This window comes from Candidatus Kuenenia sp. (genome assembly GCF_027493735.1).
Taxonomy (GTDB): Bacteria; Planctomycetota; Brocadiia; order Brocadiales; family Brocadiaceae; genus Kuenenia; species Kuenenia stuttgartiensis_A.
On sequence record NZ_JAOSKF010000018.1, the window covers coordinates 115343 to 230685 of the forward strand.

The window sequence follows — 115343 nt, forward strand, 5'->3', positions numbered from 1 at the left end:
CACAGGCCGCTGCCATGCGCCATGAAATATCAGCTTTTCTGTATACGATAGCGGGTTTTTACGGAAGTATCTTTGTTAAAGGATTGCGATGTGAATAACAAAAAAATATATTGAATTTATACCACAAAACTGTCCATTATAATAAAAACAATGGCATTTATGCCATAGTGAATATCTGTTGCGGAAGCCTTTATAAAGGGAAGCGGTTGTGGTAGATGGATTTTTATTTGTTTATCAGCCTCAATGATACATTGTTATTATTGGGGAGGGAGATGATTCTCTTATTTATTCTTTGGCAAGTATAGAATTTAAGGACGATACCATGCGGTCGTCTTCAAATGGTTTTACCACAAAATCACATGCTCCGTTAAGAAGCGCCGCCTGTAATGCGTCCCGCTGGTCAATTGCCGAAATCATAACTACCTTTGCATTTTTATCATAAGCGAGTATGTCCTTCAGCCCCTGGATCCCATCTACTTCCGGCATTACGATATCCATGGTTACCGCATCAGGTTTTAATTCCTTATATTTTTCAAGGGCTTCCCTGCCGTTTTCCGCCTCTCCGACCACCAGAAAGTCGTTACGCGTCAATATTTGTTTGATAACCATTCTTACAACCTTCGCGTCATCCACAACAAGTATTCGTTTCATTTACGTTCTCCTATTGCATCTAATAGCTTTCCCAAAGATGCCAATTCAGGCAGGAGGAAAAGATAGCAAATAATTTCTGTTTTACAGATTTCAAAAATTGTTTCAACAAGTAGCAATTGATCGCTATAGATCCCTTGTTCCAACAAAAGACTTGAAAATATTATTCCCGCATAATCGTTATGCACTTGCGGCGGTTCCGGCAATAATGTAGCGTCGAAGTCTGAAACCAGCGTGTTGCTGATATGGCTTGCAAGAATATTCCCCAATTCCTGAGAGACGCTTTCGGTATCAGTGTTAAACTCTTTTGTTGTACCCACCGGTAGACGGAGATAATAGTCCGTCAGTATTGTAGAACCTTCAAGAGGCAGCATAAACAGCATTTTACAGCCGAAGTTGCCTTTAAAATTGACAATAATGCCGGTCATTTCCCTCGTGTCAGTATTCATTTTCTCAGTGGCTTCGTTAAAATCTGCCATGTAGATTTTAGAGAGAGTGATTTTTGCACCGGTCCTTAATGTCTTGGAAAGGGCCCTTGAAGCATTGTCGATAGAAAGCTTCATTATTACCTCCAACATCCGTAAGCGTTCCGGTGAAATAACCATTTTTTACCTTTGTTTTTGATAAATGCTATCTTTTCGCAAATAAAATAATAAAATTAATATACTTAATAAATACAGACAGCTTCTCCGAATATGCGGCATTCCACATTGCCGGTGGTTGTATCAAGCGCTATATTGTATCCCTTTGTTCCACCCGTTTTTGCCGCTACAATTTTGATACCTTCTTCTTTTAATATCCTGCGCACTTCATGTTCATTTTTTTCGCCAATATTAATGAGCTTCCCGGCGGTTTCGAACATCTTTGCGCCGCCAAATATTTTTGCAAGGAGGGTGTTTTTTGACGCTCCGCCGTTTTTGATGATTTGTCCGATAAAAAAAGGCAATCCCGGGTCAGCATATTTCGTTAATTTTTGATCATTCCCTATTTTTTTGGGCAGCATGATATGAAGGATGCCCCCTACTTTTACTATGGGGTCGTACAATGCTATTCCGATGCATGAACCGAGCAATGTCTTTAATTGGTTAGGAGCCCGTGCTATTTTTGCATCTCCAACGCCAACGGTGTAGATATTAGGGGCGTCGTTCATGTTATACGAAAATTTCCAACGGGTTTATATAACGTCTCTGCGCGAAGCATACAATAAAAAATTTTCCTTTCCGAAATATGAAGATTATATCCATTTTACTGCACAATCAGAAATCACTGAACTCACCATCCATAGGTATTATATCTTCAGGTTTTTTCCCTGATTCCCCCTCATCATTTTTGCGAACATGTTTGCGGCCTTTGCTCCCTCCAGCCTTGTAAGCCTCTAGGGCAGGTCTTCTGTGATAAGTGATTTCTTTTTTCAAGGATGTTTTTTTCTTAACCTCCGGTTCCATAGCCTCCTCCCGTATCCCGCCGACCTGTGCTGCGAGTTCGAGCACGACTTCTCTTAAATTCACCGACTGGGAAGATAGTTCTTCGCTGGCGGATGCCATTTGTTCTGCATTGGCTGCATTTTGTTGGGTAACGTTATCTATGGACGTCATAGCTTTTCCTATCTGGCCTACCCCTTCCGATTGTTCCCTTGAAGCCGCTGAGATCTCTCCCATCAAATCTGCAACCTTCTTCGTATCCGTTGCTATTTCCTTCAGCTTTTCTGCAAACACCTCGGTAATCTTTAAGGCGTTGTCATTGCTCTGTACACGCGCATTGATCAGGTCTGCCGTTTCTTTTGACGCCGTTGCGCACCTTTGGGCTAAATTGCGAACCTCGTCCGCAACCACGGCAAATCCCTTCCCGTGTTCACCGGCCCTTGCGGCCTCTACTGCGGCATTCAGCGCTAAAAGGTTTGTCTGGAACGCTATTTCGTCAATCGACTTGATAATTGCAAGAATTTGATTATTTCCTCCATGCAATTCACGCATAATTGTCTGCAATGATTTCATCGTCTCGTGGCCTTCCTCCGCCGAAGATTTTGCCTTGACCGTCAAATGGCTTGCCTCTTCTGCATTATCTGCATTCTTTGCCGTCATCGAAGACATTTCTTCTATTGAAGCGGAAGTCTCCTCCACGGAAGCTGCCTGCTGCGATGCCCCATCGGCAAGCGACTGGCTTGAAGAAGATATTTGCGATGACGCCGCAGCCACTTCTTCCGCTCCCGCATTCAGGTGATTAACCGTCCTTTTCAATAAAGATACAACCCCCTTGGTAACGAAGAATACCACACCACTAATAAGAAGGACAAAAATCCCGTTTCCCAGAATGCTGAAATTTCTGTTTGCCGCAATTGCCGCATTTATACTGTCCATAGGCGCCACCACGCTTATTCCGCCCCTGATTTCTCCAAGTTTGTACCCTTCCATTTGCCTTCCCGATATGTCTTTGCCATCTCCCGTAGGGCTTGTCTCCGGATATCCATGACATACAAGGCAGGCTTCTGTAATTTTTAGTGGTACCATAAGGCGGAATATTTGCGACGCCGCTCCCAGGTTCCAGTCTTCGATGGTTATTTCTGAAATCTCTTTTAAATCAGGATTTGCGGCAAAGCGTTCTAACTGTCTGGTTTCCCACGCATCGGGTTTATTCGATGGATTTCTGTATTGCAGGCTTGTTTGCTTCATTTTGTATATGGTAGTCTGGCTGAAGTGCTCTGCCACTTCACGACCAACCACTGCGGGGATTACCCCTTTGAATTCGAAGTTGCCTTTGGAATCATTGTTTATGGCCTGCTGTTTTGTCGCAATCACCTGCCGGACAGACATAAGCTGATTCGCCGCCATACGCGCCTCCTTTTTTACTTCCTCCAGCATTTGCGCCTTTTCCCTCTTCATGACAATCACCGATAAAATACCGGATCCTATCGCGATTGAGATAACTATTGTCACGATGAGCCTTGTCATTATCGTCATTTTGCCGAACATTATAATCCCTTTCTTTTGAAAAATTTTTATTATGTTTAACATATTTCTGTAAAATTGCTCGCCATGCAGACTTCTTCCTGGCGTAATATCTTGTCAATATCGAGTAGTATTTTGACCTTATTTTTTATCTGTGCAATGCCTAAAAAAACATCGGTATCTATGTCCTGCCCAAAGTGCGGAGAAGGTTCCATGTCTTCTGTGGCAATATCAATGACTTCCGATACTGTGTCTACAATGACGCCCGTAAGGGTATTGTTTACTTCCACCACAACAATGCAGGTTTCTTTCGTGTGTTCCTTTTCCGGAAACCCGAACTTTAACCTTAAATCAACTACGGGAATTACCTTTCCCCTTAAATTAATTACGCCCTTAATATAATTTGGCGATTGAGGCACAGGCGTTATTGCCATGACGCCAATGATTTCCCTTACTTTTAAAATCTCGATACCATATTCTTCATCGCCCAGAACAAAAGTTAAATATTTTCCTTCATGAGAAGCCAGACTGGAAATTTCGGCAGGTTTTTGCTGACTAAGAACACCTTCCATAATTCTCCTCCTATAAAAAGTAAAACGTTTGGTTTTTGTATATTAGTTAAGAGCAAGATTCATAATGCCGCCGACATCCAATATAAGCCCTACCCTTCCGTCCCCAAGTATGGCACTGCCGGAAACCCCTTTGACATTGCGGAATTGTTCTCCAAGGCGTTTGATGACAATTTGTTGTTGCCCTATTAAATCATCGACAAGAATCCCACATCGTTGCCCTTCACTTTCAACAATGAGAATAATGGCCTCCCATGGGGCGTATTTTTTAGGCTCTACATTATACCACTGGTGCAGCCGTACCATTGGCAAAATATTGCCCCGCACATTTATTACTTCACCGCGCTGTTGTATCGTTGAGATATCATCTTTTTTCGGGCGTATGGATTCTTCTATAGAAAGCATTGGAACGATATATTTCTGATTCCCTACCTGGACGATCATTCCGTCAATGATTGCCATTGTCAGGGGAAGTTTGATAGAGATTTTCGTGCCTTTGCCTTCTTCTGAAGAGATTTCGACCTTGCCGCGCAGGCGTTCAATATTTTTCTTAACCACATCCATCCCTACGCCGCGTCCTGATATATCGGTTATCTTCTCAGCAGTGGAAAATCCTGCGGCAAAAATCAAACCGAAGATTTGTTGTTCAGTAAGAGTGGCGTTTTCACTCATTATTCCTTTTTCAATGGCTTTTTTCAGTAATTTATCTTTTCGTAAACCCCTGCCGTCGTCTCTTATTTCAATAAAAATGTTCCCCCCTTTGTGAAAGGCATCAAGATACACATGTCCCAAGGCAGGCTTTCCCGCGGCAATCCGTTCTTCTTCCGGTTCGATTCCATGATCTACCGAATTTCTAAGAATATGTACCAGCGGGTCTCCAATTGATTCAATTACCGATTTGTCTAGTTCAGTCTCTTCTCCGGAAACTTCCAGCTTTACCTTTTTGCCGGCTTTTTTGGAAACATCACGGACGAGCCGCGACATTTTCTGGAAGGTTGATTTAATGGGAACCATTCGTATTGACATTACCTGATCTTGTATGTCTTTTACTATCTTTCCCAGGTGTGAAATATTTTTATTTGATGTGCTGTTCGTGTTTTCCAGAAGGTCTTTTATGAGGGCGTTGGCGATTACCAGTTCGCCCACAAGGTTTACAAGGCTGTCTATTTTTTGTATATCGACCTTGACCGTTTCTGAGACTGGCGCTGTTGCCGGCAAGGTTTTGAGGGCGCTGTCTATAGTTTCTTTTGTGACGATGCCCTTTTCAACAATGATTTCTCCTATTTTTTTTTGCTGTAGTTTTTCCTGTTCCTCTAATGCCTTGTCAAGGTCATCTTCGGTAATTTCCCCTTTTTCTACAAGTATTTCACCTAAGTGCTGCGGTTTTGAAGGTGCGCTTTCCGTTGCTTTCTGTCCTACGAGGGCATTTTTTATTTTTACAATAACCGGGGCGTAATCTACAATTTCGTCCGAAACGTCTATTTTCTCGACTTTCTTTGCAACAAGCCCCCTTAATCTTTTCAGTATGTCCACGCCTTCGTACAATATTTCTATGATTAACGGGGTTATTTTCAGATTGCCCTTTCTTGCTTCGTCAAGAAGTGTTTCTAGTTCATGGCTTACTGTACCCATATCCTTCAATCCTAAAAAGCCGGCGCTTCCTTTCGTGCTGTGAATAGGGCGGAATATTGTGTTGATAATATCCGTATTGTCCGGGTTTTCTTCTAATTGGAGGATTTGTGATTCTACCGATTCCAGATGATCCCCCGATTCTGTCAGGAATTCTTTGACAATTTCCGGGTCATCCATTAAAAAAGAGGTATCTTCCATATTCTTATCCTTAAAAAAACAACTATCGGTTTGCAGGGATTTTTAAGCTTTTATTAAGCATATGTTTGTTAATTTTTTCCATTAATTTTTGTCTCGTTACCGGTTTTACTATAAAATCAGCAGCGCCTGCCCTTACGGCGCGTATTACATTTTCCTGCGTAGGGTGGGCGGAGCAGATAATAATAGGCACATCTTCAACCATTGCATTTCTTTTAATTCTTTCGCAGAGGGTAATTCCGTCAACTCCTGGCATGTAAATGTCCATTAATACCAGATCGATATTGGTTTTCCCCAGAGTTGAGAGCGCATGGCCCGGATTGTCTGTCACCAATACTTTATAATCATTACCGAGTAATTTTCTGATGATTCGTAAATCGGTGTTTGAATCGTCCACTGCAAGTATTGTTCCCCGATATTCTTTGTTTTCTTCCTCAATGATTTCCCCGAAAAATTCTTCTCCGATCAATTTAGGGACACATATAATAAATTGATCATCGTCAAAACCCATTATTCTTAAAGAAGTAGAGAGGAAAAGGCATTCTTCGTTAAGGATGTCGTCTTTTAATACGGTGGTCATATTTTCTTTGTTTATTGGCTCTACCGATAATAATTTCAGGTGAATCGGTTTGGGTAATTTCAGGCGTAGGTCATTATCTAAAATACCGCATACCTGATTCGAAAACTCTTTGAAACCGTCCGCGCAATCAGCATCGAAATTTTCCTTATTAGCATTTTCCTTTATTGCTTCATCTTCGAGAAGCAGGAGAATGTTACCAATTGTTATCGCTAGTTTTAAAGATAAAAGTAAATATATTTCGCCCTCATAAAAATCCTCGACAATTATTTTTGATAACACAAACTTTGCATTGGCATTTTTAATAAAAGTTCCTATGGTGGTAATTTTTAAAACAGGGTTAATGAGAAAAAATTGCTTGTTTGTTAATTGGCTGCATCCTTCGCAAACGCGCGGAAATGTACTAACCCACGTTTTCTCAAACTGAGACGCGGGCGCCTTTTTCTCTGATTTATCGGCAGGTTTTTCCATAAGATAATAGGGAAAATAAATTATTATTTTGACTCTTTCAACAGCAAACCTACGCCAAATTTTTCTTTTTCTGCGCTAAAATACGTCATCAACCATGGGTCCTTGCTAAAGCATGACAAGGCGGTGTCTGATACGGTAGGCACGTTGCCGACCGCTGTAATGGAAAGGCCTTCACCCGCTATTACAATGGGGATAGAAAGGTGCATTTCGCCATATTTTTCTGACATTTTGGTCTTAATATTTCCGGCGATCATATTAGATACTTCTCCGACGGCATCTTTCACGTCGTTATTGAATTCCTCCAGTTCCATCATTAACATGCTGGAGGCTACTTTTAGCGCAAATTTTTTTGAACAAAATATACCGACTACCCCGTGATACTGGCCTGTAAAGCTTACCATGCCAATAACATCAGTTTTAATCTGTGTTTCGTCAATGAGCGAAGCATCTCCATAGTTTAAATCCAGCATAATCATTGTTTCAAATAATATTTTCGTTGTTTCCTTAATATCTAAAGTAATCCCATCCATGATCCCCTTAAGATCCATTGTGTAAGCTCCTTTTGATTTCTTTTTCGGTTTTTTTAAATTGCCCGGGCGCAAATAGCTATTAAGAAGGTACTTTTCTATTTAATTTGTAAAAAAGCACCTAATTTGGTTTTTAATTGGTCAGGGGTGAATGGTTTTGTGATATAGCCATTAGCACCACTGCCTGTAGCCTCTACTACTTTTGCGTCACTGCCTTCAGTAGTACACATTATAATAGGGGTCTGGTTTCCACTGCCCCTGAGTGCCTTCACAAATTCAATACCTGTCATATTGGGCATGTTCCAATCACAAAGAATCAGGTCAATGCTGCTATCTGCGGCAATTTTAGCCAGAGCTTCTTTTCCGTCTCCTGCTTCCACAAATGAATCAACCATCAAACCGGACTGTTGAATGTTTCTCTGGATCATTTTGCGCATTACGGAGGAATCATCAATTATTAATACTTTTGGCATAACACTCTTATCTCCTTCTGTTAAAGATTAAAATGAATATATTTCTTATAGTAGACAGTAAGTTACAGCAGTATATATTATCAATCTGTAAAAACCTCTTTTTTTGTAAGTTTTTGAGTACGTCCAATAAACGGAAAATATTCAAAAAGACAAAAACCAAATCTCAAATTAGTTGCGCTAAGAAGTTAAATTAAAGGCGGCATTATACAGAATTAAGGTAAAGATTTTAAATAAAATTTAGGAAATTCCAGAGCTTCTGAAAATCGTGATACTATTTTTGACATGCAGGAAATGACAGATAAAATTACCATCCCTTCGATTTAATGCACGACACGAAAAATCTGAGTGTTTCCAATCCGTTTCTTCAAAAGATACGGCAGTATTATAAATAATATTAACGGTTTATTTTTAATTTTCTTGAAAGGTTTATAGAAATTTGTTTTATTAACACTTATGGAAATAAATAAAAATACCGTAATTAAAGACCTTATAGAGGCGCATCCGGAAACACTTGCAGTATTCAAAAAGTATAACCTGGTCATTGCCGGCGGTGTGCGGGGACCTAATGAGCCAATAGCTTTTTTTGCAAAGGCACATGAGGTTGATTATGACACGTTGGTGAGAGAATTAAATGAAGCCATTGAAAAAGGCGGAGGGGAGTATGTTGAACTTCCTCTGTTAGAGGTAGATAAGGTATATGAAAAGTTCGCGAAAGCTGCGATTTTATTTACACTTACCGTAGGGGTAACATTTGGTGCCGTTATTCTTAGTTATATTGCGATTAAATTGAATTTCAACGCAACGCACTATGCCCACATCCAGGCGCATGGTTATGCCCAGTTAGTAGGATGGGTAGGACTTTTTATTATGGGGTTTGCTTTATACATCATACCGAGGGTAAAAAATACCGAACTGCGGCACAAAAATCTGGTAAATGTCTGCTTCGGATTCATCATTATCGGCATTGTTTTAAGGGCCGTCGTGCAGCCTGTTCCGTATAGTTCTGTAAGATTCCTGCTTCCTGCATCCGCGATGTTTGAGATTGGTGCAGTCCTGTTGTTTTCCTTCATTCTTTTTAGTACGATATCTTCCAGTCAGGAAAAGGTCGGCATATTCGACAAATTTTTCAAGGCAGGACTACTGTGGTTGTTGATTTCCTCATTGGTGAACTTGGGGATGGTTTTTTATTTATATAATAAATCGGTTCAGGAGATACCCAAATCAGTTTTTAGCCCCTACGTACATTTGTACCTCTTTGGTTTTGTTTTTATGTTTATTTTTGCTGTCAATATAAGGACAGTATATGCTTTTCTTGACATTAAGCCTGTCCGTGAAAAGGCGATTAACCTCAGTTTTTGGATGCTTAACGCATCCATACCAGTTTATTTTATTACATGCGTTTTTGCCGGCAAAAGTGTCATTGCACTGCGGTTTTCACAATTGGTGGTATTCTTCATTGCGTTCGCCGTTTTTTCATTCATTTACGGTTTGCGCGTCTTTGAGAGGTCTACAAAAGAACTTCATGGTGTTGTAATGGACAGGAGTTATACAAAAACGATACATGCTGCTTACATATGGCTTATCATCAGCATGCTAATACTCATTACCATGCCTTTTTTGCATAATAAAACAGAGATATTAAAGCAATTTCATGGTTCGTTTAATCATGCCGTCACCGTTGGTTTTATTACGATGATGATGATTGGTTATGCTTCAAAAATGGTTCCAACGTTTACCGGCATAAATATGCACAGTATTAAACTTTCACATATTACCTTCATACTTTTAAACACAGGATGTTTTATCCGGGTATTTTCCCAAATGTCCGTCGGGATAAGCGGAGGAAAACCTATTTTTTACGGTATTGTGGGAACATCGGGATGGTTTGAGCTGGCCGCGATAGGTTTTTTTGGATACAATTTGTGGAAGACTATGAACACGAAGGAACAACCTAAGCCTTCTGAAATTAAAAAAATAACGGTAGTCGACAAGGATACGAAGGTATTTGATATTGTGGACCAATATCCTGAAACATTGCAGATATTTCTTGATTATGGATTCAGCCAAATGGCGAATCCTGTTATTAGGAATACGATGGGAAGAGTAGCAACGATTGATATGGCTGCAAAAATGCATAATGTAGATAGAGAAAAATTTATCCAGTCCCTTAACGATAGAATCGCCGACAAAAAATAATCCCTTCCTGCCCCTTTTCAAACCATGGCAAAAGAATCACAAATATCCTTATTAGATTTAACTACGGGTTTATCAGAAACCGTTGATTTGGTTAATCCCGCATGGGTAAATCATCACATGCAAGTTGCTTATATCGCTTTTAGCCTCAGCGAAGAACTGGGGTTATCCATGGAAGAAAAAAGAGGTCTCGTGTTGGCAGGGGCTTTACATGATATTGGATGTTATTGCCGTGCAGAAAGGATGGACCTTCTTAAATTTGAAAGCGAATTTCCTCACGAACATGAAGAATTAGGATACCTCTTCCTTAACGAATTTAAACCATTTAGTTCCATCGCAAATCTTATACGATTTCATCACGTCCGCTGGGATAAAAAAAATAAAATACAGAAATCGGGAAAAAAGGTGCCATATGGCAGTTATATATTACATATTGCGGACAGGGTTTCTACTTTAATAAATAAACAGGAAGAAATACTCGGGCAGGTGGACAGTATTCGTGAAAAGATAAAGGCACAATCCGGAAAAATGTTCATGCCGGAACTGGTAGATGCCTTTCTGAAATTAGCAGAAAAGGAGTATTTCTGGCTTGAAGCCACTTCGTCACTGCTCTATGTAATTCTGTCCGGCAGGGTAAAAATGCCTTCTATTTCATTGGACATGGAGCACCTTGTTTCCTTTTCTAAGGTATTTTCAAGAATTGTAGATTTCAGAAGCGCTTTTTTTGCCACGCATTCTGCCGGCGTTGCGGCTACGGCTGAAAAATTGGCGCAATTTGTCGGTTTTTCAAAACAAGAATGCCAATGGATGAAAATTGCCGGTTATGTACACGATATCGGAATGCTTGTGGTGCCGATAGAGCTGTTGGAAAAAGAAGAACCGTTAACGGAAGAGGAGTTTGGCATTATTCGTAAGCATCCCTTCTATACGCATCTTATCCTTAAAAGCATCGCGGCTTTCAAGGATATTGTTTCGTGGGCGTCGTATCACCACGAAACGTTATCAGGGACAGGCTATCCTTTCCATGTCAAAGAGGATCTTCTCCCGTTGGGAGCGCGAATCCTGGCAGTTGCCAATGTATTTACCGCCCTCACAGAAATCAGACCATACCGGAATAAATTTTCCGGCGAAACAATACACGAAGAGCTTAAAAAATTGGGAGAAGAATCGAAACTCGATCCCAATATTGTTTCAGCACTACTCTTGCATTTTAATGAAATTAATTCTGCTCGTATTGCCGCACAGGATGAAGCAAGAGAAAAATACCTTAAAACAGAATGCATACTCCTGCACTTCGAATAATAAATATGTAACACTTTAGTTTTTTGAAAAAGGCCAATAATGGCCATGTTTGCCGCATAGTGTTAGGGGCGAAGCATTTGCAGCAAATGCTTCGCCCCTACTTTTTCAAAAAACTAAAGTGTTACATAAATAGTCGGCGGTTATAAGGTATTGGCTCATACCGCATGGACAGAGCGTATGAGAAAATATTTTTATTAAGAAACTATCACCACCGCGACATTTTTATTTCAGATGTTGGAAATGAAAGAAACAACCCTGTCATGGTTAATACTCTGCCGATTTTTGTGGAGGACGTAAGAATAAAATGTCGCTGTAGTACTATTTACTATCAATGGGTTGCAGTTTAATTCTTTTTTCCATGACATTTTTATCCCGCAAAACCTTTAATGTAACACTATCCCCCACTTTGTAGCGGGACAACTCCTTGATGAGATCCTCAGAATTATTCACCTTGTTTCCCTCTACCTCTATAATTACATCCCCCATGAGGAGGCTGCCCGTCCTGTTTCTTTTTGTTCCCTGTAAACCGGCCTTGTCTGCCGCCCCATTTGGAATGACTTCAAGAATACATGCCCCTTGTATTTCAAGCTGTTTTGTAATGTTATTTGGAACAAGGGTAATGCCCAAACCTGGACGTTCTACTTTCCCCCTTGCAATTAATTGAGATACATTACGGTTTATTGTATCAATGGGAACCGCAAATCCAATTCCTGTGCTCGCACCGCTTGGACTCATAATTGATGTGTTCATTCCGATAACTCTTCCAAAGGAATCCAGCAAGGGGCCTCCTGAATTTCCAGGATTAATAGCGGCATCTGTCTGAATAACGTCAAAAATGGTTCTTCCCGTCATCGCCTCAATCGTTCTTCCAAGCGCGCTGATAATCCCTGTTGTAAGGGTCAGATCCAGACCGAATGGATTGCCGAGCGCCAGTACTTTCTGGCCCACCTGCAGATCGGAAGAAGTACCTATGAGTACAGGTATCAGTTTTGTTTTTGGCGCATTGATCCTAAGCACCGCAATGTCATGGTCAGGGTCAACGCCCACGAGGCGGGCATCCCACACAGAACCATCGTTCAACGTCACATCTATTTCATTCGCATTGTAGATAACGTGAAAATTAGTTACGATATGACCGTTTTCATCCCAGATAAAACCGGAACCGGCACCCTGCGGAATCTTGAAGACATCCAGTGAGAACAAATCCCTTCGCACCTGTTTGTTTGTAATATATATCACAGAAGAAGAGGTCATCTTGAAAATGTCTATGGTAGCCTGCTCCTCGCTGCTAAATTCACCTGGAGATGGTGTTACAGGACGGAACACTACTTTATCGCGTGATAAACTTCCTGTCGCGTGGTAAAAAAATAATCCTGCTATAATTAAAAAAAAGTAGGGGAGAAATTTTGTGTATTTCTTGTTCATATCGTATCCTTTCAAGGTAGATGAAAATTCCTTTACGGTTTAATTATTTATAATTGTATGATGCTTTGTCAAGCATGGGTTTTGTAACAATTGCAAAGAAGCTGCATTTTTTTCTACTAAAAAAAACACCACTTCAGTGTACAATACAAAAAATGATCATATCTGAATAACAAATAAACTCCTATTTCCAAAGCTGGCATAACCAAAAACAAACAAGGTCAAATCACGAAATACAAAAGGGAAACCACAGATTATACAGATTAAGAAATTCATCACAAACTGACCAATGACCAATAACATGTTACGAATTTTACCATTAACCATACTCATTGTCCTGCCTTTTATTGCCTTCCTCAATTCTCTCAATAACGACTTTGTCTATGACGACGTATTTACGGTCACCGATAATTATTTTATCAGGGATTGGGGAAATTTCCGGGATTTATTTACGTCTGAATATTTTAAACTTTCAGGGGAAGCAACGTATCGTCCTCTTGTAACCATTTCATATTTCATCGATTATTCAATAGGGAAACTCAATCCCATTGGGTATCATCTGACAAATCTTCTATCCCATGCCGTTGCCGTCATACTTGTTTATTTTATAACGTCTGCCGTTATTCGGAAAAAAACTGTTTCATTTATGGCGGGAATGTTTTTCAGCATGCACCCAATCCTGACTGAAACAGTAAACGCAATCAGTTATAGGGAAGACCTCCTTACTACTGTATTTTTTCTTGGCGCTCTTTTATTATTCATTAATTCAACCAAAAATTTCCATAGATACCTCCTGCTGTATCCGGCATCGCTCTTTTTATACCTTTTCGCATTATGTTCGAAAGAAATGGCAATTACTTTGCCGTTGATGGTTTTCCTCTTCGATTGGATATTGGGGGATAGCGCACAAATAAAAAAGAATGCCGTTCGCTATTATATTGGTTTCCTGGCGGTAAGTATTTTTTATCTTCTTATAAGGTTTGTGCTGTTGCATAATCCTGCGGAGGGACAGTTGACCTATCCGGAAGATAGTTTTTTCGTTAATATGCTCACCATGCCAAAGGTGGTTGCCGCATACATAAAACTATTGTTCATCCCAGTACATTTCAACGCTGAATATATGATCGCCCATACAACAACTCCCCTTGCCCCCGCATTTCTTTGTAGTATGGTTTTTTTATGTGTTGCGGGAATCATTGCCTGCCGGTTTTATTTCTATTCGAAACCGTTCTTTTACTTTACGGTATGGTTTTTCGTCACCCTTACTCCGGCAATGAATATCCTTCCTATTGCCAATATAATGGCGGAACGTTATCTTTATCTTCCTTCTGTAGGCTTTTGCATAATTTTAGCATTAACAATACACAGCGCATGGGAAAAGGGCTGTGCATTACTATTTTTCAAAAAAAGTGATGCGGGTCGGAAAACAACAAAAGGGTATTCACTCCTTTCCGGAAGCAAAGAAGCCATGGTGAAACAAAAAAACCTTCCCCAAACCATTATGATTGTTTTATTGATAGCAATCCCGGTAATCCCCTATTCAGTAACAACTATGCATAGAAACAGGTGCTGGAGGGATCAGTTCATCTTTTGGTCAACTACCGTACAGGACTCCCCTTACAGTGCACGGGCGCATAATAATCTTGGAATGATCTATTTCGGGAAAGGAGATATTGATCCAGCACTCCATGAATTTCAAACATCGGTTTCGCTGGAAGCAGACCCTGAATATCGCCACAACCTGGGTATGGCGTATCAGCGAAAAGGCATGCAGCAAGAGGCGATGCAGGAATATTTACTTGTTCTCGGGGCAAATCCAGATTCCGCCCTCACGCACAATAATATGGGCAATATATTTATTAGTTTGGGGAATATCGACGAAGGAATAATGAAATTTAAAGAGGCAATCAGGCTAAAACCGCATTATTATGACGCCCATTTTAATTTAGGGCTTGCTTTATTCAAGAAAGGACTTTTGAATGACTCAATAGAGGAATTCAGGCTTGCTGTGAAGTACGAACCGGACCATCCCGAAGTGCATAGCTGCCTTGGAACGGCATACGCAAATGCCGGTATGATTGAGGAGTCTATCAGGGCATATAATGAAACCTTGCGTCTGCAGCCAAACTATATAACCGCATATAAAAACCTCGGCATGGTTTATCTCACTTATAAAAAAGATATACAAAGGTCGATAGCATATTTCCAGGAATTTCTGAAGCGGAATCCCGACGGTGATGAAGCAGCGGAAATACGGAGAACTATCGAAAAAATTCAAGCTGCGCAGAAAACGAATAAATAATGCGTTGGAGAGAAAAAGAAATTGCATGAAGAAAAGGCTCCGAAATAAATTAGAGGCTGCATATAAAGAGGCAGTTAATGAAGATTATGAATTATACAAGGAATGGGAAGACACTCTTGGTGATGGACTCGAAGGTGGAAAACGCCATAAAGATTCATCTTGCAATTGATTAGTGCCTTAGCAGTAATTTCTTTTTGTTGTATGTTTTGGATTTTATGCTTTGTTATTCGAATTTGTTTCGTATTTCGTACTTCGAATTTCGTATTTTTTATCTCGTGCTTGTTTAGTTCTGGCTATGCCAGTTTAGGATGTATTGATAAAATGAAAGACCGTATTTATTCGGCGTTACAAAAATATTTTGGCTATTCAAAGTTCTATCCGCTTCAGGAAGATATTATCCGGTGGGTGCTGGAGCAAAAAGACCTCTTTGTCCTCATGCCTACAGGGGGCGGCAAGTCTTTGTGTTATCAATTGCCCGCACTGCTTTTCGATGGAATAACGGTTGTTATATCTCCTTTAATTGCCTTGATGAAAGATCAGGTGGATGGATTAACGGAAAACGGCATTTCCGCAACATTCATTAACAGCTCCGTGCATGCCCGCGAGGTTGCGGCAAGAAAAAGGGACCTTTTGGAGGGTAAAATCAAGATTCTTTATATCGCCCCCGAAAGGCTTGCCATGCGTGAATTCCTTCAGTTCCTGCAGGAATTGAAAGTTTCCCTTTTCGCAATAGACGAATCGCATTGTATTTCTGAATGGGGACATGACTTCAGGCCGGAATACCGCCAATTAAAGATGTTGAGGGAGAAATTCCCAAAGACGCCGTTCATGGCATTGACGGCCACCGCCACGCCTTCCGTGCAGAAAGATATTGTAACGCAATTAAAATTGACCGACTACAAAGTCTTTAATGCCAGCTTCAACAGAAAAAACCTTTTTTATCAGATCATACCCAAAGACAATCCATACCACCAGATTCTTTGTGTTTTAAAAGAACGAAAGAAGGAGTCGGGCATCATCTATTGTCAGGGACGTAAAACAGTTGAAAGCCTGGCAGGGAGTTTACAGGGAGAAGGGTATCGCGCCCTTCCCTACCACGCCGGATTGTCCGCTGAAATGAGAACAGAAAATCAGGAGCGTTTTATTCGTGAAGACATAGAGATTATTGTAGCAACCATTGCGTTTGGCATGGGCATCGATAAACCGAATGTACGTTACGTGATTCACTATGATTTGCCGAAAAGCATTGAAGGATATTATCAGGAAACAGGACGCGCCGGCAGAGACGGGCTAAAAAGCGACTGCATCCTTCTCTTCAGTTATGCAGATAAGATTAAGATAGAATATTTTATACATCAAAAGGAGGATGAAAACGAAAAACAGGCGGCATATCAACAATTAAAGGCGCTCGTGTCATATTGCGAAGGCAACGTTTGCCGGAGAAAGATATTGCTCGATTATTTCGGAGAAAAATTTACTACGCACAATTGTGAAAATTGTGATACCTGTCTTAACCCAAAGGAACAATTTGACGGAACAGTTGCTGCGCAAAAACTGTTGTCGTGTGTCTATAGAGTGGGTGAATCTTTTGGCATGCATCACGTTATCGACGTCCTGCTAGGCTCGCAAAACCAGAAAATACTGCAAAATAGCCATACAGCTCTTACAACGTTTGGCATAGGAAAGGAATATTCAAAATCCCAATGGCTAACATTTTCCCGTGAATTGATCCAGTTGGGGTATCTGGCGCAGGAAGGCGACAGATACCCCGTCTTAAAACTGACCAGCCAGAGCCGTGAGGTATTGCAAGGCAAGAAGAAGGTTCTTTTGGTAAAACCAGAGGAAACCGCTTCGTTGGCCGTGTCCGGAGAAGATAAGAATTATGATCTGGCGTTGTTTGAACGTTTGAGGACGCTAAGAAAAACGCTTGCAGACCAGGAGTCTATGCCTCCTTATGTTATTTTCCATGACACAAGTTTAAAGGAAATGTCGATGCGGTATCCACAAACAGCTTCTGATTTAAAAAAAATCAGCGGTATGGGTGAACTGAAATTAAGAAAATACGGAGACCTTTTCTTAAAAGAAATATGCAATTATTGCAGACAACACCAGATAACGCCAAAAGAGGCGAACTCCAGACGGCAGGCAACCTTGAGGAAACAAATGAAATCTCCCACTGTTTACACAACGCTGGAACTCTATAAAAACAATCTTTCGCTTCGGGAAATAGCCGGGAAAAGAGGCCTTGCAACATCTACAATCGCCACTCATCTTGAAACGCTTATAATCGCGGGAGAAGATGTCTCCATAGATAAATTTGTTGCTCCGGCAAAACAGCAACGAATCCGCACGGTGCTGGGAGAACTGGGTATGGAGGCGTTAACCCCTGTTAAAGAAAAATTAGGAGAAGAGTATTCCTACGATGAAATAAAATTAGTCAGGGCAAAGATACGATATTCTATGGAAAAAGGGGATTGATAGTAACTTCTCAATAAGTTGGTAACACTTTAACCTTTCGAAACTGGAAATTGTCATTTGTAGTACGACGAAACTCGTCGCACTACATGAGAATTTAGTGGGCTGAGATATCAGGTAAGGAACAAGCAACGACCGTTTATAACAAATGCTTCGCCCCTACACTATTCAATACACTTACTGCCCGTGAATCAGTTGTAATAATTGTTCCGTAGTAATTTTGCCGCTCATATCGCTTCCTTCGAGAAGGCTGTCGGCCAATTCCCGTTTGTGCTGATGAAGGTTGACTATTTTTTCTTCTATAGTTCCCTTTGTTACCAGACGGTAAATCGTAACCGGGCGCTTTTGCCCTATCCGGTGCGCCCGGTCTGACGCCTGATCTTCCACTGCCGGGTTCCACCACGGATCCATATGAATCACATAATCAGCAGCCGTCAGATTCAGACCAAGCCCTCCGGCCTTTAGGCTAATCAGGAATAATTCTCCTTCTCCCGACTGAAACGCATCTACACTTCTTTTGCGTTCTTTCATCGGCGTGCTGCCGTCTAGGTATTGATAAGAAATATTAAGGCCTTCCACATATTCTCTGATAATCGCCAAATAATCAACAAACTGGCTGAATACCAACGCCTTGTGATTGTTTTCCATAAGTTCCTGTACAACCTCTCCAAACAATCTGATTTTTGAGCTTTCTAAAGAATGGCCGGGAACAACAAGCCTGGAATGGCAGCATGCGCGGCGAAGTTTCATGATTTCCGCCAATACCCGCAAATATCCTTCTCCTTTTCCGAAATCAAAAGATTCGATGTTGTCTATTGCTTTTTGCCGCAATGCTTCATAGAAGGCGGATTCTTCAGGCGTCATCTCCACCGAAAGGGTGATTTCCGTTTTAGGCGGAAGTTCTTCCAATACCTGTGCCTTTGTTCTCCTTAAAATGAACGGTTGGATAAGTTTCTTTAACCGCAGTCTTGCCTGGTGACTTTTGTCCCGTTCTATGGGAATTGCATATTTTTCGTTGAATCTTTTTATGCTTCCCAGCAGACCTGGATTAATAAATTGAAACAGATTCCACAGTTCTCCCAGATGGTTTTCAATTGGCGTACCGGTAGTAATAATTTTAAAATCCCCTTTCAGCGCCATCGCCGCCTTTGACCGCTTGGTATTGGAGTTCTTTATCGCCTGGGCTTCATCCAGTATGATAATCGTCCACTTTTTGTCGGCGAGTATTTTTTCTTCCTGTTGCAGCAAGCCATAGCTGCAAACAAGCAGGTCAAAAGGCCCCTGTTTTTTAATGGCCTCTTTTCTGTCTTTTTCTTCCCCGAAAATAGATACGTTAAGCGTAGGGGCAAACCGGCTGGCCTCAGATATCCAGTTCATACAAACGGAGGCCGGGGCAATAACCAGCGACGGACCTTCCTTTGCATGTTCAAGGATTACCGTTAAGGCTTGAATGGTTTTACCCAACCCCATATCATCTGAAAGGCATGCGCCTACCCGCCAGTCAGACAGGCGTGACAACCATTGAAATCCTTCCACCTGATAATTTCGTAAATCCGCCTGCAGGGTGGTAGGCACTGCAGGAATTCTCTCCCGTACTTTTTTTAAACGGGCAATGTTATCGTTCCACGCTTTATCAACCTTCAATTGTTTGATTTCTTCCAGTGTATCTTCCAGAGCCACTGTGGCTAAGGGGTGGAATCTTATTTCGTCTTTGCCTCTCTCTGCAAAAGCATTCATTTCTTCAAGGCGTTTGCGAAATTGTTCTGCAAGCGCCAGAAATTGGCCATCCTTCAATTGAATAAACCGGGTGGAGCCATTATCGAGCAAGTCCAGCAAATCACTCATTTTAATGATTAAATCGTCGTCAATTTTTAATTCTCCTGAAGCGGAAAACCAGTCATTTTCATGGCTGATATTCATACTAAACTGCGGAAATGAGGCGACAGCCAGTATTTTTAATTTTTCTCCTTCCGGCCACTCCACTGTAACCCTGTCTTTAACCTCATACAGTTCTGACAAAATCTGCAAACAATCTTCGTTGTTATTAAAAAGCCATGCCCATTGGGTATTGCCTGATTGCTGCAGCGACGGACACGCATTTATTATATTTTCCGCATTGACCTTCTCAAGTGAAAGATCACGGCTGCTTTGCACACGCTGTTGGTTGATTTCTGTAAAAACGTGTTTCCCCCCGGCACCCGGGTTAAAATAAGGTGGGGAGGTTACAAACGGCTTTACAAATATTTCAAGTTTAAAACCATGCCCCACCGGAAGTAAGTGGATATATGTATTTGCACTTGCCTCGATTGTTGGAATAGTTTCATCCGCACCTTCAATGAAAGAGTGAACGGTTATAAGGGAGGAAATTCCGCTCACTGCCTTTATCAAATCTTCTTTTGCCTTAGCGGGAATCGAAATTTGCCGCTTACCCATAAACTTTGCTATCCGTACATGTTCATCCTTTATCTCAACAATCTTATACCGTGTCGGCGATTCTTTAACGACTTCAATACCAGTGTCTTTAAATGTTTCCGAAAACTGCAGGCTGTATCCCCGCTTTGTCTGTCCCACAATAAGTTCCGGCTCTCCTTTTACCAAATCAACGGCAATATGCGGCGAATCCTCCAGAAATACCAATGGATGTCCGACAAGTGCAAGAAGGGCTTTCTCATGATTTTCACTGTAAAAATGGCCATAGTAGTCCATGTTTGATTTCGGCGTTTCAATAAAAACCTGCACTACTTTACGATCTTGCGAGGTCATATAATCCAGTCCTTCCAGGAGGTTTTTATGCGAGACTCTTTTGCCGGCGCTCCACTTGCCGTTTTTATTGAGCCTCTGCCCTTTAGGGGTTATCTGAATATATTTTTTGTCCAGGGAAACCATCCAGACCAGCCTGCATTCCCTGGAAGAAGCGTTGGTTTTCTCTTTTAAAGATAAATCGATTAACGCATTCAGCATTTTTTCCCAGTCTTCTTTTCGATGAATACTATCAGTAATATCCTGAATGCCTGTGGACTCCGCCAATTGGTCGCAGGTTCGTTGAATTAATGCGTTTTTCTTACTTTTTAAAAAAAGACGGCCATGAACAAGGGCGGGTAGAAAAAAGCCGTTCTTATTAGCGATCTCAAAACGGCTTTTGTTTGTTTTCGCGTGTAACTTCACCAAATCTTCGTCAATCCAGTATGCCGCCAATTCATAAAATAAAGCAAATACGCTGTTCTTGTGGAAGTGAGAAAAAATCCCGGAAAGTATTTCCTTTGCTTCGGGAATTAAATTATTTTGGGCAATAATTGCGGCGTAGATACATCGTTTGCACATATTTGTTAAATTTTCGGGTTCATTCCTTGTCCCCCACGCCAGTAATTCCTTTGCCAGGCGCAGGTCTTCCGGCTGCCCTGATTTCGCAAGCGCAAATAAATAAAATAATCCTAATATTTGTGTGAAAAACCCAATTTTCTTTATCATTTTTTTTTGGAAAGCTTTTAATGCCTGATCATATATTGCCAGAGATTTGCTGTTTTCCCCTTTTAAAAATGCCACACACCCCTGTGCAAGCATTAAATCCATATATCCAAAGTCTTTTTGAACAATATTCTCAGCCTCCGTCAGATTACCGCGGAATATGAGATACATCGCATAAATATTTCTTATGATTACATATTCACGTTCATCAACCGTACCATACTTTGCCAAAGATGCACATTGCTCTTCAGAAAGCGGGCGATAGCTCATGATGGCATGATCCACCATATTTTGAAAAACAATTTTTTTTATGGCCGGATGCAGCGAATCAAACATTTCTGCATGGAAAAGCGGGTTGGTACAGACGTCCACCACCACTTTTTTCGCATCAAATCTTTCTCCATAATAATTTGCACTACGATTCAGATTTTCCACGACAATATCAGCATTGCCTGTATATAGCCCAATGCGAATTTCACGGACAATAAGCTGGCTATCGATATAGACGTACGGCGGTACCGGCACGCAACACTGCACAGCGTCAACTAATTCTCTGAAATAATCGTTTTTCGAGATACGAGCCAAAATCTCATCAACCAAAACTGATTTGCATTGTACCACACCTGTTCCCACAGGCCCGATTAAGTCGAACTTTGCGAGCCTGTCTAAAGCATATTTAAAATCCCGCATATTAAAAAGGTCTTTATTAATAATTGGCAGCCCCTTTGTCCTCCTCGCGACTGAATAAAGATTCCCCTGTGTCATTGGTGCATAATTAATGGCTAGAATCTGTAACAAAGACTGCTCAATCGAATTAAGTTGTCCATAAATGTCAGAGAAATTCTGCGGTAACTTTTGACTCATAACTGCCTTTTGTCTTTTTAATTAATTGAAAAATATACACCAATTCAAACGCTAAAATGCAAGGTATAATTATACCGTTCAGGGTATAACGTTTCTACCGTTTTATCAATCCGCCAATATGATCCACACAATAATATTTGCCTTGACTTATATCGAACACATTTGGCATTCTTACTTAGTTTTATCGCATTAAAACATGGACAAAAACCAAACGAGCACGAAGTAAAAAATACGAAATTTCAAATGTTCAAAAATATAAGTATTATAAGCCCTATGTGACCCATATTTTGAAATTTCGTATTTTGTGTTTCGTATTTCATCATTATAATATTTTGCCAAAAAATGCAAAAGAAATTACTGCCAGGGTACTAAGAGAGGAGAACTATTTATATGCCGGTATTTGATAATAGTGAATATGATAATCATGAGCAAGTTTTATTTTGTCACGACAGAGAGTCTGGTCTGTTTGCTATTATTGCTATCCATGACACCACTTTAGGGCCTGCTGCCGGAGGATGCAGAATGTGGCCATATGCCTCTGTGGAAGAGGCATTATTGGATGCGCTTCGTCTTTCCCGTGCAATGACTTACAAGAACGCACTCGCCGATTTGCCCCTTGGCGGAGGAAAGGCAGTTATCATTGGCGACCCGTTCAAGGAGAAGAATGATAAACTCCTCGCGTCCTTTGCCGGATTTGTACAACGGTTAGGCGGACAGTACTACACGGCAGAAGACATCGGCATTGGCATAAAGGATGTTGAGCTGTTAGCCAGGGAGTGTGATTATGCCTTTGGTTTAGCAACAACAGGCGACCCTTCCCCCTTTACCTCCCTTGGTTGTTTTCATGGCATGAGGGCGGCGGTAAAACATAAACTTGGCCGTGACAGCCTTCATGGGCTTACCGTATCCGTGCAGGGAGTCGGCAATGTAGGCCGGCACCTTTGTAAAAATCTGCGCGAAGCCGGTGCGAAACTCATCATTACCGATGTGAATCCGGAAGCTGCGGCTCATGTATCCGAAAACGTTGGGGCAAAGGTAGTTGCTCCGGAAGAAATCTACTCACAGGATGTTGATATTTTTTCCCCGTGTGCCAGGGGAGGCATACTGAACGATGATACTATCCCACAACTAAAAGCAAGCATTGTAGCCGGCGCCGCCAACAATCAACTGGCAGAAGTGCGTCATGGTAAAATGCTCTGCGACAGAGGCATACTCTATGCACCAGACTATGTGATTAATGCGGGTGGTATGCTCAATGCCTCGGGCGATATTTTTGGTCAATATGATGCAAACCAGGTAATGAAGCGACTATCAGGATTGTACGATGCAACTTTACGGATTTTCGAAACAGCACAGCAAGAGGGGAGGCCTACCTCTGAAGTTGCCGATGACCTTGCCCGACAGATAATAGCTGCGAAAAGGGCGTCAAAGAAGAAGTAATATCTGTAGTGGCGAAGTATTTGCCATGACTGGCATACATGCATTCATGCCCAAACGGGCAAATGCTTCGCTCCTACATCGTGCGGCAAACAATGTTACTATTGGAATTTTTCAAAAAACTCAAGTGTTACATTTTTTGTAGTTCCTTTTTATTTTTTGAAAGTATTTTGACTCAATGCTTCTGCGTTAAATATGATGAAATACGATTTTGACCATTCTATATCGCGGAAGAATACTGATTGTGCGAAATGGGACGGGGCTTTGTCGCTTTTTGGCAGCCCGGAGGTTATTCCCATGTGGGTTGCGGATATGGATATCCCCATAGCAAAACCTATTACCGACGCCATAAAAAAAAGGGCTGACCACAAGATCTATGGATATTCACTTCCCCGTCCTGCATCAGTAGTGGATGCGGTTATCTACAGAATGCAAAAACGCTGCGGATGGAAGGTGAATCCGGAATGGATTGTTTTTACTCCGGGCATTGTGCCTGCATTATATGCTGCAGTAAAGGCATACACTCATCCTGGAGATGAAGTCATTCTCCAAGACCCCGTGTATCATCCTTTCTGGAATGTAATTAAGAACAATGGCTGCCATGTGGTAAATAACAAGCTTGTTTTACAGAACGGACGGTATGGAATGGATCTTGAAGGACTTGACGCCTGTTTTGCCATCAGGCACGGAAGGCCACCAATCCCGCATCGCATAAGATTGATGCTCCTGTGCAGTCCGCATAATCCTGTCGGAAGGGTATGGACTAAAGAGGAATTAATCAGAACGGGAGAAATAGTCATCCGGCATAACGCAATAATAGTTTCGGACGAAGTACACGGCGAGCTGCTTTTCCCCGATATTACCCATACGCCATTTGCTGCATTATCAGAAGAATTTGAACAAAATTCCATAACGTGTATCTCCCCCAGTAAGACGTTTAACCTTGCAGGGCTTGAAGCCTCCGTTGTCATCATTCCCAATGCCGGATTACGCAAACAATTTCAGGAGGCGAGAAAGGGAATTCTGCCGGGTGTTAATGTGTTCGGGTTTGTTGCCATGGAAGCAGCATACAGGTATGGCGATGAGTGGCTGGGGCAGTTTCTTGTATATTTACACAAAAATTATGAGTTCCTGTTTGATTACTTTGAGAAAAAGATACCAAAAATAAAGGTAATACAACCGGAAGGCACGTACCTGATCTGGCTTGATTGCAGGGAATTAGGGTTCGACCCGGTGTATCTCAGGGATTTCATGGCAAAAGAAGCGAAGGTAGGCCTTGATGAGGGATATCTGTTCGGGCAGGGCGGAGAGGGTTTTATGAGGATGAATATTGCATGTCCCCGTTTTGTTTTGTCCGAAGCGCTCCGAAGGATAGAAAACGCGGTGAAAAATTTATAGCACAAAACAGAAACAGGAATGAACAGGATAAATGCAAATATAAAAAAAAAGGGATTAGATTAATTTACATTTTTATCATTGCTTTTTGTAATTTGGCAAAACTTGACGCATTTTTTAATGTAGGGAGGAAAATGTTTGTATGAAATACCGTGTTGGCAATATAGGAAAAGTTGTTGTCGCCAAATTTGAGGACGGTGAAGATGTGTTGAAAAATGTGATTCACATAATAAAAAAGGAGAAAATCCTGGCAGCAGTCCTTTATTTAGTTGGTGGTATGCGTGAAGGTAAATTTGTCGTCGGTGCTGAAAGCGATACACTCCCGCCGGTGCCCATGTGGAGAGAACTTGGAGAAAGCCATGAAGTAGTGGGTTTTGGCACAGTATTTTATCAGGGAGAGGAACCAAAGGTTCATTTGCATGGCGCATTCGGAAAGGGTGATGCGGTAAAAGTTGGTTGTCTCAGGGAAAAAACTGAAACATTCCTTGTGCTTGAAGTTGTTATTTTAGAACTCTGTGGAATAGATGCAGTACGTGAATTTGACCCGGCGCTGGGAATGTCCCTGCTGAAGATTTGTTAACCTCCTTACTGCAGTATGCAAAATCAAAATACTTGCAGATAAAGGTTGATTTCGATTATCATAATTTTATAACACTTTAGTCTTTTGAAAAATTCTAATAATAGCGCTGTTTGCAGCATAGTGTGGGGGCGAAGCATTCGCTGTAAATTGTCATAAATGCGTTCATACCCAAACGGGCAAATACTTCGACCCTACTTTATTTTTATGGCTCGTCCGCAGAATCTGTGGGTAATAAGTAAGGATTAGTAAGAGAAAAGGTGCATTGCCATCCCAAAGGGAGTAAGATGTTTTTTATCAAGAAAGCATCTTAACCCAAAAGGAGAGGCAATGCAGATAAAGACATTATTAAATACGGTAGAGAATTTCAAGTCATTTGTTTACAAAGCAGTCAGTTTCGAGGTCATAAATGGTAGAAAGGCATTAGTAGCAGATATAAAGCCGAGGGTAAATGCCAAGCCTGAATGTTCAGTATGTGGGAAGAGAGCGTCTGGGTATGATACACAGCCGTCCCGGTTATACGAGTATCCGCCATTATGGGGGTTTCAAGTATTTTTCCGATATTCCCCGCGACGCGCCGCCTGTCCAGTGGACGGAATCCATGTAGAGCGAATTCCCTGGTCAGAAGGTAAGGAGCAGATGACCACCACATACAAGGTATTCCTGTCTCGATGGGCTAAACGCCTGAGTTGGAAAGAGACAGCCGAGATATTCAAGTCCAGTTGGGACAGTGTGTATAGGGCAGTGCAGTTTGTAGTTGCCTACGGCCTTGCCCACAGGGACTTGGAGAATATAACGGAAATAGGAATAGACGAGATACAAGTCTGGAGTGGCCACAAGTATTTAACCCTTGTATATCAGCTTGATTCGCATGCCAAAAGGCTTTTATGGAGTGGCCCTGAGCGGAAGGCAAAGACCCTGCTGAAGTTTTTCATGGAGTTAGGTAGAGAACGTTGTCTGAGAATCAAATTCGTTTGCAGCGATATGTGGTCGCCGTACCTGAAGGTGATAGCGAAGAAGGCTTCCCAGGCGCTTAATATTCTTGACCGTTTCCACATCATGAAGAAATTCAATGAAGCCATAGACCAGATACGGAGGGAAGAGGTCAAAAAGCTCAAGGATGAAGGCACAGACAATGTTTTGGAAAAGAGCCGTTGGTTACTGTTGAAAAGGCCTGAGAACTTGACAGAAAAGCAAACGGTACGGTTAAGCCAGATAGTTAAGATCAACCTGAGTTCAATAAAGGCATATTTAATGCGTGAAGATTTTCAGCGTTTTTGGGAGTATAAGTATCCGGCGTATGCAGACAGGTTTCTCGAGAACTGGATTACGAGAACCCTAAAAACCAACCTGGAACCTATGAAAAAAGTGGCAAAGATGTTGCGCAATCACAAGCAGCTCATTCTCAACTGGTTCAAGGCTGATGGCAGACTTTCTTCCGGTACGGTTGAGGGGTTTAACCTTAAGGCGAAACTGACTATGAGAAAGGCTTATGGTTATAAATCTCTGGAATGCCTGCAAACAGCCTTGTATCATACTCTTGGTAATTTGCCGGAACCAATACTTACCCACAGATTCTGCGGATGAGGCATTTTTATATTAAAAGATCACAATTAAGGGAGGCTTGCTGTTTGGAAGAGGTGAAACAATGGTATTCAACAACCGAAACTATAAAAGTAACGAAGAGTGCAGATATTTGTTTTGACACTACAAAAAGGGGGCAGCGAAAGCGCAAAAAATTCACTTCTCAAAAGCTGCGCTGGTCTGTTCAGATAGCATTTTTAATTTTAGTTATTGTCATTGGCTGGCAATTTTATACCTTTGTTGCATATTGTGAGGCGGGCGGGAAAGGATTTTATCTGCCAAGGCCGCCAGGAGTTGAATCATTCCTGCCGATAAGCGCTCTTATGGGGACAAAGTACTTTTTCGGAACAGGCAAAATTAATGACATCCACCCTGCAGGGTTTGTTATTTTTGGAACATTGTTGTTGATGGCCGTTTTTTTTAGAAGGGGTTTTTGCAGTTGGATGTGTCCCGTTGGCACTATTTCTGAATGGGAGTGGAAACTTGGCGATTTATTTTTGAACAAACTCCCCAGGCGGGTCAGTTCCTTAATACGTAATATCCCTACCCGTTTTACGGCAGGGCTGAGTCTGGTTTTTACCCCCATTATCATTTTAATGCTCCTGGAAGTCATCACTATGGAGTTTTTCAAATCCCCTTTCTTCAGGGAACTGATCCCTGCCTTTATTGTTGCAATGATCCTGCCTTTCGCCGTTCCGCGAAAATATTGGTCTGATAAAGTAAATGACTGCATTGCAAGGGCATGGAAATATTCAATCCTCGCCTTTTTCCTACAGATGGTTGTTATAAAAATACCTGTTGAGCAACTGGAAGTTTTATACGAACGTGCGCCTTTTATGCGGGTCGCCGATATAAAGATGTTAAAGTTTTTTGTTAATCTGTCAGGTATTGGCCTTGTTGTGGTGCTTGTTTTTTTGATGCTATCGGTAGTAAGCAAGAATTTTTGGTGCAGATTTTTTTGTCCGTATGGCGCCATTCTCGGCATCCTTGCATACATAAGCCCTTTTACAATAACCAGGGACAAAGAAAAATGTATTGATTGCGGAAAATGCACGAAGGCATGCCCGTCATATATTGTCGTTGAAAAGAAGGACCACGTTCTCACCCATGAATGTCTTGCATGTTACGATTGTGTCAATGTTTGCCCGGTAAACGGCGCATTGGATATGAAACTTGCAGGAAAAAGGAAAAAGATTAACTATTGGCTGTATGCAGCGATGTTGGTCGGTTTCTTTATTATCCTGACAAATACTGCAAGGGTAACCGGGCATTGGTACACTAAAATTTCAGACACCGAATTTATTCTCAGATCAGCAGAACTTGACAACCCGAAATACACCCATAAAGAAGGAAAATTTGAAACGGAATAATAGCCATTCCCTGCCCTATTTTTCAAGGCATGGAATCAAGTGGTGGTTATGACTTTACATAAGTGGCAATATTTTCCGAAAATTGTCGTACCCTATGCTGGCATAGCCTGAACCAAACAAACACGAGATAAAAAATACGAAGCGTGAAATACGAAACAAATTCCAAAATCCTCCCCGACCCCACTCCAAAGGGGGACAACCACCCCTTGCACCCCCGCAAGCGGGGAACATTCTCCCCTTGGAGGGGGATAAGGGGAAGATTTTGGAATTTGTTTCGGGTTTCGTATTTAGCATTTCGGATTTCACCATTAAATATTTTGCCAAATACTGTAAATAAATAACTTTTAAGGTACTATTGTTATCTCTGAATCTGTTTCTCTACCGATAATTTTTAAAGGGCCATAATATGTCTACGATTCTTGCCATTGGACCACATCCTGATGATGTGGAAATAGGTATGGGCGGAAGTATTCTTAAATTTGTTTCGCTTGGTTACGACGTTCACATTGTTGATCTGACAAACGGTGAGCCCACCCCATATGGTAGCATTGAAACACGGAAAGAAGAGTGGGAGCGTTCTTCAAATCTGCTGGGAATAAAGAGCAGAACGGTATTAAAATTCCCCAACCGTTATCTTATGGACGGCATAGAAGTTCGCAAAGAAGTCGCCGGGGTAATCCGTAAAATACGCCCGGAGATTGTATTTTTGCCTTACTGGGTTGACGCCCATCCTGACCACGTTCAAGCATCTAAAATCGGAGAGGCATCCCGTTTTTATGCAAAGCTCAGCAAGTCAGAAATTCCGGGAGAACCATTCTATCCATCACACATCTTTTATTATTTCTGCTATCACTTAAATGTAACTATCAATCCATCGTTTATTTTAGATATAAGCAATGAATTTGTACGAAAACTCGATAGTATGCGCGTGTATCAATCACAGTTTGTGTACGATGCTGCCAGGTGGAAATACATCAGCACGATGATTAAGGAAAGGAACGGTTATTATGGAGGCCTTATTCACGTTGACTACGGAGAACCATTTGCGAGCCACGAACCAATAGGCCTGAAGGATATACGCGATATCCTTTAAAAACTTGACAAATTACAAACTGTCTTAACCCTGTGATTTTATTCCCTATCTATCAGCAAACGGGCGAGAAACCGGAGTTTCTTGAACAAATGCATTCCCAAACTGGAGTTTGGGAACGAGCCGTGTATCGCTTACGCTGAATAGTTACACTGTGTGGTTTAATTCTAATTCTTACTAACCAACGAGTTTTGTTCAAAGATCGAGAATGCCTTATTTCATTGGTTTGATTAATATTAACGTTACCATTCACGCTTTTTATTTCTTTATACTTCCCGTGAATACATAGTCATTATCTGCAACGCCCACATGGCATTCTATACATAGCCCGACCCTTCCTTCCAATTTAACTTCCCCATCGTGGCCGTATTTTACCCAGTACCAATCATTTCCTTGCGGATTAAATCCCTTCTCTTTATACATCACGGTAAGCAAAGACAACTTATTTTCTTCTGTATAGATTTCTTTTATCAGGAGAGAGCCGTTGGGAAATATTCTCTTTTTGTTGACAACGGTATCCAGGGCAAGGTCGTTTATATACAGCCGCAGAATATCACCGGGAGGCATAGTGCTCTCATAAATGCCCTCTTTACCTGGCCATGCCGGATAGCATTTGTAGGGATTTTCTTTTGTCATATACTCCCATAATCTCTGCGCATTTATTTTTTCATTTATGCCGGGCATTTCAGCCGTTCCCCTTTTTTGCGATGTGAAACAAATAACCGCTATTATCACAATAAGAAACCAGATTGTTTTACTTTTGTTCATATTGATTTTGTCCTTCCGCTCTTTCTGAACCTGCCGTGGGTAATTTATGCAGGCTGTTGCAGGGTTTTATACAGATACATTTATTTTCAGATATGACATAATAAAATCCACAATCTTTCGAACATCCGCATCAATATGCAAATAAGGTACATTCATTATTGGGTCTTTATCACCTATTACAGCAATTAAATGTTCATCATCCCGGCACACCATCTGATCGCCGTTCTCTGTCCTAAAGACTTCTATTTTGGGAATGGGTTCTGTCTTATATCCTTCAAGTATTATTATATCGAAATCCCTGAGATAGGTTTCCACCATTTCCTTTAATAGAACCCTTTTTTGCGTCGTCCGAAAAAGACCCATCTTGTTTTCAGAGACAATGATGACGGCATCTGCTCCCGCCTGTGAATGTTTCCAGCTATCTTTGCCTTTCGTATCCATATCAACATTATGATGGGTATGTTTTATGGTAGCAACCCTAAGCCCCCTTAATTTTAATTCTTTAATGACCTTTACAATAAGCGTTGTTTTCCCGCTGTTCGATTTTCCTACAAAGGACACAATCGGTGTTTTTGCATACATAGCATTATCCCTGTTTCTATAATATACCTCATTCACGATTTAAATCTCAAATCGCACCTTATCAAACCATACTATTCATTATCCTTTTCTACAGCTTCATAGAGATTCGTATATATATCAGGAAGGCTATACGTAACCCTGTTCCATGAAGGAATAAGGGTTGCCTCTCTAGGCCCTCTGCTTTGCTCCCATGCCGTCCATAAAACGCCACGAAAATGTCGCACGGCAAGTTCCTCCTCATGACGATTTAAAATCAGATTGTTCATTTCTGCGTCATCGCTATAATACTTAATAAATTTCAGGGCATTATCGTAATAGGTATGAAGCATCATATCAACGAAGGCATCGTCCAGTGGCACTCCGTGAGAACGCATATAATGGAGAAAGAAGGTGGCAATATCCACTGCCATTCTGTGTAATCCCTTGCTTGAATCGTCAGCAGAAAGATCTTGATGTTTATGCTCATAGTTCTTGGAGAGATCCACCTGTGCGATTTTTCTGTTCATTGTATTGTGGTACACCTCGGATAGCGTAGCCACCTCAAGACCCCAATCATAAGCAATATTAATACCCCTTGCAAGTCGGGCGCTTAGGCTGAACTCTCCGGCCAGCGGATATTTGAATATACGATGATATCCGAAAAAACGCTCTAGTTCTTTATGTCCATGCGTATTCATAATTCTCATCATTGAATCGACAAAAGGAACTACAAACAGTCTTGTCACCCTGCCTTTGATTGATCTGTCCGTAAGTGAAACACGGGCATAATACCCTTTACAAAACTCATACTCGTTATTCGGATTTGCGGCAGGCTCAATAAGCCTCCCTAAAAATATGCGGTCATAGGTTACAATGTCGCAATCATGAAGTGCTATGACGTCCACATTGCCCCTTGAAAGTATATAACCAAGGGCAATCCACACTGATTGGCCTTTTCCCTGAATACCTGTCTGAATCTCACGTTCCCGGATGCGCTGAAATACATTCTGAATGCGTGGCCCTTCAACCCAAACAATTTTAACATCGCGTTTTGTTGTACGAAGCCTTCCAAAGTATTTTTTTGCATCCCGGAACTTCTCTTCATCCGGAGCGCCTCCCAGGGCAATAACAACATTACGCAAATAGCGGACTTTTTTAATTTCGCCAACAATACGTTCCATGACTTCCGTATTTTCAAGTTCACTGTAAAGGCAGGGCAGCAAAAGACAAATGCTTACCTGGCGTGCATAATCCTCAAGCTTTTCCTCCAAACTTTTTAAATACTCATTTGGATCAAAGACCCTGTATATATCATGTAACGTGGTAATCGTTCCTTCCTGATGAAAATCAGCCATAAAATACTCCTCTTTTTTGTTTAATAATATATTTACTGCCTTAAGATACGTAGAGGCGCTCACCGCCTTGACGGAAACTGCTATGGAAGAAGTTTAGGGCGAAAAATAAAATAGACTGCCCCGAATAAACATATGCCAGCCCATAAATAATCAAAATGTATCTTTTCTTTCATGTAAATTACGGAAAATGGCACAAACACCATAAGAGTGATTACCTCCTGAAGTATTTTCAGTTGCCCAAGACTCATCACCTGATGCCCAATACGGTTTGCGGGCACTTGAAGCAGATATTCAAACAAGGCAATGCCCCAGCTCACAAGGGCTGCAATAATCCACGTTTTATGAGACAAATTTTTAAGATGTCCATACCATGCAAATGTCATAAAAACATTACTGCAACAAAGCAACAGTATGGTAATGAGATAGTTTCGCATATTATTTTATCCGAAATAACTGATCAATATCATTTCCTGCAACAAACAGGTTGCTCCTACGGCGCTTATCGGTAATACCTTTTTCAAAAGATTAAAGTGTTACAATACATGCAACTTCCCGTATATCCAATACATTTTTGCTTTTTACGCCATTACATGCAAATGGATATTACTCATTTCCAGATTTAATTTTAATAGTCATTTGCCATTATAGGAACACGCTCTCTGTGTTTTCCTACGATTTTTTTAATCTGTGTAATCTGTGGTTTCCCTTTCGTATCTTGTCCAGCTTAGGGATGATGATGCGCATTAAAACCCCTCTGCAAACTTTTCACCTGTTAAATCAGCATTCCTGTTAATTCCATTAGTAATATCCGGATTTATCATGTAGTATATTATTTATTGCTGTTGCTCCGATAGAAGAGAAGAGATGTTTATTGCATACAATCTTAAAACAAGATATTAAATAAAAAAATACATAGTTACGTAAAACTATTTCCCTCCACTTTAAAAATGAGAATGATTTGATATGAAAAAAATAGTTGTATTCGTCCTTATCATAAATACGCTTTTTTTGTCCCACAAAATTGCTTCGGCAGATTCACCTATTACGTCCACTGAATTTTATGAAGCTTACATGGATGTGAAAATGGTTCAACGTGCACATTTACAAAGTGTGCTGGGGTTTGAAATAGCGGAATTTCTTTCCTCTCCAGAGAATCCCATAGACGAAAAAGCCGCCGTAATAAACGCCCTGTCATGGAAATTTGAAGGGAACAACAATGCTGAATTTTATATGTACTACCTGGCGTTGCGATACCATGTGCCATTTGTTCAATTGGATACAGACTTCCTAAATGCGGATGAAATATTCTGCCTTGGTTATCTCATGGCAATGGATAATTTTTCCCATCCGGAAGACGCCTTGCCAATACTGGAAGAAGCATATAAAACACTAAACAACAGCTTCACCGTTTCAATGATTTTTGCCCTTGTTAAATCGCAATTATTTCTCAGCATGGATTTGTGTGAAGTATGGAAGAGTGTAGAAAAGGTTTTAATGAATGAAGACTTAAAACAGGATTTACGCACAGAGGCAAAAAAGAAAGTCATTGACTATATGGCCGGATACAAAGAGTATTGTCAATAATCGCAGTAGCGTTACAAAAAATACAGACCATCACTCAATGTTTAAACCGTACAAAAAGCCTTCCAAAATTATCACGGTCTTTGTCAATTCGATGATACAATTTTTTTACTTCAGGACGGTTGAGGAATCTCAGGACGGCCTTCTTCAACTGCCCGCTTCCTTTTCCTGGAATAATTTCCACAAGCGCAATCCTTTTCTCAACCGCTTCATTTATTGCCCGGTTCAATTCTTTTTCAATCAAAGAACCATTTTTACAAATATCGTGTAAATCCAATTTTAATTTTGCCATACATTCACTAATGCCTCCCCAAAAAAACGGCTTCAGGGGAATTTACGATCTACGATTTACGATAATCTCCCTCCCACTGGGGGCAAGGGGGATGCGTCTTACGCATTACGATTTAAACCCCACCGGGCGGCACGTCATTTTCTTTTTTCTCTTTTTTCTTCTTTTCTTCCAAATAACGTTCGTAAATTTTCTCTTTTATCAGAAACTCCACCAGATTTTTGTCCAGCTCTTCATTTTTTGCCATAGACGCCAGTATTTCATATACCTTTTCCAGTGGCATGGCTTTTTTGTATGAACGGTCAGCTGCCGTAAGGGCTTCTGTAATATCTGCAACGGCAATAAGGCGGCCTTCAATCGGTATATTATCACCTTTCATCCCAAGTGGGTATCCTTTCCCATTAATATACTCATGGTGCGTCCCGGCAAAGCAGGGCACGTTCTTAAGTTTTTTTGTAAAAGGGATCTGCTTAAGCATCTTCAACGTCATAGCCGCGTGATTCTGCATAATTTTCCGTTCCTCTTCCGTTATACTTCCTTTACGGATGGAAAGGTTTTTCAATTCATCTTCACTCAAATAATTTTGCTCATGCCCGTTTGCGTCTATGTAGGTTAATTGGCTTATGTTTTTCAATCGTTCTGTTTTTTCATTTTCCAGAAACTCTCCCGGCCTGTTACATTGGAGCACAAATTCTTTCATTTCCTTCAATGTGCAGACCTCTTTGAGCATTTCTTCATCCAAATTCTCAATCTCATTTTTTTCAGCGTGCTTTTCCAGCAGCTCTGCCTTTTTCTGAAAATACACTTTTTCTGTCTGTTGGATTAAATAATCAAAACGCAATTCCACATAATGAATCCGGTCAAAAATCGCCTCAAGTTTGTTTCCTTTTTCAACGACATTTACCGGAGTAGTGACTTTTCCAATATCATGCATCCAGGCGGCAGTTCGCAATTCGCACATCTGATCTTCATTAAAATAAACATGCGCAAAAGGTCCTTCTTTTTGTGCGTTCATTGCTTTCGCCATCATCATGGTTAACTCAGCAACACGCTGGATATGTCCGCCGGTAACGGGTGATTTTTCGTCAATCGCAGTAGCCATTACTTTTACAAACGCGCTAAACAATTCTTCCATATCTTTAATCAACTTTGCATTCGTAAATGCAACTGCAGCCTGTGAGGCAAGCGAATGTACAAGATTTTCAAAATCAGCGGAAAAAGGAATCACTTCTCCCGTTCGCCTCTCCTGCGCGTTAATAAGCTGAAGAACGCCAATAACGTCATTCTCATGATTCTTCATGGGGACGACAAGCATGGATTTTGTCCGATACTTGGTAGTGGCGTCAAATTTTTTAGGCCCGGTAAAGTCAAATAATTCAGAGTCATAAACATCAGGAATATTAACACTAACATCTTTAATTGCTGCATAAGCTGAAACATTAGACTCCTTCAATTCAACCGGAGGAAATGTTATTTCTTTGCCTGAGCATCCCCCCATCCTGATATTCATAGAAACATTTTGCAGTATCTTAAATTTCAGATATTCACCTTCCTTAGTATAAAGAGTGCCTGCATCGGCATTCGTAAATCTGCAGGCTTCATCAACAATCATCTCAAGCAGTTTATCCAGATTCCTCTCTCCGGAGAGCGCCCGTCCAATGTCAACAAGTTTCATTATCTGTCTTTTGAGAACGCCAGCAGATAAATCATCGCTCCATTGAAATTTCATTTTTTCATCTTTTTTTCCACAGAGTGACGTCCTGTGTATCTTCAAGTGTTATTCCTATTTCCGTGAGTTTGTTTCTGATAAAATCTGACAATTGAAATAGTTTCTCCTTCCGGAGTTGGTTTCGGGTATCGATAAGAACTCCCATTACTTCTTTCAGTACGCTTTTATCGCCTTCACTGAAATCATCCTCAATATCAGCCTTCACTTCTTTGCGCACAGGAACAATGCCGAGTATGCCATCCCCAAGTTCCTGATAGAGTGAATTTATATCTTCCATGCATTTTTTACTCACTTCTTCGCCGGAATCCAGTAATGCATTCACCTCTTTAGACAAATCAAAAAGGGCTGCAATAGCGCCTGATGTATTAATATCCTCATCCATGGCGTTAAGAAAAGCCTTTTTATGCTCTTCCAGTTTTTCATAAACAAGAACAGTCGTTTCTCCATTCGCAGCTTCATCTATTTGCCGCCGCACCCTCTTTATCGTATTAAACAAACGTTTCAAACCTTTATCCGCAGCGTCCAGCGCCTCATTGCTAAAATCGAGCGGACTGCGGTAGTGGGTTGAGAGAATAAAGAATCGTATCGTTAACGGATGGTATTTTTTAAACGCATCCTTGAGGGTTACAAAATTTCCCAAGGATTTTCCCATTTTTTGCCCGTTTACGGTAACCATATTATTATGAATCCAATAACGAACAAAGGTCATATCGTTTGCCGCCTCGCTCTGCGCGATTTCGCATTCATGATGAGGGAACATATTCTCAATGCCTCCGCCATGAATGTCTAACGATTCGCCAAGATATTTCATTGACATTGCGGAACATTCAAGATGCCATCCTGGGAATCCTTCTCCCCACGGGCTTTTCCATCTCATAATATGCGCAGGCTCCGCCTTTTTCCAAAGCGCAAAATCATTGGGATTCCTTTTCTCCAGGTTAATTTCTATCCTTGCGCCCGCCTCCAGATCTTCCTGCTTTCGTCCCGAGAGTTTTCCGTATTCCCTGTATTTGCTTACTTCAAAATAAACGGAACCATTGGACACATACGCATACCCCTTACTGATCAACTTTTCTATAAGTTCTATTTGTTCGGGTATATGCGCTGTAGCCCTTGGAGAAATATCCGGCCTTAGATTGTTCAGCGCATCCATATCTTCAAAATAACTGCGCGTATATATTTCCACAAGCACTGCAGGCTCTATACGTTCCCTTTGAGCGCGCGCCAGGATTTTGTCGTCACCGGCGTCTGCGTTGTCGGTAAGGTGTCCCACATCCGTTATATTTTGCACGTAGCACACCTTATATCCAAGATATCTCAGATACCTGACTATGACGTCATAGCTCACGTAACTCTTTGCGTGTCCAATATGAGGATGATCATAAACCGTAGGACCGCAAACATACATATTGACGTGCCCCTCAACCAATGGTTTGAATACTTCCTTTTTCTTTGTAATTGAATTGTAAAATTTTAGCGTCATGATTTATTTTTCTCAGTTTTCATAAAAGGTAATATTTTAGTTTTTTGAAAATCCGGTGCCGGTTCAGGTTTGTAACCTTAACCCGCCGTGAGTTTGAATGCTCAAAACATTTTGAATTTGATTCGTATTTCGATATTTGGTTGCGGCCAAAGGCCTTGCCAGGAGCTTCCTGAGTATAAGGGGCTTTGTGTTGTTTGAAAATCAATTACCCCTCGAACTACCATTCCAGAGGTACATTGGTTTTGTGATGCTCTGGCTCTGCTCCGGAAAGCGGGAAATATCTAATGTAATTGTGTTTTTTTGTGAAAGTTTCGTGCATAGCAGGCCAAACAATTCTGCAAACCCATATAGTCTTTTGTATCTTACTATGGTTGCTTCATCAATACCTGATGCCTTTTTTGCCATACCAATCGCATCTTCCAAATAACCGATCTTGTCAACCAAACCGGCTTCAAGGGCCTGTTTCCCTGTATAAATTCTGCCGTCGGCAATCTTTTTTACCTCCTCTACGTCCAGATTTCTCCCGATGGAAACAACTTCAACAAACTGCATGTACATTTCGTTGATAATATTTTGGAGTATTTCGGTTTCTTCCTCCGTCATCTGTTTCAGAGGAGACCCGATTTCCTTCATATCCCCTGATGCAATTGAATTATCGACAACACCATGACGGTTAATAAATTCCGAAATATTTATTAACGGCATAATTACGCCAATGCTTCCTGTAATGGTCGTAGGGTGAGCAACGATAAAATCTGCCGCAGAGGCAATATAATATCCCCCCGAAGCGGCAATATCTTCCATATATACCACTATTTTTTTCTGCGTATTCTTCTTAAACTTTATAATTTGATGATACATAATATCACTTGCCGTGATGCCCCCGCCCGGGCTTTCTATTTCAAGCAAAACCGCTTTGACCTGAACATCGTTTGCCGCATGTTCCAGTTGTTCCTTTACGATTTCAACAATACTCGGTTTTTCTATAAAAAGATTTCCAGTAGTCTCATTTGTCAAAATCCCCTTCACAGAAATAACAGCAATCTTATTCTCACCACTTCCTTCAACTATCTCTTCTGTGACATATTTTTTGTCCATAGCACCGCCTGCAATAATCGATTTGCCCATCATAAGCGACCCAATCAACAGCAGAAACGAAAAAAGAGTACATAAAAAGAAGAATGTCGCAAGGCCGGTGGCTACCCAAAAACCGGCGCCCCTTTTATTTTTAATATAGACAAACGGTCCGGTTATTCCATTTGGCAAAACGGTATTATTTATTTCTGACATTTAACCCTACCTTATTTCTTCACACATACAGGGAATTTTTCCACACACAGGGCAACCGGTAGTATATTTAGCAATTGCCTCTTCCATTTTAACTCCTGATATGCTTGCCAGGGAAAAAAGCCATGCAAGCACATCGGCAAACTCCTTTTCCAATTCTTCTTTATTGTTATCTCTCAACGCACGCGAAAGCTCTCCAACCTCTTCGGTAAACCACATAAAGGTCTTTGCCAAACCCCGCTTCGAATCTTTCTCCAGATACATTTCTTCAATAAGCTTCTGAAATTTACTAATATTCATACATCAGATATCAAAAAAACTACCAAAATTACCTGTTTCATTTCGTATCATCATTTTCGCCTTGCCATATTGGTATGAGCGAATGTTTTATCTCCAGCATATCCAGTATTTTTGCAACTACAAAATCCACCTGATCGGCTATTGTCCCCGGATTGTGATAGAAACCCGGCATTGCCGGCAAAATACACGTTCCTGCTGAAGACAGTTTCAGCATCGACTCCAAATGAATCGACGATAAAGGCGTTTCACGGGGTACCATTATCAGCTTTCTTCGTTCTTTTATCGTTACGTTTGCAACACGCTGAATGAGGTTGCTCGCAATCCCACATGCGATAGAACATAGTGTATTCATACTGCACGGAACAATAACCATTGCTTTTACAGGAAATTGACTGCCGGCAATCGTTGCGCTGATATTCGAGTTATTGTAATACGTTATATTATTCGCGGAGCGCCCTAATAACGCATCATAATTTGGTTTTTCACAAGGCAAATCAATGCCCAATTCATGGTGTATCACCTTAAATGCGGCGTCGGAAATTGATATATGGAGTGAAATATCATTTTTACTTAACACCTGCAAAAGCCGTTGTGCATACACAACACCACTTGCGCCAGTAATTCCAACGACAATATTTTCCACACACAATTCCTTATCCCTGAAACAATTTTAACACCGCAAGTACATTATATATTGCGTGAGTATAAACGGCAATACCAAGCCCTCTAAACATAAAAATACATGCCAATATTATACCGGATAGCATTCTAAACATGAAACTTGTATAGGTAAACGCGCCGCTCAAACCTCCGATATAATGCATAATCGTAAATATCAGCGCGCTGAAAATAATACTCACTACGGCGCTAAGCGGTTTGCTTGCCTTTAGTACTTTTGTTATGAATAAATAGAAAGCAGAAACAAGCAACAGTCTGAAAACTATTTCTTCATAAACGCCGGCGCCTACTGAAAGGAGTATTCCTCCTCCTGTCTCCCAATGAAAGGGCATAGCAAGCAAATACGGAAATAACACCTTATATACTACAAAACCAGCCACATAACCAATAAACAGGGCATAAACAACACTTTCAATGAACATCGGGAAGTACAGAAATACATTAAGATTATGTTCTTTTTCAATATAAAATACCGCTACCAGAAGAAACACTATTACCAGTAGATTGAATACCAGCGACCCGCTTTTGCCGAATAGTGTTAATGGTGTTTTTGTGATGGTATCTGCGGTGTTTTTTAATGCTGAGCCGTAAAATGCAATCCCCGCTTCATAGAGAATAAGTAAGGGCAAGATAAATACAAAACTATTTGCAAGACGTTTCGAACGGGAAAAATACAAACTCTTCATTGATAAAAAGATTTCAGGAAAAAAGAGATTGTCGCTGCAAACCCAAAACCCCAGCAATAATATGCAAACATATACAATCTGCCTCTTTGTACAATTTTTATAAGGAATTGCAAGGCAAGATATCCTACGATAAAGGCCGCGCCGGCGCCGGCAGCCAGAGGGATAAGGTTTTTATCATGCATAACATCTATCTTTCGTGCCTGAAGAATCACCGCGCCAACAATCGCAGGTATACTGAGAAGAAATGAGTACCGAACCGCTGATTCACGGCTAACTCCCATGTAGGAAGCCGCCGAGATTGTCAGGCCGGAACGGGAAATGCCCGGAATAATTGCAATCCCTTGTACAGCGCCTATAACCAAAGCGCGTAACACATTTAACGGCTTTCCGCCAGGGTTTTTTACTCCAATGAATTTTGTCAACCACAGAATGAGGCCTGTGATAAGAATTGCAACCGCAGCAAGAAGTGGTTCATTAAATAATGACTCAAACATATCTTCAAATAACAGCGCAATGATCCCGGTAGGTATAGTTCCAATAAGAATTAACATAAATAACCGTGTGTATTGGTCCTCCGCCCAAATTTCCTTTGGACGACATCCGGAACATAGTTTTAGCGTGGAAATAATTGTCCCGCGAAAGATTTCCAGAATATCCTTCCAGAAAACAGCAAAGATAGAAAGCAATGTGCCCAGGTGCAGCACCACCTCCAAAAGGACGCCGTTGGTTTCTTTCACCTGCAAATAATCTTTTAAGATAACCAGATGACCGGAGCTGCTTACCGGCAGGAATTCCGTTAAACCCTGGATTATCCCAAGGACAATATGTTCAATCATACAATTTCTCGCTTTTAATATCCATTATTCATATCGCAGCAAAGCCGCAACTAAAAAAGGTTTAACCACAAAGAATATAAAGAAAAACTTACAAATAAAAAAACTTTTACCGGGTAATACAATAAAGGTTTGCCAGTATATCAGCCAGTCGGAAGGCTGTCAATAACGTTTCATTTAACGCCCAAATACAATCCTCAATCCTCAGCCTGCAGTTTGCCGACTACCGATTGCAGCTTATTTTACCCTACCTGCCCACTTTTATTACCTGAAACTCCTTGTAATTAAAAATTATTTGACAAAAGGGGTCGATGTGCTACAATTTTTGAAATGCCTATTGCGGTTTGCCGTATTGCAGTAATTTACGGTTAAACAGAAGTTTATCTTGAGGATGTGGCCAATGATTCCCGTATCACTTTCAAAAATTGTAATCACTGAAACAAGTGATCATCAGGTCATTGTGTTAAAAGAACTGGAAGGGAAAAGAAGCTTTCCCATCATAATTGGCCTTAATGAAGCATGGGCAATTGACCGCGCAGTAAAGGGAATCAGTACCCCACGCCCTTTGACGCATGATTTAATTACAAGAATTATAGAAAGTCTTAATGCAGACGTAGAGCGGGTGGTCATCAGCGATCTGAGAAATAATACTTTTTATGCAAAAATTGTATTGCGACAAGACGGAAATATCATTGAAATTGATTCAAGGCCTAGCGATGCAGTAGCGCTGGCTATGCAGAAAAATACACCTATCTTTGTTGCAAGCAAGGTATTGGAAGAAGTCTGCAAAACAGAAGACTGTTTTTAAAACGGAGGGATGGCCGAGTGGACTATGGCGGCAGTCTTGAAAACTGCAGGAGGTGTAAGCCTTCCGTGGGTTCGAATCCTACTCCCTCCGCCATTTTTCAGTTTTAACTTTACTGATGGAAGTTTTTATATCAACCGCTGGCGTTATTCCTGATAACAAGTAAGAAACCAGCGGTTTATTATTTTATTAAATAATTCCAATACATAAAACTATTACCGGAGAGGTGGCTGAGCGGCTGAAAGCGACGGTTTGCTAAACCGTTGTAGGGTCTAAAGCCCTACCCCGGGTTCGAATCCCGGCCTCTCCGCCATATACTATATGCCCTGTTAATTCCTGTATTACCTTACGTGTGGCTTGTTAGCAGGCGATTGCCCTGTTCTTTGGCGCAACAGGTAGTATTGCCAGGCAAAACCCTTTTTTATTTGTAAGATTTTCTTTGTGTACTTTGCAGTTAAAGCCTTTTTGGTTACGGCATTTTTCTAAAAAGAAAAACATTCCTCAGAAACCCTGGCATTAAGAAAAACACCATTATGCTGCGTTTCTTCAGAATGAACATTCCCTCCTTATCTGTATGAAAATCGGAATTATTGCAGATACGCATGATAATATTCCAGCAATCAAAAAAGCTGTTCGTTTTTTTAATACACAGGATTTAGAATATATCATTCATGCAGGCGATTTTGTCGCCCCATTTTCCCTGAAAGAATTGATGCATGTGAAAGCCCGGTTTATTGGGGTGTTTGGCAATAATGATGGCGAACAAAAGGGCTTGCTTGGCGTCTGCAACGATATCCACATTCCGCCATATACTATTACCATAGACGGAAAAACAATCCTTGTGTCACATATGCCTGAAATGTTAACCGGCAGTGTGAATATTGAAAATATTGACATCATTATAAGCGCCCATACGCATACGCCGGAAATTTCCAGAGGGAAACCATTATACATAAACCCTGGAGAATGCTGTGGCTGGGTCAGCGGCAAAAGTACCGTAGCTTTATTAAATCTTAAAACATTCCATGCGGAGATAGTCGATCTTTCACCGGCATCTTAACAACCACTTAAAATATATGAAATTTTTCAAAATAATCTTTCAATCAATTGCGCCCTGCATAGCCGCCAGCTCAATTTTGTGCGGCTGTGTACTTCGTACGATCACCATTGATTCAGAACCTCCCGGAGCAACGGTTTATCTGGACGACGAACCTATCGGGCAAACTCCGGTGACCACAAAATTCACCTATTACGGAACCAGAAAATTTTCCCTGGAAAAAACAGACATAGACGGCAGGTTGCTGGCAAAACGGCTCACTGTCTATGAAAAAATCAAAACACCCTATTATCAATATGTACCTCTGGATTTTTTCGCAGAACTCATTCTCCCTATAAAAATTGAAGATGCACATTATTTCCTTTATAAACTGGAACCGGTGGAAGAAAGACCTGTGGAAGAACACAAAGAGGAACTCCTGAAGAATGCATCAGAATTAAAAGAACAGTTATTTCAGCATACTTCCCATTAAATTGTAACACTTTAGTTTTTTGAAAAATTCCCGGGATAGAAAAAATACCATGTAGCCCTGTTAGGGGCGGTCTGTTTGTAACGGATGTTCACCCCTGCCAAAACGCATAAGTGCTTAATACATAGTTTGTTAAGGCTGTATTTTTAATAAATATGTAGTCACTAATATATTGTTATTATCCGACAATATACTTGACGGATAATGGTTGTTATCTGTACAATGGTGGACATGCATATTGTAGAGAACAAGTCAAAATCCGGTAAAAAAATCTATCGATCTACCCTTCTGCGGGAATCGTACCGTGAGGATGGGAAGGTCAAGAAACGCACCATTGCGAATCTGTCGAATTGCACTCCCCTGGAGATTGAAGCGATAAGACTTGCACTCGCACATAAAGACGATCTCTGTGCATTGGGCGCATTGTCAGAATCGGTGAAACTCCATGAGGGTTTGTCTGTGGGAGCAGCGTGGAGCGTGTACCAAGTGGCAAAGGAATTAGGGATAGAAGAGGCATTGGGAAAGGACTTTGAAGGAAAGCTGGCGCTTTGGCAAGTAATGGCAAGGGTAATAGGCCAGGGGTCAAGACTGTCTGCAGTAAGGCTGGCGCAGATACATGCTGCGGGTGACGTCCTGGATATGAAGCGTGGGTTTGACGAGAACAATCTGTACGATAATTTGTCATGGTTGTCAGAGAATCAGGCAAAGATAGAGCGAAAGCTGTTTGAGTTAAGACGAGGAGGCAATAAGCCGAAGTTGTTTTTGTATGACGTGACGAGCAGTTATTTAGAGGGGAAGTCGAATCATTTTGGTGAGTACGGGTATAATCGTGACGGCAAAAAGAGGAAAAAACAGATAGTGATCGGTATGCTTTGTGATGAATCCGGGGAGCCGGTATCAACAGAAGTATTTAGGGGCAACACCCAGGATCCGAAGACCTTTGAATCTCAGGTAAAGAAGGTATTAGAGCGGTTTGGATGCAAAGATGTAACGATTGTAGGAGATCGTGGGATGATCAAGACGGTGCAAATCGAAAGTTTACCGGAAGGGTTTCATTACATAACGGCGATAACCAAGCCGCAGATAGAGTCGTTGATAAATAAAGGGATACTGCAATTAGGATTGTTCGAAGAAAAGCTCTGCGAGATAAAGGATGATGAGGTTCGATATATTCTGAGGCGCAATCCGGTAAGGGCGGAAGAGATGTCAAAGACCCGTGTATCAAAATTACAGAGTATAGAGAAATACATCGTGAAGAAGAACAGTTATCTGAAGGAACATCCTAAGTCGTCAGTATCGAAGGCCCTGGAAACAACAAGGGAAAGGCTAACGAGATTGAAACTTGATGGGTGGGTGCAGATAAAAGAAGAGGATAGGACGCTAAAGATAGAGAGAGATGAGGAAGCATTAAAGGAGGCATCATACCTTGATGGTTGTTACGCAATCAAGACTGATCTTGAGGAGAACGAGGCGGATACCAATCTGGTACATGAACGATACAAGGATTTAACGGAAGTGGAGAAGGCGTTTCGGGACTGTAAGACGGTGAATTTGGAGGTTCGTCCGGTGTATGTAAGAAAGGAGGATAGTACACGGGGACATGTGTTTGTGGTAATGCTTGCGTACATGATAATTCGAAGGCTGCGCAGAGCGTGGAAGAATTTTGACTTGACGGTAGAGGAAGGTCTCGCACAATTGACGACCATTTGTTCGATGGAAGTAACAATCAAAGGCCAAAAAGCTAGTTGCCAGAAGATCCCGTGTCCGCGGCAACAATCACATGAATTATTAGAGGCATTACAGATAAAGTTGCCAGAAGTATTGCCAAGCCGGAACATACGGGTAGTCACTAGAAAAAAGCTTGCTGTTCGGCGTAAAAGCCAATAAATATAAGGCTTTTACGGCACTTTTGTTTTTTGACTTGGGGTGAACATCCGTTGTAGCGCAATAAAATTCAATAAGGTAAATAGCTCCGTAGGAGCGGCCTGTCCGTATTCAGGTAGACCTGTTTATATGGATTTACAAAAGACAGGTCGCTCGTAACAGAGCTAATCTCTGTTATAATATCCTATTTTGCTACAAACAGGCTGCTCCTACGGAGCTTATAGGTAGTACATTTTTCAAAAAACTAAAGTGTTACATTAAATTAGATCGGGTTTCTTGCCTCAACCCAACCTTGCCAGGCTATAAGCTCTGAAGGAGCAACCTGTTTGCAGCAGAACACAATGTCATAACAGCATTGAATTTTATTGGGCTACAAACAAATCATCACTGGCGGGGGCTGCATTGTTTTTTTATGTTTCCTGACTTTTTCAAAAATCTGAACTGTTACCCTTTTTTTGTAAAATGCTTATTCTTGGAATCGAAACCTCGTGTGACGAGACGTCTGTTGCAATAGTGAGAAATGGCAGGGAAATCGTATCGAATGTAATTTTCTCCCAGGACAAACTTCACCGTCCGTTCGGTGGCGTAGTACCTGAAATTGCATGCCGTGCGCATCTTGAATCCATTATCGGAATTATTCACTGTGCCATTACGGAAGCAGAGGTAAAATGTACCGATATCGATGCCATTGCCGTGGTAAATTCTCCGGGATTAATTGGCTCGCTGTTAATTGGCGTCACTGCGGCAAAGACGTTAAGCATGGCGTTCAACATTCCCCTCATTGCCGTTCATCATCTGCATGCCCACATATACGCAAACAATCTGGAGCATGATGCAATTCCCTACCCTGCGGTAAGTCTTGTTGTTTCAGGGGGACATACCACATTGTTTTTGTCGGAAAGGGAAACGCAACATGTCGTATTGGGGGAAACCATTGACGACGCCGCAGGAGAGGCGTTTGATAAAGTGGCTAAAATTTTGGGTCTTGGGTATCCCGGGGGGTCTGTAATTGACCAATTGGCAAAACAAGGCAACCGCAAAGCGATACCATTCCCAAGGGCATATCTGGGGAAAGATTCCCTCGATTTTAGTTTTAGCGGACTGAAAACTGCTGTATTATATCATGTTAAGGGACAGGACCAAAATCGGTCACAAACATCATTAAAAAACACCATGGATATTGCCGACATATCCGCAAGTTTTCAGGAAGCAGTTATTGATGTGCTTGTTCATAAAACAGTGGCTGCATCAAAAATACATCACGCCCGGAGCATATTAATTGGCGGAGGGGTTGCGGCAAATTCACGGTTGAGGGAAAAATTCCAGGAAATATCGCGCGAAATACGTTTACCCGTGTATTGTCCTTCCAGAGAACTTTGTACTGACAACGCCGCTATGGTGGCGGGACTAGCTTATTGGAAATATTCAGAAGGCAATATTTCAGACCTGCGCATGGAAGCCAATCCTTCGTGAGTCCTGGTTTTTATTCATACATTTATTTAACAGACAAAAAGATTTATGAAATTCATTGAACCTTCTGGCAATTGCTTTCATACTTAGTGTCTGAACGAAAACGCTGTAAGCCTTGAAATACGTGGTAAAGGAGGTTGAAAGTATCTGCATGAAGGGTTGAAAGTATAGTGAGTAGATGTTAAACTTAGGGCGTAGAATAAGGGAAGCGAGGGTACCAAGGGGTGAAAAGAGACAAACATTCGCCCAAAACATCAGAAAAACAGAGTCATCAAAAGGAGAACTGCCACGCCATGAGAAAAAGATTCGAGCCGCAAAGGAGACTTGGAAGCACACCAATATCAGAGGTAGAAATTCCCGAAAAGAGCAGGGATGAGTTAGCGCCGATTTTGAGGGCATTACAATACATATTTGTTACAGAGGAATTACGAGAGGAAGTATTCAGGGTATTGGAAGCAAAGGTAAAGGGTGGGAAGAAAGAGACAGGGCGTAATGGTATGGAGTTATGGCAGATAATGGTAATAGGAGTGGTGAGATTGGGATTAGATGCGGATTATGACAGGTTGGAAGATATGGTGAATCACCATAGTCTGATTCGTCAGATAATGGGAGTAGATACCGTATTTGGGAGGGGTAAGAAGTATTCGCTGCAAAGCATCAAGGATAACGTAAGATTGCTCGATGAGGAGACGTTGGGGAAGATTAATGATGTGGTGGTAAAGGCAGGCCAGAGGCTGGCAAAGAACGGACGGGAGGAGAAGCTCCGCATAAAGACGGATACGTATGTGGTGGAGACAAACGTACATTTTCCTACGGACATGAATTTGCTGTGGGATGCGGGTAGGAAGTGCCTTGATGGGATAGAGGCATTTATAGAGGGAGGGGTATTGAACGGGAAAGGATGGAGAAAGGTAAAGAATTGGAGGAAAGAGCTAAAGAGTCTGATGAGGAGTAGTTCGAAAGCGGCAAGTGGTGGTGGAAACAAGAAAGAGGAGGCGGTTAAGAAGCAAGTAAAAGAGTATCTTGGATTAGCAAAGAGATTAAGTGAGAAGATAGGTGCGAGCATAATAGCGGTGTACGAAAAAATATTAACAACGGGTGCGGAAGAAATGCAGAAAGAGGCATTGGAGTCGATGGAATATTTTTATCAGATGCTGGAGAAGCACAGAGATTTGGTAGAGAGGAGAATTATCAAGGAAGAGCAAATACCGGTAGGGGAAAAGGTATATTCACTGTTTGAACCACACACAGAATGGTTGAGTAAAGGGAAGGCGAATAAGAGGGTGGAATTAGGCCACAATCTGGTGATAGCAAGTGACCAATGGGGGTTTATCGGATATCACCAAGTAGTGGAAAAAGAAGCAGATGTGGCGTTAATTCTGCCGTTAGCAGACAAGCTATTAAATTTGTTTGGTGAAGAAGAGATAGAAAGTATAAGTGCAGACAAGGGTTTTTACAAGAAGGAATACAAGGAACTGATAAGTCTTTATATACCGAAAGTGATCATACCGAAGAAAGGAAAAAGGAATAAGGCGGAGACAGAAGAAGAATCGGAGAGTACATTTAAAAAACTCAGGCACAAGCACTCAGCGGTGGAGTCAGATATTAACCGGTTAGAACATCATGGGCTGGACAGATGCTTAGACAAAGGGATAGAAGGATTTAAAAGATACTGCGCATTAGGAGTGCTGGCGGCAAATTTGCACACGATGGGGAGTATATTGCAGAAGAAAGTCCGGGAAGAAAAAGAAACAGTACGTAAGGCAGCGTAAAAACACTCTCGAATAAAAATCCATGAGGGATAGTATGTCCGGAGAACATGAAAAGATGGTAAAAACGAGGGAAATGAATAAAACAACCGTATCATAGATTAAAGCGTAGAAGAAAAAGTTGAAAAAGGGGCAATTTAAAAAAATTTAAATTTGCTCAGAGAAAGAATCTTGCATAAAAAAGATAGTTTTCGTTCAGACACTACTTATGCCGGAATGGCTAGCTTAAACAAAGGGATAAGAGAATATTTATATGGACATTGACAACATACAGCAATTACTGGAAAATTATAAAAAAGATAAAATACCCTTAAACGATGTTCTTGATAAAATAAGAGAACTTCCTTACAAGGACATTGGCTTTGCGAAGATAGACATTCACCGGAAAATTCGTTGTGGTTATCCTGAAGTAATCTTTTGCATGGGGAAAACGCCTGAACAGGTGGTAAAGATTGTAGAGCATATTGTCGAAAGCGGACAAGACATGCTGGCAACGAGGGCAAGTGCAGAGGTTTATTACGCTGTCTCCGAAAAATTCCCTGAAGCTGTGTACCATGAACAGGCAAAGACAATTACCCTGCGCAAAACGCATGAAAATACAAACGAAGGACTCATCATGGTCGTTTCCGCCGGCACCTCTGATATTCCGGTGGCGGAAGAAGCAAGAATTACTGCAGAATTTATGGGCAATAGAGTGGAAACGTTATATGACGTCGGCGTTGCGGGCATTCACCGGCTAATGAAAAACCACGGAGAGTTGCTAAAGGCCAACGTTATCATTGTCGTTGCAGGAATGGAAGGCGCCCTTGCAAGCGTAGTGGGAGGGCTTGTAGATTGCCCTGTCATTGGTGTTCCCACAAGTATTGGCTATGGAGCAAGTTTCAATGGCATCGCCCCTCTTTTATCAATGTTGAACAGTTGTGCCTCCGGTGTTGCAGTGGTAAATATTGATAATGGTTTTGGCGCTGCATGTGTCGCCTCGCTGATTAACAGCAAAAGGAAAGAGTAATGATATTAAGGACTTGGAATTTTCTATTATACCGCGTAGCAGTCGGCAGATTGCAGATTGATGACTGCAGAAATATATGATGCAACAGATTAACAGTATACTAAAAATACCTCCCAGAAAACCTGACAGTCACAAAGGGGACTTTGGCCGGGTGCTAGTCATTGCCGGTTCTTATGGTATGACGGGGGCGGCATGCCTGTGCAGCGAAGCGGCATTACGCTCCGGCGCAGGTCTTGTAACTCTGGGGATACCTGAAAGCCTGCATGGAATTGTCGCGACGAAGTTAACCTGCGTTATGACTCATCCGCTGCCTGAAACCCATTTGAAAACCCTTTCAGATATGGGAAGGCAGGATATCCTTGACTTTTCACAACGTTTTGATGTAGTTGCCATTGGACCAGGGTTATCGCAGTGTGTGGAAACAAAAAGGCTCGTGCTGTGGCTGCTGCAAAATATTGAACGACCTATCGTACTGGACGCTGACGGTATTAATGCCCTTGCCGAAGATACGGCAACCCTGGATAAAATAAAACAGCACGTTATACTTACCCCGCATCCCCAAGAGATGGCACGCCTTTTAAAGGTATATACCACCAAAGAAATACAATCAAAACGCAAAGAAATTGCCGAAAAATTCATAAACTCAAGAGACAAGGTGACGCTGGTTTTAAAAGGCAACAACACTATTGTTATGAATAACGAAAAATATTATGTCAATACCACCGGTAATCCGGGAATGGCTACCGCCGGTTCTGGAGATATATTAACCGGCATGATAGCCGCGTTGCTCGGACAAAACTTTCCGCCTTTTGAAGCGGCGCAACTGGGAGTGTATTTACACGGTACTGCTGGAGATTATGCAAAACAGGCAGTGGGTGAAATATCTATGACCGCTACGGATATTCTGGATAATTTGCCAAAAGCATTTTTAAATCACATACAAAACAAATGAACGCACTACGGTTATTCATAATATCAATCTTTGTACAATGGTGTGTGCCCGGATTTATCTATGCCGAACATTCAACTCAAATTACAGGTAACACCATCAGAGACAGGGTAAAAGATGCGCTGCACTATACACAACACAGCGTGGATATATGTATCTATGATTTTGCCTCATTGGACATTGAAGAATCTTTAGTAAACGCAAAAACAAGGGGTGTTCGTATAAGAGTCGCTGTCATCATGCACGGGAAGGACATCTCAAAAGGCCTGTTGGCAACGGCATTAATACAAAAGGGATTTGATGTTCGCGTGATAAAATCGCCAAACAAAAACCACGGCAACAGCATACACCAGGATTTTGTTATACTTGACGACAGGATATTGATTACAGGCGTTTACAATTGGATGGCATACCGGAACAGAAACATTCACGATTATGTTTCCTTCCACTACAATAAAGAGAAAGCACTTAGCTATAAAAACACGTTTTACACATTATTTACGGAAGGAGATAATGCGGCAAATTTCATTGTCCGGAAAGAACAGGAGGAAGCAAACATCCTTCCCATTTCCCTCCCCTCTTCATTAACAAAAGATGGCGAAAGTCTCACCCAAAAAAATTCCGGCCATGATGGAAAAACAAAAATCTCCGTTACACCACCAACTGAAATGGAGAACGGCCTGACTCAAAAAAAATATATAGATGTCTCCTTCGGGGAATTAAACAAATTATTTGGTAAAGAAAGCGCCCTCTCAGGTGCTGAAAAAAAGGCGCAATGGAAAGAATACAATGGCAGGTACATTCGATGGAATGGCACGGTTGTGCATAAAGGAGCAGGGCGTGTAGATTGGAACCGTGTTGGAATCAGCCATCAAGGTGACGAAGAAAAGGCAGATGTTGTTGTAGTTTTTCATTGGAAGATGTATCAGAAAGTTATGAATATTTCACAGGGAGATACCATTACCTACACGGGAAAACTCATTTCCCGTCCGCGCCTTAATTCTCAGTTCCGCATACAGGACGGGATAATAGAATAAATAAAGGGCGAGGAACAACAGCACACGGCGGGTATTTAGCATATTAGCAGTAATTTATTTGCATTTTTCGTCAAAATATTTAATGGCGAAATCCGAAACAAATGCTAATTACAAAATGATTTAAAATTCTAAACGCGTTTCATGTTGTTGCCTGCATGTGAGTGAGTGAGTGAGTGAGTGAGTGATCGCATGCAGACGGGGATGTTTTGTATTTGTTTTGAATTTTATGCTTTGTGATTCGAATTTGTTTCGGATTTCGGATTTTTTATCTCGCAATTGTTTGGTTCTGGCTATGCCAGCTTAGCTGGAATTTGCTATATCCGCACCCCTACTTTTTTAAACTCTTTCTCGCTATACAAAATAACACAATCGTTTAACCCTGTCTGTTTCTTTATCGCCGCGATTACGGCTTCACATTCTTCATCGGTATACCCATGTATCATAGTGAAAACATTATATTCCCAATCTGAATACGTAGGGCGTTCATAACAGTGGGTTACCTCTTCGAATTTTGCCATAATCTTACCTACCTCATCCACCCGTTCGTCAGAAACCTTCCACACGCACATGGCATTTGCATTGATGCCTATCTTGCGATGGGCAATTGACGCCGCAAGCCTTCGGATCTTTCCAGTTTCCAAAAGATTTTTCAGCCGTTGGATTACCTCTTCTTCTGATATCCCTATGGCAATGCCAATATCCTTATATGGCGTCTTCGTAACCGGCAGGCCTTCCTGGGTATATTTTATGAGTTTAAGGTCTATATCTTCTTTTTTATCTTCCATAATTATTAATAAATTTTAAATTTAACCCCTATCTTGAATTTCTTTGTTGTAGGCAGACTTCTTACAACCAGCCCTGTACGATACTCTATTTCCTTTAGATTGCTGCGCAATTCTTCGTCATCTTTGGCGGACATGGTAAACCACATATTGTATGGTATATCTTTGTTTTTTCCGTTGCGGAGATAATTATGAGATACGCCGGTATATCCATTGATAATTTCACTTACTTCTTCAATCCGTTCCTCAGGAACATTTATTGCCGCTAGCGTTGCTTCCCTTCCCATTGCCTGGGTGTTTATTATTGGGGCGAGGCGTCTGACAAATTTATTGTCAATCATGTATTTAATTCGTTCAATAATCGTGTCTTCATCAATGCCCAGCTCTTTGCTCAATGCCTCAAAGGGCCTTGATACCAGCGGCAAATTTGACTGCAATCGATGAAGAATCTTTCTGTCGGTATCGCACAATATCATATCTTGTTTTTTATCTCCTCTATTCCCTTTTGTTCCACCAGTACTCTAAACCGGTGTTCTTCCTTATTTGAAATAATCATTTCTGCACACACTTCCAATGCCTTTAGCACCGTAGATTCATCTGTATTCGGGAACAGCTCCAGGGCAAACCTGGGATGGCGACCGAGTTTTCCGCCAATCATTACACGGAATTTGACTTCCGATGCCTTTATCGTGCCAACAGGACACACCTTTGCGCAAATACCGCATTCTACACATTTTTCCTTATCAATGGTTACCTGTGCATCCTTCACCGTTATGGCATCTTCGCGGCATGCTTCCACGCATTTCATGCATTCAATGCATTCGCATTCGGCGTCAACAAAAACTGGTTCAACCGCATGAACTCCAAAATCTTTAATTTGCGGCATAGAGCAACTGTTGGGACAGCCGGCTACCGCAAGTTTCATGGTGTGGTGAGGCAATATTCTGCCCTCAATTTTTTCTATTAATCTGTCAGTGAAATGCAATTCCTTTAACTTCTCGCGGAGTTTATCCGCTAAAATTTCGGAATCTTTAATAAGAAATGGACAGTTAACCTCCGCTCCTCTGCAGGCTTTTGCCTGATATAAGACAGGGTTGCCCTGTGCGTCAAAGTATTTTTGATATTTCCTGAGTACGGAGAGTTTGCCGGTTTCGGTTTCTTTGTTTACTGTTTGAGGGGGGAGATTTTGGTTGAAGGCAAAAGCTTCTCTGGCCGCAATAACTTCAACTGAGGTAATCAGGTTTTTTCCCTGCTCACGGGCGAGCGACTCCACCCTGTCACGCACTTTTTTATGTACAAATGGAGGCACTTTCTCCAGTAACAGCGTTGCTGATTCATCCCACTCCAACGATAACTCCTTAAAAGAAAATTGCCACAACAAAATTGAGTCAAATTTCAGAATTTAATAGCGAAAAACCCTTTTCCTTACATTAATGCTTAAAAGTATATGGGCAAAAAACGGCATTGTCAAATTTAAATTTTATTGTCAATACAGCATTCTCTACCCTTAACCATCTTATGGCTTGACATTGAACACCCTGTGACTTATCATGCAAGTTAAACCAGACAAGCACGAAGCACGAAATACGAAACAAATTTGAATAACAAAGCATAAAATTCAAAACAAATCCAAAACATACAACAAAATATGAAACACGAAATAAGAAAGAGGCATTTGTTTAGAATTTCAAAGCATTTTGTCATTAGAAGTTGTTTTCGGATTTTACCATTAAATATTTTGCCAAAAAATACAAAAAATTACTGACGGAGGCATACTTCATGGATGATCAGGTTTTTCAGAACAGGTTGTTAAAACTATTGGAAGAAATTAAACAACTGGCCGAATTAAAAGGGTTAACCATGTATAGTGAAATGGGAGAAAAATGTGAAGATCTCCTGAAATCATTTAAGATGTTACAGGAAACCCTTGACACATTGCGATTAAACATAAAATATCTGCAATTTGACCTGGAAACTACGAAAAAGGAAAATATCGCATTACGGAAAAAACTGGAAGAGCGGGAAAGTTAGTTAATTTAAAACGTATGGTGCATATATTTGGAGGAACGAGTCAATGGAAAATCTTAATCTTTCCTATTTATCTGCTGAAATTAAAAAAAATGTAGAATCGTTCTTTCTCGATATTCTATCGCATCACAAAGAAAATATCGTTTCTATATACCTCACCGGCAGCGCCATAACAAAAGATTTTGATGTAAAACATTCCGATATCAACACATTAATTGTCGTTAAGGAGATCAAGGTCACCTTTTTCGACTTTATTGCTTCTTTGGGGAAGCAATATGGCAAAAAAAAGCTACATGCGCCTCTTGTAATGACAAAAAATTATATCGAAAGGTCTTTAGCCGAATTTCCATTAGAGTTTTTAGATATGAAGAACAACAATCAGCTTGCTTACGGAGAAGATATCCTGAAAAATATAACGATTGAGAAAAAAGATATCAGGCTTCAATGCGAGCGCGAGTTGAAAAGCAGACTTCAGCAAATTTGTCAGGGATTTATAAGGGCTATGGGTAATAAGACGGTGCTAAGGGATTTGTTCAAAGGCGCCATTTCCGGCTACTTTCCTATTTTTTGCGGCATCCTCTTTTTGTACGGTCAAAAAATCCCTAAAGAAAAGAGTGCGATTCTCTCTGCAATAAGGGATTGCTGTAATATCAAAATTGACCCATTTACCAAATTGCTTGCGATAAAGGCGAAGGACTTGAATCCTTCCGCTGAGGAACTGAAAGAAATTTTTGAAGAATTGTACTGTGAAATTGATGCCCTTGCCGGGAAAATTGATGAATTTAAGGTGGAAAATGTATAAAAAACATTCTCTCTCTACACATATCTGTTTTTTTCTGCTTATTTTTTTCTTTTCCGCTGTTTCGTACGGACAAGATTTACCCGTGCCCAAACGATATGTGGAAGACAAGGCAAATATCATCGAAGCCCGGATAGAAAACAAGCTGAACGGATATTTGCAGGAACTGGAACAAAAAACGGGTGCGCAAATGGTGGTTCTTACGGTGGATACCACCGACAATATACCTATTGAGATGTATACTATCAACCTTGCTACTAAGTGGAAATTGGGACAGGAAGGGAAAGATAACGGGGCGCTTATCGTCGTGGCAAAAAATGACCGGGCATACAGATTTGAAATAGGATACGGTCTTGAGGGTATATTGCCTGACAGCTTTTGTGGTACTCTCGGGAGGACATTTTTTGTTCCTAATTTTAAAAAGGAGCAGTTTGGCGAAGGCATTTTTCTGGCCACATTGGTAATGGTGGATAAAATTGCCGAAGAAAAAGGCGTCAAAATAACTGGCATGCCTGACATGACAAAAATACGCAGGGCAGCAGAAAGGCGCAGGAGCCCACTGTCGTCGTTGTTATTAATATTTTTCATATTACCCTTCTTGTTTGGCGGCGGTATACTTCGGCGGAGGATGATGTTCTCACCGTATTATTGGGGCGGTTCCGGCGGTTCAAGGGGTTTTGGATCGGGGGGTTCCGGTGGTTTCGGAGGCTTTGGCGGCGGGATGGGCGGTTCGTTTGGCGGGGGCGGCGCCTCCGGCAGGTGGTAAGGGACCTGGATTTTTCTATTATACCGTAGTGCTCGGCAATCGGCAGTCCGATTGTAGGCAGTCGGCAAATTGCAGATTGAGGACTGAGGATTGAGGACTGAGGACTGAGGACTGAGAACTGAGAACTGAGCAAAGTAATGATAATTACTGGCATATTAAATTCTTCTATGTCCCTAAAACAGTACTAAATTAACTTTACAATATATTATTGGAAGGCGGTTATGAGAAAGATATTACCTGTCATTGCTGTTTTGGTTTTTGTAGGAATCATTGCTGTTTCCTGGTATGTCAAAGGATACAATAAGGTGGTAAAACTGAATGAAAACGTCAAGAACTCATGGTCACAAGTGGATACACAGCTTAAGCGAAGGTATGACCTCATTCCTAATCTGGTAGAAACCGTAAAAGGTTATGCATCGCACGAAAGAGAAGTTTTTGAAAAACTTGCGGAGGCCCGCAGGGGATATTTTAGCGCAGGAACAATTGCGGATAAGGCAAAGGCTGCAACACAGATCGAAGGTTTTCTTTCCCGCCTGCTTGCATTCAGAGAAGCATACCCGGATCTCAAGGCAAATGAATCATTTCTTAAGCTACAGGATACATTGGAAGGTTCTGAAAACCGGATTTCCGTAGAGCGTAAACGCTATAACGATTCAGTAAAAGAACTTAACACCTATATAAAAAGTTTTTTTGGCAGATTCTTTGCCGCACGTGTTGGTGTAACAGAGGCAAGTTATTTTGAAGTATCAGAGGCAGAGAAGGAAGTGCCTAAAGTAAAATTTTAGGGAAAACAACCATATCGTCAGGAATATCGGATTAAATGTTCATTGAGAAGCCAGACATACAAGCATGCAAAAAAATAAAAATGCCGGTGCTATAACATCATATAGGGGTCGACATCAACGAGCGACTGGACGCCTTTTGTTGGTTTCAACGTATCGGCAACGCATAGCAATGCATCATGGATGCGCTGGTGGTCTTTTGCTTTTAGCAGAAGATGCCATCGGAACAGATTATTAATTTTCATTACCGGGGCGGGCGACGGCCCCAGTATTTGCAGTTGATTATTGCTTTCTTTTGCGATTTCTTTCAGTTTACCGGCAATCACCGATGCCTTTTCCTCTGTGTTTTTTTCCGATGCGCCCCGAAAGATAATCCTTGCCATCCTGCCAAACGGGGGATAGTTCAATGGCCTTCTATATTCCAATTCCTTTTTTGCAAAACCTTCATAGTCATGGGCTGCTGCGTAGGTAATGCTGTAATGTCTTGGATTAAAGGACTGCACTATCACGCGTCCCCCCTTTTGCCCTCTTCCCGTACGTCCCGCAACCTGAGATATTAACTGGAAGGTCCTTTCGCCTGCACGAAAATCCGGAAGATTCAGCATGGTATCCGCAGAAATTACGCCAACCAGGGTAACATTGGGGAAGTCCAGACCCTTTGCAATCATTTGTGTGCCGAGTAATATCTGGAATTCTCCTTCTCCGAATGCCTTTAATGCCTTTTCATGGGAGCCGTGTGATCGCATGGAATCGCTGTCCATCCGGAGAATGTTATATCCGGGAAATTTTTTAGCAATCACCTCTTCTATTTTTTCAGTGCCAAAACCACGGTAATTAATATAATTTGCCATACAATCCGGACATGATTCCGGGGGGATTGCCTCCGCATGACAGTAATGGCACAGTACGATGTTTAACTTTTTGTGAAAGGTAAGGGGGATATCACACCGGTGGCATTTTAATACAAATCCGCACCTCTTACAATGAATGTAAGGGGTAAAACCCCTGCGGTTTAAAAATAAAATTACCTGCTCCCTCCGGGACAATGCCTGTTTCATATAATATTCAAGCCGTTGTGATACAACATGGTATCCCCTTTTCTTACGTACTTCTTCAAGCATATCCACGATTTCAACCTGCGGAAGTTGAAGGGTTCCGATCCTTTTGGAAAGGACTATCTTTGTATAATTCCCCTTTTCCGCCTCATAATAGCTTTCCAGCGACGGAGTAGCGGTGCCCAATATAACCATTGCATTTTCGTAGGTTGCCCTGAGAATGGCTATATCACGCGCATTATACCTGGGGCTGTTTTCCTGTTTATACGTATTCTCGTGTTCTTCATCAAGAATGATCAACCCCACGTCCTTCAGCGGAGCAAAAATAGATGACCTGGCGCCGACAACAACGTCCACCCTGCCCTCCTTTATATCTTTCCACTGTGCGTGGTGAAAGGCGCCTTGTAAATGACTGTGCAATACCGCCACGTTATTGAATCTTTCCTTTATCCTCTGAATACTTTGAGAGGTAAGCGATATCTCCGGGACAAGAAACAGGGCTTTTCTCCCCTGTTCCAATAGTTTGGCTATTGTCTGAAGATATAGTTCCGTTTTCCCGCTTCCAGTTATGCCATGAAGCAGGATGATTCCCTGAGACGGTTCCGCCAGTTTCTCTTTGATTAAGGTGAAGGCGGCCTGCTGTTCTTCGGAAAGCGCTAAATGTTGTACAGGTGCACCTCCCTTCTGGGCATTTACGGCATCTGCCTGCCGTTCTTCCAATTGCAGGAGGTTTTCCCGTTCCAACTGCCTGAGCATTGACATAGTGCCGCCGGTCGCCTTCATCAGCTCTTTTGCGCGTATTTCTGTATTTTGCGCCTGGTTAAAAAGGAATTCCATCACCTTCGCTTGTTTTATCGCGCGTTTTTTTGATTGCAAAATCGTTTCTTTTTCAAAAGCGGTAAGGGGTTTGCCACAGGTAACAAAAATGTCAATCTTTTCCTTAGCGCCGCGCCTGACGACCGGCGGTATCACCGCATGTATCGCCTCTCCCCATCCGCAGCAATAGTAGGAAGAAAGCCATTTTGTAATCCTGAGCATAGTCTCGTCCGCCAGAGGAAACGCATCCAGTATCCCCATGAGATCTTTGGTCTTATATACGGAAGGTATGGTGGTAAGGCCTACGCAAAAACCTGTAATTACCTTATTGCCAAAAGGCGCTTTTACACGCATACCAGGCGTGAGGAGTTCCCTTAAATCCGGAGGCACGCTGTAGTGAAACAGCTTGTTTAACGGAATATTGAAAACCACTTCCGCAAATAATTGCTGTAGCGTCTGGCCGGTTGGCGTATCTTGAAGTTTTGATGATTTATCTGCAATGCTCATCGCTGATGAAAGAGAGTTTTATTGTTAACTAATTATATCACTGACAAGCAAGGCTTGTCAGTGCCGCCCCTTATGGAATAATTGCCTTGTATCAAGTTGATACATCACAAATTGTGAACCTCTCTAGTATATTGAGCATTTCGGATTTCACAATTAAATATTTTGCCAAGAAATACAAAGAAATTACCGATAAGGTACTAAATTGTTATGAATTATTTAAAATTAATTTACTTGCCATGGGTACAATGGTATAGTTTTAGCGTTTATGAAAAGTCACGCAAAATGGTGCTTCTATCATTCACTGTAAGGGGTGACACGGACAAACAAGTTTGTCCGTGTCACCCCTTACAGTGAATTTTATTGCTCATCTTTCGGCAACAGTATTTGTTTGGCTATAATAGTTTACGTTCTATTTTTAGTATTTGCAGGAAGGTTTTTATAAATGTCCAAATTAAGAAAATGCAAGATTACGAATGGAGTCTTTTGGGTAGAAATACCCGAAGCCGGTGTTTATATCTTGTGTGGTTGCCCGGCGGATGCCGTAAAACATTTAAAAAAACAGGGGTTTATCCAAAACAGAATAGTAGGGGAAGATAAGTATGAATCGGGGCCTAATGCTATTTTATTGTCAGACTTGTTAGTACAAAATGGAAGATTTGCAAATCTTGCAGAATTTCCCGTAATGCAGATGCTCTACCGCCAGGGAATGATGTTGCCCAATCACCCCAATAATACAAATGCCAAACCAATGCTTATTGGGTCAGAGGACCAAGTAGAGGCTCAAATGCAATATATATATAGAGGCAATTACGGTTTGGTATCTGAAGAAGAATTAATAAACGCCGGTATGTCTCCTGACGAGGCAAAGGAATTAATGAATGTAAAGTTAAAATTTGCCTATGGAAAAATCCATAAAACTAAAGATCTTCTCGACGCCGTAATAGTGAAAAACGAGCCTACGGAAATTCGAAATGGCGTGTTTATCAGACATTTACGCCTGAATGTCTTTGAATTGCAGTACCAAGGCGAGTTTATTACGGTTGACCTGAATCTTGCCCGCCACGAAAACTACAGCGCCCCCTATTCACTTGGGTTTCACAACATAAAGAGGGAGTATTTTGCGATAATTCACTCCGGGCAGGGCGATGGATGGGATATCAAACGCCCTGCTATGTCAAGCATTATAATGTTTCAGGGGAAAGTATATCTGATTGACGCAGAACCGAATATTGCCAATAGTCTTATAGCATTAGGAATTAATGTTAACGAGATTGAAGGCATCTTCCATACCCACGCCCACGATGACCATTTTGCCGGACTTACTACATTAATGCGGGCGGATCACCGTGTCAAGTATTTTGCTACTCCATTGGTGCGTGTCTCTGTCGCGAAAAAACTCTCCGCGTTGGTTTCCATTGAAGAGAAAAATTTTTCCGATTACTTTGAAGTCAACGATCTTGAGTTTAACGTCTGGAATAATATTGACGGCTTAGAGGTATACCCTATGATTTCCCCCCACCCCGTGGAAAACAACATATTCATTTTTCGCGCTTTATGTGAAGATGGCTATAAAACCTATGCACACTATGCTGATACCGTAGACCTTGATGCGTTAAACGGCATGATTTCAGAGGACAACGCAGGCTCCGGGATTTCCAAAAAGTTTTATGACCGGGTAGAAAAAGAATATTTACAAGAAGTCACCTTAAAAAAAATTGATATCGGGGGCGGATTGATTCATGGGAAAGCAGAAGATTTCCGGGAGGATACATCGGAAAAGATTATATTATCGCATACCTCTTCGGAATTGACCAGTCAGCAGAAAGAAATCGGCTCAGGCGCCCCTTTTGGAATGGTTGACGTATTAATTCCCACCCATCAGGAGTATGCCCGCCAATATGCCTTTCAACATCTGAAATCGTACTTCCCCTCCGTGCCTCTTTATCAGGTAAGAATCCTGTTAAACAACCCGGTAATTTCGTTTAATCCGGAAACGATCATGCTAAAGGGAGGAACCATCCCGGATGATATTTTTTTAATTTTAACCGGAAACGTAGAACACATACAAGCCGGCACGGGAAGACAGGGCATATTGTCTGCGGGCGCTTTGATTGGTGAAATGTCAGCTCTGAACAATGCCCCTTCGGCAGATACGTATCGTGCGGCAAGTTTTGTGCAGGCATTAAGACTGCCCCACTCATTGTATATCGGGTTTGTAAAGAAGAATGAACTGTATGGCAGGATTGAGAAAATACAGGAAAAAAGAAAATTCCTGCAAAAGACATGGCTTCTTGGTTATTCCATATCATATCTAAGGCAGGTTATGCTTACGCGCGCAATGAGTTTCCACCACTATCCCGAAGGAGAAATCTTTTTGGATAAAAACTGCTCCGATCTTTATGTTGTTAAGATGGGAAAGTTGCAAATCTATATCGGAAAGGACGTATTGGAAACCCTGGAAGAAGGCGATTTCTTCGGTGAAGAAGGCATGCTTTTCGGTATGCCCAGCCTGTTTAAGATTCGCGCAACGGAACCGGTTGAGATTTGTAAAATATCAGGCAACGAACTCAGGGATATCCCGGTAATACGATGGAAACTTTTCGAAACATTTAAAAAAAGAAGAAAACATCTGTTAGACCCAACCCTCAACAGCCTACCTATTTTCTACTGGAGAAATGAGTATTGCATCAATATACAAAAAATCGATTACCACCACAAACAGCTGCTGGCAAAGGCAAATAAACTTTGCGAAGCAATCGATTCAAAAAAAGAAACTCCCATTTTAGACGCATCAATAAGTTTTTTAATTGATTTCGTTTTATATCATTTTGCCGAGGAAGAAAACTTATTAAGAGAACACTACTATAATGATTATGAATCCCATCGAATGAAACATCAGAGGCTGATAGAAGATATAATGAAAATAAAAAAGCAAATCAGTAATGAAGACATGGAGATGAATATGGAGGCGCTGGATTTGTTTAAAGATTGGATTATTGACCATATCCTTACTGAAGACAGAAAGTATGGCCCCTATTTGAATGCAAAGGGTGTCTTTTAAGGAAAACCAGAGGAGGTGGAATTGCCCGTACCCCACCCCACTGGCTCACAAAATCAGAGGATTATTCGGAAATGCTCCCTAAAAGATTATCGGTGTATATTTCATTGTGCGGTTATTCGATTGTAAAGGCAACCTTCGTAATCCCCCCCGCAGTTACTTCAATTGATATATCTTTTGCTTCAGGATATTTTCCCCACAAGACTCTTTTTGGCGCCGTCCAAAGTTTTAAAGTATATTTACCTTCCGGCACATTGTTTATTGTAAAAAAGCCTTCATCGTCTACCCTGGAAAAATACGGATTCTGCAATACTACAATATAAGCCAACATATCACTATGCACGTTACATCGCATTGTTGCCACTCCTGTTTTGTTAAAAGTAAAAGATCGTGTTTCCCCCTTAAACCATGAGCCAAGATTCATATTATCTGCAACATCATCAGAAGAATAGATATTGTGCCGTACATCGTCGCTGTTCAGGAAATCTACCGTTGTACCTTTTAATAAAGGAAGGACATGGGGGATAAATGTGATATTTTTTTGGTCCATAACGGCATGTTCAACGGGAGTGTCGTACGTTTCAGATGTCTTTTCTATATAAGCAATAGCATGTTTTCTATATTTTGCCTTTTTTGCTACTACGGTGCCATGTATCTCTCCCGTCTTTTTTTCTCCAGCGTCTGTATTCATTACAAAACATAACGCACTGATAAAAACCGAAAGGTGTATGAGGAATTTTATCCTGCCGGAATTGAAGCTTATTTTTATAGCCATTTAAGTAAATTTCTCCTTGCTAAATAGAATTGCCATGAAAATATGTGCTGTTTTAAATGATTGATAATAATGTCGACACAAAAGAACTTACCGACACAACAGAAAGACGCATGCAATGCGTCTCTACATTAACATTAACAACATAATAAAGTCGCTGCCAAAAGCAGCCTGATTTAAAAGAGGGTAAAACGTTGTTCTAAAATACTCTCCCACAATTGCGGTATCAGGTGGAGATGTTTCTTTGCAATATTTGTGCATATGTCTTCCAGGGACTCTCTGGTAATGGAGGAATGTATTTTTATGTGCACAATTTGCGGTTCGGTAATAGGTTTTCCTATCTGGCTCACCAGATAGCATTCTGCATTGTGAATATCCGCATTCTGTGTAAGTTCCCTGGATATTTCATGCGCGGCTATATTGTATAATTTTCCTGTATGGGTAACAGGGTTTTTCCCCGCAGTCGCTTCCATCGTCATAGGACGATAGGGGGTAATAAGGCCGTTTACCCTGTTTCCCCTTCCTACCTGTCCGTCGTCTCCGCACTCCGCGCTTGTACCTGTAACGGTCAGGTAGTAAATATTCCTCTCTGCATCATCTGCGGCGTTGATGACACTGGTGATTCTTTTTGAGGTATGTTTTTTAATAAATGCATCGATGTATTCTGCGAGAAGACGTTTGATTTTGAGGTATTCTTCTTTTGATGAAATGAATCGGGCTACAAAGGCAATGGCAATAGTAAGATTTATTTGATCGTTTAATCTGATCCCCATAATTTTAATATCTTCGCCGACCATGGGGTAATTGCGTTTTGTTTCTGCAGAATTGAGAAATTGTTCGGTGGAATACACAATGGATTCCAGTTCCGTCATTGGTGAAAACCCTACGCCAACCGAAGTATCGTTTGCCGAAAGCTGCGTACTATCATAGGTTGCCCGTAAATCTGCGCTTCCTGTTCTTGTCTGCATATCAATGACAACATTCTTCTCCGGTTCCAGGAATCGCATGCGATTCCTTAGCCACGCATAAATGGTTTCTTTTGCAATTTCTTCCAGTGGTATTTTGCTATTTCCGGCATATTCAGTGGCGCGGCCTGCCATAATTAATTTCATAGGAACGGTTACCCTGCCGCCTCCGAAAGAGACTTCAGCGCATCCGCCCACCAGAAGACATTTATCGACATTATGGTGCAGGATTCTTCCAAAATGCTCCAAATAGTATTTTGAAAAGGCCTTGCTTAACTCTTCTGCTGCGCCGTCGCAAAGTGTGTCAGGATGTCCTATGCCCTTACGTTCCACAATCTCTACCGAAGATTTGCCGACGGGCGTTTCCCGTGTTTGTTCTATTATTATTTCCATAAAAAGCCTCGGTCTACAGTCTGCAATCTGCAATTTGCCGACTGCCGATTGTGCCTTATTCCCCATTAATAAAGGGGGGCAAGAGGGGTTGTTTACCTCTCACTCTGATTCAGGCAACGGCGGTACTTAAAGAATAAGAAATTGAAATACATTATGCGGGGATTACAAATTCATGTTCCGGGTGCTTGATTGTTAAAACGGGACATGGCGCCTTCCTCACCACTCTTTCAGCCGTGCTGCCCATAAGGGCATGGGAAATCCCTGTACGCCCGTGTGTTGCAATGGTGATAAGATCGATGTTCTGTTTTTTGGCAACTTTTATAATTTCCACATATGGCGTGCCACGAACAATGATATTATTTACCTCTATTTGTTCCAGAAACCTTTTTGGGATTAAGTGATGCATCTTCTTTTTTGCTTTTCCTTCCATATCTTCATATACCTTTAAAATGGGATACATTACCCCGCCTGCGCTAATGGAGACATTCATTCTTGGAACAACATAGAGGATATGCAGTTTTGCCTTAAAGAGCGTGGCAAGGGATAAGGCATATTGTAAAGCTTGTTTAGCGCATGGAGAAAAATCGGTTGGGAAGAGAATATTTTTGACAATAATCATGCTATCGGCCCCTCAGTATAAAGTTATTTTACCGGATTATTACAAAGCGCTTGCCATGCAATCAACGCGTCCATGCAACACGCATGAATTTTGCATTTTCATGTTTTTTATAATCTACTTCTCCATTGTAAGCCTTGTGCAGAATCGAGCCGATACGTTGTGCGAGTTTTGCTGAGGTAGTAAAGATTTCAATTTCCCCGCCTTTTTCATCAATCTTCATGATTCTTTTTAGCGGATTAAACTTCTTCGACCGGTCATCCTCGTTTTTAATGAGGTTCAGAATTTCCTGTTTGTGTTGTTGCAAAAATTCTCCCTTCAAAGTAACAATACCGCTGGGCACGTTTTCCTTTGTTTTTTTACATGCAGGGCATTCTACCCAGTTAATATCCTTCAGGGATTTTTTTTGTTCATAAAGATTGGCGTCCAGAAACCATTTTTTATTGTGATAAATCGCATTGCAATCTTTACATATAGAGTAATCAATGAACCCTTTTTTGGGCAAATACGGGTCGTTTTCTGCATGTATTTTGTCACGGGCAAATTTGCCTACATCTTTTGGTATTTTCATACTAGGCATTCCTCCTTTCGCGCATCTGAAAAAACGTCGTACAGATTTCCTTTTGTCAGAAAGCGCAAAAAAACAAGGGTCTTGTTTGAGCGTATACTCCTGTCATGGTTTATCATGCCAAAGAGTTATTGAAAGCCGGGATAGTTATGCAATAACCGTGGTCCAGCATTTAATTCACTTTTATCGGAATCTTTTTCGATTCTTCTTTTTCCTGCTTTGGCAACGTTATTTCCAGAATGCCATTTCTGTATTCCGCCTTTGCCTGCTCATATTTAACGGCGGTAGGTAGTAAAACAGTTCTCACAAAACTTCCGTATCTCCTTTCGATAAAATGATAGTTTTTCCCCTTTTCTTCCTTCTCTCCTTTCTTTTCGCCTCTTATGGTAAGCGCATCGTTTTTAACGGATATGTGGATCTCCTTTGGGTCAACACCGGGTATTTCGGCCTTAACAACAACGGTTTCTCCTGTCTCGGATATGTCAAGAGGGGGCATCCATTCCCGGAAAACATTTTCGCCGATACCTCCAAAGGTATCGAAAAGTTTATTCATTTCTTTTTTGAATGTGTCCATCATTGGCAGATAAGGCCACTTCATCATTTCAGAGGACATGTTCGTGTCTCCTTCTCTAAAAATGTATGGGATAATAAAAATAATTGCTGCTATTACTGGTAAATGCAATAGTTTATATCGGGGAATATATTATTTTTATGTTCTATTTCACAAAGCCATTTTTCATCAATAGCATTTGCCCGGATATCATTATAAAGTTTATTGAATTGAAAGAGGTGTTCTTTTGTTCGTTTTACGGCGTATTCTACCATGGTTCCGGCTTTCATGATAAACGCCCAGTCACTGCTTTGTGCCAATAAAAGTTCCCGTGCGGCCTGGTTCAAGGCCCGCTGTTGTATGGAATATTTATCGGTGCGGGGGTATGTTCTTGCCAGCGCAACCATACGATCTGCCGCTATGTGAAGATGGCGGTAAATCCAGTCATTTTTATCATTCAGCCAGTATTCGCTGTAACCTTTATATCCCCAACTGGAGGCGGAAGGGACGGCGCATTGGTTTTCAGGATATCTGTCAAGATATTCCAAAGGGGTAATCAGCGAAATCGTCTGCTGGTCAAACGCAATCTTTCTGAAAAGAAAATCAATCCAGAGCGGACCTTCAAACCACCAGTGACCAAAGAGTTCAGCGTCGTACGGGGCAATGATAATCGGTGTTCTATCCATCAGGGAATCCAGATATTCTGCTTGTTTTTCCCGGTTAAACATAAAATTCCCGGCGTGTTCCGCAGCCTTGTTCCGCGCCATTTCTATTGAATAAGGCTCTTTGTGATTTGTTTTTCCGGTAATGCGGTAATATTTTATCCCAACATTCGAACGTTTTCCATCGCCATGGAGATACGGCTTTACATAGTCATAATCAAGGTCAAAGCCGATATCCCTGTAAAATTCTCGATAATAAAAGTCGCCTGGATATCCTTCTTTGGAACTCCAAACCTGCTTGGAAGATTCTATGTCTCTCCCGAAAACAGCAACCCCTGACGGGCATACTATGGGGGCATAGATACCGTATTTTGGCCGTGGCGAGGCAAAGAGGAGTCCGTGTGCCTCGGCTATGAAAAACCTGATACCTTCTTCTTTAAGAAGCTGGTCAATGCCGGGTTCGTAAGCACATTCGGGAAGCCATATTCCACGCGGTTTTCTGCCAAAATGTTTTTCATAATGATTCATGGCAACGTGTATCTGCGCCCGCATCGCATTTACATTATTATTCATAAGAGGAAGGAAGCTATGCGTAGCACAGGAGGTAATAATTTCCATTTTTCCGGCATCCTGGAATTTTTTAAACGCAGTAATAATGTTTCTCTGGTATTTTTCCGCAAATACATATCTTGCATCGTGGAAATGATTATAGTACATCCTTGCAATTTGATTAAATTCGGATTGATTATTTGTCCGTTTAATCTCTTTTTCCGCAAGTTCGAGTCGTTTTTCTATGTACCGGAGGCAACGCTGCTGCAGAAGTTCATCGGTAAGCATTGAAATAAGTGGAGGAGTCAGAGTCATTGTAATACGAAAATCAATGTGTTCATTTATCAGGTTATCAAACACATTAATCAGCGGGATATATGTTTCGGCCACTGCCTCAAAGAGCCAATCTTCTTCAAGGTATGCATCAAATTCCGGATGGCGGACATAGGGCAAATGGGCATGCAATATTAAGGATAGATAGCCTTTTTTCATATATCTTTTTCAGAATGAGAACTAATCAGCAAATTTCACTGGATGATAAAATGTGTGAAAAAAATCTTTGCCACTTCGCAGAGGCGCTTTCAGGGACATGTGAAGCTGCATCAATGCCCATAGAAGCATACACCTTTTCATAAGGCGCTTCAATTTCAACCCGCTGATCTTCTGTTATATCAGAAGGGCACATACCTGGTGTTGTTATGGTATTTGACCTTGTCAGCATATGGAAGGTTCCGTCTGAGGTTAAAAAGCCTATGTCTGCACAGAATGACCTGTTTGGTTCCTCTAAATGAATATACCAGTCTTTGGCTCCCTGCACTAAGACACTATCAAAATACTTATTGGCATTATTGCCGTCAAAAAGAATGTTTGTCACATCATACACTCTCAGGACGAGGCTTGCGTCATACGCCAACGTAGAAAGGTTTTTCAGGAAGTTGTCTATTTTGGCCTGCTGTAGTTCCCAATAGCAGAAAAGGCATAATGGGTCTCTCTGCATGATTACGATTCGATTTTCCCCGTAGCTATCCGGAAGATCGGGAATTGCGGATGGGGGAGAGACCACCATTTCTTTTACCGGAGGCTCTTTCGTCTCTGTTTCAGTTATGCCAGGCCATTCATCTTCCCCTGTAACCCCCCATTCCACTACCGCTTCTTTTTTCTCTTGAGGTATTTCTTCATAACCAAAAAACCGAATCCAAAGTATTTTTAAAACGTATTTTATTTTTTCCCACAAGATCTCTGTCAGCGCTTTAAAAATCTCCAGGATTAAGAGGAAGATTTCTTTCATAACGTCTTTGTCCATAGTTTCAAAAAATCATAAATTCTGAAAATGCATCCACAGGCAAGCATATTCATAAGTAGTTGTATAATAGTATTTTACAGTCACATATTGAAATTGATTATACTGTAAACAACAAGGAATAGTCAATGAAATTCATTAACGCAGTTATAATGTTATATTCAAAATGCTTGCTGTCTTTGCAATGATCACATCGGGATTAAAGGGTTTTGTCATATAAATATCTGCGCCTGAATCGTCACCCCTTTTTTTGTCATATTCCTGCCCTTTTGCAGTAAGCAGAATGATATAGACGCCCTTCAGTGCAGAGTTGTTTTTTACCGCATTGCATACATCATAGCCATTCATTTCCGGCATCATTACGTCAAGATAGACAATATCGGGCGTCTCTTTTTTTATTAATTCCAACGCTTGTTTGCCATTTCCGGCAGTGATAATTTCCACTCCTTTCTCTTCAAATTCTTCAAGCGTTTGTTCCAGCAACAGTCTTATATGTGGCTCATCATCTACAATTAATACCTTCGGCATACTACTCCCCCCCTTTGTTATCTAATAAATTACGTTAAAGATATCTATTGGTTTTTCTTTGCCTTTTACGGTGATTTTGCCAAATTTTTCAAATTCAAATATGTTTTTGGTTGCATGATATACATTATGCTCCACCAATATTTGTCCGCCTTTTGCAAGGGATTGCAGCCTGTCTGCGATATTTACTTCATCACCTATTGCTGTATAGTCCATATGCCGGGGAGAGCCTATATTGCCAACCACCACTTCTCCGGCAGTTATGCCGATGCCGGTAGTAAAATTATCCCGTATCCAACTACTGCCCGTTTTTTTAATGCATTGCTGCATTTTAATAGCAGATTTAATTGCCTGCGTTTCATTATTATCGCAATGAAAAGGAGCGCCGAAGAAGGCAACAATCATGTCGCCTACAAATTTGTTTACTGTGCCCTGATGTTCAAATATTATTTCCACCATATGTGAAAAATACTCATTGAGATATGTTACAATTTTTTCAGGTGCAAGCTTCTCGCATACAGTGGAAAAATTTCTAATGTCGGAAAACAGAATGGATATTTTCTTTTTTGATGGGTTTAGTGAATTTCCCCCGGAATCTTCCAGGATGGAGCTTACAATCTGGGGCGAAACATAACGTTGTAAATGCGCCTTAATATTTTCCGTCTTCATTCTGTTTTCATATAAAATGGCATTCTCAATGGAAGACGCCGCCTGGGACGCAAAAATACTGAGCAGCTTCAGGTCTCTGGCGCTATAAGGGTAAGGGGAGCGGCTGCTGAGGTTCATTACGCCTAAAATCCTGTCCTTAAGCCTGAGCGGGGCGCATAGTAAGGAAGAAACAGCATTGTGTCCATTCACAAATCTCGGGTCAGAAGCAACGTCATTCACTATCTCTGCGACGCCGGTAACGGCCACATTCCCGGCAATGCCTTCTCCTGATTGCAATATGGTCTTTGGGATATATTCCTCTCCATACGCCGACAGTATTTCAAGTGTATTATTGTCGTTCAACAGCATCAGGGAAGCGTTTGTTGCGTTTATTAACTGCCTTGCCTCGTCAATAATCAACTGCGCAACGTCCTTAACTTCAGTGCATGCGGCTATTTTATCTGCGATGTCGTAAAGGAGGTTTATTTCCCTGTATTTGTCAAGCATATCGCTGGCAAGGGATTTTTTTTCAAACTCTTTATTTGCCAGATATGAAAGCAGTTCTGAAAATACGTGAGCCGGTTGGTCCCCTTTTACCCAGCCTATGGCAATGTCGTTGAGCTTTATAGGATAGGTGTTGTTTGTACTTATGACGTCATTATGGGTTTGTACGTTTACGTCTGGTTGATCACAAAAGGAGGCAATGGTTTTCCCTTCTTTGCCTTGAATTTCTATTGGGTTTCCCAATACGTTTATTAAGTCTTTCAAAAGACTGAACAAATCTTTTTTGGAAACCAGTTTTTCAAGATTGATTTGGGACATTGTTACTGTTAATAAAAGGGGGGGTATTTTACCTGTAGTTATTTATAAAAAACATATATGCGGCGAAGCAAAACCTCAACCAAAAAGATTTTAAACACAAAACGCATAGAGTATTAACAGGGTAATGGAGAAACACGAATAAAAACTTACAAAAAACTAAACCAATACGGAATTCTTAGTTTTATTGAGTTTTTTCAAAAAACTGAAATGTTGCCTTTTTACAATCTTTACGCGTAAATAAACACGGCTCGTTAGTCTATAATTTTTCCGCAGACGTGCCATTCTTATAACAGGAAACAAGATTTTGTCAATAAGCAATTTGACAGTTCCCCGCACCTGAGATGGCGAAAACCCGCCAGTGTAGCCACCTGTTTGCACAACAAGGCGTGGAACATATGCAAAACGGCAATTTTGAGCCAAGTCAAGGAGAAGATTGCGGTGACTGGAAACGAATCATGAACCCATTTCGAGGAACTCAACATCGGTTTCGAAACCGATGTTGAGTTTGTAGTTACTGAAGAAAAGCGCCAGGGATTATTCCCAATTTTTTGTAATCGTTCAAGGGGTCAGGACGAAACAACCCTGACAGGGTTAACACTACTGTAACGTTTCCTTAAAACATGGCGGAAGTCCCAATCACATAAAAGGCACACGTGAATATCTTTTTCAAAAAACTAAACTAATACAATAAATCTATTTTTCAGAAAGCCATTTTGTTGCCAAACTTTCTAAAATCATATTTGTTTGGCTATAAAACACCCTATGAAGTTCATTTTGTAGTTTATTATGAGAAAGAATAAACTAGGGGGCTACGTGAGAAGAAAAATTGCGGAGAGCGCAGAAGGGTAACACCAGTCTTCGCCCTACGGCATCCCTTAGTTACCCTTCTGCATACTGTTATCGATGGATTAATGCATCTAAATATTAAGAATAAATGGCCTCGATAAATCCATCTACTTTAGGTGTCGCATGGAACTTAGCAGGCTACATTTAATTTTCTGAAAACACCATATCATCATAGGCTACTTCTAATTTATGTTTATGCTTTAGTTCTTCCTGTGCCAGAATTCTGCACATTTTTTTCATCTCCATGCTATCGGTTGATTGAGACATACTAACATAAAAATTATATGACTTTTGTTCCTTCTTCATGGCAATAATCAATACATCCTGAAAATCTTTGATTTCAGAGACGTCCTTGTCTACCAGGAATTCTGAGATATGCAAATCCTGTGTTTCGCCAGGTTTGAAACTCATCACTTTGGACGTATCAAAATTTAGCAACATCTCCTTGTGCTTTACCTCTTCTGCCGCAAGTTCTTTTAACCAGACCTTCGCTGCTGGGTCTGTAACATGCTTTAAGGCATCCAAATAAAACTTCTGCGATTTGTCTTCATGCATTACAGCTTTTTCAATGAGTTCTTTTACATTCATTATTGCAATCCCTCCCTACCGTTAAAAGTTATAACATGGATTTTTTATTTAAACGTATCAAGTTAGTTTTTTATTTTGCCTAACGCCTTCAATTCGGCAAGTTTATGTTCGGCAGCAATAGCCGCTGTAACGCCGTCACCCACCGAAGTTGCAATTTGCCGGTATGACCATTTTCTCACATCGCCGACAGCATAGACACCCTCTATTTCCGTTTCCATGTGCATGTTTGTTTCAATGTGGCAACCCGTATCAACGCACAACAAATTTCCCAAAAATGAGGTATTCGGCACACTTCCAATAAAAATGAAAATACCCTGACAGGGCAAACTATTTTTCTCCCCTGTAACCACATTTCTTGTAATAATGCCTTCTACACTTTCTTTGCCATGAATTTCTTCTACGGTGGTATTAAAACTGACGTGTATCTTCGGATTGGCGAAAGCATCTTCCTGATAAATCTTTGCGGCTTTGAATGCTTCCCCCCGGTGAATTATTTGAACTGTTTTAACATATTTTGTCAGGAAAATACCTTCCGTCAAAGCGGAATCACCGCCACCAACGACAACTACATCTTTGTCTCGGAAAAATGCCCCGTCACAAGTAGCGCAATAACTGACACCTCTTCCGTAAAACTCATTTTCACCCGGTATATCTAATTTTCTTGGATCGGCTCCGCAGGCAAGAATAACCGCATAACTTGCATACACACCAGTATCTGTGGTTACTACCTTCAGTCCATCTTCTACTGTTAGTTTCAGAACCTCTTCATAGCGGACAATCAATCCAAAGCGCTTCGCCTGTTCTTCCATCCGCTGTGTTAAGTCTACGCCGCTGATTACGTCTGGGAACCCAGGATAATTCTCTATCATATCTGTGCCGGCTAACTGACCGCCGGTAATTTTTCTTTCAAAAACCACCGTCTTTAATAATGCCCGGCAAGTGTAAACCGCCGCTGCAAGTGCTGCAGGCCCGCCACCCACTATTATTACATCGTAATCCCTGTTCACATCCCCTTTAATCCTTTCATGGCATTTAAAACCTGCCAGCCATAAAAATTCAGCGCAAATTGTTTTTTCTCAATATGACATTCCAGGCATTGCTTTGAACCTTTTGTCGCCCAATCACGTGTTAGAAAAGCAGTTTTTGCCTGCAACCCTCGTGACGTCAGTTTCTCTTTCCCCATATGACAAAAATTGCATTCAACCGCCATCGTTTCGGAAAGCTCAAACATATTCCTTGCCTGGTTTTCTTTTTCGGTATAGCGCTTACCGTCTATATGACAATAATCGCAATCTACTCCAAGGGCAACAGAGGCAGCCATCATTTTTTTTGAAATTTCACCATTTTCCGTAAAAACAGTTAACTCTTCATTATGACAATGATCGCATTCTACTCCAAAAAGTTTGGATATCTTTTCCACTTGAGAAAACCTCTCTTCCATGGTTCCTTTAAAATAGGGGTTTGAATATGTTACAGAGGGTCGGCTTGTTTCATCTCTCTTTTCTGTACCAGTTGCAGCGTATTTACAGAACGAAAGTGTCATCAGCATACTAATAACAGCAGCGTAAACCCGAATGTTTTTTTTGAGAAGAAATTTTAGCATAAGAATAAGATGAAAAAAATTACCATTAGTCGAGTTTGTCAAATAAATCCTTGTTCGCACCACATGAAGGGCAGACCCAATCATCTTGTATCGATTCAAAAGAAGTCCCAGGTGCAACCCCGTTATCCGGGTCACCTTTTTCCGGATCATATACGTAGCCGCAAACACTACATTCCCATTTTTCCATTATAAATCCTCCTTTTTTGTAACTATTCAGCGTAATTTATTAAACTACCGGAGATCAGAGCGCAACTCGTTACCAAACCACAGTTTGGGAACACAATTGCACTGGAAACTTTGTTTCCAGTGCGTGTCAGACTTGACGAATTACAAACTGTCTTAACCCTGTGATTTTATTCCCTATCTATCAGCAAACAGGCGAGAAACCGGAGTTTCTCGAACAAATGCATTCCCAAACTGGAGTTTGGGAACGAGCCGTGTATCGTTTACGCTGAATAGTTACCCTTTTTTTATATACCGAATTTAAATCTTTATCACGACAAAAAACATATAATCTTACAATTATTTTAAAGGCCAAGCAATAAATTAGGTGGCAATCAAGCCCTATTTCTTTCCGCTGAAACAGGAAGACAAATTTTTAATGCGTATGCAAGCGTATATATTTTACACTACCACAATGATAGTTATCAACCAATAAGATATATTTTTTGAAGCGATAGGTGAGCATGCTTTTTTCTCTGCTATTTACGGTTTTTCATTCAAAATATGTTTCTTTCCTGAAAAGTAAGGACACCTTTTTCCCACGTTTTTCAAAGATGTTTTACACTATTTTAAAAAAAGTGATGTTTTTTGTAACAATTTAGTTTTTTGAAAAAGTAGGGGCGAAGCATTTGCCAGTTTGGGTATGAACGCATTTATGACAATTTATGGCAAATGCTTCGCCCCTACACTATGCGGCAAACATCGTTATTGTTGGAATTTTTCAAAAGGCTAAAGTGTTACAAATCGACCTTTAACAATTTCCAGTACCGAGTGGCGCCAAAACTACGACGTGGCCGTGTTTGCAACCTTTATGGCGGTACCCAAAGAAGAACCTTCGACGGGAATTGCCCTCGCGACAGGCATAGTCTCAGCACTGAAATGGCAACCAGTTTAGAATAAAAAAATGGCAATCATCTTCGTTTTTTGTTTTAATATTGCATCACATGGAGAAAACAATTTCATATCAGTTCATCTATAAAAAGGAGAAAAAAAAATGAGTAAAGGAAAAGACTCTCGTAAAGAAGAAAAGAAAAAACCTACCAAAACCCTCAAAGAAAAGAGGGCAGATAAAAAGGCTAAAAAGAAGGCTTGAGTTACCGCCTTAAAAGCCTCCGTTGTTTTTGGCGAATTTTACTTAAATAGAGATTACAATTATAATCTTGATTTTGAGACTATCGGAACTGCAATACTGATGTTTGATTATGTAAAGCCGTATCAACAGATTCCATTTCAGTTCTCGCTTCATATTCAAGCATAACCAAAGAGTAAACTTGAGCACCGCAATTATTTGGCAGAAGGCAAAGACGATCCACGTCCGGAATCATTAAAGCTATTGAAAAAACACTTTGGCACTAAAGGATCAATTGTTGCATACAAAGATAAACTCAACAAAGCGTGCGAAGTATTTCCGGCTTACGGGGAGTGAAATCAGAAGATACAAGCCCGAATAGTTGATCTGTTGGATCCTTTCAAAGCCTTCTACTACTATAGCTACAAACAAGAGGGAAGCGCATCGATCAAATCTGTCTTGACAATGGGGTACACCTCACTTCCACGTGTGTGTCGCTCATGTTGCAATACTTCTGACTGAAAGTTTACTTTCCAGGCTGATGAGGCCGAAGCACTAGCTAACTCCAATCATCGTGAGATGGTATCGCTCAAAACTTATCATCAGATTGATTTATCTGGGCAGAAGGGATTATACCCCGATGAGTGGTATCTGATACAGTTCATCATCTACTTAATTTGATAAACGCCTTTGTCCGTAACACTTTAGTTTTTTGGAAAAGTAGGGGCGAAGCATTTGCCCGTTTTGGGTATGAACGCATTTATGACAATTTACAGCAAATGCTTCGCCCCTACATTGCGATTATTGGAATTTTTCAAAAAACTAAAGTGTTACCTTTGTCCTTGTTTTCTTCTGCTCCAGTGCGAACCTTAAAACATTCCTACTCGCAATATACTAAAGAATATTTTTTTGTAGATACAATAGCACCGCTTTTGCTATTCACACCCGCATAGAGAGTGGTTTAGTTAAGGAACTAAGTAATATTTGGTTGTCATACCGCCTTCATTTAAAAATACAAACATTAGGGTTGGTTATTCTGAATGGCAGAAAAAAAATACATGACATGGTTAGCACACGGCGGCGCATTCATTGATGAAACGCGCATTTTATTAGATATATTCGATCCTGCGGTAGATATTAATACGTGGGTAGAGCATATCGTGCGCAAAAATGTTTTAGGAAAGAGATCCCGTTCATGGACCAATGAGATTGTTAAACGATACTTCCTCGCCCGGTTTGTTACAAAAGAGTCAAGCTATGCATGGAAGGCTCTGAAATTTTTATGCGCTAAAAATGTTGATTTATCCATTATCCGCTCTATTATGTATTATCACACAGCAAAAATTGACGATTTCTTTTATGATTTCGTGATCCTTGATCTTTTTGACCGATATTACGCAGGACAACTTGCTATTTCATCAGGAGATGTATACAAATTTATAGAAAGTGCAAAACCCGGCATGTTTGACCAGATGTGGAGTGATTCAGTAAAGGGAAGGCTATCACGGGGGGTAATGTCAACTCTGAGGGACTTTGGTATATTGGAAGGTAAGTCGAAAAAACAGATAGCCAACTTCTACCTGCCCATTGAAGCATTTGCGTATGTTGCATTTCTTATCCATTCACGGGTTTCTACCGGAGAGCTTATTATTCAAAATGAGGATTGGAAGTTGTTTCTCCTCAAACCCCAGGCCGTGGAACGTATGTTTCTTGAATCGCATCAGACAGGATACCTGAAATACCATGCCGCTGGAAGGCTCATCCGCATAGAATTTCCCTATCATTCAACGGAGGAGTTAGCTCATGACATCGCTTCGGGAGCGTATTGATAATCTGGAACAGGATTTGGTATCAGACCCCTTACGTATCAGCGCATACCATGATTTGCCCTTTGCCATCTTCTGCTATCCACCGCAGGAAGAATATAAACTACGCGAAGAAGTCTCCCGTTTAGCCACCAGATTAAACAATAAAGGAAGGAAGGTTACTACCATTTCTCTGGCAAAATCCATATGGGAAGGAATTGAGAAAACACGTGGGTTATCCTATGTTATACAAACAGAGAAAAAATTTGGATTCCAAAGGACACAGTCAACTGTAAACAATATCCTCTCAAAGCTCAGCCCATTGCCTGATATGCTTCAAAAACTTATGGAAGGGCTTAATCCCAAAATCGATATTGTGTTCCTTACACGGGCAGCAGCCCTGGCGCCAGCAATTTACCGTATGAGTAAACTTCTGGACGAGATGCACCGCCGAACTATGGTCCCTATGATTTTATTTTACCCGGGTGCAAGAGAAGGCGAAAACGAGCTTAGGTTCATGGACATTCAGGAAATAGAGGGCATTAGCGGCTATAATTACAGGGTAAAAATTTACTGAGGTATTCTGGTGGATAAAGAAATCCGTAATAAAATAAAAAAGATGGTGCAGGATGCGCGTAAAGCGCTTTTAAAGGAGATAGGTGAGTTACTTGAAGGTGCATTTGGACTGCACAAAGATGGAACTATCGAAGATATCTCCCGCTTGCCACAAATCAAAGATGATCAGAACGTAATAAAAGCCCGTGAAGGATTTGCATACGTCATTGAGCGGGAAACTGTGGCCGGAAGCAAGAGACATGAAGCTGTGGAAAGATTGATACTTGGTTTGACATTTACCCACCTGAACCGTCTTGTGGCCTTGAAACTCATGGAGCGGAGAAAGGTCATCCGGGAGACTGTTTCCCGCGGCAGCAAATCCAATGGTTTCGTCCACTACGTGGTGGATGTGTTAAAAAAGACTGATTTATCACAGCTTGATGACATAGACATTGCTTACCAGGATTATATTTTGTACCAATGCAGAGAAGTTGCAGAGGAGATTAAAGTCCTCTTTGACCAGGAAGACCTTTCATCTTATGTATTTCCAAGACCGCGGGCATTAAAGGCTGTTTTAGAAATCATAAATAATCCGGAGATTGACAATATATGGGATTTTGATGAAACCATCGGGTGGATTTATCAATATTTCACGCCAAAAGAGATCAGGGAGCAGGCAAGGGCTGAAAGCTCTGCACCACGCAATTCCTGGGAACTGGCATTCCGCAATCAATTCTATACGCCAAGATACGTTGTGCAGTTTCTCACTGATAATACCCTCGGCAGGATGTGGTATGAGATTATGCAGGGGAATACCAGGCTTTCAGAATACTGCGAATATATGGTCAAGCCCAGGAATGAGGTATTCCTTCAGAGGGATGAAAAACCGGCTGCACAAGCAGATAGCTTTCAGGTTCCTTTCCGTGAGAAAAAAGACCCGCGATTGCTAAAGATACTTGATCCGGCATGCGGTAGCGGGCATTTTCTGCTGTATGTATTTAACCTGCTGATGATTATATACAGAGAGGCTTATGACGATAAAGACCTGGGAATAGCATTACAGAAAGATTATCCTGATAAAGATGCATTTGAGCGTGAGATCCCTCGCCTGATACTCGAAAATAACCTCTATGGCATAGACATTGACCTGAGAGCAATTCAGATTGCCGCCCTTGCCCTCTGGCTCAGGGCGCAGAGGGAGTGGGTCAAGATACGCAGGGAAGACAGACCAAGAGTAAGGAATGCACACTTTATTTGTGCGGAACCAATGCCAGGTAACCAGAAGCTTTTTGAGGATTTTGTCTCCACGCTAAAACCTGCCCTTTTGGGTGATCTGGTGAGAAATGTATGGGAAAAGATGAAGCTTGCTGGTGAGGCAGGCTCATTATTACAAATAGAGCAGGAGTTGAGAGCAGCAATACAAGAGGCAAAGCGAAAATGGGAAGGCCCGCTGAAGCCGGTTCAAGTGCCCCTTTTTGGAAAATCAGAGCCCAGGCAATTATCGCTCTCCTTATCAGAGATAAAAGATGAGGATTTCTTCAAAGAGGCAGAGGAGAAGGTTTTTTCTGCCCTGAGAGATTATGCGGAGAAAGTTAAAGCAGAAAATCACGGTTATAGCAGACGGCTGTTTGCAGAGGAATCAATCAGGGGGTTTCAGTTTGTAGAAGTGTTGCAGAATCGCTTTGATGTTGTCTTGATGAATCCACCGTTTGGAGCAGCAAGCTTACCGTCTAGGGGATATATTGACAAGACATACCCCCGAACCAAAAATGATGTTTATGCCGCATTTGTAGAGCGGATCCTTCAATTGCTTCATGATAAAGGCTTTATTGGGATTATCTCAAGCAGGACAGGCTTTTTCCTTTCTAGCTTTACAAAGTGGAGAGAAGAGATACTGATGAAGGAATCAAGTTTACATGCCGTTGCAGATTTTGGTTTCGGTGTCTTGGAGGCGATGGTTGAAACAGCCGCTTATACAATCGAGAAAACTCCCGCAACCGGAAGAAAAGCAATTTTCTTTAGATTACTAAAGGATGATGTTGATGCTAAAGGCGAAAAGTTGTTGGAAGCTATACAGAATGCTCAAAGCGAGAAACGTTTTGATATACAATTGGACTCATTTTCCCTTGTGCCGAATACACCTTTCTCCTATTGGGTCTGCGATAGGATCAGGAATAAGTTTAAGGAGTTTCCACCATTTGAAGGAAATGGTGGAACAGTAAAACAAGGGCTTGCAACTGCTGATGATTTTCGTTTTGTTCGTGCAAACTGGGAAGTAAAACCAACAGATATTAACGCAATAAAATGGGCTGATTGGTTAAATGTGAAAGACGAAAATATTTCTGAGCAGCAAACTATTTTCGTAGAACAGACAACAAATAAAAGATGGGCAACTTTTGTTAAGGGTGGAGAGTATTCTCCATATTATTCAGATATTCATTTGGTAGTAAATTATAAATATAAAGGTAGAGAACTGTATTTGTTTGCAGGTTCAGTAATTAGAAATCCAGATTATTACTTTCGTTCTGGATTGACATATCCATTAGTAAATAGACGTTTCAATTCAAGAGAGATGAACGCAGGTTGTATTTTTAGCCATAAAGGAATAGCGATTTTCTCAGAATTTGGATTATTAAATGCTTTGGGTTTTTTTAATAGTACCTTGACTGAGAAGTTTATTATGATGCTAAGAGCTCAACATGGTTATGAAGTTGGTCAAGTGCAGAGAATACCAGTTAAGAAACCCAATGTCGATAAATTAACAGAATTGTCGTTAAAAATCGTTAATTGTCAACAATCACTTTATTACGGCGATGAAACAACTCATGTTTTTTTAGTTCCACCTCTACTTAGATTGATTAACATCCCTTTATCAGAAACGAGTGAAGATATTCAAGAGAAAGAAATCAAAAAAATAATGAAATTGTCTGTATACAGTTGAAAGTCAATAATATTATCTATGACTTATATGATATTGATTTTACTGATCGCAGAATTATTGAACACGAATTAGGACAAACTATTCAAGTACAAGATGAAGTGGAAAAGGAATCAGACAAAGCTGAAACTGAAGAAGAGATCATTTCCGAAAGCATTGTTGATCGTGTTCAAAATCTGCTTATGTGGTGCATTGGTGCCGTCTTTGGTCGTTGGGATGTGCGGATGGCTTTAGATAAATCACTCATTCCAAAACTCGCAAACCCATTTGATCCGCTACCTGTATGCTCACCGGGAATGCTCCTCTCTCCAGATGGTTATCCTGCGACTTTGGGGAGTATCGTCAGTGAAGCATGGCTAAAAAGGCGGGTTAATGTGCTTGATGTTCCAACGGACGTGCCAAATCCCACTATTGCTGACAAAGATTACCCGATACAGGTTGATTGGAACGGCATTTTAGTTGATGATGAAGGACACAGCAATGATATTGTAAAAAAAGTGCATGAAGTGTTGGTTTTAATCTATGGTGAACATGCGGACGAACGAGAGCGGGAGATATTGGAGATTCTTGATGTAAAAAGCCTTCGTGACTATTTCAGGCAACCAAAGAGATTCTTTGACTTTCATATCAAAAGATACTCAAAGAGTCGTCGCAAAGCACCGATATATTGGCTTCTCCAAACGAAAAAGAAAAACTATGGAATTTGGCTCTATTATCACAAATTGGATAACGACACCCTTTTTAAAATATTACGGAACTACGTTGAGCCAAAGCTAAACCTTATTTCCAGCCAGATTTTAGAGGTATCTCAAAAGGTCGTAAATACTGACGGAAGAGATAAGCTAACCTATGAAAAGGAACTGGAAAAGCTAGATGAATTAAGGCAGGAGATAACAGAGTTCAAAGAGGAACTGGAGAAGGTTGCAAAGATGGGCTACGATCCAAACTTTGACGATGGAGTGATATTAAACATGGCACCGCTTCATACTGTGATACCATGGAGCGAGCCTCCAAAATACTGGAAAGATTTGGAATCTGGTAAATATGACTGGGCACATATTGCAATGAAGTATTGGTCGGAAAGAGTTAAAGCAAAATGCAAAAAGGACAAATCCCTTGCTATAGCGCATGGTTATGAATAATAAAAAGTGGGGAATGGTGAAGTAGGGGAAAAGGGGGAAAAAACAAATATCAAAAACTTGTAACCTTTAGTCTTTTGAAAAGTATTACCTATAAACTCCGTAGGCAACCTGTTTGTAGCAAGATGAGCCTAACAGTATAGGAGCGACCTGTTTTCCTCAATCATATACAAAGGGATCGCCCTAACGGGGCTACATTGTTTTTATGTCCTTGATTTTAAAAAACTAAATTACAAAAACTTTTATTCTCTCTCTTCTCCATTTCTTACACAAATTTTTATAGAAAACATTATAATAGATAGTCACAAATGACATATTTGTGACTGTTTTTAGTTGTGCATTTATTGTCCTGCCATGCAGAGCCAATGAATTGTAGTGAATAAATGAAAATTATTTAGAGGTGAATATGATATGGTTACTTTAAATGTAAAAAGTATTTCAGGTGAAGCAGAAACAATTAGGGAACTTCTGGCCGGAGGGCTGGAAGAGGAAAAAAGAAGAATAAAATTTGCCTTAGAAATGTCAGTATCAAAAATAAAAAAATATGAAGAGAAATACGGAATTTCTACAAGTGTCTTCATTGAAAAGTTCAGAAATAGGGAAATTGAAGAGGATGATGATACCTTTAACTGGTGGGCAGAAGAAAAACTTGTAAATGAACTTAAACAGAAATTGTCAATAATTGAAAACATTGAGATATGTCAGTCATAAAAGAGTATCTTGCTCAATTGGATAAATTTCTCAGTAATGTGCCGTTTAAACTCCTTACCAATGTTCAGTCGGAAAATAGAGGCGATGCTGCATTGTATGTCAAAGGAGAGATTATATTTGCTGATAAAAGTGAACTGCATTTTAAAGAGTACTTTATTGCTATCCCCGCTTTAAAAAGACTGGCTTATTCCTATCATTATCAGGCTCATGACAAGAAATTAATTTTTAGATATGATAATGCAGAACATTATACAGAAATTGAAACCTATCCACATCACAAGCATATTCAAAATGAAGTTTTACCTTCCAAAAATGTAGATATTACAGAAGTCATAAACGAGATAGTAAGATCCTTTGCAAAGTAATTTAATATAAAGGCATGATAGCTATGCAAATAATTAAAGACCTGTTTCGGAAAGATATTTATCGTAAGATAGAAGAGGTAATAAAGGTAGACCAGCATGACGAGGGAACTGTTAAAAATGAAATACAGGAATACGTGGCAACCCCGGACATCAAAGACCATTTCTGCCAGGTGTACAATGCTGTTGCTGAATACCCTTCAGAACCACATGAAGGTATTGGTATCTGGGTGTCAGGGTTTTTCGGTTCTGGTAAATCATCCTTTGCCAAGATACTTGGCTACACACTGGCAAACCGCAAAATCATAACACAGAGTGCTTCCCAATGGTTTATAGAGAACGTCCAGGATAAGCAAATCACCAATTTTCTCCAGAACATCAACTCCCGCTTCACAATTCACGCCATAATCTTTGACGTCGCCATGGACCGCGGCGTACGCACCGCCAATGAGCAGATCACGGAAATAATGTATAAAGCCCTGCTGAGAGAATTGGGATATGCCGAGGATTTTGATCTGGCGGAGCTTGAAATCACCCTGGAAGCCAAAGGCAGACTTAAGGAATTCGTCTCTCTCTTCAACAAAGAGTATAGCCCGGCTACATGGGAAGAGGAACGGGATATGGCAATGGGAATCTCTGAGGCCAGCGCTATCCTGTACAAGATGATGCCGAACGTCTTCCCACGGGAAGATAGCTGGTCAAATTCTCTTGGGATAAAGAAAGATTCCGGAAACTTCATCGGCAGGGCTGACATCACACCCAATAAACTCGCGGAGCGTGCCTTTGAGCTTATGGCCAAACGCAAACCCGGCGCTGGATTGGTATTTATTATTGATGAAGTAGGACAGTATGTATCCCGAAGTGTCCAGAAGATGTTGGATCTACAGGCAGTGGTACAGGCATTTGGCAGGGAAAGCAAAAACAGGTTTAAGGCGAAGCAAATTGTCGCACCGTGTTGGATCGTGGTAACATCACAGGAGAAGCTGAATGAGGTCGTGGATGCAATGGGGGGGAGGATTATTGAGCTTGCACGTCTGCAAGACCGATTCCCCATTCCAATAGACCTTAAGCAATCCAATATCCAGGAAGTTACAGCAAAACGCGTCCTTGAAAAGAAAGATAAAGGATATGAGAGTCTCTGTGAGTTATTTGACAAAAATGAGGGGCATCTCAAGACCTATTGCAAGCTGGAACGTACAAGCAGGAACACTACTATTACAAAAGAAGATTTTATTAACCTCTATCCGTATTTACCCTATCAAATAGAGCTGTGTATTGACATAGTCGCAGGACTCAGACAAAAACGCGGGGCACAGAAGCATATAGGCGGCAGTAACCGAACAATTATAAAGCAAGCACAGGAAATGCTTATCCATCCAAGGACAAATCTCGCTGATCAGGAGATAGGTAATCTGGTGACTCTGGACAAGGTGTATGAGCTACTCTACGCAGGAAGCCTTTTGCCTGTGGAAGTAACCCGGGAAGTGGACAGTGTTGCCAGGCACATCCACAACAACGAGATGGCACTTAAGGTAACCAAAGCTATTACACTCCTGGAAGCAGTAAAAAACCTACCCAGAACAGCGCACAACATCGCTGTTGTTTTGCATCCTTCGGTTAATTCAGGGTCCATTCTGAGTGACGTAAAGGACGCTATCACAGAACTGGAGAAGGCGCAAATAATAAGGGCATCAGAGGAAGGCTACAAACTGCTCACAGTCCAGGAGAAAAACTGGGACACAGAGCGGGCAAGTTTATCTCCAAAACCAAAACAGAGGAACATCATTAAGCAGGAGAGTATAAAGGAAATATTCAGCGCCCCAAAGACCCGCACATACAGCTACAAGGGCATGAGGACTTTCAGGGTAGGCCTCTTTATAGACGGCGAGAAAGTCGAAGAGGGGGATATACCGTTATCAATCTATATCGCAGACAACGAAAACGATTTCAAAGAGAAAAACCAGCAGTTGCGTGTGCAAAGCCGGCAAGATTCACACAACAACGAAATATTTTGGGTGTTTTCGGTAAATGAGGATATCTATCGCCTTATCGAGGAGAAGTACAGGTCTAATGAGATGATCGCTACTTACTCCAGGATTCGCGCACACAATCAAATTTCTCCGGAGCAAAGTGCATGTTTGGAGGATGAGAAACAGCGGGAAAACCGCATCCATCAGGATTTACGGAGTAAAATCACAAAAGTTATAGAATCAGGCTCCGGGTTATTCAGAGGTGTAGAAAAAGATGGAAGCGAGTTGGGAAATTCCATCTCAGAAATAATTACAGGGATGTTGGATGCCGCAGTGCCGGAACTCTACCCAAAATTGGAAATGGGTACCCGGAAAATTAAGGGAGATGAACCTGAAAAGATACTGACCGCGGCTAATCTAAAAGGACTGCCATCTATCTTTTATGATAAAGACGACGGGCTTAATCTCGTGGTAAAACACGATAACAAATATCAACCGAACATAAACGCTGAAATTGCGCAGGAGATTCTCAACTATATTAAAAATGAACACTCGTATGGTACTAAGGTCACAGGAAATTCATTGGAAGAGCATTTTCGGGGATTTGATTATGGCTGGGAAGGCGACATTCTCCGTCTGGTGCTTGCAGTGCTTTTTCGTGGAGGCGCCATTGAGGTAACCCATCAGGCTGTAAGGCACAGGGGATATAGTGACCCTGATGCACGATTACCGTTTATCAGCAATCGCGCATTCAAGTCAGCGACGTTTGCACCCCGCGAAACGCTTGATCTTAAAATGCGTGCAGATGCAGCAAAGCACTATGAGGAAATAACCGGAAATGAAGTAAACATCGAAGAAGAAGCAATCGCATCCGCATTTAAGGAGTTAGCAAAAGATGACAAAGAAATACTCCTGCCGCTTCAGGTTCAGGTCAGTGCTCTTGGGCTTCCGGTTAAAGATACACTGAGCGAATTCAGGCAGACTATAGACAGTGTATTGAACAGTGACATTGACGACTGCGTAAAGATACTTGCCGGGGAGGGCATGTCCTACAAGGAATTAAGAGAGAAAATACGCCGTCTTGCAGATGTCATGTCTGATGAAGATATGAAAAACGTCCAAAATGCCAAAGCTGCTCTCTCCACAATAATACCAATGTTGGAAAAATTGGGACTGGATGGTGAAGTTTATGAGAAGGCAGAAGCGCTTAGAATTGCACTCAATTCGGAAAACTTCTATGATAAACTTGAAGCTATCAGATTAAATACGCAGGGGATCTATGCAGTATACATAAAAGCTTATAGCGAGAAGCATGATCATCGCAAAGAAAGGGTTGAAAAGGCAATCGAATCTGTCAAAGGGCATGTTAATTTTGCTCTCCTGAGTGAGGAAGAGCAAAATATATTGTTGGCACCCTTTATCGAACGTTGTTGCGAGAAAGCGATGCTCAAAGATACCTGCGCTTGTGAAAAATGCAGGGCAACAATTGATCAGATGGATTCTGACCTGCTTGCAATTCAGGGTATGAAGGATAATGCTGCCCGACAGATAGAGAAACTTACCGATTCTGGCAAAATCGAATATCTGCGGGCGTCCGAAATTATATCAGGATATATTGAGAAAGAAGAAGACGTTGAAATTGCATTGCAAAAACTTAAGGAAAAGATGATGAAAATGCTGGCCGAAGGATACAAAATATCGTTCCAATAAAATGGAGGTAACGCCATGGGTAAGATTACCGATTACCTTCAAGAACTCATAACAAAGCAGGTGAAGGATTTCGGAATAGTGGTATGGTATGATCCGGAGAAACACTATCAGGGGATCGTTAAAACACTCAACACTGGTGCAAAACTGTTCAACTTTAACGATAGCTTCTTTGAACTCAAATACCAGTTAGAACCGATGCTTGATGGAATAACACCACCAAAAATACTGGTTTATGTCGCGAAAGAAAGGAGCGAGACTGACAACGCCCTTATAGAAATAGAGAAAGCCGGCTGTGTGCTTGAGCCGGGTCATCCGTCTATAAATCAGAATACCCGCCTTGAGGTTGTAGCACGTGCAGTGCTTAAGCCCATAATGCCAGATGCAGCAGAAAATATCTGCAAACAGATTGCATCCGGTAGTCTGACCTATGATGATGTAGAGGGTATCGCTGAACATGGAGCTGAGATTGGATCAGGAACGGTAAAATTGATCTTCGGAAGTATTGATCCGGTAGAGATTGCTTACCTATTTCTAACAAAACCGGAAATTGATGACAATATCGTCAAAAAAAACGCAATACAGGAACTTCAGGCAATTCTCAAAAACTCATTCGGCTTTGACACGACAGATAAGATTCCTGACAAGACCAGGGAAAGGTTCGTTCGGTATGTATTGCTAGGAGATTTAGTAAACAACATTGATGATGATGGCATTCCATCAGTAATATCACAAATGGACATTCCTTCACTGGAATCGCATAAGCAAAATACATCAAAACTTGCCCAGCGATGGCGAAGCGATATTGAGCATAAGGATTCTTATGTTGACGTGTCAAAGATGGTTGATCAGAAATGCAATGTTGCGGCATTCTCTATCCCACCTGAAAAGCTTGTCAAATCCCAGACATTTTTATCAACAGAAAGCAAGCTAATAGATTGGGCTTGTAAACTCATTTTAGAAAATGCTTTACTTCAAGCTACTCAATTAGTTGATGCGCAAAAAGATTCATTTTGGCCGCGTACCGAAGAAACGCTTATGTTGAAATGGAGTATCCTGGAGACCGTCGTTAGTATTTGTATCAAAACCGGGGATATAAAAAAAGAACTTAAAGGTAAAAAATATTTACCCAAAGACTTGATTAAGAATTATTGCAGAACTACTTTACCATGGTATGAGTTGGATAGGTTTCATCGTGAACTGGAACATAGATATGAGCGATATAATATAGATCTCTCGGACGAAAACAGCCCAATTGAAAAGGTCATTGCCAAAGCACGGCAATTTTATACAAACATGGCTGGTGATCTGGCAGAATTTTTACAGGATTCAGAATTCCCGGAATTTGGCTTTGGTTTTCAACTTCAACGCGATACTTTTAGCAGGGAAGTTAAGCCACTAGTTGGTAAGCATAAGATAGCATATATCTGGGTAGATGCACTGCGCTATGAAATGGCCGCGGAACTTGTATCGGGATTTGGGCCAGATTTTCACAGCGAATTGAAACCGGCTATCGCAACAATCCCAGGAATTACGGAAATGGGAATGGCATCCCTTCTCCCCGGTGCAGAAGAAAACTTTGCTATTCTGGAGAACAAAGGTAAATTGGCGGTTAGGTGCGGTGATACTATAATTACTACGCGGCAGGATAGAGTAAACTATCTGACAAAAAACTTAAAAGGACAAGTTGTTGAGGTAAAAATTGAGGCGCTTCAGAAACCACGTAAAAAACTTAAAGATCAGATTGCCGCAAGCAATTTTATATTGGTTACTTCACAGGAAATCGATGAGATATGTGAACGGGGGAATACAACGCTGGCACATCGAACCATGCAGGACATTTTAGAGCAGATTCGCAGAGCCATAGTGAATTTATCGGTACTGGGTGTTGATACCTTTATAGTTACTGCTGATCATGGTTATATATTTCTAGACGAAATCGAACCAAGCAATAAGATACAGAAACCAGGCGGAGAAGAACTCGCACTTCATCGTAGAGCATGGATTGGGAATGGCGGACAGGCAAGTAATGCGTATATACGTTTTAAAGAAAGCGATGTTGGACTCTCTGGCAATTACGATTTGGTATTCCCACGTAGAATCGCATGTTTTATGGTTAAAGGACCAGAGAATCCGTATTTCCATGGCGGAATATCGTTACAAGAGATGGTTGTTCCAATCATCAAAATCACTAAAACTGAAGTTGTACCGTTACCAACGGCGCCAGAAATCAAGATAATTTTGGAAAAAGCAAAAATCACGAACAGGCTTTTCTCTGTACAGCTTGTTTGGAAATCGCCTGCTAAACGGAAACTTCTGGGAACTTCGGAAACAAAGAAACGGGTACGAGTGGCGGTAAAATCTGGCAAGAATGATGTAGGTGAGGCAGTTCATGCAGTATATGGATACGAAGATGGAACAAAGGACATCATTTTGGAACAGAACAAACCAAACCTCGTGACAATAATGCTTACGGGAGAACCTGCTCAGAATGTTCTATATTTGGTTTTAGTGGATGCTGAAACATTGGTGGAACTTGCGCGGCTAGAAAATATAGTAGTCAACCTAATTATTTAGAGGGAATACACATGGCAATCCTTGACAAAAAAACAAATGAGTTTTTTGGAGGTAAAGTTGTTCGCAAAGACCTCGTAAGGAAGGTGAAGGTTGGCGCGAATGTGCCTGTCTATGTGCTTGAGTTTTTGCTGGGAAAATACTGCGCAACAGACGACACACAGGCAATTGAGTCAGGGCTACGCCTGGTTAATAATACTCTGGCAAAAAACTTCATTAATCCAGATGAAGCTAATAAGGCACAATCATGGGTAAAAGAGAAGGGGAGCTACACCTTCATTGATAAGGTAAAAGTCCGGCTTCTCGCCAGCGAGGATAAATACTGGGCAGAGCTTGTGAATTTCAGCAATACTCAAATCCATATTCCAGATAACTTTGTAAAACAATATGAACGGCTTCTTGAAGGCGGTATCTGGGCACAGGTTGAAATGATTTATCGCTACGATGAGGAACAGAGGGGTAAAAGAAGTCCTTTCTGGATAACGAAAATTAATCCGATTCAGCTTGCTTCGTATGATCACAATGAGTATCTGGCTGGGCGTTCCGGGTTCACAACAGAAGAATGGATTGATCTTCTGATTCGTTCTATAGGCCTGGAACCAGCGGGAATGGACAAACGTATTAAGCGGCTCTACTTATCAAGACTCATCCCGATGGTCGAAACAAACTATAATTTTGTTGAATTAGGGCCACGAGGTACAGGGAAGTCCTTTGTATACAGAGAGACAACACCCTATGCCATTTTAATTAGTGGCGGAAAAACAACGGTAGCAAACATGTTTTACAACATGAGCACCAGAAAGGTTGGGTTGGTAGGACTTTGGGATGTGGTTGCGTTTGATGAGGTAGGCGGGATTAACCTTGATGATAACTATGTCGTGGATATCATGAAGGATTATCTTGAATCTGGCTCTTTCAGTCGTGGCCGGGAAGAGATATCTGCAAAAGCAAGTGTTTGTATGTTAGGAAACATTAATCAGCCAGTTGACATTCTAGTCAAATCGAGCCATCTATTTCAACCATTTCCTGACGGACTCAAAGATCCGGCCTTAATAGATAGATTGCATTTCTATCTTCCAGGGTGGGAAATAGCAAAGATGTCCGCGGAGATGTTCACTGATCACTATGGCTTTGTGGTTGATTACCTCGCTGAAGCGTTCAGAGAACTCCGCAAGGCGAATTTCACAGAATCCGTTGATAAATACTTCGCTCTGGGAACCCACCTTAATGCCAGAGATTCCAAAGCTGTACGAAAGACAGTATCAGGCTTTCTTAAACTGCTACACCCTAACGGGGAATTCATTAAAGAAGAATTAGAAGAGTACCTGAAAATTGCATTGGAATGCAGGCGTCGGGTAAAAGAGCAATTGAAGAAAATGCTCTCTTATGAGTATAGCCATACCAGCTTTTCATATATCGATCAGGAGATACGGGAAGAGCGGTTTGTCGGTGTTCCAGAAGAAGGGGGACGTGATCTTATCTCCACAGATCCGTTACCACCGGGAAGCGCATATACGACATTTGTCGGCACTGATGGTAGAGCAGCACTCTATCGAATAGAGGTAGGTATATCGGCCGGTACGGGAAAGCTAAAAAGTTCAGGAGGACTGAGCAAGTCGATGAAAGACTCCCTATCAAGGGCTTTTGATTATCTTAAAAGCCATAAAGTTGAGTTCGGAATTGGAAGAGATATAGATACAACAGATTTTCATGTGGAAGGTGTAGACTTACTAAATACAAATATTGATTGTCAGATAGGCGTTGCCTTCTTTGTTGCAATGTATTCTGCCTTGAAAAAACGACCATTAAGGTCGGCAACATTGGTGCTCGGAGACTTAAGTATTCAGGGCAATATTAAGCCTTTACCGTCTTTGAATGAGCCACTGCAAGTAGGTATGGATAACGGAGCAAGAAGGGCTTGTATTCCCATAGAAAACAAACGCCACTTCTTTGATGTACCGGCGGATGTTGTAGAAAGAGTGGACCCGATATTTTATGGAGAACCTATGGTTGCTGCGCAGAAGGTTATGGATGATTAGCAGAAAGTATTCTTATCACGGATATAAAGAACGGTGTTTCTTCATGAATTGTCCTTCTAATTACACTTTTCTATTGCCATAACGAACTCAATGCGTAAAAAAGAAGAATTAAAATTATTGGCAAATAAATGTATTGCAATACTCATTAACAAATATCAGTTTAAAAAAGTCTTCCTTATAGGATCGCTTGTAGATGGTATTGTCCATGAAAGGTATGATATTGATTTGGTTGCCGAAGGGTTGCCTTCTGAGTTTTATATAAAAGCGCTGTCGGAATTGAACAACCTCCTGCCCCCCGGTGTCGAAATTAATCTTATTCCATTTGAAGATGCCTTTGAAAGTTTAAAGGGAAAAACAATAAAGGAAGGGGAACTTGTTTACGGATAGGGAACGACTGAAGAAGGACATTGAAATATAGTCAAACAAATAAGGTTTTCGAAAAATTTACACCTCCCAGTCCCCAGCTGTAAAGAGGGAATTAAGGGGCGTGCTTGTATAGTATGCTTAGTCAAATAAATCTGTTTTTTAGAAAGCCATTTTATTGCCAAATTCCTAAAATCATATTTGTTTGGCTATATAACTCTAAAATCTGCAAAAGGATCATACAAGAGATGGAAGAACTAATCCGTGAGTTACCTGAAAATCCCGGTTCTATTGAAACACGGGCTGCGGGAAGCATTCTTCATGATTTCTATTGTGGTATCGAAAAGATTTTTGAACGGATCGCTATTGCGGTTGACAAGAACTGGCCGGAAGGAGAAGGCTGGCATAAACAATTGCAAAGACATATGGCAATCCCTTATTAGGGAGTAAGAAGAGAGTGGCAAATTTCTGAAACCTTTGATTTTATTGGTCGGGGTGGCGGGATTTGAACCCACGACCTCTTGAACCCCATTTCTTTAAAGGTCATTTTTAGCATTTTTTATAACCAACTGGCTTTGTGTCTGTTACGACTGTAATTATTTATAACATAAAACCTTACAACATAGAAATTTTTCTGCTAGTTCCTTCTCATTCCTTTCGATTCCGCAGGGTTCGGTCACAATTTGGTCACAGTTCATTTATTTATTAAATTTACTGAAGCAGTTGCCCATGACATATATTTTGTGAAATGCCATCCAATTTCATTGTATGAATAATTCCTCCGACCTAATGTGTAATAACAATCATAAACTGTGCGATAGTAAAAATCTGAAAGAGGTGAATAGCTTTTAGCAAAAGTAGGTAAAAACTCAACAAAAGCACTATCTTTATTTGAATTTTTATATGGTTCAAAGTGCAACGACCCACCAAATTCGAATTTATTAGATTGTTTCTTTTCAGGGATACGTAAAATTTCTATCGAGAAATTTGTTAATAGATTTGAACGAGGATTTGTACGTAAGGATTTAAATACGTTTTTAATAGTATCTAATGTTTGTCTGCAACGATAAGCAATTAAACTATTAAGGATTGATTGCCAACCATAAATTGTTCCGTATCCTTCTATTTCCGATGCCAATTGCATTATTTTGATGCTATTTGTCCATGCTTTCTTAATATCACTTGATTTGAGATTCGTTTTAACTTCTATGCACGCAATTACTGAATGAAGCATGGTTAAAACGGATCCATCGGTGTTTTCAGAAAGCAATGGGTATCTTGAATCAAATATTATAATATCAATTTGTGGCGATAATATTCCTGATGGCGTGATAAAGTATCCAGTAGTAGCTTTTAATGTAAGAGGTAAGTAACGATTGAAAAATTGAATTAGTGGTAATTCGCCATTACTTCCGATCGTTTGTGAATTTGATGAGGAGGAAAGGGCACGATCTACAGACAAAAGGATTGCTTTTTCTTCTTGGTGCATAATTTGGTTTTTAGTGTTCGGAGAATGCTTAAAAGAACGTTTCATATTGAATTTTAATAATACATCTTTTGTAAAAACATTGAGAATAAATATAAAAGTTTAATGTATTGCCATTAAAAGAATAAAAAAATTTAAAACAATTTTTATATAGGCAGAAGTACATAATAAATCCAGATAATGAACATTTTATTAATTATCATAGTGTAATAGATATAGAAAATATTCACTATTCCTGTATTAAGATTCTGATTGTAATAAGAGTGAATCAAGGTCTTTGTCGGTATAAAGTTTATTGGTGAGTACAATTTGAATTGCTTTTGCCGTTAGATTAAATCCTTCCCTTAAAAGTAATACTTCCTTATCTATAGACTTTGATTGCACTATACCGCGATGAGCAGCCTTAGATCGCATTCCATAAATTTTAGTTAGTTTTTTTTTGAGATCGAGTCGTTCATCAAGTGTCTTACCCAATAAACGTGCACCTCTCATGGATATTCGATAAGTAATTTCTGTAGATTCGTCAGATTTTATCAATATTGATTCAAGAGCAATGCCCAAGTCAATAGCAGCATCTGCAAAGTCTTTGAACTCGGTCATTGCTGATCTTAACCGACTCATTGGTATAAAGAGCGAGTCCCTAAGATTTGGACTAAGATTTTCAAAAGACTCAAAGAGGGACTTTGCCAAAGAGCACTCATCATCGTTAAATTCAAGTCGAGGCCAGTATGAATCAATTTTTACCGAATGGTGAAGGTTTTTGCTATATGCCCCGGGAAAATCCAAAGGAACAAAGATCGCGTGACCAACCAATGCAGGTGGTTGTGGTCGAACAATGCCAAGAATCAACAAGGCGCGATAGGCTTTTTGCAGCGCATAAAAAAATTCATCTACCATGCCCATATAAATAGAAGGTCTATAATGCCCGCGTGGTCCCAAATGTACCGGATGCTCGAATTCAACAGTGATTGCGGCACTAATATGATGAACGTCAATCTCATGGTGCTCAATATTTTCGTCTTTAGATTGATTGAGAAATTCATTGGAAGAAAACTCACATAAGGTGACATTATTCCCAAGCTGAATTGTTTTTGGGAGTGATACTCTAGCCAATGCTAGCACTGCCGTAGCAAAAAAGGGTTCTCCGAGTAAAAGTCGTTGGATAGCAGAAATAGATTTGTTTGTATCTGTTTTCATCGAATGAATTACCAACCACTCACGTAAACGTTCAAAATTGAAAAAAATAATAATATCACCCACACAGAGACTGGCATCTTCGAATATCTTTAATTCTTTGCAATCCAAGATTGCCATGTCGAGTTCTTTAAAGAGACCTTCCTTGTTACAATCGAAATAAGCATCCCATAAATCGGTGGAATCATTAACTCTATTTGATATTGCCAAAGTGACCTCTTGGAGTATTTGCTTAATAGTTTCAAAATCAGTCATGGGTAAAAAAAAGACGAAGCAGGGTTTTAATTTTCTAAGTATTAATTAAGGAAAGTGGGGAATATTGCTATGCCTGCAACCATTCATTTATCTATACTTACCGTTGGTTAAGTAAAACGTGAGTAAAACTAAAATACCTTTCATATTAATTTTTATAAAGTCTTTATATCTTTTGTAAAAATTGACTATGTAATTTTTCTTACTGAAAGTTTTCCACGAATCCAGGCAGGGTTGCGCCTCATGTCCAAAATAGCTATAACACGAGCGATTTCTTTATCTATTTCATAGTAAATGGCAAACGGAAATCTCTTTGAAAGCATTCGATAAAAGCCAAAACGCTTACTATGCACTCCTGCATAAAGTTTGATAGATTCAAGATCAGAAATTAAACAAAGGGGGTATCCACTTGACTGTCATAAAAATTTCTTAATATATTGAGTATATATAACTTAACGGAAATAATTGAGCAATCAGCCTAAAGTACCTTAACTAATTATTTATCAAGTGGTTACAATTTGGATGGGACAGTCAAGTGGATGCTCCCCTTTAAACAATTAAAAAAATAATCACCTATCCCTTTCTCTTTTCTATCATAAAAAAGCCTTCCTTCTTCTAAATCCATTGCCGCTTCTTTTAAGACAAGCACTTTCTTTACATTCATTGACGTGTTTTTGTTTTTAATTCTTCAATAGAAATGAATTCTGCTTTGCCACTCTCAATTTTCTTTTTCCTTTTGTCAAGAATTTCTTCATGCCATGCAGGAGATTCGATTTCGTACTACTATCCATCAATTTCTTGTTTTTTATGCGTGTTTTTCAAGCTGCATAACGTTATACATATTCAATGAATTATAATTTTGGAGCATTGGGTTTTTGTCATTTGAATTTGTTTCGTATTTCGATATTCGTATTTTGCAAATTTTGGCATTACAATGTCTGCGCCTTGCCAAAGGCCAACCGAATCCTTAAAGAATTCTTCATGGCACAAGGCATCCCATAATTCTTCCATCGCCTGTAAATGTTCAACGGTAGACATTTTTTTAATTTCAGGAATAATCATAATATCTCCTTATTTATTAAGGATCAAAATACGTTATTTTTACTATACGAATATTATTTTCATACAAAAAAGATGAGTATGAATCTCTCTTATTATTTTTATTGTGCTGTTACAATCTTTTTTAACGCTATTATGCTACCCAGAATAAAAAAGTTGTCAATGATTATATAACGGTAAATAGCAGAATGATTTAGCGTTTTGTTAAGTCCTCGTCATCTGTTTCTACTCTACTGGTTTCACCTTTCATATTTTGCGCTTTGCGCTTGTTTGGTTCTGGCTATGCCGCGGAGGTCATTCTTCGTTATCAAAGATGATAGTAACGGTGTGTTCTGATGTCTTTTTTATGTATTCATCGGAAATATCTGTTGAAAGTGAGCGCAGTTCTGTTTTTGATGCGGTTAATGCTATAAACGGGTTGGGTATGACTCCGCCCAGCATGAGCAAATAAGAGATCATGAGCGGTATTGAAACCATCATCGATACCTTTACGAAGGGGAAACGTTTTTTAACAACAATCTCTTCTTCCTTTGTATCGAATTTATCCAATTCGATTTCTTTTTCATCCCAGAAGGCTTTGTAAAGTCTGAATTCTCCCTTTTTGCCTTTTAACGTAGTGGATTTTATAAATCGGGTATATATTTCGGACTTATTTGTCAGCGAGTTGTATGTGTCTTCAGAAAGGTATATCTCTCCCGGATTGGATGCCGATTCAATTCTCGACGCAACATTTACCACGTCCCCGAAAATGTCATTTTCTTCCACTACGCCATCTCCGGTATGCAAACCCATGGTAACGAGAAGGAGAGTTTTGGGTTTCTTTTCTATATTGTACATGTCAAAACCTATTTGCGCTTCGACTGCAGCGCGAAGCGCCTTCTGTGCATCTTCAAAATAAGACAACGTACCGTCTCCCATCGTCTTTACCAGTATGCCGTCATGTTTTTTGATAATAGGGAAAAGGACGTCATTGTGTTGTTTCATAATAGTACGGCTTGCGATATCACCTTCCGCATCCGCAATGGCAGTCGAACCTTTCAGGTCGGTAAACATTACCGTCATGCGTTTGGTAAATTTTTCCTTGAGGAGGCTTTCCAGATATTCCCTTTGTTCGATGAGTTTTTCTATGTCATTTGGCGTGGTATGGAGGTGTTTGGCTTTTTCGCCCATGTTTGGTATCGCTTCTTTTGCCTTTTCAACAAACTCTTCAATCATAGGATCTTCATTTTGTTCCACATACGCCAGAGCACTTTCTGCTTGCGCCTGAACTACCTCTCTGTCATTTTTTGTTTCTTCATGCGGAATTGTTTCGTCTTTCCCGATTTCTACTGTCTCCTTTTCACCTTTTTCCTCATCCGCCTTTGGGGTTTGTAATAAAGTGTCCATTATTTTATCGTGTATTCTTTCATGGTCACAATTTTCTTTCGGCTCCGGCGCCCTATTCCCCGAAGTACTATCTCCTTGTGCATCATTTGTTTCTAGAAAAGACATCTCTTCTACTCCCTGCGATAAAGTGTAAAAAATTATCTTTTGAAAAGGCTTTCTACTATACTGCTATTTTTTTTAACGGATATTCACCCCCGCCGAAACGCACAAGTTGCGGTTTCAGAGGGATCTTATTTCAATCGGCATTTTACTGATTTTATCATATAACTTGCTCATGTATCGTATGGGCCACCAATCATATAAAAATATTTGAATAGGACGCCACATGGCTACCCAGCCGCTAATGAGCAATCCTTCCTTAATAATTTGCGCCAGCATCCCATCTCCTATACGGTCAATAACCGCTCCAGTGCTGATACAAAAAAACAAAAACAAAATACCGATTAACAATGAAACACGCCCCCTTTTAAGTATAAAGCTCAATTCCTCGTTAGAAGTATTGAACCGGTAGTTAAAATAACTACAAATTGCATCCGGTATGAACGGTATCGCTTCTTCTCTGGAATTCTCAGGCAAATAAATAACTAATTTAAGCTGTGTGTCGAGAGGAAATTCTCTAACGGAAGCAACAATATATTCTTCCGCGTCATCATCCATGTCTTTCTCTCTAAAGGGAGCGGGATCAAACGTATTGAATAACTGGCGTATATCTTTTAATTTTATCTCGATGAGATAGGAATTGTTTTCACGTTTATAGCGGGACTCTATATCTTTCATAGAAAGTTATCGTAATGAACAAACCCATCCCCATCCCTTCCCTTCCAAGAGGGGACTTATAAAATTCCCCTCTTGGGGTTGAGAGGTAGGTAAAAATGAATGCCGTTGAGTTTTCGTCTTTTAAAAACCCAGCCTAATTTAATAAACGTGTGGTATTCCTTGCAAACTCAACTAATAAATTAATTGCCTTACACTGGTTTTTTGCAAAACCATTTCCTCCCCATTTCCAAGGGGCGTCGTTTTCCAGATTATGTTTATCAGACACAATAAGCATGCCTATTGCAGGTATTTTGTGGAATCCGGCTACCGTTAGCAATGCGGAGGTTTCCATATCCACTCCAATAATGCCATTTTTTCTCCAGAAGAGTTCTTTGGCCTTTGTCTGTCTGAATACTGCGTCAGTGCTGACTGTTTTGCCATACATAACACTATTTTCCCCGGTTTGGCAAAGATAATCTTTCAACTCATCCAGCAGGTCTTTATCGGGTAATGCGTTTGTTTCTGCCGATGCATAATGATAAGAGGTGCCTTCTTCTCTGACAATTTCTGTCGGAATTACAATATCGCCCACTTCCAGATTTTTTCCTATTCCGCCACACAATCCAAACACGAAAAGACATTTACACCCCAGCGCCACCGCTATTTCAAAAGTACATACGGAGGCAGGAGCGCCAAATCCGCCTTGTATAAAAGAAACAGTGTTTTTCCCTTCGACACTATATACATCAGGATGAGGGATAAAACCCGGCAGTGTAAAAACATTTTTCTTGGCTTTCAATCTCCTTTTTACATAAGGGATGCCTGCCTTCGTTTCAAACATCACCAAACATTCGCCAATTTTTGCGGATTTTCGCAGGTCGGGTTGCCCGTTGCTTAAACAATCAACAGGTGAAATTATGCAACGTGAATGATCGTCTTTATCAAACCAATTTCCGGTAAAATTTCTTGTCATATTTACCCAATACAAAAATTATCGTATTTTCTGCCGTATTTTATTATGCCGCAGAACATTTTCTTTAAACAGGTATCGGGTATAATGTAACAGGAATTAACACATCTTCCAAAATAAAACTGTATACAATATTCTTCCATTAAAAAAAACAACTTGTCTATAGAAAAATAAGGCGATAGGATGAGATTATGCGCAACAAAGCCATCAGGGAATATCCTTGCCTTACCAATTCATTGCGTGATATTCTCTTGTCGGTTGTAAAAAGCAGTATAAGGCAAACTATACTGTGAGAGTTCACAAATAGGTATTTCCAGGACTAGATTTAACTTTTGTTGACATAAATAGTTATAGCATTTTTAAAATCACACTTTGTGGACCCCTTGAGTATATATGAACACTTAAGTAGAGCAAATCAATTACTATGGAAATATTGTCGATTGCCGCAATTCAAATGTGCTCTGTACATGACCGTAATAAGAACCTGAACACAGCACGTGTACTTATGGAAAAGGCAGTGCAAAAGGGTGCCAGGTTGATTGCGCTCCCTGAAAATTTTTCGTTTATCGGACAGGAAAGAGAAAACATAACATTCGCGGAAGAGAGAGAAACCGGGGAGATTGTTCATTTTCTCAAAAAATTTTCAATGAAACATAGTGTAGCGATTATTGGCGGGAGTGTTCCGCTCAGATCAACAAGCAAAGCAAAAGTTATGAACACCTGCCTGGTTTTTGATCAATCTGGTGTGATAATAGGGAGTTATGATAAAATTCATCTGTTTGATTTTCACCTTGATGACAAGACTGTTTACAGGGAATCTCATTATGTGAAACATGGGAAACATATTGAAACGGTAAAACTTTTCGGGCATATCATGGGGCTGTGTATTTGCTATGATTTACGTTTCCCGGAGCTTTTTCGCAAGCTGATGCTGCGTGGAATGGAAGTCTTGTTTGCGCCGTCCGCATTTACAATGAAAACAGGAAAGGATCATTGGGAAATTCTCTTGCGGGCGCGCGCCATCGAAAACCAGTGTTATGTGGTAGCGCCCGCCCAATACGGACGGCATAACGATGAGCGCATCAGTTACGGCAGAACGATGATCATTGACCCGTGGGGACGTATTATGGCGCAATGCCAGGACATGGAAGACGTTATTGTTTGCGAAATTGATTTTGCGTTTCTTGTTGAAGTGAGAAAACGTCTTCCCTGTTTAAAGCACATTCGCCGCGAACTATTTTTCTTAGGTGAGGCATGATAAAGGAGTCGGATAATTTAACATAAAAGTAGGGGCGATGCATTTGCCCGTTTGGGTATGAACGCATTTATGACAATTTATAGCAAATACTTCGCCCCCTACATTTGTTGGAATTTTTCAAAATACTAAATTGTTACGCAAATGGAGATTTTCAGGTGAAAATCCCTGCACGATCAAGATAAGGATATGAGGAAAATGTTATACTGATGAATACCCCCAAAAAAGCACAGATTGGCAGTGAGTATGACCTTTTTGTCTTTGCACAGAAGGAGAGTGAGGCATTAAAGGAACGTCTCTTTGAACTTTACCTGCTATACAGCCTCAGTAAAAATTTAAACGTTTCACTTCAGTTGAATGAACTTTTCCACAACACTATAAATGTCTTGAAGGAGTCCTTAAGGATTGAAGATTTCTGCTTTATGCTGATAGATGATGAATGTAATGAGTTGAAAATGTGGAAAGTGGATGACTGCAGCTTTGGGGAGGCGAAGGGTATAACGTTTAAAATAGGCGAAGGAATTTCCGGTCTCGTGGCCCAAACCGGTGAGTCTATATTGATTCCTGACACAGATAAAGACCCACGATTTCTTTTTTACAAGGGAAAGATACCAGATATCGGGTCTTTTATCTCCATACCATTAAAATTAAATAACGACAAAGTAATTGGAGTCTTGAACATTCACAAGAAGGAGAAGAATGCCTTCAGGGATACGGACAAAATGTTGTTTGTTGCTATAGCACATAATGTAGCAATTGCCATAGATAGGGCGCGTAATTATGAGCATGCGCAAAAGGTTGCCATGGTGGACGAATTGACTTCGCTATATACCAGAAGATACTTTCTCGAGAGCAGCCAGAGAGAATATCGCCAGGCGGAAAGGCGTGGAGAATTCTTTTCAATAATCATGGTGGATATCGATCATTTTAAATATTTTAATGACACTTACGGCCACTTGCTTGGCGATGAAGTGTTGAGAAAGCTGGCATCTGTTTTAAAACTGAACGCGAGACAGAGTGATGTTATTGCCCGGTACGGCGGTGAAGAGTTTATCATTTTACTGCCAGGAACAAATAAACCCGGGGCAGTCGCAAGCGCCGAAAAACTCAGGTCAGCAATAGAAAAGAAACTTGCTATAGAGGTAGGAGGAGGACACAAAGAGAAAGTGACAATAACGGCTGGCGTTGCCTGCTATCCTGAGGACGGGAATAACGTAGAAGAGGTAACTGCATCGGCAGACAGGTTTCTCTATTTGGGGAAAAAAAGCGGGCGCAACAAGATCGTTTCAGCAGCTACGGACGCAAAGGTTGCCATACCTGAAAAGAGGGTAGCAAGCAGGTACATGACCGCTTTAAAGATTGTAAGCGGATTGCATCAGCCCCAGTCCATTGAAATTGAAACGGATAGCAATTGGAAGATGTGTACAGTAAAGGATATAAGTAAAATGGGATTCCGGGGCGAAGTTGAATTTGCGGCCAAAATTGGTAATGTATATTCGGGCAAGGTGGTTCTGAATACCGATGACCATAAACCAGGCCAGTTTTCCATCCGCGTAGCGTTTGCAAAAAGAATGTGCCAAAACAGATATCAAATCGGGGCAGAGATTATAGACGGACGGGATAACTGGAAAAGGCTCTTTATCCAGACAACCCATTGAGTAGCCCTATTTCACTGTGTGCAAATGCTGGGAATAAGCGTTTTTACTTTGAATTTTAGCAACACCTTAGTTTTTTGAAAAAAAAATCTGCCTATAGGAGGTATGATTTGTAGCGGCAAGGCATGCCTCATACGCATCAACCTAACTTGGCAGTAGTTGTAAAGGTTAGCATTTCAAGAAGCGGAATAATTTCTTTGGAAGGATTAAGTGATGTTCTTCGCGAGAAGTCTCCCGAGTCAGATATAACCCCACAGGCATTGAGTAAAAAGATAAATAGCGATAAAGCAGTATCGTTTTTAGAGCGTACGTTTGAAGCAATATACAAAGAACAGGTATGTCCTAAATTAGAGAAAATACCTTTTGTAGCATTAGAGCAATTTTCGAATGTGTATCTCCAGGATAGTACCCAAATAGCGCTCAATGAGCATTTGGCGGAAGAATTCAAAGGTACGGGAGGCAGTGCGAGCAAATCATCCGTAAAGATAGATTTATTATATGAGGCGGTACATCATATATTGAAAGAAGTTTCTATTACGAAAGGCACCTATCCTGATCAGAAAAACGGAGCAAAGGTATTGAAACATATAGGGGAAAGGGATTTGCTGTTGAGGGATTTGGGATATTTTGATCTTTCGGTATTAGGGGATATTGAAGGAAATATGTATCGTAACGCGGATATATGCGCTAAGCGCATAGTATTGTCATAGTACTATGTGTCGGGGGTGAGTGGGGTAAAGCTGATTCAATGGTTACAAAGAAAAGGGCGTCTGAGCCGTGCAATTGCAAATAATATGCTTCCGGCGCTTATGGAAGAATTGTTAAAGAGTTCCCCCAAAGGACTGTTAAAACAAAAGAGACGGCGCAAAACAACCCTTGAATTAATAAGTGGACAGGTTGGATTTTTAGAGGGTTTTTCACTATGACAGGAGATGCCGGCCAAGATAAAGGGTTTGTGCCGGACGGCTATTTCGGTGAAGATATGTGAGCGCTTTGAGTGGAGAAAGGCAGACGGCAAGCTAAAGGATATGAGTTGCCGTGTAGCGCTGCTGCGGATGGAAAGAGATGGGTGGTTCTCCTTGCCGCCATCTTTGAATCGAAATGGGAATGGCGATGGCAAGCCGTACAAGCATAGTAATATGTTAAATGATAACCAGCCATTGCTCAACCTATCAGCCGGAGAGATTGGAGATATAAGTCTGGATATAGTAAAAACCCCTGTAGAATCCCGTATATGGAACGAAATGATTCATCGTTGGCATTATTTAGGATATAAAAGATTGGTAGGCGCCCAACTTCGCTATCAGATAAACAGTCGTTACGGCGTACTTGGGGCATTAGGTTTTGGTGCATCAGCGTGGAATGTGCAGGCAAGAGAAGACTTTATCGGATGGAGTAGGCAGATTCGGGAACAAAATCTCAATCTGATAGTAAATAATTGCCGGTTTTTGATTTTGCCCTGGATAAAGTCAAGGAATCTTGCATCAAGGGTATTGGGCTTAGTCGCCAAAAAACTGCCGAATGATTGGGAAGATCGTTACAAATACCGGCCTGTAATGTTAGAGACGTTTGTAGAAAAAAAACGTTTCAGGGGTACATGCTATAAGGCAGCAAATTGGATTTATTTAGGAGAAACGAAGGGGAGGGGGAAATTGGGAGACTATTCCAAACTTTACGAAAATGTAAAATTAATAATGGTGTATCCACTGTGCAGAGAATTCCGTTCCGTGTTACAACAATCCCAATAAGTTCTTAGTATATGAGGGAGGTGAATCCCCATTCTGAAAAATTAATATCTTTACTCCTGCTTTGCTTCAACTGCTGGCTTTTCAGTAAAAGTTAGGTTGATGCGTATGAGGCACGCCTTGCCACTACAATTATTCTATTCCAGCAGAATAGTGTCTATATCCTCTCTGGCAACACCTCGCCAGAGTCCTTTGATTTTTTCCGGTTCTGTTTTTTCAACTTGGGTAATCTTTTGAATTTTTATGTGATCCGGTTCCGGTGGTTTCCAAAGCATTGCCATATAATCGCCTACATTGCCCACCTTTTCTGATGTAGCCATAGTTATTTTCTCCCTTGAAAATCCGTAGGTGACCAGTGAGTTTATGACTTTTTCCCGCAGATCTGTTCTTCCGTGAAGAAACAGATAGACGTCCTTCTCTACATCTATTTCTTCCGAAGCGTTACTTTGCCGTGATGCAATTCCCAAGAAGACGATAATTGCAACAGCGACAATCTTCCCCCACATTTTCAATCTCTCACGCTTCGTTCTATTTCTTTCCGTGCGAACAGGCTTTATTTTAAGTGTCACGATTTTTCCTTTCTAATCTAATGTTTAGGAATTTCAATAATTTTGCAGAGACGCATTGCATGCGTCTCTACATCAACATCAGCAACAGAATAAAGTCGTTGCCAAACCCAACCTAATCTAAGCTAAATAAACATAGCTTCTTTATGACCATATGCCCGGCATTACAGTTTCGCAGTCTTTGCATTTGTTATCTTCAATATGGTTTTCTAATATTCTGTATCCTGCCCGCCTGACTAAAATATGCCTACAATTAGGGCAATAGGTATTTTTTCCCCGTTGTGACCTGAAACATTGCCTACATAGGGAAAAAGGGCCCTGCATCAAATGCAATTTCCCTTGCATTTTCCAATGTTTTTACTGAGGTGTGCGGCAGGTTTTTTATCCTGAATGTCGGCGGAAAACGGGTAACATGCGCCAAATACACCGGTTTTGATTAACATTCTTCTTGTAATCATAAAACAATACGTCCGTCAAAAATGAATACTTTTAAGATTGCATTCTCACGTAAAAATTGTAACCCTCATGCGCAGCTAAGTCAAGCAAGGGAATGATAACTATATTCAAAATGCTCACAAAATCGGAGTTTTATAAGGGCGGTGGCTCAGGCAACCTGTGTTTGTCCGTGCCACCCTTGCGGAATGATTGCTATGTGTCAATTTGATAAAACACAAACTGTGCACCATTTGAATATAGTGGTGTTTTATAAAATTGACAATTGAAAGAATGTTTAGTATGGTTATTTTTTGATACCTGCTTAACAAAGGCAATACAAGCACTTTCACGATATTTTCTGTTTCGGGGAGGAGTAACAATGTGTAAAAAAGCCGTTTTTTATTTATGCGCCGTTTTTTTGCTATTTCCCGCGATAATTTGTTTCCCGGAGAATCCTCTCCTGGGGGAGAATATTGCGGTAGTTGTGAATGGCAAGAAGATTAAAAAAGACGATGTCGATAAGCGTTTAAACATGTTTAAGGATGCCGATGTTGAAACGTACAATGCAATCCGGCAAGAGATAATCGAACAACTTATCACTGATATTTTACTGGAAGACTTCATCGATAAACAAGGGATTGTTGTCACTCCAATGGAAATGAGCAGGGAACTGCTGCTGATAAAAAAAGAAATTGCCGACAATGAAGGCGAAGCGGACGCCTTTTTAAGGGATATGCTTGCTTCCATCGGTTCGAATTTATATGATTTCGAGAAAACAATAAAACATTCCCTCGCCCTTGAGAAATATTTTAAAGGCTCGCTCGATTCCCAAAACCTGAAAAGATTCTTTGAGAAAAACAAGCATTTTTTTAATGGGGAGGCAGTAAGGGTAAGTCATATTTTTATAGATACGAAAAAATTTAATTCCGGTGATATGGTCGAAAAGGTGGCGCAGTTGATCAATACCTTGAAATCCGAACTTGATAAAGGATCTGATTTTGAAGAACTTGCCCGAGAATATTCTGACTGCCCTTCTGCTTCGAAAGGCGGAGATTTAGGTTTTATTCAAAGGAGGGGCGGTACATATGATGAACCGTTCTTAAGCACGGCATTTTCGCTACGCATTGGGAAAGTAAGTGAACCGGTAAAGTCGGAGTATGGATATCATCTGATAAAAGTTACCGGCAAAAAAGAAGGGGTTGCCGTAAACTTTGAAGATGTTATAGATGATGTACGTTCAACAATGTTGGATGAAGAAATACTTGGATTACTGAAAAGACTCCGAAGTGAAGCAAAGATTGAAATTATACAATAGCGTTTATCACCGCATACCAAATATCCCTCATGGAAAACATTTTTATTTATTAAGGATTTTTTTTACTACCGTAAGTTTCTGCGCCAGATGAAAGGTGATTTTTTCAATTGCCATATCAACAGCGGGGCCAAATTTAGGACCCGAGGTAATCCACCATTCCCATTCGATATGTGAGGTAACGACATCCAATCCTATCCCCTCTGCAAAAACTTCCTCTTCCCACAATTTGTTCCATTTTGCGTCATAGAGCGTGACGAAAAGAGAAAGCTTATGTTCTCCTACCGCATGTAATACCGCCTCCTCGATTTTCAGCCGTATGTCCGAATCTTTTAGGCGAAACTCCAAAATCCCATCCAGTGATTTTTCTTCCGGTAAAGCCGTATCATCAAGGTTATTTAAAAAAATGACTTCTCTAAAGATAATTTGGCAGGTTTCTCTGATTTTTTCAGCAAGAGGTTTTCCTACGGGAAAAACAAAGTCTTGAATACCTATGATGTGATTCGATACTTTTTCAATCTGTTCATGATTTCTCAGGTCGGGGTCGATATAAATACCCATAGTCAATGGTTGCTGTGGTATTTCATAAAGCCTCTTGTCGATTGAAGGGGCTATGGTAACTGGGGGTTTTTGCGTGCTGAAACAACCACCCAGCATCAAAAAAACAAGTAAAACTAAGCTGGTTTTCTTTTTAATACATTTCAACGTTATAACCATTCGCTCTTTTCATTCCTTCGGAATAAATTTTTCAGGCGGGAAATTATTTTCTAACGCGATGTTTTATCTCATCCACTTTATTGGAACATCACTGCTATTTCTCCCAATAAGCACTACGCCTGTTAGTTTCTTTTGACTATTGTACACGGGGTATGATTTTAAGAGTATAGGGTCGCCCGTTTTAAAGTTCAACATTTCTCCGCATATTGAATGGCCTGTTTTTAAGGTTTGCCAGATCAGACAATCTTTGCATGCGGATACAAATTTATGCTTTGTCGCAAAACATTTCTTGTCAACAGGTTTGCCCGGGAAAAATTGCCTGGCAGCCTTGTTTAATTTTTTTATATTAAGTTCTGCATCAAATATGACAATGGGATCTGTTATTGAATCAATGAAAGAGTCGATTCCCCAATGCTTCTCTGAAAATATTAATGATATGCTACGGTTTTTACTGGTTTTCATGGTAAAACACAAATGCAAATGATTTGCAAAAATGACGTTTGCTAACAAGGTATCACTTAATGTTTATGATTTCTATTTACTACATTTGTATCGTTAGCGCAATTATAATGCCATCTTCAAGTTGTTTATGTATACGGCATAAAGTATTTTGCAAACATTGGAGTGTTCTGTAGATAAGTAATTAGAATTATTTTTCAATGGCTTGTCATGCAAAAATTGCGGACATGATATCGTGCGAAAAGAATGAATTTATTGGTAATAATCAGCCAACGAAGCGTTGACACAATGCGCTGGTTCAGACGGCAATCCCTGAACCAGCCGGGGGATAGCCTTTTAGTAAAATAAAAAAGCAGTTACCAACACACGTGATAACTGCTTTTATAAAATAGCACACTGCAATTGTTTAACGTTAGATTAGTGGCTCCCTGAAGGATGACGAGCTTTTGCGCCAAGATCCAATGACACAAATAGGATGTTCCCTTCTTCCAGGCTAACTTCTTTGTGTGCGCTTTGTCCGCCATGCTCGTGAACGGAAATCGCATATGTACCAGGCCTCAATTCAAATACACAGGTGCCATTATTGCCCGTAGTGCATTCTTCATCACCAACTTTGATTTCAGCGCCCACAATTGGTGTACCAATAGCAATAGCAGTTACCCATAATTTTGCCGGTTTTACGTCGTAAGCCTGTGCTGTTGTCATACCAATTCCTGCGATAAGCGCTGCGCCAAACATTCCCACCAATACCTTCTTTAACATTACTAATTCTCCTTTTCTATCTTTTTGAAATATAACATATAAGACTACTATAGAGTATACAAAGTATTTATCTCCTTCCCTGTATTCCACCCCCTTTCATCATGTATATCGTAGCAACAGTATTGCTCATTCTTTTAAAATAGTGACTTATTATACATTTTAAACTTTCTTCGTCAAGTTATATATTCACCCGTGAACTGTCCGGCGGATAGAGATATTTATGCAAAGACGCCTACCGCTTTTTTTTATGATTGGCGGGATTTTGCGTAACAGTGTAAGCATTTTTCTTTCCAAAAGGGATAGAGGGGAAAACCTGCGTAAAAGCAATTCTTCCCTCTTTTAAAGCGCCTGATAAGGCAAGGCCTCATTTAATTTAATTCCTTTATTTCAAACATTCCCTTTGGAGGATTCAATAATATGATTTTAATTCTCTCGTGCCATAATTCGCCAAATTCCTTTATTTCGGCGTCTGTACCCTTTCCCGTCACTGCCAGCGGCATTAAATCACCCATTTTAGGGTTCATAGGAAGCATGTGATTGCGGTAGCTGATTTCTATTTTTTTATTGTTGTCCATTCTTTCAAATATCACCGTACATACCGCGTTTGGTTCCGCCTCTTCTTCCTCATTAAACGAAAGCAGGTTGTGCCTGTTGTATTTGCCTCCTCCCAGCCCTTTAAAACCTGTTTCTACGGAAGCACCTGTTATCAAAGTAACAACCTGTGATATCGGACCGTTTACCTTGTAGTCCACGCCGCCCTTGAATGTAACCAGAATGCGTCCGCGTTCGGGCATATCATTTTTGTATAAGGTTTTTAAGGCTAATTGCGTCAATTTATAAGCACCGGAAACAGCGGGGCATGAATGCCCGGCAAGCTTTATTACGTCTGTATAGTCAAAGACAAATGGTTCGTTTTTATCAATTGCGCCAAGCACCACCGCAAGCATATCTCTAATCTTTATGGGTTCAACCGTATTAAAAAAAGTCTTGTTAAAACGTGTTTTTTCCATTATTTGAGTTTCTCCTCTCAATAAAAATGTAATAGTAGGGGCGAAGCATTTGCTATAAATTGCAGAAATGCGTTCAGACCCAAACGGGCAAATGCTTCGCCCTTATTTTTTCAAAAAACTACCGTGTTACCGAAAACCCTATTTGTTTGACGACAATTCCAAAGCGTCTCTTTTAATCTTCAAGTGTAGAAATATCTCCGGTAGGCAGTCCTAGGTCTTTCGCCTTTAAAAGTCTGCGCATAATTTTGCCGCTTCGGGTTTTTGGCAGATTTTCACAAAATTCTATTTCGCGGGGATAAGCGTGTGCCGCGAGATGATGTTTTATGAATTTTTTAATCTCCTCCCCCAATTCACTGGAAGGTTTAAATCCCTCTTTAAGGGCGATAAATGCCTTGATGATCTCACCCCTTTCAGGGTCAGGTTTGCCTATGACCCCTGCTTCAGCAACCGCCCGATGTTCAAGCAGGGCACTTTCCACTTCAAAAGGCCCTACCCTATGGCCTGACGTGTTAATAACGTCATCGGCTCTTCCAACAAACCAGAAATAACCTTCTTCGTCTTTATATGCGGTATCCCCGGTGGTATACCAACCCGTTATATTGAAATATTCATTAAAACGGCCTTCGTCTCCCCATACTTTTCTCAACATAGAGGGCCAGCCTGGTTTTAATGCCAGAATACCGTGATGTCCATCCGGGAGTTCATTTCCCTCACTATCAATAATTGCAGCCTTGATGCCAGGAAACGGCTTTCCCATAGAACCGGGTTTTATCGGTATGCACGGATAATTAGCTATCATGATGGAACCTGTCTCTGTCTGCCACCATGTATCATGGATTGGAAGATTGTATACATTCATGCCCCACTTGATGACTTCAGGGTTAAGGGGTTCTCCCACGCTGCAAATATACCTCAAACTTTCCAAATCATATTGAGCAACAAGGTAATCGCCGGATTTCATTAACATGCGTAAAGCGGTGGGAGCGGTATACCATACCGTAATCTTATATGATTGTATGGCTTCATACCACTTATTTACATCAAATCTGCCATCATATATATACATTGAGACGCCGTTTAACCATGGCCCCCACATGCCATATACCGTTCCCGTCACCCACCCGGGGTCTGCCGTACACCAATAAATGTCGTCATCTCTAAGATCCAGCGACCATTTTGTGGTAATATAGTATGAAATCATGTCGTTATGCACATGTGTTATGCCCTTCGGCTTTCCGGTAGTTCCGGAAGTATATAAGAGATACAAAGGATCTTCCATATCCATCCATTCCATTTCAAACCGTTCAGGTGCGTCTTTCATCAATGTTTTATAACATACATTTCCCTCTTCTAATTCATAATCTTCCTTAACACTCACCAGTACAATCCGTTCCAATTTAGGCAATTCCCATAGCACGGCATCAACACGCTCTTTTAATTCAGGTGTAGTGATAAGGACTTTCGCCTCACTGTTCTGCAACCTGTCCCGCACCGCATCAGGCCCAAATGCGGAAAACATCGGGCCTGAAATGGCGCCGAGTTTTGCAATTGCAATCATATTTATAAAAAGCTCCGGCAAACGCGGCAAGAATAAAAAAACGCGGTCTCCTTTGCCTACACCTAATGATTGCAACATATTGGCACATTTATCGGAAAGGATTTTCAATTCCTGAAAGGTATACTTTAAGTGTGTGCCATCAGAACCTTCCCAATACAGCGCAACTTTGTTTTTTCTCCATGTTGTGGCGTGTTTATCTATGGCCTCGTAAGCAATATTTACCTTGTTACCGCCGACACCTAGTTCTTTCTTTACCGTCTCCCATGAGAAATTCTTATGCTGGTCTTCATAACAAATGAGATTAAATGCTTCAGGGTGTTTATTTATTATTTCAGTCTTATTCATAGCGTAACAAACTAAAATGGCATAGCCAGAACCAAACAAACAGGAAATAAAAATACGAAATTCGAAGTGCTACATGCGAAATACGAAACAAATTCCAAAGAGGGAAAATATCCCCCGCTGGGAGGTGCAGAGGGTAGATTCTTATTTAGCATTTTCGGATTTCACAATTAAATATTTTGCCAAAAATGGAGTAGAGGCGAATCATTTGCTATAAATTTTTATAAATGCGTTCATACCCAAACGGGCAAATGCTTCGCATCTACCTTTTCAAAAAACCAACTTGTTAATAAAAACAAAACTTCTTTGTATCATGTATGGCTTAAGGTTGCTAAAGTAGCCAATCCTGGAGAAAGGAGTTAAAGATGAAAAAGAGTTTAGTACGTACGGTATGGGAATGCAAATATCATATTGTGTGGGTACCAAAAAAGCAAAGAAAAATTGTGCAGGGGAAGCTTCTTCAAGAGACTACCCAATCGACGCCCAATTTCCGGTAGACAGTGCCTGCCATACATGATGAAATTCCCTGACATTTTTATTTTTCAAAAAAACTAAAGTGTTGCCAAAAAAAGATTTTTTACCGGATAACAGTGTAGTAATATATTTGGTCATTGGTTAATTGTAAGCTTGTGAAGGATTTTTTAATTTGTGAAATCGGTAGTTCACCTATGATTTCCATTTACTCCTGAACGGAAGGCAAAAATGCATAAATTTATTGTCACGCATCGGGATAGTGAGCTTACGCTGCTTCATTTTATTGCAAATAAACTTTCCTTGTCTAATAAAAAAGCAAAACAGCTTCTGGATGACCGCCTAGTGTTTGTCAATAGAAAAAGGGTGTGGATTGCTTCCTATCAATTAAAACCAGGTGATAGCATTGAGGTTCTTTCCGGTAAGACGCGCCAACCGGAAAAGAAGACATACGATATTCTTTTTAACGATGATTGTTATGTAATTGTTTCAAAACCTCCTGGCATCGTAACAAATGGGCAGAATAGTATCGAGCGTGATTTGCGGACGCAGTTTAACCGTGACCGGATACAGGCTGTTCACCGGTTAGATAAAGATACCTCCGGCGCATTGATTTTTGCTAAAAACGAAAACGCTTTTGAAGAGATGAAAAAGGTGTTTAAAAAACACGACATTCAAAAGATTTATCGTGTAATTGTAACGGGAAAGATTTGTGAACCTGCCTTCACTATCAATAGTCCTGTTGGCGGACAAACAGCCGTAACACACATTACATTATTAAAGAAAGGGAAAAACACATCTTACCTTGAGGTAGCCACAGAAACGGGCAGAAGGCATCAAATCAGAATTCACCTTGCATCCATTGGCCACCCGGTAATAGGAGAAACAGAATACGCACGGAAAGAAATTGAGAATATACTACACAGAGAGGCGAAAAGGCAAATGCTTCATGCGCATAGGATATCCTTCGTTCACCCCTATACAAAAAAGGAAATTTCTGTCACTGCGCCCATTTCCCATGATTTTATACAATGTCTCCGGTTGTTATTTCCCTGAATTATACTGTAGTATTGTTTGACAATCAGGATAAATTAAGAATACGGACAGGCCGCTCCTACGGAGCTATTTACTCTATTGAATTTTATTGTGCTACAAACAGACCGCCCCTAACGGGGCTACATGGTATTTTTTCTATCCCGTGAATTTTTCAAAAAGATAAAATGTTACGGATATAAGCATTTTGCGAAAAATAAAAACAGTAAAAAAAGCTTGTGTTATTTGGTACAAGATAATATTGTTTTATTAGTATGGATACAATTTATAGAGAGACAAAACTAACGGCTTCAATTTCTCCCAGCTTCATAATTGTGATAGCTTTCATTTCTTTTTTCATTGTTAGTAAAGGTGCTGTTTCAGCGATGGGCGGTAAAAATACTATATTAAATGAAGATGCTTTTACCTTACAGCGCAAACAGATGGTAGAAAGGCAGATTGCGAACAGGGGTGTGGCTGACAAAAGGGTATTGGATGCCATGGAATCCGTCCCCAGGCACTTGTTTATTCCGGAAGAAAACCGTCATTATAGTTATTTTGATAATCCTTTGCCGATAGGTTATGGACAGACAATATCCCAACCATACATTGTGGCATTTATGACAGAACTATTGCAGCCGGATGAAGATGCGGTTGTCCTGGAAATTGGCTCCGGCTCTGGATATCAGGCTGCCATTCTTGCCAAAATGGTAAAGCAGGTATATACAATAGAAATAGTGGAAGAATTAGGCCTCCGGGCAAAAGAACAGTTACAAACCATGGGATTTGATAATGTAGAAGTCAGGATAGGCGACGGTTATAACGGTTGGCCGGAACATGCTCCCTTTGACGCCATAATAGTAACTGCCGCAACAGAAAAAATTCCACAACCACTTATTGATCAACTTAAACCATCAGGACGTATGGTAATTCCGGTAGGCGGCGTGTATGAAATACAGGAATTAATATTGATTACAAAAGATGCTTCATCGAATGTTGTAAAAAAATCTATCATTCCGGTCCGGTTTGTTCCACTAATCAGGAAGTGATACTCTGCGTCTGATTCGTAAGCGTAGGAATGAACACCCTGTTTTTCTCAATTTCTCCCCCCACAGTCCACAGTCCACAATGTGCAATGTGCAATGTGCAATCTGCCGATTGCCGATTGCCTACTATGGACTGCCGATTTCTTCCCAAAATAGTTATTTATTCAAAAGTTGGAAAAACACGAGGTATTTTGCTAATATATTGCCATATGAAATTGTGTTTTTCTGTAATAAAATAAATATCATTTTTAAAGGAGGATTCATTATGGCGACTACCGATGATTTAAAAGAGGCGTTTGCAGGAGAATCGCAAGCGAACAGAAAGTATCTTGCTTTTGCAAAAAAGGCTGAAGAGGAAGGATATGCTCAGGTTGCAAAGCTTTTTCGTGCTGCTGCCGAAGCCGAAACCGTACACGCCCACAGTCACCTTCGTGCTTTAGACGGAGTCCGCAGTACGAAAGAAAATATCCAGGAAGCAATAAACGGCGAAACGTATGAATTTACCAAAATGTATCCTGGAATGATCGAAAATGCAAAAAAAGAGGGCCATAAAAAAGCGGAGCAGAGTTTTGCCTTCGCAAATAAAGTGGAAAGTATTCATGCAAATCTTTACAAAAGAGCATTAAATAATCTGGGGGATAATGAAATTGTGGACTATTATGTGTGTCAGGTCTGCGGCAATACTGTTGAAAAAGCAGCTCCTGATACATGTGAGATATGCGGTGCTCCCAGGAATAAGTTTAAGTTGGTGGGATAAAGATTTTACCCCATTCCGTAAAACCTCAACCAAAAAGACTTTAACCACGAAGAAAAACTTACAAAAACGAGGTTTTTACAGAGGAATACTGTAATAAAGAGAGATATGTCTATTGACAATAAAAGGGAAATGCTAACGGGCAATGCTGCCGCGGCATGGGGTGCGCGACTGGCGGAAGTTGACTATGTTCCAACATATCCGATCACTCCACAAACGGAGATAATCGAAAAACTGGTGTATTGGATAAATAATGGAGAAATGGACGCCATGTTTGTCTCCCTGGAATCGGAACATTCAATGATTACCGCCGCTGGCGCAGCGAATGTAACGGGGGTAAGGGTTTTTACCGCAACGTCAAGCCAGGGCCTTCTGTACGGCTACGAAATGCTTTACACCGTGGTAGGATGGCGCGCCCCTTTTGTTATGGTAAATGTCTCCAGGGGCTTATCTGCGCCGATAACACTTGAACCGGACCACAACGATATTCTCTCCGCACGTGATACAGGTTTTTTACAGATTCACTGCGAGTCGTGCCAGGAAATTTTAGATTCGATTTTGATTGCGTATAAATTGGCGGAAGATGAGCGAGTCCTCTTGCCGGTGCTTGTCAATTTTGATGGTTTCCATCTTTCTTTTACGAGAGAACCGGTTGAAATACCCGATATCAAAGAAGTAAGAAGTTTTCTACCTGCGTATACCTCCAGGCATGCATTTTTCAAGGCAAGCCAGCCATCGTCACAAGGCGTAGCTGTGCTGGGCGGGTTTGCATATACGTATTTCAAATACCAAATGCATCTTGCCAGCAGAAATAGTCTCAATGTTTATAAAGAAATTGCCGGGGAATTTGAAGATGTGTTCGGAAGGCGCCATGGTGTTGTAGAGGAATTTATGATGGAGAATGCAGAATATGTATTAATCATGACAAATTCCTTTTCCACCATTGGAAAGGCAGCAGTTAAAAAAGCAAGGGCAAAGGGCATTCGCATCGGCCTTCTGAGAATAAGGATGATAAGACCGTTCCCTGGAACTGACATTCAGGCGGCACTTAGAGGGAAGAAGGCCGTTGCAGTGTTTGATCAGAATATAAGCGTTGGAAAAGGCGGTATTTTGTTTTCAGAAATTGCCGGTTGTATGTATAACGAAAGGGAAAGGCCTGTATTACTTTCTTTTATTGGCGGCCTTGGCGGCAAAAACGTAAGTCCGGAAGAATTTGAAGTGATTTTTGCACATTTGCAAAAGGCAAACAAAACAGGCGCGACTTCAGATCCATACCTTCTTTATACAAAAGAAGAATGGAACGGAATGGAAAATTTGAAAAAAATCGCCGGTAGAAATGGTTAACATAGGGAAAAACCACATTTTTGAAATTCCTAACATGGCATAGCCAGAGCCAAACAAGCACGAAATAAAAAATACGAAATTCGAAGTGCGAAATACGAAACAAATTTCAAAATACAAAATCCCAACCTGCCTTTACATTGCACGCAGACAGGTGAAAAAAACCGGGTTTTAAACATTAATATTCTAGTTATCAAGCCGGAGCTTTAGTATTTCAAATCATTTTGTCGTTAGAATTTGTTTTGGGTTTCGGATTTCACCAAATTTATAAGGGTGTGATTTTGTATAAAGATGAATACTATTAAATCTATTCGCGATATTCCTTTGCATGAGAATATTTATCCCGGTACCCTGCATGTGCGGGTTGTGGCGGGCTTTTATCATTGAGGCACTGCCTAAAGATTTTGGGGGAAAATATTGTTATCGTCAATGCTGCGGGATGTTTTACCCTTTTGTCGTAACTATTCAGCGAAAATAATTTAGAATTTGCTTGACAGCAGAAATGTTACAAACAAGCAATTTACCTGGTAGTGTATGTATATGTTTGTAAATGCGTTAAAACCAGGCAGCAAGATGCCGTGCATAGAGACGTGTGTGGGGTCTGTTCAGTTATAGAATTTCGAGCCTTTGTGGTGTGTTATAGAGCGAAAGAAAAGGGTGAAAAAACCTGTGGTATAATAGATGCAGTAGATAATTTCAGGCTAATTATACAGGTATCATCCATTGACGATAGAGAATATAGACGTAGACGCAACACTCCAAAAAGTAGAGAAGCTGCTTTCAGAAGAGAAAGGGCTGTCACCGGCGGTGAGGT

Annotated in this window: 101 protein-coding genes, 2 tRNA genes and 1 pseudogene (1 of these 104 cut by a window edge); 50 read left to right on the forward strand and 54 right to left on the reverse strand. The window is 40.7% G+C overall.

The annotated features are described in order from the left end of the window. Positions 1-285: 285 nt before the first annotated feature. The 9 genes from M5U24_RS08970 to M5U24_RS09010 form a co-directional block, all read right to left on the reverse strand. Complete coding sequence (locus M5U24_RS08970; protein ID WP_099326045.1) at positions 286-651, reverse strand: response regulator; 366 nt, start codon at positions 649-651, stop codon at positions 286-288. Beyond that, the gene (locus M5U24_RS08975) at positions 648-1211 is read right to left on the reverse strand and encodes a hypothetical protein (protein WP_157820640.1); all 564 of its coding nucleotides are present in this window, start codon (positions 1209-1211) and stop codon (positions 648-650) included. The genes M5U24_RS08970 and M5U24_RS08975 overlap by 4 nt, the downstream gene beginning before the upstream one ends. Positions 1212-1315: 104 nt before the next feature. Continuing rightward, positions 1316-1798 carry a chemotaxis protein CheD gene (locus M5U24_RS08980; RefSeq protein ID WP_099326043.1) on the reverse strand — a complete coding sequence of 161 codons (483 nt, stop codon included), beginning with the start codon at positions 1796-1798 and terminating at the stop codon, positions 1316-1318. A gap of 106 nt (positions 1799-1904) precedes the next feature. Continuing rightward, positions 1905-3617, reverse strand: a complete 1713-nt coding sequence (locus tag M5U24_RS08985) for a methyl-accepting chemotaxis protein (protein ID WP_164995410.1) — start codon at positions 3615-3617, stop codon at positions 1905-1907. A 35-nt stretch (positions 3618-3652) separates the two neighbouring features. Further along, positions 3653-4165: a chemotaxis protein CheW gene (locus tag M5U24_RS08990; RefSeq protein ID WP_099326041.1), complete on the reverse strand. Its 513-nt coding sequence runs from the start codon at positions 4163-4165 to the stop codon at positions 3653-3655. A 42-nt stretch (positions 4166-4207) separates the two neighbouring features. Further along, positions 4208-5992 (reverse strand): chemotaxis protein CheA, encoded by a 1785-nt coding sequence (locus tag M5U24_RS08995; protein ID WP_099326040.1) that lies wholly within the window; start codon positions 5990-5992, stop codon positions 4208-4210. A 22-nt stretch (positions 5993-6014) separates the two neighbouring features. After that, on the reverse strand, positions 6015-7037 hold the full coding sequence (locus tag M5U24_RS09000; RefSeq protein ID WP_099326039.1) for a response regulator: 1023 nt from the start codon (positions 7035-7037) through the stop codon (positions 6015-6017). Between the two features lie 23 nt (positions 7038-7060). Next, complete coding sequence (locus M5U24_RS09005; protein WP_157820639.1) at positions 7061-7585, reverse strand: chemotaxis protein CheX; 525 nt, start codon at positions 7583-7585, stop codon at positions 7061-7063. A gap of 77 nt (positions 7586-7662) precedes the next feature. After that, positions 7663-8037, reverse strand: a complete 375-nt coding sequence (locus M5U24_RS09010) for a response regulator (RefSeq protein ID WP_099326037.1) — start codon at positions 8035-8037, stop codon at positions 7663-7665. 453 nt (positions 8038-8490) lie between these two features. On the opposite strand from M5U24_RS09010, the gene M5U24_RS09015 reads away from it, so the two are divergent. Then, the gene (locus M5U24_RS09015) at positions 8491-10233 is read left to right on the forward strand and encodes a DUF1858 domain-containing protein (RefSeq protein WP_099326036.1); all 1743 of its coding nucleotides are present in this window, start codon (positions 8491-8493) and stop codon (positions 10231-10233) included. Between the two features lie 24 nt (positions 10234-10257). Further along, complete coding sequence (locus M5U24_RS09020) at positions 10258-11532, forward strand: HD domain-containing phosphohydrolase (protein WP_099326035.1); 1275 nt, start codon at positions 10258-10260, stop codon at positions 11530-11532. A gap of 318 nt (positions 11533-11850) precedes the next feature. Here M5U24_RS09020 and M5U24_RS09025 read toward each other — a convergent pair whose 3' ends face one another. Beyond that, positions 11851-12957 (reverse strand): trypsin-like peptidase domain-containing protein, encoded by a 1107-nt coding sequence (locus M5U24_RS09025; protein ID WP_099326034.1) that lies wholly within the window; start codon positions 12955-12957, stop codon positions 11851-11853. A gap of 298 nt (positions 12958-13255) precedes the next feature. Here M5U24_RS09025 and M5U24_RS09030 point away from each other — a divergent pair, with 298 nt between their 5' ends. The 3 genes from M5U24_RS09030 (at position 13256) to recQ (ending at position 17734) form a co-directional block, all read left to right on the forward strand. Next, positions 13256-15256, forward strand: a complete 2001-nt coding sequence (locus M5U24_RS09030; protein WP_164995411.1) for a tetratricopeptide repeat protein — start codon at positions 13256-13258, stop codon at positions 15254-15256. 25 nt (positions 15257-15281) lie between these two features. Next, positions 15282-15425 (forward strand): hypothetical protein, encoded by a 144-nt coding sequence (locus M5U24_RS09035; protein WP_157820638.1) that lies wholly within the window; start codon positions 15282-15284, stop codon positions 15423-15425. Between the two features lie 152 nt (positions 15426-15577). Continuing rightward, positions 15578-17734, forward strand: a complete 2157-nt coding sequence (gene recQ, locus M5U24_RS09040) for a DNA helicase RecQ (RefSeq protein WP_099326032.1) — start codon at positions 15578-15580, stop codon at positions 17732-17734. A 174-nt stretch (positions 17735-17908) separates the two neighbouring features. Here recQ and M5U24_RS09045 read toward each other — a convergent pair whose 3' ends face one another. Next, positions 17909-22060: a DEAD/DEAH box helicase gene (locus M5U24_RS09045; protein ID WP_099326031.1), complete on the reverse strand. Its 4152-nt coding sequence runs from the start codon at positions 22058-22060 to the stop codon at positions 17909-17911. Between the two features lie 390 nt (positions 22061-22450). Here M5U24_RS09045 and M5U24_RS09050 point away from each other — a divergent pair, with 390 nt between their 5' ends. The 6 genes from M5U24_RS09050 (at position 22451) to bshB1 (ending at position 29516) form a co-directional block, all read left to right on the forward strand. Further along, a complete protein-coding gene (locus tag M5U24_RS09050) occupies positions 22451-23500 on the forward strand; it encodes a Glu/Leu/Phe/Val dehydrogenase dimerization domain-containing protein (RefSeq protein ID WP_099326030.1) in 1050 nt (349 codons plus the stop codon). Between the two features lie 192 nt (positions 23501-23692). Then, positions 23693-24895, forward strand: a complete 1203-nt coding sequence (locus M5U24_RS09055; RefSeq protein ID WP_197705218.1) for a PatB family C-S lyase — start codon at positions 23693-23695, stop codon at positions 24893-24895. A gap of 139 nt (positions 24896-25034) precedes the next feature. Then, positions 25035-25472 (forward strand): DUF296 domain-containing protein, encoded by a 438-nt coding sequence (locus M5U24_RS09060; protein ID WP_099326028.1) that lies wholly within the window; start codon positions 25035-25037, stop codon positions 25470-25472. Positions 25473-25799: 327 nt separating this feature from the next. Continuing rightward, complete coding sequence (locus M5U24_RS09065; protein ID WP_099326027.1) at positions 25800-27056, forward strand: ISL3 family transposase; 1257 nt, start codon at positions 25800-25802, stop codon at positions 27054-27056. A 53-nt stretch (positions 27057-27109) separates the two neighbouring features. Next, positions 27110-28423 carry a 4Fe-4S binding protein gene (locus M5U24_RS09070; protein WP_230405815.1) on the forward strand — a complete coding sequence of 438 codons (1314 nt, stop codon included), beginning with the start codon at positions 27110-27112 and terminating at the stop codon, positions 28421-28423. Positions 28424-28829: 406 nt separating this feature from the next. Then, positions 28830-29516, forward strand: coding sequence for a bacillithiol biosynthesis deacetylase BshB1 (gene bshB1 / locus M5U24_RS09075; protein WP_099326025.1), 687 nt, complete (start codon positions 28830-28832; stop codon positions 29514-29516). Positions 29517-29771: 255 nt separating this feature from the next. Here bshB1 and M5U24_RS09080 read toward each other — a convergent pair whose 3' ends face one another. The 4 genes from M5U24_RS09080 to M5U24_RS09095 all read right to left on the reverse strand — a co-directional run bounded on the left by M5U24_RS09080 (position 29772) and on the right by M5U24_RS09095 (position 32631). Continuing rightward, positions 29772-30281 carry a cytochrome P460 family protein gene (locus tag M5U24_RS09080; protein WP_230405697.1) on the reverse strand — a complete coding sequence of 170 codons (510 nt, stop codon included), beginning with the start codon at positions 30279-30281 and terminating at the stop codon, positions 29772-29774. Between the two features lie 66 nt (positions 30282-30347). After that, positions 30348-30899 (reverse strand): molybdopterin-guanine dinucleotide biosynthesis protein B, encoded by a 552-nt coding sequence (gene mobB / locus M5U24_RS09085; RefSeq protein WP_157820637.1) that lies wholly within the window; start codon positions 30897-30899, stop codon positions 30348-30350. A 35-nt stretch (positions 30900-30934) separates the two neighbouring features. Further along, the gene (locus M5U24_RS09090) at positions 30935-32197 is read right to left on the reverse strand and encodes a glycosyl transferase (RefSeq protein ID WP_099326023.1); all 1263 of its coding nucleotides are present in this window, start codon (positions 32195-32197) and stop codon (positions 30935-30937) included. An 80-nt stretch (positions 32198-32277) separates the two neighbouring features. Further along, on the reverse strand, positions 32278-32631 hold the full coding sequence (locus M5U24_RS09095) for a DMT family protein (RefSeq protein WP_099326022.1): 354 nt from the start codon (positions 32629-32631) through the stop codon (positions 32278-32280). Between the two features lie 529 nt (positions 32632-33160). Between M5U24_RS09095 and M5U24_RS09100 the strand changes: the two genes are divergently transcribed. Beyond that, positions 33161-33781: a hypothetical protein gene (locus M5U24_RS09100; RefSeq protein WP_099326021.1), complete on the forward strand. Its 621-nt coding sequence runs from the start codon at positions 33161-33163 to the stop codon at positions 33779-33781. A 34-nt stretch (positions 33782-33815) separates the two neighbouring features. Here M5U24_RS09100 and M5U24_RS09105 read toward each other — a convergent pair whose 3' ends face one another. From M5U24_RS09105 to M5U24_RS09140, 8 genes are all read right to left on the reverse strand, one after another. Beyond that, positions 33816-34070: a Smr/MutS family protein gene (locus M5U24_RS09105; protein ID WP_099326020.1), complete on the reverse strand. Its 255-nt coding sequence runs from the start codon at positions 34068-34070 to the stop codon at positions 33816-33818. A gap of 112 nt (positions 34071-34182) precedes the next feature. Continuing rightward, on the reverse strand, positions 34183-35796 hold the full coding sequence (locus M5U24_RS09110) for an HD family phosphohydrolase (protein ID WP_099326019.1): 1614 nt from the start codon (positions 35794-35796) through the stop codon (positions 34183-34185). A gap of 4 nt (positions 35797-35800) precedes the next feature. Continuing rightward, complete coding sequence (cysS, locus tag M5U24_RS09115) at positions 35801-37279, reverse strand: cysteine--tRNA ligase (RefSeq protein ID WP_099326018.1); 1479 nt, start codon at positions 37277-37279, stop codon at positions 35801-35803. Between the two features lie 201 nt (positions 37280-37480). After that, positions 37481-38569: a signal peptide peptidase SppA gene (sppA, locus tag M5U24_RS09120; protein ID WP_099326016.1), complete on the reverse strand. Its 1089-nt coding sequence runs from the start codon at positions 38567-38569 to the stop codon at positions 37481-37483. 6 nt (positions 38570-38575) lie between these two features. After that, complete coding sequence (locus M5U24_RS09125) at positions 38576-38866, reverse strand: MazG nucleotide pyrophosphohydrolase domain-containing protein (RefSeq protein WP_099326015.1); 291 nt, start codon at positions 38864-38866, stop codon at positions 38576-38578. 37 nt (positions 38867-38903) lie between these two features. Beyond that, a complete protein-coding gene (locus tag M5U24_RS09130; protein WP_099326014.1) occupies positions 38904-39509 on the reverse strand; it encodes a flavin prenyltransferase UbiX in 606 nt (201 codons plus the stop codon). A 10-nt stretch (positions 39510-39519) separates the two neighbouring features. Continuing rightward, entirely contained in the window at positions 39520-40230 is a 711-nt protein-coding gene (locus M5U24_RS09135) for a CPBP family glutamic-type intramembrane protease (protein ID WP_099326013.1), read from the reverse strand. Beyond that, positions 40227-41066, reverse strand: a complete 840-nt coding sequence (locus M5U24_RS09140) for an undecaprenyl-diphosphate phosphatase (RefSeq protein ID WP_099326012.1) — start codon at positions 41064-41066, stop codon at positions 40227-40229. The genes M5U24_RS09135 and M5U24_RS09140 overlap by 4 nt, the downstream gene beginning before the upstream one ends. A 397-nt stretch (positions 41067-41463) precedes the next feature. Here M5U24_RS09140 and M5U24_RS09145 point away from each other — a divergent pair, with 397 nt between their 5' ends. The 11 genes from M5U24_RS09145 (at position 41464) to M5U24_RS09195 (ending at position 51512) form a co-directional block, all read left to right on the forward strand. Next, positions 41464-41871: a bifunctional nuclease family protein gene (locus M5U24_RS09145; protein WP_099326011.1), complete on the forward strand. Its 408-nt coding sequence runs from the start codon at positions 41464-41466 to the stop codon at positions 41869-41871. Positions 41872-41874: 3 nt separating this feature from the next. Continuing rightward, positions 41875-41964: transfer RNA gene (locus M5U24_RS09150), tRNA-Ser, on the forward strand. Between the two features lie 124 nt (positions 41965-42088). After that, positions 42089-42181 (forward strand) — tRNA-Ser (locus tag M5U24_RS09155). Between the two features lie 261 nt (positions 42182-42442). Beyond that, positions 42443-42928, forward strand: a complete 486-nt coding sequence (locus M5U24_RS09160; RefSeq protein ID WP_099326010.1) for a metallophosphoesterase — start codon at positions 42443-42445, stop codon at positions 42926-42928. A 16-nt stretch (positions 42929-42944) separates the two neighbouring features. Continuing rightward, positions 42945-43397, forward strand: a complete 453-nt coding sequence (locus M5U24_RS09165) for a PEGA domain-containing protein (RefSeq protein WP_099326009.1) — start codon at positions 42945-42947, stop codon at positions 43395-43397. Between the two features lie 201 nt (positions 43398-43598). After that, complete coding sequence (locus M5U24_RS09170; protein WP_211436053.1) at positions 43599-45281, forward strand: IS1634 family transposase; 1683 nt, start codon at positions 43599-43601, stop codon at positions 45279-45281. A 459-nt stretch (positions 45282-45740) separates the two neighbouring features. Continuing rightward, positions 45741-46751, forward strand: a complete 1011-nt coding sequence (tsaD, locus tag M5U24_RS09175; protein WP_070065844.1) for a tRNA (adenosine(37)-N6)-threonylcarbamoyltransferase complex transferase subunit TsaD — start codon at positions 45741-45743, stop codon at positions 46749-46751. A gap of 290 nt (positions 46752-47041) precedes the next feature. Then, positions 47042-48520: an ISNCY-like element ISCku10 family transposase gene (locus M5U24_RS09180; protein ID WP_070065843.1), complete on the forward strand. Its 1479-nt coding sequence runs from the start codon at positions 47042-47044 to the stop codon at positions 48518-48520. A 250-nt stretch (positions 48521-48770) separates the two neighbouring features. Further along, on the forward strand, positions 48771-49526 hold the full coding sequence (larB, locus tag M5U24_RS09185) for a nickel pincer cofactor biosynthesis protein LarB (RefSeq protein ID WP_099326008.1): 756 nt from the start codon (positions 48771-48773) through the stop codon (positions 49524-49526). Positions 49527-49602: 76 nt separating this feature from the next. After that, a complete protein-coding gene (locus tag M5U24_RS09190) occupies positions 49603-50478 on the forward strand; it encodes an NAD(P)H-hydrate dehydratase (RefSeq protein ID WP_099326007.1) in 876 nt (291 codons plus the stop codon). Positions 50479-50522: 44 nt separating this feature from the next. Next, the gene (locus M5U24_RS09195) at positions 50523-51512 is read left to right on the forward strand and encodes a phospholipase D-like domain-containing protein (protein WP_164995421.1); all 990 of its coding nucleotides are present in this window, start codon (positions 50523-50525) and stop codon (positions 51510-51512) included. Positions 51513-51826: 314 nt separating this feature from the next. Here M5U24_RS09195 and ahbB read toward each other — a convergent pair whose 3' ends face one another. From ahbB to M5U24_RS09210, 3 genes are read right to left on the reverse strand one after another with little or no spacing between them, the layout of a single operon-like run. After that, complete coding sequence (gene ahbB, locus M5U24_RS09200; RefSeq protein ID WP_099326005.1) at positions 51827-52297, reverse strand: siroheme decarboxylase subunit beta; 471 nt, start codon at positions 52295-52297, stop codon at positions 51827-51829. A gap of 5 nt (positions 52298-52302) precedes the next feature. After that, complete coding sequence (locus tag M5U24_RS09205) at positions 52303-52770, reverse strand: AsnC family transcriptional regulator (RefSeq protein ID WP_099326004.1); 468 nt, start codon at positions 52768-52770, stop codon at positions 52303-52305. Next, a complete protein-coding gene (locus M5U24_RS09210; protein ID WP_157820635.1) occupies positions 52767-53642 on the reverse strand; it encodes a 4Fe-4S binding protein in 876 nt (291 codons plus the stop codon). The genes M5U24_RS09205 and M5U24_RS09210 overlap by 4 nt, the downstream gene beginning before the upstream one ends. Before the next feature lie 431 nt (positions 53643-54073). On the opposite strand from M5U24_RS09210, the gene M5U24_RS09215 reads away from it, so the two are divergent. The 4 genes from M5U24_RS09215 (at position 54074) to M5U24_RS09230 (ending at position 56672) form a co-directional block, all read left to right on the forward strand. Continuing rightward, entirely contained in the window at positions 54074-54325 is a 252-nt protein-coding gene (locus M5U24_RS09215; protein ID WP_157820634.1) for a hypothetical protein, read from the forward strand. Positions 54326-54368: 43 nt separating this feature from the next. Continuing rightward, entirely contained in the window at positions 54369-55124 is a 756-nt protein-coding gene (locus M5U24_RS09220) for a hypothetical protein (RefSeq protein WP_099326001.1), read from the forward strand. Continuing rightward, the gene (locus M5U24_RS09225) at positions 55117-55887 is read left to right on the forward strand and encodes a TPM domain-containing protein (protein ID WP_298202240.1); all 771 of its coding nucleotides are present in this window, start codon (positions 55117-55119) and stop codon (positions 55885-55887) included. Before M5U24_RS09220 ends, M5U24_RS09225 begins: the two co-directional genes overlap by 8 nt. Before the next feature lie 221 nt (positions 55888-56108). Continuing rightward, a complete protein-coding gene (locus M5U24_RS09230) occupies positions 56109-56672 on the forward strand; it encodes a LemA family protein (RefSeq protein ID WP_099325999.1) in 564 nt (187 codons plus the stop codon). An 89-nt stretch (positions 56673-56761) separates the two neighbouring features. Here the strand turns inward: M5U24_RS09230 and priA are convergent, their stop codons facing one another. Beyond that, positions 56762-59047, reverse strand: a complete 2286-nt coding sequence (priA, locus tag M5U24_RS09235) for a primosomal protein N' (RefSeq protein ID WP_099325998.1) — start codon at positions 59045-59047, stop codon at positions 56762-56764. Positions 59048-59489: 442 nt separating this feature from the next. Here priA and M5U24_RS09240 point away from each other — a divergent pair, with 442 nt between their 5' ends. Next, positions 59490-62108, forward strand: coding sequence for a bacteriohemerythrin (locus M5U24_RS09240; RefSeq protein WP_099325997.1), 2619 nt, complete (start codon positions 59490-59492; stop codon positions 62106-62108). 112 nt (positions 62109-62220) lie between these two features. Here the strand turns inward: M5U24_RS09240 and M5U24_RS09245 are convergent, their stop codons facing one another. From M5U24_RS09245 to rd, 13 genes are all read right to left on the reverse strand, one after another. Continuing rightward, complete coding sequence (locus M5U24_RS09245; RefSeq protein WP_099325996.1) at positions 62221-62880, reverse strand: plastocyanin/azurin family copper-binding protein; 660 nt, start codon at positions 62878-62880, stop codon at positions 62221-62223. A 173-nt stretch (positions 62881-63053) separates the two neighbouring features. Beyond that, positions 63054-64235 carry a methionine adenosyltransferase gene (locus tag M5U24_RS09250; protein ID WP_099327080.1) on the reverse strand — a complete coding sequence of 394 codons (1182 nt, stop codon included), beginning with the start codon at positions 64233-64235 and terminating at the stop codon, positions 63054-63056. A 151-nt stretch (positions 64236-64386) separates the two neighbouring features. Then, on the reverse strand, positions 64387-64854 hold the full coding sequence (locus M5U24_RS09255; protein ID WP_099325995.1) for a universal stress protein: 468 nt from the start codon (positions 64852-64854) through the stop codon (positions 64387-64389). 61 nt (positions 64855-64915) lie between these two features. Next, positions 64916-65422 carry a BCAM0308 family protein gene (locus M5U24_RS09260; RefSeq protein ID WP_099325994.1) on the reverse strand — a complete coding sequence of 169 codons (507 nt, stop codon included), beginning with the start codon at positions 65420-65422 and terminating at the stop codon, positions 64916-64918. Positions 65423-65591: 169 nt separating this feature from the next. Then, complete coding sequence (locus tag M5U24_RS09265) at positions 65592-66032, reverse strand: Hsp20/alpha crystallin family protein (protein ID WP_099325993.1); 441 nt, start codon at positions 66030-66032, stop codon at positions 65592-65594. A 53-nt stretch (positions 66033-66085) separates the two neighbouring features. Further along, positions 66086-67672: a 1,4-alpha-glucan branching protein domain-containing protein gene (locus M5U24_RS09270; RefSeq protein WP_099325992.1), complete on the reverse strand. Its 1587-nt coding sequence runs from the start codon at positions 67670-67672 to the stop codon at positions 66086-66088. Positions 67673-67697: 25 nt separating this feature from the next. Then, entirely contained in the window at positions 67698-68468 is a 771-nt protein-coding gene (locus M5U24_RS09275) for a DUF4912 domain-containing protein (RefSeq protein WP_157820632.1), read from the reverse strand. Positions 68469-68627: 159 nt separating this feature from the next. Further along, a complete protein-coding gene (locus M5U24_RS09280; RefSeq protein ID WP_099325990.1) occupies positions 68628-69008 on the reverse strand; it encodes a response regulator in 381 nt (126 codons plus the stop codon). A 21-nt stretch (positions 69009-69029) separates the two neighbouring features. Then, positions 69030-70475, reverse strand: coding sequence for an adenylate/guanylate cyclase domain-containing protein (locus tag M5U24_RS09285; protein WP_099325989.1), 1446 nt, complete (start codon positions 70473-70475; stop codon positions 69030-69032). Between the two features lie 990 nt (positions 70476-71465). Then, positions 71466-71909, reverse strand: a complete 444-nt coding sequence (locus M5U24_RS09290) for a ferritin family protein (protein WP_099325988.1) — start codon at positions 71907-71909, stop codon at positions 71466-71468. Between the two features lie 62 nt (positions 71910-71971). Beyond that, on the reverse strand, positions 71972-72916 hold the full coding sequence (gene trxB, locus M5U24_RS09295; protein ID WP_099325987.1) for a thioredoxin-disulfide reductase: 945 nt from the start codon (positions 72914-72916) through the stop codon (positions 71972-71974). Beyond that, positions 72913-73329: a hypothetical protein gene (locus M5U24_RS09300; RefSeq protein WP_164995425.1), complete on the reverse strand. Its 417-nt coding sequence runs from the start codon at positions 73327-73329 to the stop codon at positions 72913-72915. Before M5U24_RS09300 ends, trxB begins: the two co-directional genes overlap by 4 nt. Before the next feature lie 208 nt (positions 73330-73537). After that, positions 73538-73699 (reverse strand): rubredoxin, encoded by a 162-nt coding sequence (gene rd / locus M5U24_RS09305; RefSeq protein ID WP_099325985.1) that lies wholly within the window; start codon positions 73697-73699, stop codon positions 73538-73540. A gap of 1748 nt (positions 73700-75447) precedes the next feature. On the opposite strand from rd, the gene M5U24_RS09310 reads away from it, so the two are divergent. From M5U24_RS09310 to M5U24_RS09365, 12 genes are all read left to right on the forward strand, one after another. After that, positions 75448-75756, forward strand: coding sequence for a hypothetical protein (locus tag M5U24_RS09310; RefSeq protein WP_298202246.1), 309 nt, complete (start codon positions 75448-75450; stop codon positions 75754-75756). 87 nt (positions 75757-75843) lie between these two features. Further along, positions 75844-76632 (forward strand): BrxA family protein, encoded by a 789-nt coding sequence (locus M5U24_RS09315; RefSeq protein WP_298202248.1) that lies wholly within the window; start codon positions 75844-75846, stop codon positions 76630-76632. After that, on the forward strand, positions 76607-77185 hold the full coding sequence (locus M5U24_RS09320) for a BREX protein BrxB domain-containing protein (protein WP_099325981.1): 579 nt from the start codon (positions 76607-76609) through the stop codon (positions 77183-77185). The genes M5U24_RS09315 and M5U24_RS09320 overlap by 26 nt, the downstream gene beginning before the upstream one ends. Before the next feature lie 9 nt (positions 77186-77194). Continuing rightward, positions 77195-80104 (forward strand): BREX-1 system adenine-specific DNA-methyltransferase PglX, encoded by a 2910-nt coding sequence (pglX, locus tag M5U24_RS09325; RefSeq protein ID WP_298202250.1) that lies wholly within the window; start codon positions 77195-77197, stop codon positions 80102-80104. Further along, positions 80101-81243 (forward strand): hypothetical protein, encoded by a 1143-nt coding sequence (locus tag M5U24_RS09330; protein ID WP_298202252.1) that lies wholly within the window; start codon positions 80101-80103, stop codon positions 81241-81243. The genes pglX and M5U24_RS09330 overlap by 4 nt, the downstream gene beginning before the upstream one ends. A 408-nt stretch (positions 81244-81651) precedes the next feature. Continuing rightward, on the forward strand, positions 81652-81951 hold the full coding sequence (locus M5U24_RS09335) for a hypothetical protein (protein ID WP_298202254.1): 300 nt from the start codon (positions 81652-81654) through the stop codon (positions 81949-81951). Next, entirely contained in the window at positions 81939-82316 is a 378-nt protein-coding gene (locus M5U24_RS09340) for a DUF6516 family protein (RefSeq protein ID WP_099325978.1), read from the forward strand. The genes M5U24_RS09335 and M5U24_RS09340 overlap by 13 nt, the downstream gene beginning before the upstream one ends. A gap of 23 nt (positions 82317-82339) precedes the next feature. Further along, positions 82340-85993, forward strand: a complete 3654-nt coding sequence (brxC, locus tag M5U24_RS09345; RefSeq protein ID WP_099325977.1) for a BREX system P-loop protein BrxC — start codon at positions 82340-82342, stop codon at positions 85991-85993. A 15-nt stretch (positions 85994-86008) separates the two neighbouring features. Then, a complete protein-coding gene (locus M5U24_RS09350) occupies positions 86009-88567 on the forward strand; it encodes a PglZ domain-containing protein (RefSeq protein ID WP_099325976.1) in 2559 nt (852 codons plus the stop codon). 11 nt (positions 88568-88578) lie between these two features. Next, positions 88579-90603: a protease Lon-related BREX system protein BrxL gene (gene brxL / locus M5U24_RS09355; protein WP_099325975.1), complete on the forward strand. Its 2025-nt coding sequence runs from the start codon at positions 88579-88581 to the stop codon at positions 90601-90603. 90 nt (positions 90604-90693) lie between these two features. Beyond that, a complete protein-coding gene (locus M5U24_RS09360; protein ID WP_099325974.1) occupies positions 90694-90990 on the forward strand; it encodes a nucleotidyltransferase domain-containing protein in 297 nt (98 codons plus the stop codon). 224 nt (positions 90991-91214) lie between these two features. Next, positions 91215-91409, forward strand: a complete 195-nt coding sequence (locus tag M5U24_RS09365; RefSeq protein ID WP_099325972.1) for a hypothetical protein — start codon at positions 91215-91217, stop codon at positions 91407-91409. Positions 91410-91660: 251 nt separating this feature from the next. Here the strand turns inward: M5U24_RS09365 and M5U24_RS09370 are convergent, their stop codons facing one another. The 7 genes from M5U24_RS09370 to M5U24_RS09400 all read right to left on the reverse strand — a co-directional run bounded on the left by M5U24_RS09370 (position 91661) and on the right by M5U24_RS09400 (position 98072). Further along, entirely contained in the window at positions 91661-92455 is a 795-nt protein-coding gene (locus M5U24_RS09370) for a DUF6602 domain-containing protein (protein WP_197705214.1), read from the reverse strand. 237 nt (positions 92456-92692) lie between these two features. Next, entirely contained in the window at positions 92693-93856 is a 1164-nt protein-coding gene (locus tag M5U24_RS09375) for a HEPN domain-containing protein (RefSeq protein ID WP_157820628.1), read from the reverse strand. A gap of 553 nt (positions 93857-94409) precedes the next feature. Beyond that, positions 94410-94562 (reverse strand): hypothetical protein, encoded by a 153-nt coding sequence (locus M5U24_RS09380; RefSeq protein WP_157820627.1) that lies wholly within the window; start codon positions 94560-94562, stop codon positions 94410-94412. Positions 94563-94741: 179 nt separating this feature from the next. Further along, on the reverse strand, positions 94742-94960 hold the full coding sequence (locus tag M5U24_RS09385; RefSeq protein ID WP_298202257.1) for a hypothetical protein: 219 nt from the start codon (positions 94958-94960) through the stop codon (positions 94742-94744). Positions 94961-95251: 291 nt separating this feature from the next. Continuing rightward, the gene (locus M5U24_RS09390) at positions 95252-96448 is read right to left on the reverse strand and encodes an adenylate/guanylate cyclase domain-containing protein (protein WP_164995440.1); all 1197 of its coding nucleotides are present in this window, start codon (positions 96446-96448) and stop codon (positions 95252-95254) included. A gap of 114 nt (positions 96449-96562) precedes the next feature. Beyond that, positions 96563-97120 (reverse strand): hypothetical protein, encoded by a 558-nt coding sequence (locus M5U24_RS09395; RefSeq protein ID WP_298202258.1) that lies wholly within the window; start codon positions 97118-97120, stop codon positions 96563-96565. A 133-nt stretch (positions 97121-97253) separates the two neighbouring features. Continuing rightward, positions 97254-98072: a nucleoside phosphorylase gene (locus M5U24_RS09400; protein ID WP_298202260.1), complete on the reverse strand. Its 819-nt coding sequence runs from the start codon at positions 98070-98072 to the stop codon at positions 97254-97256. A 421-nt stretch (positions 98073-98493) separates the two neighbouring features. Here M5U24_RS09400 and M5U24_RS09405 point away from each other — a divergent pair, with 421 nt between their 5' ends. The 4 genes and pseudogenes from M5U24_RS09405 (at position 98494) to M5U24_RS09420 (ending at position 102727) form a co-directional block, all read left to right on the forward strand. After that, entirely contained in the window at positions 98494-99327 is an 834-nt protein-coding gene (locus tag M5U24_RS09405) for a carbon-nitrogen hydrolase family protein (protein WP_298202262.1), read from the forward strand. Positions 99328-99533: 206 nt separating this feature from the next. Further along, the gene (locus M5U24_RS09410) at positions 99534-100982 is read left to right on the forward strand and encodes a sensor domain-containing diguanylate cyclase (protein WP_099325965.1); all 1449 of its coding nucleotides are present in this window, start codon (positions 99534-99536) and stop codon (positions 100980-100982) included. Between the two features lie 179 nt (positions 100983-101161). After that, positions 101162-101905 (forward strand): annotated as a pseudogene (locus M5U24_RS09415) (transposase); the annotation flags it as partial. A gap of 6 nt (positions 101906-101911) precedes the next feature. Further along, positions 101912-102727 (forward strand): Druantia anti-phage system protein DruA, encoded by an 816-nt coding sequence (locus M5U24_RS09420; RefSeq protein WP_164995443.1) that lies wholly within the window; start codon positions 101912-101914, stop codon positions 102725-102727. A 134-nt stretch (positions 102728-102861) separates the two neighbouring features. On the opposite strand, the gene M5U24_RS09425 is transcribed toward M5U24_RS09420, so the two are convergent. Together M5U24_RS09425 and M5U24_RS09430 are read right to left on the reverse strand one after the other, a co-directional pair. Continuing rightward, complete coding sequence (locus tag M5U24_RS09425; RefSeq protein WP_197705213.1) at positions 102862-103293, reverse strand: hypothetical protein; 432 nt, start codon at positions 103291-103293, stop codon at positions 102862-102864. A 320-nt stretch (positions 103294-103613) separates the two neighbouring features. Further along, a complete protein-coding gene (locus M5U24_RS09430) occupies positions 103614-103748 on the reverse strand; it encodes a hypothetical protein (RefSeq protein ID WP_261341067.1) in 135 nt (44 codons plus the stop codon). A 356-nt stretch (positions 103749-104104) separates the two neighbouring features. Here M5U24_RS09430 and M5U24_RS09435 point away from each other — a divergent pair, with 356 nt between their 5' ends. After that, on the forward strand, positions 104105-105040 hold the full coding sequence (locus M5U24_RS09435) for a peptidylprolyl isomerase (protein WP_099325963.1): 936 nt from the start codon (positions 104105-104107) through the stop codon (positions 105038-105040). 42 nt (positions 105041-105082) lie between these two features. Here M5U24_RS09435 and M5U24_RS09440 read toward each other — a convergent pair whose 3' ends face one another. From M5U24_RS09440 to acsA, 5 genes are all read right to left on the reverse strand, one after another. After that, a complete protein-coding gene (locus tag M5U24_RS09440) occupies positions 105083-105754 on the reverse strand; it encodes a hypothetical protein (RefSeq protein ID WP_099325962.1) in 672 nt (223 codons plus the stop codon). A gap of 63 nt (positions 105755-105817) precedes the next feature. After that, positions 105818-106216 carry a hypothetical protein gene (locus M5U24_RS09445; protein ID WP_157820625.1) on the reverse strand — a complete coding sequence of 133 codons (399 nt, stop codon included), beginning with the start codon at positions 106214-106216 and terminating at the stop codon, positions 105818-105820. 414 nt (positions 106217-106630) lie between these two features. Continuing rightward, positions 106631-106975 carry a hypothetical protein gene (locus tag M5U24_RS09450; protein ID WP_099325960.1) on the reverse strand — a complete coding sequence of 115 codons (345 nt, stop codon included), beginning with the start codon at positions 106973-106975 and terminating at the stop codon, positions 106631-106633. A 368-nt stretch (positions 106976-107343) separates the two neighbouring features. Continuing rightward, positions 107344-107985, reverse strand: a complete 642-nt coding sequence (locus tag M5U24_RS09455; protein WP_099325959.1) for a hypothetical protein — start codon at positions 107983-107985, stop codon at positions 107344-107346. A gap of 172 nt (positions 107986-108157) precedes the next feature. Beyond that, on the reverse strand, positions 108158-109888 hold the full coding sequence (gene acsA / locus M5U24_RS09460) for an acetate--CoA ligase (protein ID WP_099325958.1): 1731 nt from the start codon (positions 109886-109888) through the stop codon (positions 108158-108160). Positions 109889-110587: 699 nt separating this feature from the next. Here acsA and M5U24_RS09465 point away from each other — a divergent pair. The 5 genes from M5U24_RS09465 to M5U24_RS09485 all read left to right on the forward strand — a co-directional run. Next, entirely contained in the window at positions 110588-111412 is an 825-nt protein-coding gene (locus tag M5U24_RS09465) for an RluA family pseudouridine synthase (RefSeq protein ID WP_099325957.1), read from the forward strand. A 251-nt stretch (positions 111413-111663) separates the two neighbouring features. Next, positions 111664-112437, forward strand: coding sequence for a protein-L-isoaspartate(D-aspartate) O-methyltransferase (locus tag M5U24_RS09470; RefSeq protein ID WP_197705212.1), 774 nt, complete (start codon positions 111664-111666; stop codon positions 112435-112437). A 262-nt stretch (positions 112438-112699) separates the two neighbouring features. Further along, positions 112700-113191 carry a rubrerythrin family protein gene (locus M5U24_RS09475; RefSeq protein ID WP_099325956.1) on the forward strand — a complete coding sequence of 164 codons (492 nt, stop codon included), beginning with the start codon at positions 112700-112702 and terminating at the stop codon, positions 113189-113191. A 105-nt stretch (positions 113192-113296) separates the two neighbouring features. After that, positions 113297-114532 (forward strand): pyruvate synthase, encoded by a 1236-nt coding sequence (locus M5U24_RS09480; RefSeq protein WP_172953488.1) that lies wholly within the window; start codon positions 113297-113299, stop codon positions 114530-114532. A gap of 720 nt (positions 114533-115252) precedes the next feature. Continuing rightward, a protein-coding gene (locus tag M5U24_RS09485; RefSeq protein WP_099325955.1) for an IS66 family transposase crosses the window boundary here: on the forward strand, positions 115253-115343 show its 5' portion. It continues 1331 nt past the right edge of the window; only the first 91 of its 1422 coding nucleotides appear in the window; it begins with the start codon at positions 115253-115255; its stop codon lies beyond the right edge, outside the window.

Bases quoted from the DNA above. Each gene is read 5' to 3' on its own strand.
- M5U24_RS09405 (WP_298202262.1), top strand. From the start codon at position 98,494: ATGGAAATATTGTCGATTGCCGCAATTCAAATGTGCTCTGTACATGAC.
- M5U24_RS09435 (WP_099325963.1), top strand. From the start codon at position 104,105: ATGTGTAAAAAAGCCGTTTTTTATTTATGCGCCGTTTTTTTGCTATTT.
- M5U24_RS09420 (WP_164995443.1), top strand. From the start codon at position 101,912: ATGCCGGCCAAGATAAAGGGTTTGTGCCGGACGGCTATTTCGGTGAAG.
- recQ (WP_099326032.1), top strand. From the start codon at position 15,578: ATGAAAGACCGTATTTATTCGGCGTTACAAAAATATTTTGGCTATTCA.
- M5U24_RS08985 (WP_164995410.1), bottom strand. From the start codon at position 3,617: ATGTTCGGCAAAATGACGATAATGACAAGGCTCATCGTGACAATAGTT.
- M5U24_RS09445 (WP_157820625.1), bottom strand. From the start codon at position 106,216: ATGAAAACCAGTAAAAACCGTAGCATATCATTAATATTTTCAGAGAAG.
- M5U24_RS09255 (WP_099325995.1), bottom strand. From the start codon at position 64,854: ATGATTATTGTCAAAAATATTCTCTTCCCAACCGATTTTTCTCCATGC.
- M5U24_RS09380 (WP_157820627.1), bottom strand. From the start codon at position 94,562: ATGAATGTAAAGAAAGTGCTTGTCTTAAAAGAAGCGGCAATGGATTTA.
- M5U24_RS08990 (WP_099326041.1), bottom strand. From the start codon at position 4,165: ATGGAAGGTGTTCTTAGTCAGCAAAAACCTGCCGAAATTTCCAGTCTG.
- M5U24_RS09160 (WP_099326010.1), top strand. From the start codon at position 42,443: ATGAAAATCGGAATTATTGCAGATACGCATGATAATATTCCAGCAATC.
- M5U24_RS09055 (WP_197705218.1), top strand. From the start codon at position 23,693: ATGATGAAATACGATTTTGACCATTCTATATCGCGGAAGAATACTGAT.
- M5U24_RS09285 (WP_099325989.1), bottom strand. From the start codon at position 70,475: ATGTCCCAAATCAATCTTGAAAAACTGGTTTCCAAAAAAGATTTGTTC.
- tsaD (WP_070065844.1), top strand. From the start codon at position 45,741: ATGCTTATTCTTGGAATCGAAACCTCGTGTGACGAGACGTCTGTTGCA.
- M5U24_RS09190 (WP_099326007.1), top strand. From the start codon at position 49,603: ATGATGCAACAGATTAACAGTATACTAAAAATACCTCCCAGAAAACCT.
- M5U24_RS09480 (WP_172953488.1), top strand. From the start codon at position 113,297: ATGTCTATTGACAATAAAAGGGAAATGCTAACGGGCAATGCTGCCGCG.
- M5U24_RS09205 (WP_099326004.1), bottom strand. From the start codon at position 52,770: ATGATATTGTGCGATACCGACAGAAAGATTCTTCATCGATTGCAGTCA.
- M5U24_RS09250 (WP_099327080.1), bottom strand. From the start codon at position 64,235: ATGGAAATAATAATAGAACAAACACGGGAAACGCCCGTCGGCAAATCT.
- M5U24_RS09170 (WP_211436053.1), top strand. From the start codon at position 43,599: ATGGTTGTTATCTGTACAATGGTGGACATGCATATTGTAGAGAACAAG.
- M5U24_RS09245 (WP_099325996.1), bottom strand. From the start codon at position 62,880: ATGGCTATAAAAATAAGCTTCAATTCCGGCAGGATAAAATTCCTCATA.
- M5U24_RS09095 (WP_099326022.1), bottom strand. From the start codon at position 32,631: ATGCGAAACTATCTCATTACCATACTGTTGCTTTGTTGCAGTAATGTT.
- sppA (WP_099326016.1), bottom strand. From the start codon at position 38,569: ATGTCAGAAATAAATAATACCGTTTTGCCAAATGGAATAACCGGACCG.
- M5U24_RS09390 (WP_164995440.1), bottom strand. From the start codon at position 96,448: ATGTCTTTTCTAGAAACAAATGATGCACAAGGAGATAGTACTTCGGGG.
- M5U24_RS09395 (WP_298202258.1), bottom strand. From the start codon at position 97,120: ATGAAAGATATAGAGTCCCGCTATAAACGTGAAAACAATTCCTATCTC.
- priA (WP_099325998.1), bottom strand. From the start codon at position 59,047: ATGAGCATTGCAGATAAATCATCAAAACTTCAAGATACGCCAACCGGC.
- M5U24_RS09045 (WP_099326031.1), bottom strand. From the start codon at position 22,060: ATGAGTCAAAAGTTACCGCAGAATTTCTCTGACATTTATGGACAACTT.
- bshB1 (WP_099326025.1), top strand. From the start codon at position 28,830: ATGTCTACGATTCTTGCCATTGGACCACATCCTGATGATGTGGAAATA.
- M5U24_RS09320 (WP_099325981.1), top strand. From the start codon at position 76,607: ATGACATCGCTTCGGGAGCGTATTGATAATCTGGAACAGGATTTGGTA.
- M5U24_RS09025 (WP_099326034.1), bottom strand. From the start codon at position 12,957: ATGAACAAGAAATACACAAAATTTCTCCCCTACTTTTTTTTAATTATA.
- M5U24_RS09240 (WP_099325997.1), top strand. From the start codon at position 59,490: ATGTCCAAATTAAGAAAATGCAAGATTACGAATGGAGTCTTTTGGGTA.
- brxL (WP_099325975.1), top strand. From the start codon at position 88,579: ATGGCAATCCTTGACAAAAAAACAAATGAGTTTTTTGGAGGTAAAGTT.
- M5U24_RS09225 (WP_298202240.1), top strand. From the start codon at position 55,117: ATGTATAAAAAACATTCTCTCTCTACACATATCTGTTTTTTTCTGCTT.
- ahbB (WP_099326005.1), bottom strand. From the start codon at position 52,297: ATGGAAGATAAAAAAGAAGATATAGACCTTAAACTCATAAAATATACC.
- larB (WP_099326008.1), top strand. From the start codon at position 48,771: ATGGACATTGACAACATACAGCAATTACTGGAAAATTATAAAAAAGAT.
- M5U24_RS08980 (WP_099326043.1), bottom strand. From the start codon at position 1,798: ATGAACGACGCCCCTAATATCTACACCGTTGGCGTTGGAGATGCAAAA.
- M5U24_RS09450 (WP_099325960.1), bottom strand. From the start codon at position 106,975: ATGTTAAAGAAGGTATTGGTGGGAATGTTTGGCGCAGCGCTTATCGCA.
- M5U24_RS09270 (WP_099325992.1), bottom strand. From the start codon at position 67,672: ATGAAAAAAGGCTATCTATCCTTAATATTGCATGCCCATTTGCCCTAT.
- M5U24_RS09105 (WP_099326020.1), bottom strand. From the start codon at position 34,070: ATGGCAAAATTAAAATTGGATTTACACGATATTTGTAAAAATGGTTCT.
- M5U24_RS09015 (WP_099326036.1), top strand. From the start codon at position 8,491: ATGGAAATAAATAAAAATACCGTAATTAAAGACCTTATAGAGGCGCAT.
- M5U24_RS08970 (WP_099326045.1), bottom strand. From the start codon at position 651: ATGAAACGAATACTTGTTGTGGATGACGCGAAGGTTGTAAGAATGGTT.
- M5U24_RS09100 (WP_099326021.1), top strand. From the start codon at position 33,161: ATGAAAAAAATAGTTGTATTCGTCCTTATCATAAATACGCTTTTTTTG.
- M5U24_RS09385 (WP_298202257.1), bottom strand. From the start codon at position 94,960: ATGATTATTCCTGAAATTAAAAAAATGTCTACCGTTGAACATTTACAG.
- M5U24_RS09470 (WP_197705212.1), top strand. From the start codon at position 111,664: ATGGATACAATTTATAGAGAGACAAAACTAACGGCTTCAATTTCTCCC.
- M5U24_RS09335 (WP_298202254.1), top strand. From the start codon at position 81,652: ATGGTTACTTTAAATGTAAAAAGTATTTCAGGTGAAGCAGAAACAATT.
- M5U24_RS09145 (WP_099326011.1), top strand. From the start codon at position 41,464: ATGATTCCCGTATCACTTTCAAAAATTGTAATCACTGAAACAAGTGAT.
- M5U24_RS09140 (WP_099326012.1), bottom strand. From the start codon at position 41,066: ATGATTGAACATATTGTCCTTGGGATAATCCAGGGTTTAACGGAATTC.
- M5U24_RS09430 (WP_261341067.1), bottom strand. From the start codon at position 103,748: ATGATTACAAGAAGAATGTTAATCAAAACCGGTGTATTTGGCGCATGT.
- cysS (WP_099326018.1), bottom strand. From the start codon at position 37,279: ATGACGCTAAAATTTTACAATTCAATTACAAAGAAAAAGGAAGTATTC.
- M5U24_RS09315 (WP_298202248.1), top strand. From the start codon at position 75,844: ATGGCAGAAAAAAAATACATGACATGGTTAGCACACGGCGGCGCATTC.
- M5U24_RS09080 (WP_230405697.1), bottom strand. From the start codon at position 30,281: ATGAACAAAAGTAAAACAATCTGGTTTCTTATTGTGATAATAGCGGTT.
- M5U24_RS09165 (WP_099326009.1), top strand. From the start codon at position 42,945: ATGAAATTTTTCAAAATAATCTTTCAATCAATTGCGCCCTGCATAGCC.
- M5U24_RS09440 (WP_099325962.1), bottom strand. From the start codon at position 105,754: ATGGTTATAACGTTGAAATGTATTAAAAAGAAAACCAGCTTAGTTTTA.
- M5U24_RS09180 (WP_070065843.1), top strand. From the start codon at position 47,042: ATGAGAAAAAGATTCGAGCCGCAAAGGAGACTTGGAAGCACACCAATA.
- M5U24_RS09110 (WP_099326019.1), bottom strand. From the start codon at position 35,796: ATGAAATTTCAATGGAGCGATGATTTATCTGCTGGCGTTCTCAAAAGA.
- M5U24_RS09010 (WP_099326037.1), bottom strand. From the start codon at position 8,037: ATGCCAAAAGTATTAATAATTGATGATTCCTCCGTAATGCGCAAAATG.
- M5U24_RS09125 (WP_099326015.1), bottom strand. From the start codon at position 38,866: ATGAATATTAGTAAATTTCAGAAGCTTATTGAAGAAATGTATCTGGAG.
- M5U24_RS09020 (WP_099326035.1), top strand. From the start codon at position 10,258: ATGGCAAAAGAATCACAAATATCCTTATTAGATTTAACTACGGGTTTA.
- M5U24_RS09280 (WP_099325990.1), bottom strand. From the start codon at position 69,008: ATGCCGAAGGTATTAATTGTAGATGATGAGCCACATATAAGACTGTTG.
- M5U24_RS09065 (WP_099326027.1), top strand. From the start codon at position 25,800: ATGCAGATAAAGACATTATTAAATACGGTAGAGAATTTCAAGTCATTT.
- M5U24_RS09465 (WP_099325957.1), top strand. From the start codon at position 110,588: ATGCATAAATTTATTGTCACGCATCGGGATAGTGAGCTTACGCTGCTT.
- M5U24_RS09400 (WP_298202260.1), bottom strand. From the start codon at position 98,072: ATGACAAGAAATTTTACCGGAAATTGGTTTGATAAAGACGATCATTCA.
- M5U24_RS08995 (WP_099326040.1), bottom strand. From the start codon at position 5,992: ATGGAAGATACCTCTTTTTTAATGGATGACCCGGAAATTGTCAAAGAA.
- M5U24_RS09275 (WP_157820632.1), bottom strand. From the start codon at position 68,468: ATGAAAGAAATCTTCCTCTTAATCCTGGAGATTTTTAAAGCGCTGACA.
- M5U24_RS09220 (WP_099326001.1), top strand. From the start codon at position 54,369: ATGGAAAATCTTAATCTTTCCTATTTATCTGCTGAAATTAAAAAAAAT.
- M5U24_RS09000 (WP_099326039.1), bottom strand. From the start codon at position 7,037: ATGGAAAAACCTGCCGATAAATCAGAGAAAAAGGCGCCCGCGTCTCAG.
- M5U24_RS09365 (WP_099325972.1), top strand. From the start codon at position 91,215: ATGGAAGAACTAATCCGTGAGTTACCTGAAAATCCCGGTTCTATTGAA.
- M5U24_RS09455 (WP_099325959.1), bottom strand. From the start codon at position 107,985: ATGGAAAAAACACGTTTTAACAAGACTTTTTTTAATACGGTTGAACCC.
- brxC (WP_099325977.1), top strand. From the start codon at position 82,340: ATGCAAATAATTAAAGACCTGTTTCGGAAAGATATTTATCGTAAGATA.
- M5U24_RS09475 (WP_099325956.1), top strand. From the start codon at position 112,700: ATGGCGACTACCGATGATTTAAAAGAGGCGTTTGCAGGAGAATCGCAA.
- M5U24_RS09050 (WP_099326030.1), top strand. From the start codon at position 22,451: ATGCCGGTATTTGATAATAGTGAATATGATAATCATGAGCAAGTTTTA.
- M5U24_RS09340 (WP_099325978.1), top strand. From the start codon at position 81,939: ATGTCAGTCATAAAAGAGTATCTTGCTCAATTGGATAAATTTCTCAGT.
- M5U24_RS09135 (WP_099326013.1), bottom strand. From the start codon at position 40,230: ATGAAGAGTTTGTATTTTTCCCGTTCGAAACGTCTTGCAAATAGTTTT.
- M5U24_RS09360 (WP_099325974.1), top strand. From the start codon at position 90,694: ATGCGTAAAAAAGAAGAATTAAAATTATTGGCAAATAAATGTATTGCA.
- M5U24_RS09290 (WP_099325988.1), bottom strand. From the start codon at position 71,909: ATGAATGTAAAAGAACTCATTGAAAAAGCTGTAATGCATGAAGACAAA.
- acsA (WP_099325958.1), bottom strand. From the start codon at position 109,888: ATGAATAAGACTGAAATAATAAATAAACACCCTGAAGCATTTAATCTC.
- M5U24_RS09005 (WP_157820639.1), bottom strand. From the start codon at position 7,585: ATGGATCTTAAGGGGATCATGGATGGGATTACTTTAGATATTAAGGAA.
- M5U24_RS09230 (WP_099325999.1), top strand. From the start codon at position 56,109: ATGAGAAAGATATTACCTGTCATTGCTGTTTTGGTTTTTGTAGGAATC.
- M5U24_RS09030 (WP_164995411.1), top strand. From the start codon at position 13,256: ATGTTACGAATTTTACCATTAACCATACTCATTGTCCTGCCTTTTATT.
- M5U24_RS09410 (WP_099325965.1), top strand. From the start codon at position 99,534: ATGAATACCCCCAAAAAAGCACAGATTGGCAGTGAGTATGACCTTTTT.
- M5U24_RS08975 (WP_157820640.1), bottom strand. From the start codon at position 1,211: ATGAAGCTTTCTATCGACAATGCTTCAAGGGCCCTTTCCAAGACATTA.
- M5U24_RS09350 (WP_099325976.1), top strand. From the start codon at position 86,009: ATGGGTAAGATTACCGATTACCTTCAAGAACTCATAACAAAGCAGGTG.
- M5U24_RS09215 (WP_157820634.1), top strand. From the start codon at position 54,074: ATGGATGATCAGGTTTTTCAGAACAGGTTGTTAAAACTATTGGAAGAA.
- M5U24_RS09060 (WP_099326028.1), top strand. From the start codon at position 25,035: ATGAAATACCGTGTTGGCAATATAGGAAAAGTTGTTGTCGCCAAATTT.
- M5U24_RS09370 (WP_197705214.1), bottom strand. From the start codon at position 92,455: ATGCACCAAGAAGAAAAAGCAATCCTTTTGTCTGTAGATCGTGCCCTT.
- M5U24_RS09260 (WP_099325994.1), bottom strand. From the start codon at position 65,422: ATGAAAATACCAAAAGATGTAGGCAAATTTGCCCGTGACAAAATACAT.
- M5U24_RS09265 (WP_099325993.1), bottom strand. From the start codon at position 66,032: ATGTCCTCTGAAATGATGAAGTGGCCTTATCTGCCAATGATGGACACA.
- rd (WP_099325985.1), bottom strand. From the start codon at position 73,699: ATGGAAAAATGGGAATGTAGTGTTTGCGGCTACGTATATGATCCGGAA.
- M5U24_RS09035 (WP_157820638.1), top strand. From the start codon at position 15,282: ATGAAGAAAAGGCTCCGAAATAAATTAGAGGCTGCATATAAAGAGGCA.
- M5U24_RS09090 (WP_099326023.1), bottom strand. From the start codon at position 32,197: ATGGCTGATTTTCATCAGGAAGGAACGATTACCACGTTACATGATATA.